General features: G+C 60.5%; 102 protein-coding genes and 1 pseudogene (2 of these 103 running past the window's edge). 49 read left to right on the top strand and 54 right to left on the bottom strand.

Annotated features, from left to right (window positions below; genetic code table 11):
- Window positions 1–911: the 3' portion of a sugar phosphate isomerase/epimerase gene (locus PSH86_RS19400; RefSeq protein WP_116832834.1), read on the top strand. It extends 169 nt beyond the left edge of the window; only the last 911 of its 1,080 coding nucleotides appear in the window; the start codon falls outside the window, past its left edge; it ends in the stop codon at window positions 909–911.
- A gap of 206 nt (window positions 912–1,117) precedes the next feature.
- Complete coding sequence (locus tag PSH86_RS19395; protein WP_305484389.1) at window positions 1,118–2,350, top strand: nucleoside permease; 1,233 nt, start codon at window positions 1,118–1,120, stop codon at window positions 2,348–2,350.
- An 18-nt stretch (window positions 2,351–2,368) separates the two neighbouring features.
- Here the strand turns inward: PSH86_RS19395 and PSH86_RS19390 are convergent, their stop codons facing one another.
- Window positions 2,369–3,025 carry a polysaccharide lyase family 7 protein gene (locus PSH86_RS19390; RefSeq protein WP_109755521.1) on the bottom strand — a complete coding sequence of 219 codons (657 nt, stop codon included), beginning with the start codon at window positions 3,023–3,025 and terminating at the stop codon, window positions 2,369–2,371.
- Between the two features lie 247 nt (window positions 3,026–3,272).
- Here PSH86_RS19390 and PSH86_RS19385 point away from each other — a divergent pair, with 247 nt between their 5' ends.
- Window positions 3,273–3,608, top strand: coding sequence for a hypothetical protein (locus tag PSH86_RS19385; protein ID WP_109755520.1), 336 nt, complete (start codon window positions 3,273–3,275; stop codon window positions 3,606–3,608).
- 103 nt (window positions 3,609–3,711) lie between these two features.
- Here PSH86_RS19385 and PSH86_RS19380 read toward each other — a convergent pair whose 3' ends face one another.
- From PSH86_RS19380 to PSH86_RS19360, 5 genes are all read right to left on the bottom strand, one after another.
- Entirely contained in the window at window positions 3,712–5,475 is a 1,764-nt protein-coding gene (locus PSH86_RS19380) for an L-lactate permease (RefSeq protein WP_163857965.1), read from the bottom strand.
- A gap of 247 nt (window positions 5,476–5,722) precedes the next feature.
- Entirely contained in the window at window positions 5,723–6,055 is a 333-nt protein-coding gene (locus tag PSH86_RS19375) for a DUF6124 family protein (protein WP_109755518.1), read from the bottom strand.
- Between the two features lie 534 nt (window positions 6,056–6,589).
- A complete protein-coding gene (locus PSH86_RS19370) occupies window positions 6,590–6,970 on the bottom strand; it encodes a RidA family protein (RefSeq protein ID WP_109755517.1) in 381 nt (126 codons plus the stop codon).
- 108 nt (window positions 6,971–7,078) lie between these two features.
- Window positions 7,079–7,759, bottom strand: a complete 681-nt coding sequence (locus PSH86_RS19365; RefSeq protein ID WP_116832831.1) for an SOS response-associated peptidase family protein — start codon at window positions 7,757–7,759, stop codon at window positions 7,079–7,081.
- 424 nt (window positions 7,760–8,183) lie between these two features.
- Entirely contained in the window at window positions 8,184–9,137 is a 954-nt protein-coding gene (locus PSH86_RS19360) for a LysR family transcriptional regulator (RefSeq protein ID WP_109755515.1), read from the bottom strand.
- 100 nt (window positions 9,138–9,237) lie between these two features.
- Between PSH86_RS19360 and PSH86_RS19355 the strand changes: the two genes are divergently transcribed.
- Window positions 9,238–10,101 (top strand): aldo/keto reductase family oxidoreductase, encoded by an 864-nt coding sequence (locus PSH86_RS19355; RefSeq protein WP_305484383.1) that lies wholly within the window; start codon window positions 9,238–9,240, stop codon window positions 10,099–10,101.
- Here PSH86_RS19355 and PSH86_RS19350 read toward each other — a convergent pair.
- A complete protein-coding gene (locus tag PSH86_RS19350) occupies window positions 10,098–10,880 on the bottom strand; it encodes an MBL fold metallo-hydrolase (RefSeq protein WP_305484381.1) in 783 nt (260 codons plus the stop codon). The genes PSH86_RS19355 and PSH86_RS19350 overlap by 4 nt on opposite strands.
- A 91-nt stretch (window positions 10,881–10,971) precedes the next feature.
- On the opposite strand from PSH86_RS19350, the gene PSH86_RS19345 reads away from it, so the two are divergent.
- A complete protein-coding gene (locus tag PSH86_RS19345) occupies window positions 10,972–11,940 on the top strand; it encodes a GlxA family transcriptional regulator (RefSeq protein ID WP_305484378.1) in 969 nt (322 codons plus the stop codon).
- Window positions 11,941–11,946: 6 nt separating this feature from the next.
- Here the strand turns inward: PSH86_RS19345 and kefC are convergent, their stop codons facing one another.
- The 4 genes from kefC to PSH86_RS19325 all read right to left on the bottom strand — a co-directional run bounded on the left by kefC (window position 11,947) and on the right by PSH86_RS19325 (window position 16,517).
- Window positions 11,947–13,773 carry a glutathione-regulated potassium-efflux system protein KefC gene (kefC, locus tag PSH86_RS19340; protein WP_109755511.1) on the bottom strand — a complete coding sequence of 609 codons (1,827 nt, stop codon included), beginning with the start codon at window positions 13,771–13,773 and terminating at the stop codon, window positions 11,947–11,949.
- A 1-nt stretch (window position 13,774) separates the two neighbouring features.
- On the bottom strand, window positions 13,775–14,296 hold the full coding sequence (gene kefF, locus PSH86_RS19335) for a glutathione-regulated potassium-efflux system oxidoreductase KefF (RefSeq protein ID WP_109755510.1): 522 nt from the start codon (window positions 14,294–14,296) through the stop codon (window positions 13,775–13,777).
- 179 nt (window positions 14,297–14,475) lie between these two features.
- A complete protein-coding gene (locus PSH86_RS19330; RefSeq protein WP_305484374.1) occupies window positions 14,476–15,810 on the bottom strand; it encodes an ATP-binding protein in 1,335 nt (444 codons plus the stop codon).
- On the bottom strand, window positions 15,807–16,517 hold the full coding sequence (locus PSH86_RS19325; protein WP_109755637.1) for a response regulator: 711 nt from the start codon (window positions 16,515–16,517) through the stop codon (window positions 15,807–15,809). Before PSH86_RS19325 ends, PSH86_RS19330 begins: the two co-directional genes overlap by 4 nt.
- A 285-nt stretch (window positions 16,518–16,802) precedes the next feature.
- On the opposite strand from PSH86_RS19325, the gene PSH86_RS19320 reads away from it, so the two are divergent.
- The 4 genes from PSH86_RS19320 (at window position 16,803) to PSH86_RS19305 (ending at window position 19,824) form a co-directional block, all read left to right on the top strand.
- On the top strand, window positions 16,803–17,591 hold the full coding sequence (locus tag PSH86_RS19320) for a VacJ family lipoprotein (protein WP_109755508.1): 789 nt from the start codon (window positions 16,803–16,805) through the stop codon (window positions 17,589–17,591).
- The gene (locus tag PSH86_RS19315; RefSeq protein ID WP_109755636.1) at window positions 17,584–17,820 is read left to right on the top strand and encodes a hypothetical protein; all 237 of its coding nucleotides are present in this window, start codon (window positions 17,584–17,586) and stop codon (window positions 17,818–17,820) included. Before PSH86_RS19320 ends, PSH86_RS19315 begins: the two co-directional genes overlap by 8 nt.
- 153 nt (window positions 17,821–17,973) lie before the next feature.
- On the top strand, window positions 17,974–19,275 hold the full coding sequence (locus tag PSH86_RS19310) for an Nramp family divalent metal transporter (protein ID WP_109755507.1): 1,302 nt from the start codon (window positions 17,974–17,976) through the stop codon (window positions 19,273–19,275).
- Window positions 19,276–19,344: 69 nt separating this feature from the next.
- Window positions 19,345–19,824: a VOC family protein gene (locus PSH86_RS19305; protein WP_163857979.1), complete on the top strand. Its 480-nt coding sequence runs from the start codon at window positions 19,345–19,347 to the stop codon at window positions 19,822–19,824.
- Between the two features lie 351 nt (window positions 19,825–20,175).
- Here PSH86_RS19305 and PSH86_RS19300 read toward each other — a convergent pair whose 3' ends face one another.
- A complete protein-coding gene (locus tag PSH86_RS19300; RefSeq protein WP_305484367.1) occupies window positions 20,176–20,577 on the bottom strand; it encodes a RidA family protein in 402 nt (133 codons plus the stop codon).
- 131 nt (window positions 20,578–20,708) lie between these two features.
- Between PSH86_RS19300 and PSH86_RS19295 the strand changes: the two genes are divergently transcribed.
- Together PSH86_RS19295 and PSH86_RS19290 are read left to right on the top strand one after the other, a co-directional pair.
- A complete protein-coding gene (locus PSH86_RS19295; protein ID WP_305484365.1) occupies window positions 20,709–21,635 on the top strand; it encodes a LysR family transcriptional regulator in 927 nt (308 codons plus the stop codon).
- Window positions 21,636–21,668: 33 nt separating this feature from the next.
- A complete protein-coding gene (locus PSH86_RS19290) occupies window positions 21,669–22,061 on the top strand; it encodes a GFA family protein (RefSeq protein WP_305484363.1) in 393 nt (130 codons plus the stop codon).
- Between the two features lie 5 nt (window positions 22,062–22,066).
- Here the strand turns inward: PSH86_RS19290 and PSH86_RS19285 are convergent, their stop codons facing one another.
- The 4 genes from PSH86_RS19285 to PSH86_RS19270 all read right to left on the bottom strand — a co-directional run bounded on the left by PSH86_RS19285 (window position 22,067) and on the right by PSH86_RS19270 (window position 26,424).
- Window positions 22,067–23,515, bottom strand: coding sequence for an aldehyde dehydrogenase family protein (locus tag PSH86_RS19285; RefSeq protein WP_305484361.1), 1,449 nt, complete (start codon window positions 23,513–23,515; stop codon window positions 22,067–22,069).
- A gap of 206 nt (window positions 23,516–23,721) precedes the next feature.
- A complete protein-coding gene (locus tag PSH86_RS19280) occupies window positions 23,722–24,903 on the bottom strand; it encodes an FAD-binding oxidoreductase (protein ID WP_305484359.1) in 1,182 nt (393 codons plus the stop codon).
- Entirely contained in the window at window positions 24,900–25,298 is a 399-nt protein-coding gene (locus PSH86_RS19275) for a RidA family protein (RefSeq protein ID WP_176689487.1), read from the bottom strand. The genes PSH86_RS19280 and PSH86_RS19275 overlap by 4 nt, the downstream gene beginning before the upstream one ends.
- Complete coding sequence (locus tag PSH86_RS19270; protein ID WP_305484356.1) at window positions 25,288–26,424, bottom strand: DSD1 family PLP-dependent enzyme; 1,137 nt, start codon at window positions 26,422–26,424, stop codon at window positions 25,288–25,290. Before PSH86_RS19270 ends, PSH86_RS19275 begins: the two co-directional genes overlap by 11 nt.
- 95 nt (window positions 26,425–26,519) lie before the next feature.
- Between PSH86_RS19270 and PSH86_RS19265 the strand changes: the two genes are divergently transcribed.
- The 13 genes from PSH86_RS19265 to PSH86_RS19205 all read left to right on the top strand — a co-directional run bounded on the left by PSH86_RS19265 (window position 26,520) and on the right by PSH86_RS19205 (window position 42,248).
- The gene (locus tag PSH86_RS19265; protein WP_116832818.1) at window positions 26,520–27,404 is read left to right on the top strand and encodes a LysR family transcriptional regulator; all 885 of its coding nucleotides are present in this window, start codon (window positions 26,520–26,522) and stop codon (window positions 27,402–27,404) included.
- Between the two features lie 587 nt (window positions 27,405–27,991).
- Entirely contained in the window at window positions 27,992–28,660 is a 669-nt protein-coding gene (locus PSH86_RS19260) for a haloacid dehalogenase type II (protein ID WP_109755495.1), read from the top strand.
- 35 nt (window positions 28,661–28,695) lie between these two features.
- A complete protein-coding gene (locus PSH86_RS19255) occupies window positions 28,696–29,970 on the top strand; it encodes an FAD-binding oxidoreductase (RefSeq protein ID WP_116832816.1) in 1,275 nt (424 codons plus the stop codon).
- An 85-nt stretch (window positions 29,971–30,055) separates the two neighbouring features.
- Window positions 30,056–31,699 (top strand): ABC transporter substrate-binding protein, encoded by a 1,644-nt coding sequence (locus PSH86_RS19250; RefSeq protein WP_232199742.1) that lies wholly within the window; start codon window positions 30,056–30,058, stop codon window positions 31,697–31,699.
- Window positions 31,700–31,742: 43 nt separating this feature from the next.
- A complete protein-coding gene (locus PSH86_RS19245) occupies window positions 31,743–32,699 on the top strand; it encodes an ABC transporter permease (RefSeq protein ID WP_116832814.1) in 957 nt (318 codons plus the stop codon).
- A complete protein-coding gene (locus PSH86_RS19240; RefSeq protein ID WP_176689490.1) occupies window positions 32,696–33,571 on the top strand; it encodes an ABC transporter permease in 876 nt (291 codons plus the stop codon). The genes PSH86_RS19245 and PSH86_RS19240 overlap by 4 nt, the downstream gene beginning before the upstream one ends.
- Before the next feature lies 1 nt (window position 33,572).
- Window positions 33,573–35,417 (top strand): ABC transporter ATP-binding protein, encoded by a 1,845-nt coding sequence (locus PSH86_RS19235; protein WP_305484351.1) that lies wholly within the window; start codon window positions 33,573–33,575, stop codon window positions 35,415–35,417.
- A complete protein-coding gene (locus tag PSH86_RS19230) occupies window positions 35,414–35,722 on the top strand; it encodes a (2Fe-2S)-binding protein (RefSeq protein WP_109755489.1) in 309 nt (102 codons plus the stop codon). The genes PSH86_RS19235 and PSH86_RS19230 overlap by 4 nt, the downstream gene beginning before the upstream one ends.
- Window positions 35,704–37,095: an NAD(P)/FAD-dependent oxidoreductase gene (locus PSH86_RS19225; RefSeq protein WP_116832810.1), complete on the top strand. Its 1,392-nt coding sequence runs from the start codon at window positions 35,704–35,706 to the stop codon at window positions 37,093–37,095. The genes PSH86_RS19230 and PSH86_RS19225 overlap by 19 nt, the downstream gene beginning before the upstream one ends.
- Window positions 37,092–38,246, top strand: coding sequence for an FAD-binding oxidoreductase (locus PSH86_RS19220; protein ID WP_109755487.1), 1,155 nt, complete (start codon window positions 37,092–37,094; stop codon window positions 38,244–38,246). Before PSH86_RS19225 ends, PSH86_RS19220 begins: the two co-directional genes overlap by 4 nt.
- Window positions 38,243–39,400: an acetylornithine deacetylase gene (gene argE / locus PSH86_RS19215; protein WP_212801129.1), complete on the top strand. Its 1,158-nt coding sequence runs from the start codon at window positions 38,243–38,245 to the stop codon at window positions 39,398–39,400. Before PSH86_RS19220 ends, argE begins: the two co-directional genes overlap by 4 nt.
- Window positions 39,401–39,670: 270 nt before the next feature.
- Complete coding sequence (locus PSH86_RS19210; protein ID WP_116832807.1) at window positions 39,671–41,128, top strand: NAD-dependent succinate-semialdehyde dehydrogenase; 1,458 nt, start codon at window positions 39,671–39,673, stop codon at window positions 41,126–41,128.
- A gap of 40 nt (window positions 41,129–41,168) precedes the next feature.
- Window positions 41,169–42,248, top strand: a complete 1,080-nt coding sequence (locus PSH86_RS19205) for a tartrate dehydrogenase (RefSeq protein ID WP_305484347.1) — start codon at window positions 41,169–41,171, stop codon at window positions 42,246–42,248.
- A 556-nt stretch (window positions 42,249–42,804) separates the two neighbouring features.
- Here PSH86_RS19205 and PSH86_RS19200 read toward each other — a convergent pair.
- The 3 genes from PSH86_RS19200 to PSH86_RS19190 all read right to left on the bottom strand — a co-directional run bounded on the left by PSH86_RS19200 (window position 42,805) and on the right by PSH86_RS19190 (window position 45,566).
- On the bottom strand, window positions 42,805–43,512 hold the full coding sequence (locus tag PSH86_RS19200) for a cupin domain-containing protein (RefSeq protein ID WP_109755481.1): 708 nt from the start codon (window positions 43,510–43,512) through the stop codon (window positions 42,805–42,807).
- A gap of 44 nt (window positions 43,513–43,556) precedes the next feature.
- Window positions 43,557–44,414 (bottom strand): GNAT family N-acetyltransferase, encoded by an 858-nt coding sequence (locus tag PSH86_RS19195; protein WP_305484345.1) that lies wholly within the window; start codon window positions 44,412–44,414, stop codon window positions 43,557–43,559.
- Between the two features lie 225 nt (window positions 44,415–44,639).
- The gene (locus PSH86_RS19190) at window positions 44,640–45,566 is read right to left on the bottom strand and encodes a glyoxylate/hydroxypyruvate reductase A (RefSeq protein WP_305484343.1); all 927 of its coding nucleotides are present in this window, start codon (window positions 45,564–45,566) and stop codon (window positions 44,640–44,642) included.
- 287 nt (window positions 45,567–45,853) lie between these two features.
- Here PSH86_RS19190 and gabT point away from each other — a divergent pair, with 287 nt between their 5' ends.
- The 3 genes from gabT (at window position 45,854) to PSH86_RS19175 (ending at window position 48,421) form a co-directional block, all read left to right on the top strand.
- Window positions 45,854–47,146, top strand: a complete 1,293-nt coding sequence (gabT, locus tag PSH86_RS19185) for a 4-aminobutyrate--2-oxoglutarate transaminase (protein ID WP_305484341.1) — start codon at window positions 45,854–45,856, stop codon at window positions 47,144–47,146.
- A gap of 84 nt (window positions 47,147–47,230) precedes the next feature.
- Window positions 47,231–47,887: a 2-haloalkanoic acid dehalogenase gene (locus PSH86_RS19180; protein WP_176689494.1), complete on the top strand. Its 657-nt coding sequence runs from the start codon at window positions 47,231–47,233 to the stop codon at window positions 47,885–47,887.
- 45 nt (window positions 47,888–47,932) lie between these two features.
- Window positions 47,933–48,421 (top strand): Lrp/AsnC family transcriptional regulator, encoded by a 489-nt coding sequence (locus PSH86_RS19175; protein WP_003203167.1) that lies wholly within the window; start codon window positions 47,933–47,935, stop codon window positions 48,419–48,421.
- Between the two features lie 605 nt (window positions 48,422–49,026).
- Here PSH86_RS19175 and PSH86_RS19170 read toward each other — a convergent pair.
- Both PSH86_RS19170 and PSH86_RS19165 read right to left on the bottom strand, forming a co-directional pair.
- Window positions 49,027–49,980: an alpha/beta fold hydrolase gene (locus tag PSH86_RS19170; RefSeq protein ID WP_109753374.1), complete on the bottom strand. Its 954-nt coding sequence runs from the start codon at window positions 49,978–49,980 to the stop codon at window positions 49,027–49,029.
- Between the two features lie 479 nt (window positions 49,981–50,459).
- Entirely contained in the window at window positions 50,460–51,260 is an 801-nt protein-coding gene (locus PSH86_RS19165; protein WP_116832803.1) for a hypothetical protein, read from the bottom strand.
- Window positions 51,261–51,468: 208 nt separating this feature from the next.
- Here PSH86_RS19165 and PSH86_RS19160 point away from each other — a divergent pair, with 208 nt between their 5' ends.
- A complete protein-coding gene (locus tag PSH86_RS19160; RefSeq protein WP_116832802.1) occupies window positions 51,469–52,218 on the top strand; it encodes an ABC transporter substrate-binding protein in 750 nt (249 codons plus the stop codon).
- Window positions 52,219–52,260: 42 nt separating this feature from the next.
- On the opposite strand, the gene PSH86_RS19155 is transcribed toward PSH86_RS19160, so the two are convergent.
- From PSH86_RS19155 to PSH86_RS19145, 3 genes are all read right to left on the bottom strand, one after another.
- Complete coding sequence (locus PSH86_RS19155; RefSeq protein WP_305484336.1) at window positions 52,261–52,512, bottom strand: hypothetical protein; 252 nt, start codon at window positions 52,510–52,512, stop codon at window positions 52,261–52,263.
- Between the two features lie 123 nt (window positions 52,513–52,635).
- A complete protein-coding gene (locus PSH86_RS19150) occupies window positions 52,636–54,804 on the bottom strand; it encodes a TonB-dependent siderophore receptor (protein WP_305484334.1) in 2,169 nt (722 codons plus the stop codon).
- Window positions 54,805–55,008: 204 nt separating this feature from the next.
- Entirely contained in the window at window positions 55,009–55,383 is a 375-nt protein-coding gene (locus PSH86_RS19145; RefSeq protein ID WP_163858011.1) for a tautomerase family protein, read from the bottom strand.
- A gap of 108 nt (window positions 55,384–55,491) precedes the next feature.
- On the opposite strand from PSH86_RS19145, the gene PSH86_RS19140 reads away from it, so the two are divergent.
- Window positions 55,492–56,367: a LysR substrate-binding domain-containing protein gene (locus PSH86_RS19140; RefSeq protein ID WP_176689495.1), complete on the top strand. Its 876-nt coding sequence runs from the start codon at window positions 55,492–55,494 to the stop codon at window positions 56,365–56,367.
- Here PSH86_RS19140 and PSH86_RS19135 read toward each other — a convergent pair.
- From PSH86_RS19135 to PSH86_RS19110, 6 genes and pseudogenes are all read right to left on the bottom strand, one after another.
- Window positions 56,330–56,554 (bottom strand): annotated as a pseudogene (locus PSH86_RS19135) (hypothetical protein); the annotation flags it as partial. The gene PSH86_RS19140 and the pseudogene PSH86_RS19135 sit on opposite strands and share 38 nt — an antisense overlap.
- Window positions 56,555–56,637: 83 nt before the next feature.
- On the bottom strand, window positions 56,638–57,339 hold the full coding sequence (gene hisM / locus PSH86_RS19130; protein WP_109753368.1) for a histidine ABC transporter permease HisM: 702 nt from the start codon (window positions 57,337–57,339) through the stop codon (window positions 56,638–56,640).
- Window positions 57,336–58,025: an ABC transporter permease gene (locus tag PSH86_RS19125; protein WP_305484329.1), complete on the bottom strand. Its 690-nt coding sequence runs from the start codon at window positions 58,023–58,025 to the stop codon at window positions 57,336–57,338. The genes hisM and PSH86_RS19125 overlap by 4 nt, the downstream gene beginning before the upstream one ends.
- Before the next feature lie 24 nt (window positions 58,026–58,049).
- Window positions 58,050–58,820, bottom strand: a complete 771-nt coding sequence (locus PSH86_RS19120; protein WP_116832799.1) for an ABC transporter substrate-binding protein — start codon at window positions 58,818–58,820, stop codon at window positions 58,050–58,052.
- Between the two features lie 62 nt (window positions 58,821–58,882).
- On the bottom strand, window positions 58,883–59,737 hold the full coding sequence (locus PSH86_RS19115; RefSeq protein ID WP_116832798.1) for a PfkB family carbohydrate kinase: 855 nt from the start codon (window positions 59,735–59,737) through the stop codon (window positions 58,883–58,885).
- Window positions 59,738–59,739: 2 nt separating this feature from the next.
- Entirely contained in the window at window positions 59,740–60,753 is a 1,014-nt protein-coding gene (locus tag PSH86_RS19110) for an SIS domain-containing protein (protein ID WP_109753364.1), read from the bottom strand.
- Window positions 60,754–61,004: 251 nt separating this feature from the next.
- Between PSH86_RS19110 and PSH86_RS19105 the strand changes: the two genes are divergently transcribed.
- A complete protein-coding gene (locus PSH86_RS19105; RefSeq protein WP_109753363.1) occupies window positions 61,005–61,796 on the top strand; it encodes a GntR family transcriptional regulator in 792 nt (263 codons plus the stop codon).
- Window positions 61,797–61,889: 93 nt separating this feature from the next.
- On the opposite strand, the gene PSH86_RS19100 is transcribed toward PSH86_RS19105, so the two are convergent.
- The 3 genes from PSH86_RS19100 to PSH86_RS19090 all read right to left on the bottom strand — a co-directional run bounded on the left by PSH86_RS19100 (window position 61,890) and on the right by PSH86_RS19090 (window position 64,720).
- A complete protein-coding gene (locus tag PSH86_RS19100; protein WP_109753362.1) occupies window positions 61,890–62,816 on the bottom strand; it encodes a sugar ABC transporter substrate-binding protein in 927 nt (308 codons plus the stop codon).
- A 93-nt stretch (window positions 62,817–62,909) separates the two neighbouring features.
- Window positions 62,910–63,701, bottom strand: coding sequence for a TIM barrel protein (locus PSH86_RS19095; protein WP_109753361.1), 792 nt, complete (start codon window positions 63,699–63,701; stop codon window positions 62,910–62,912).
- The gene (locus PSH86_RS19090; RefSeq protein WP_109753396.1) at window positions 63,698–64,720 is read right to left on the bottom strand and encodes a Gfo/Idh/MocA family oxidoreductase; all 1,023 of its coding nucleotides are present in this window, start codon (window positions 64,718–64,720) and stop codon (window positions 63,698–63,700) included. Before PSH86_RS19090 ends, PSH86_RS19095 begins: the two co-directional genes overlap by 4 nt.
- 197 nt (window positions 64,721–64,917) lie before the next feature.
- Here PSH86_RS19090 and PSH86_RS19085 point away from each other — a divergent pair, with 197 nt between their 5' ends.
- A complete protein-coding gene (locus PSH86_RS19085) occupies window positions 64,918–66,909 on the top strand; it encodes a sigma-54-dependent Fis family transcriptional regulator (RefSeq protein WP_305484319.1) in 1,992 nt (663 codons plus the stop codon).
- Between the two features lie 9 nt (window positions 66,910–66,918).
- Here PSH86_RS19085 and PSH86_RS19080 read toward each other — a convergent pair whose 3' ends face one another.
- The 12 genes from PSH86_RS19080 to PSH86_RS19025 all read right to left on the bottom strand — a co-directional run bounded on the left by PSH86_RS19080 (window position 66,919) and on the right by PSH86_RS19025 (window position 83,043).
- Window positions 66,919–67,896 (bottom strand): aliphatic sulfonate ABC transporter substrate-binding protein, encoded by a 978-nt coding sequence (locus PSH86_RS19080; RefSeq protein ID WP_109753359.1) that lies wholly within the window; start codon window positions 67,894–67,896, stop codon window positions 66,919–66,921.
- Window positions 67,897–68,006: 110 nt separating this feature from the next.
- A complete protein-coding gene (locus PSH86_RS19075; RefSeq protein WP_305484317.1) occupies window positions 68,007–70,490 on the bottom strand; it encodes a TonB-dependent siderophore receptor in 2,484 nt (827 codons plus the stop codon).
- 36 nt (window positions 70,491–70,526) lie between these two features.
- Window positions 70,527–71,024, bottom strand: coding sequence for a RidA family protein (locus PSH86_RS19070; RefSeq protein ID WP_305484315.1), 498 nt, complete (start codon window positions 71,022–71,024; stop codon window positions 70,527–70,529).
- 24 nt (window positions 71,025–71,048) lie between these two features.
- Window positions 71,049–72,623, bottom strand: a complete 1,575-nt coding sequence (locus PSH86_RS19065; protein ID WP_109753356.1) for an FAD-dependent oxidoreductase — start codon at window positions 72,621–72,623, stop codon at window positions 71,049–71,051.
- A gap of 34 nt (window positions 72,624–72,657) precedes the next feature.
- The gene (locus tag PSH86_RS19060) at window positions 72,658–74,787 is read right to left on the bottom strand and encodes a TonB-dependent receptor (protein WP_305484310.1); all 2,130 of its coding nucleotides are present in this window, start codon (window positions 74,785–74,787) and stop codon (window positions 72,658–72,660) included.
- Window positions 74,788–75,244: 457 nt separating this feature from the next.
- A complete protein-coding gene (locus tag PSH86_RS19055; protein ID WP_305484307.1) occupies window positions 75,245–76,204 on the bottom strand; it encodes a D-isomer specific 2-hydroxyacid dehydrogenase family protein in 960 nt (319 codons plus the stop codon).
- Window positions 76,201–77,388, bottom strand: a complete 1,188-nt coding sequence (locus PSH86_RS19050; RefSeq protein ID WP_116832790.1) for an acyl-CoA dehydrogenase family protein — start codon at window positions 77,386–77,388, stop codon at window positions 76,201–76,203. The genes PSH86_RS19055 and PSH86_RS19050 overlap by 4 nt, the downstream gene beginning before the upstream one ends.
- 58 nt (window positions 77,389–77,446) lie before the next feature.
- On the bottom strand, window positions 77,447–78,439 hold the full coding sequence (locus PSH86_RS19045) for an ABC transporter substrate-binding protein (RefSeq protein WP_305484304.1): 993 nt from the start codon (window positions 78,437–78,439) through the stop codon (window positions 77,447–77,449).
- Complete coding sequence (locus tag PSH86_RS19040; protein WP_305484301.1) at window positions 78,436–79,788, bottom strand: LLM class flavin-dependent oxidoreductase; 1,353 nt, start codon at window positions 79,786–79,788, stop codon at window positions 78,436–78,438. Before PSH86_RS19040 ends, PSH86_RS19045 begins: the two co-directional genes overlap by 4 nt.
- A 12-nt stretch (window positions 79,789–79,800) precedes the next feature.
- Window positions 79,801–80,754, bottom strand: a complete 954-nt coding sequence (locus PSH86_RS19035; protein WP_109753349.1) for an ABC transporter substrate-binding protein — start codon at window positions 80,752–80,754, stop codon at window positions 79,801–79,803.
- 100 nt (window positions 80,755–80,854) lie between these two features.
- Entirely contained in the window at window positions 80,855–82,438 is a 1,584-nt protein-coding gene (locus tag PSH86_RS19030) for a rhodanese-related sulfurtransferase (protein WP_232199757.1), read from the bottom strand.
- Window positions 82,435–83,043, bottom strand: a complete 609-nt coding sequence (locus PSH86_RS19025; protein WP_116832785.1) for a cysteine dioxygenase — start codon at window positions 83,041–83,043, stop codon at window positions 82,435–82,437. Before PSH86_RS19025 ends, PSH86_RS19030 begins: the two co-directional genes overlap by 4 nt.
- A gap of 241 nt (window positions 83,044–83,284) precedes the next feature.
- On the opposite strand from PSH86_RS19025, the gene PSH86_RS19020 reads away from it, so the two are divergent.
- Window positions 83,285–84,190, top strand: a complete 906-nt coding sequence (locus PSH86_RS19020; protein ID WP_162893845.1) for a LysR family transcriptional regulator — start codon at window positions 83,285–83,287, stop codon at window positions 84,188–84,190.
- Window positions 84,191–84,316: 126 nt separating this feature from the next.
- Window positions 84,317–85,111, top strand: coding sequence for a class II aldolase/adducin family protein (locus PSH86_RS19015; RefSeq protein ID WP_305484295.1), 795 nt, complete (start codon window positions 84,317–84,319; stop codon window positions 85,109–85,111).
- 235 nt (window positions 85,112–85,346) lie between these two features.
- Here the strand turns inward: PSH86_RS19015 and PSH86_RS19010 are convergent, their stop codons facing one another.
- On the bottom strand, window positions 85,347–86,435 hold the full coding sequence (locus tag PSH86_RS19010) for an LLM class flavin-dependent oxidoreductase (protein ID WP_305484292.1): 1,089 nt from the start codon (window positions 86,433–86,435) through the stop codon (window positions 85,347–85,349).
- A 385-nt stretch (window positions 86,436–86,820) separates the two neighbouring features.
- Between PSH86_RS19010 and PSH86_RS19005 the strand changes: the two genes are divergently transcribed.
- The 6 genes from PSH86_RS19005 to PSH86_RS18980 all read left to right on the top strand — a co-directional run bounded on the left by PSH86_RS19005 (window position 86,821) and on the right by PSH86_RS18980 (window position 91,656).
- Window positions 86,821–87,705 (top strand): ABC transporter permease, encoded by an 885-nt coding sequence (locus PSH86_RS19005; RefSeq protein WP_109753343.1) that lies wholly within the window; start codon window positions 86,821–86,823, stop codon window positions 87,703–87,705.
- A gap of 1 nt (window position 87,706) precedes the next feature.
- Window positions 87,707–88,519, top strand: coding sequence for an ABC transporter ATP-binding protein (locus tag PSH86_RS19000; RefSeq protein ID WP_109753342.1), 813 nt, complete (start codon window positions 87,707–87,709; stop codon window positions 88,517–88,519).
- A gap of 22 nt (window positions 88,520–88,541) precedes the next feature.
- Window positions 88,542–89,567 carry an ABC transporter substrate-binding protein gene (locus tag PSH86_RS18995; RefSeq protein ID WP_305490378.1) on the top strand — a complete coding sequence of 342 codons (1,026 nt, stop codon included), beginning with the start codon at window positions 88,542–88,544 and terminating at the stop codon, window positions 89,565–89,567.
- A gap of 48 nt (window positions 89,568–89,615) precedes the next feature.
- A complete protein-coding gene (locus PSH86_RS18990) occupies window positions 89,616–90,428 on the top strand; it encodes an energy transducer TonB (RefSeq protein ID WP_305484288.1) in 813 nt (270 codons plus the stop codon).
- A 99-nt stretch (window positions 90,429–90,527) separates the two neighbouring features.
- Window positions 90,528–91,253 (top strand): MotA/TolQ/ExbB proton channel family protein, encoded by a 726-nt coding sequence (locus tag PSH86_RS18985; protein ID WP_109753340.1) that lies wholly within the window; start codon window positions 90,528–90,530, stop codon window positions 91,251–91,253.
- Window position 91,254: 1 nt separating this feature from the next.
- A complete protein-coding gene (locus PSH86_RS18980) occupies window positions 91,255–91,656 on the top strand; it encodes a biopolymer transporter ExbD (RefSeq protein WP_046061820.1) in 402 nt (133 codons plus the stop codon).
- A 284-nt stretch (window positions 91,657–91,940) separates the two neighbouring features.
- Here the strand turns inward: PSH86_RS18980 and PSH86_RS18975 are convergent, their stop codons facing one another.
- The 6 genes from PSH86_RS18975 to PSH86_RS18950 form a co-directional block, all read right to left on the bottom strand.
- Window positions 91,941–92,960 carry a Gfo/Idh/MocA family protein gene (locus PSH86_RS18975; protein ID WP_305484283.1) on the bottom strand — a complete coding sequence of 340 codons (1,020 nt, stop codon included), beginning with the start codon at window positions 92,958–92,960 and terminating at the stop codon, window positions 91,941–91,943.
- A gap of 6 nt (window positions 92,961–92,966) precedes the next feature.
- Window positions 92,967–93,896 carry a shikimate dehydrogenase gene (locus PSH86_RS18970; RefSeq protein WP_305484280.1) on the bottom strand — a complete coding sequence of 310 codons (930 nt, stop codon included), beginning with the start codon at window positions 93,894–93,896 and terminating at the stop codon, window positions 92,967–92,969.
- A 73-nt stretch (window positions 93,897–93,969) separates the two neighbouring features.
- Window positions 93,970–95,406: an MFS transporter gene (locus PSH86_RS18965; RefSeq protein ID WP_305484279.1), complete on the bottom strand. Its 1,437-nt coding sequence runs from the start codon at window positions 95,404–95,406 to the stop codon at window positions 93,970–93,972.
- A gap of 393 nt (window positions 95,407–95,799) precedes the next feature.
- The gene (locus tag PSH86_RS18960) at window positions 95,800–97,380 is read right to left on the bottom strand and encodes an aldehyde dehydrogenase (NADP(+)) (RefSeq protein ID WP_212801110.1); all 1,581 of its coding nucleotides are present in this window, start codon (window positions 97,378–97,380) and stop codon (window positions 95,800–95,802) included.
- A gap of 60 nt (window positions 97,381–97,440) precedes the next feature.
- A complete protein-coding gene (locus tag PSH86_RS18955; RefSeq protein WP_176689513.1) occupies window positions 97,441–98,988 on the bottom strand; it encodes a UxaA family hydrolase in 1,548 nt (515 codons plus the stop codon).
- 123 nt (window positions 98,989–99,111) lie between these two features.
- Window positions 99,112–100,098 carry a LysR family transcriptional regulator gene (locus PSH86_RS18950; RefSeq protein WP_305484273.1) on the bottom strand — a complete coding sequence of 329 codons (987 nt, stop codon included), beginning with the start codon at window positions 100,096–100,098 and terminating at the stop codon, window positions 99,112–99,114.
- Between the two features lie 120 nt (window positions 100,099–100,218).
- On the opposite strand from PSH86_RS18950, the gene PSH86_RS18945 reads away from it, so the two are divergent.
- From PSH86_RS18945 to PSH86_RS18920, 6 genes are all read left to right on the top strand, one after another.
- Window positions 100,219–101,397: a fumarylacetoacetate hydrolase family protein gene (locus tag PSH86_RS18945; RefSeq protein ID WP_176689515.1), complete on the top strand. Its 1,179-nt coding sequence runs from the start codon at window positions 100,219–100,221 to the stop codon at window positions 101,395–101,397.
- A gap of 278 nt (window positions 101,398–101,675) precedes the next feature.
- Window positions 101,676–102,482, top strand: a complete 807-nt coding sequence (locus PSH86_RS18940; protein WP_305484269.1) for an IclR family transcriptional regulator — start codon at window positions 101,676–101,678, stop codon at window positions 102,480–102,482.
- The gene (locus PSH86_RS18935) at window positions 102,479–103,279 is read left to right on the top strand and encodes a 2-keto-4-pentenoate hydratase (RefSeq protein WP_109753328.1); all 801 of its coding nucleotides are present in this window, start codon (window positions 102,479–102,481) and stop codon (window positions 103,277–103,279) included. The genes PSH86_RS18940 and PSH86_RS18935 overlap by 4 nt, the downstream gene beginning before the upstream one ends.
- A 3-nt stretch (window positions 103,280–103,282) precedes the next feature.
- Window positions 103,283–104,176, top strand: a complete 894-nt coding sequence (locus PSH86_RS18930) for a fumarylacetoacetate hydrolase family protein (RefSeq protein ID WP_109753327.1) — start codon at window positions 103,283–103,285, stop codon at window positions 104,174–104,176.
- 21 nt (window positions 104,177–104,197) lie between these two features.
- Window positions 104,198–104,893, top strand: coding sequence for a DUF4286 family protein (locus PSH86_RS18925; protein ID WP_109753326.1), 696 nt, complete (start codon window positions 104,198–104,200; stop codon window positions 104,891–104,893).
- A 285-nt stretch (window positions 104,894–105,178) separates the two neighbouring features.
- The gene (locus tag PSH86_RS18920) at window positions 105,179–106,459 is read left to right on the top strand and encodes an OprD family porin (RefSeq protein ID WP_305484265.1); all 1,281 of its coding nucleotides are present in this window, start codon (window positions 105,179–105,181) and stop codon (window positions 106,457–106,459) included.
- Window positions 106,460–106,518: 59 nt separating this feature from the next.
- Here the strand turns inward: PSH86_RS18920 and PSH86_RS18915 are convergent, their stop codons facing one another.
- Complete coding sequence (locus tag PSH86_RS18915) at window positions 106,519–106,926, bottom strand: hypothetical protein (RefSeq protein ID WP_232199763.1); 408 nt, start codon at window positions 106,924–106,926, stop codon at window positions 106,519–106,521.
- Window positions 106,927–107,084: 158 nt separating this feature from the next.
- Between PSH86_RS18915 and PSH86_RS18910 the strand changes: the two genes are divergently transcribed.
- Together PSH86_RS18910 and PSH86_RS18905 are read left to right on the top strand one after the other, a co-directional pair.
- Window positions 107,085–107,933, top strand: a complete 849-nt coding sequence (locus tag PSH86_RS18910) for a helix-turn-helix domain-containing protein (RefSeq protein ID WP_305484259.1) — start codon at window positions 107,085–107,087, stop codon at window positions 107,931–107,933.
- Between the two features lie 277 nt (window positions 107,934–108,210).
- Window positions 108,211–110,565 carry a TonB-dependent siderophore receptor gene (locus PSH86_RS18905; protein ID WP_305484256.1) on the top strand — a complete coding sequence of 785 codons (2,355 nt, stop codon included), beginning with the start codon at window positions 108,211–108,213 and terminating at the stop codon, window positions 110,563–110,565.
- Between the two features lie 113 nt (window positions 110,566–110,678).
- Here PSH86_RS18905 and PSH86_RS18900 read toward each other — a convergent pair whose 3' ends face one another.
- On the bottom strand, window positions 110,679–111,062 hold the full coding sequence (locus tag PSH86_RS18900; protein ID WP_109753321.1) for a helix-turn-helix domain-containing protein: 384 nt from the start codon (window positions 111,060–111,062) through the stop codon (window positions 110,679–110,681).
- 102 nt (window positions 111,063–111,164) lie between these two features.
- Between PSH86_RS18900 and PSH86_RS18895 the strand changes: the two genes are divergently transcribed.
- Together PSH86_RS18895 and PSH86_RS18890 are read left to right on the top strand one after the other, a co-directional pair.
- Window positions 111,165–112,283 (top strand): NADH:flavin oxidoreductase, encoded by a 1,119-nt coding sequence (locus PSH86_RS18895; RefSeq protein ID WP_305484253.1) that lies wholly within the window; start codon window positions 111,165–111,167, stop codon window positions 112,281–112,283.
- 477 nt (window positions 112,284–112,760) lie between these two features.
- Window positions 112,761–113,249, top strand: partial view of a LysE family translocator gene (locus PSH86_RS18890; protein WP_163858039.1) — the 5' portion only. 141 nt of this gene lie beyond the right edge of the window; the window shows 489 of its 630 coding nt (coding positions 1–489); the start codon lies at window positions 112,761–112,763; the stop codon falls past the right edge of the window.

Below are 113,249 nucleotides of genomic sequence, written 5' to 3'. Positions count from 1 at the left end.
ACTTGGCCCGGGCCGCCGAGAGCCAGGATTATTGCGATCAGCTCAAGGCGACCTGTGCCCAGGCTGGCGTAGAGATCAGCGAGTTATCGACGCACCTGCAAGGCCAATTGGTGGCGGTGCACCCGGCGTTCGACACGCTGTTCGACGACTTCGCCCCAGCACATCTGCGCGGCCAGCCCCAGGCCCGGACCGAATGGGCGATCGAGCAACTCAAGCTGGCCGCCCGCGCCAGCCAGCGCCTGGGCCTCAAGGCCCACGCGACGTTTTCCGGTGCGTTCCTGTGGCCGTATCTCTACCCCTGGCCGCAGCGTCCGGCGGGCCTGGTGGAACAAGGTTTCGCCGAACTGGCCCGGCGCTGGCTGCCGATTCTCGACTGTTTCGACGCGGCCGGCGTGGACCTGTGCTACGAAATCCACCCCGGCGAAGACTTGCACGACGGGGCCTCGTTCGAGCGCTTCCTCGACGCGGTCGATCATCATCCACGGGCAGCGATTCTCTACGACCCGAGCCATCTGCTGCTGCAACAGATGGACTACCTGGGCTTCATCGACCGTTACCACGAACGCATCCGCATGTTCCACGTCAAGGACGCCGAATTTCGCCCCGATGCCCGTGCCGGGGTGTACGGCGGTTACCAGGGTTGGGTCGATCGCCCCGGGCGGTTCCGTTCGTTGGGCGATGGCCAGATCGATTTCAAAGCGATCTTCAGCAAGCTGACTCAATACGATTTCAGCGGTTGGGCGGTCCTGGAATGGGAGTGTTGCCTGAAAGATTCGCAGCAGGGCGCCGCAGAAGGGGCGGCGTTCATCCAGCGGCACATGATCAGCAAGACCGGCAAGGCGTTCGACGATTTCGCCAGCGTCACCGCGGATGAGGACTCCAACCGGCGGTTGTTGGGTTTGTTGAGGTAACCGGGCCAACCCCAAACCCTGTAGCGAGGAAACTCATTGTGGGAGCAAGGCTTGCCCGCGATGAACGAATACGCGGTTCAACTGTGAGACGGTGGCGCGGCTATCGCGGGCAAGCCTTGCTCCCACAATGGGGAGTAAATCCCTTTGTAACAAAAGCGGTGCGCTTTTTCATTTTTCACAAGAACAACAATAAAACGGTGACGGTCATGACCACGATGAACGCACGCTTGAGCGTGATGATGTTCCTGCAATTCTTTATCTGGGGTGGCTGGTTCGTCACCCTCGGCACCTTCCTCTCCAGCACCCTGGACGCCAGCGGCGGGCAGATCGGCATGGCGTTTTCCACTCAGTCGTGGGGAGCGATTGTCGCGCCGTTCGTGATCGGCCTGATCGCCGATCGCTACTTCAACGCCGAACGGATCCTGGCGGTGTTGCACCTGCTTGGCGCGGTGTTGCTGTATCAGCTGTATTCGGCGGCGGATTTCAGCGTGTTCTACCCGTACGTGCTGGTGTACATGGTGATCTACATGCCGACGCTGGCCCTGGTCAATTCCGTGGCATTCCGGCAGATGCGCGACCCGGCGCTGGAGTTCTCCCGCATCCGGGTGTGGGGCACCATTGGCTGGATCGTCGCGGGTGTGGTGATCAGCTTCGTGTTCGCCTGGGATTCGCGCGAAGCGATCTCGGCAGGCGGCCTGCGCAATACCTTCCTGATGGCGGCCATCGCGTCCCTGGTCCTGGGGCTCTACAGCTTCACGCTGCCGGCCACGGCTCCGCTCAAGGAACAGGCGAGCACGGGGGGCATCAAGCAATTGTTGGGGCTGGACGCGTTGGGGCTGTTGAAGGATCGCAGCTACCTGGTGTTCTTCATCGCCTCGATCCTGATCTGCATTCCCTTGGCGTTCTATTATCAGAACGCCAACCCATTCCTGGCCGAAACCGGCATGACCAACCCGACGGCGAAGATGGCCATCGGGCAGGTATCGGAAGTGTTGTTCATGCTGCTGTTGCCGCTGTTCATCCAGCGCTTCGGCATCAAGCTGGCGCTGTTGGTGGGTATGTTGGCGTGGGCGTTGCGCTACGTGTTGTTCGCCTACGGCAATAACGGCGACCTGGCGTTCATGCTGTTCACCGGCATTGCCCTGCACGGTATCTGCTACGACTTCTTTTTTGTCTCGGGGCAGATCTACACCGATGCCAAGGCGCCGGAGCGTTTTCGCAGCTCGGCCCAGGGCCTGATTACCCTGGCGACCTATGGTGTGGGGATGTTGATTGGCTTTTGGGTGGCGGGGCAGGTGACCGATCGCTTTGTCGTGGCTGGCGGGCATGACTGGCAGAGCATCTGGCTGTTCCCGGCCGGGTTCGCGTTGCTGGTGCTCGTCTGTTTCCTGTTTACCTTCCGCGGCCAGCAGGCGCTCGCTACGCCGTCAAAGGCCTGAGACAGGGCTGGGCGTCAGTCATTTGTGGCTGACGTCCAGTCTGGTGTAGGTCACTTTCCCGCCTTCGTTGGAATAACCTTTGTTATCCAGCGTGTAGACGCCGGCCTTGAAATAGAAATCGTAGCCGTACCAGGACGAGTCCAGCTTCACCTGTTTGCCAACGTTGTTGATCAGCACCGAGAGCTTGCCTTGCTTGTCCATTTGCAGCGAGTAGGAGAAGGCTTTGTTCAGCGGTACGTTTGGCACGGTGTAGATCGCCGGGCTCTTCTTGTCCTTGGGTTTGACCCGGTACTCCACGTCGATATTGCCGGTGCCCTTGGCGTAGCGGTACACCAGCTTCAACAACGGCGTGGGGGCGTCTTTGGCGTGGATCTGCGCCACGACCACGCGGCCTTCGGAAGGCACCTGGTTTACGGCCAGGGTGCCCTTGAGGGTATTGATGCCGCTGTTGTAGCGCCAATTGCGCAGTTTTCCGTCTTTGCTGGTTTCCCGCAGTTCGGAGCGCGGGTATTCGCTTTTGCCGGTATGGGAGCCCGTGACCGGCGCCCAGAAGACGATCCGCTGGCCGTTATTGTCGAAATACTTGTTTTTCAGGGCCGGCATGGCTTTGGTCGCCACGACCTGCGCGGGTGTTTGCACGGGCAGGGTGATGTTCCAGACAGTCAGGTCAATCATGATCAAATGCTCCAACAGAACCGGCCATTACTCATCAGCCGGAATGGGCAAGATTACCTTCTGTGGCACAGTGTCCATGTTATCGACGAGGGCCCGTTTGGCTGCAGGGGCAACTGACGAATGGCTCTGCGCTGAGCCTCCCAGGTAGTTCTGCTAATTGCGCGGGATAATGTCAATTTGATGCTGATCGGTTAGAGTACGCGCCGCCCGAGAGACGGATCCCGGGCGTTTTCTCATGGAGTATTCAATGAACCACATCAGTAAAGTTGTCGCCTGCGCACTGTTCGGCCTGGCCCTGGCGGGTTGCACCGGCACCCCGATGAAGACCCAGCAGTACGATGCCAGCCAATACACCGTTGTCGGCCACAGTGAAGCCAAGGCCACCGGCCTGCTGCTGTTCGGCGTGATCCCGATCCAGCAGAACAACCGTTTCGTGCGCGCCCAGACCGCAGCGATCAAGGCCAAGGGCGGCGATGCCATGATCAACACTCAAGTCCAGGAAAACTGGTTCTGGGCCTGGGTCCTGACCGGCTACACCACCTCGGTGTCCGGTGATGTGGTCAAGCTGAAAAGCGTTCAGTAACACCCCGCTTGAAAGTAGGTGAGCGCCGGTTGTAAAGGCGCTTACCTGTGGCGAGGGGATAAATCCCCTCGCCACAACAGCCCCGATCATGCTTGATCCTCGACTACTGTCCTCCCACCACCATATGCGTGAACGGCGCCACATACGCCTGCAACGTCACCAGCCCGCCCACCAGAATCGCCAGCACCACCGAGTGGAAAAACACGTAGCGCAGGATTTCCCCTTCATGGCCGTACCAACGGGTAGCGGTGGAGGCGACCACGATCGACTGGGCATCGACCATCTTGCCCATGACCCCGCCGGAACTGTTGGCCGCGGCCATCAGCACCGGGCTGATGCCCAACTGCTCGGATGTGACCCGTTGCAAGCCGCCAAACAACACGTTGGACGCGGTGTCCGAGCCGGTCAGCGCGACGCCGAGCCAGCCCAGCAAGGTGCCGAACATGGGGTAGAAAATGCCCGTGGCGGCGAAGGCCAGGCCCATGGTCGCGTCCAGGCCCGAATACCGCGTGAGGAACCCCAGGGCCAACATTGCCACGATGGTGATCAGCGAGTAGCGCACCACCCAGAGCGTTCGCAAGTAGTGGTGCAGCAGTTGCGGGATGGAGTAGCCCATCAGCAAGCCACCGAGAATCGCCGCCAGGAAGATACCGCTGCCGGTGGCGGTGAACCAGTTGAACTTGTAGACCGCTTCCTCGGTTTTAGGCTGGGGCACCACCGGCGGGACTTTTTCGATCTGCTGGTGGATGGTGCCGAAGGTCACCAGGGGCGAGAAGATCGGATTGGCCTCGCGCATCGGCTTGCCTTGGGGGTCAAGCTTGACCGACTGCGTCTGCGGGTCCAGTGCCGGGCGGGTATCGAACAGGTTCTTGAAACCCTGGGTGCCCCAGGCGAACACGAATACCGTGAGGATGATCCACGGCATCCAGGCCCGGAGCACGGCGGGGCGGGTGTCGCTGGAAAATGCGGCGCTGGCGGTGGGTTGTTCATCCTCGCTGGCGTCGATCTTCGAGTTGTCGACTCGCCCGGACAGCGCGGCGGAGGTGTGCACCGTGGCTGGTTTCCAGACCTTGAGGAAACCGGTGAGGCAAGCCATGGAAATTAGCGCAGCGATGACGTCCACCAGCATCGGCCCGTGGTAGTTCGACACTAGGAATTGCGGGATGGCGAAGCTGACGCCGGCCACCAGGATCGCCGGCCAGACCTCCAGCATCTTGCGCCATCCGGCGAAGGCCCAGATCAACCAGAACGGCACCAGCACGGAGAAAAACGGCAACTGCCGACCGACCATCATCGACAGCTCCATTTCATCCAACCCGGTGACCTTGGCCAGGGTGATGATTGGCGTGCCCAGGGCACCGAAGGCCACGGGCGCGGTGTTGGCGATCAGTGCCAGGCCTGAGGCGGCCAGGGGCGAAAAGCCCAGCCCGATGAGGATCGCCCCGGTCACCGCCACCGGCGTCCCGAAGCCCGCCGCACCCTCGAAGAACGCACCAAAGCAAAAGGCGATCAGCAGTAATTGCAGGCGTCGGTCGTCGGTAATGCGTGCGAGGGAATCCTGCAGGACCTTGAATGAGCCGTTCTCGGTGGTCAGGCGGTGCAGGAAAATGATGTTGAGGACAATCCAGCCAATGGGCAGCAGCCCGTTGGCCGCGCCATAAAGTGCCGCAGACCCGGCCATGCCGACGGGCATGCCGAAGGCGAAGATCGCGATCAGCAAGGCCGAGGCCAGGGCCAGCAACGCCGCCAGGTGTGCCTTGACATGAAAGAACGCCAGGGAGGCCAGCATCACCACCACCGGAACCGCCGCCAGGAGCGTGGACAGCACCGCATTACCGAAGGGATCGTAGACTTGTTGCCAGACCATGTTCCACCTCTGCTTTTTATTGTTGGAAGTGCAGGCCCCAGGGGGGATTGGCAGAGAAGTATAGGCGGGGATTGGGGGAGGGGACTGCCAGGCAACCCCTGTGGCGAGGGGATTTATCCCCGCTGGACGCGCAGCAGTCCCAATGTCTGTCAACTCGGTGTGTCAGGTTGATCCCTACCTGCCTTTTTGGGGCTGCTGCGCAGCCCAGCGGGGATAAATCCCCTCGCCACAAAGTTGATGCGCCCGGCTAGCGTGCTTCGACGTTGTCCAGCGCGCGGTTCGCTAGCAGTCCGCTCAGTTCAATCAATTGTTGGATGCCCAGGGCGATGTGGCGCCTGGGACCTTCCAGGTCGAAGGCCAGGTCACTGACCATGGCGTTGGCCGAGGCCAGGTTTTCGCTGAGGTTGGCGAGCAGGGTTTCGGTGTCGACGCCGTTGGCGACGGTGAACAGTGGGCCTGGATCGGCCTCGGGTTTGCCGGGTTTGGGCTTGAGGTAGTGGTCGAGGATGCGGTCGGCGGCTTTGTCGAACGCTTTTGAGTGGGGATCGGTGTCTGGTGGGTTGGGTGTTGGTTTGAACATAGATGAAACTCCAGATAAGAAATAGGAGCCATCACTCTCGCTACCAAACGAAGGGTGGCGGCCATACGAAGGTTGGTAGACCGGTTACCTGGCAACCCGGCGCGTCCGAGAACGCCCTGCGCATGACCACCATAAAACAGAGGACGTAGAAGTCCCTTGCATCAGGATGTATGTGCGCCAGGAAAACCGGGCTACCAAACCCGATCGCTGATTCGTCAGCGACCCGGAAACGATAGAGCCCACCCCCCTAGACGCACAAGCCGGCGGATTCTGGCGCAGTTGTAGGGAATGGCGCAAGACAACGTAGCCCGAACCCGAACGATCCTACATCGGGATAAACAAGGTCCCCTGCTGGACTGGGAGCCTGGGTTAACAAAACACCCGTGGCGAGGGAGCTTGCTCCCGCTGGGTGGCGAAGCCGCCCCAAAAAAATCTGCGTTGAAACAAAAAAACGGGGCCTGCTGCGCAGTCCAGCGGGAGCAAGCTCCCTCGCCACAAAAGCGCTTACTCAGGCCAACAGAGCAATGTGCCTGTTCAGCCCTTCGCCGCCATCGCCGTCACTTCCACTTTCATCCCCTCGACCGCCAGCGCGGCCACGCCCACCGCTGCACGAACCGGCCAAGGCTTGGCGAAGAAGCGTTTGTAAACCTCGTTGAAAGCGGCGCGATCCGCCATGTCGGTCAGATAGATGGTCAGGTGCAGGACTCGGTCCATGGAACTGCCGGCGCGCTCCAGGGCGGTCTTGAGGGCTTGCAGTGTGCATTCGCTCTGCAGCGCGATATCGCCCAGTTCCAGGCTGCCATCGGCGTGGGTGGGGATTTGCGTGGAAACCAGCAGGCCGCCGAAGCCGGCGACGTCGGAGGAAATGGAATCCGCATCCGGATCTGGAACGAACGTGATGTCTGGGTTGCTCATGCAAAGCCTCATGCTGGAAAAGAAAAAGGAGCGCCGCAGTTTACCGTCCATTGTTGCGCCGTTCCTGCATTCCTTTATCCGTGCGCTTGCCGCCCGCTGTTCCCAGCATTAAAGCCTCTGGGCCGGACGTTGGGCTGTCACTGCCGGTTCAAGGGGTGGTTGCGCGCCGTTCAGGCGTGCGGCCAGTCGCTGTGCCTGCTCCCAGCCCAGCTCGGGCGCGAGCCAGTCGAGTGCATCTTCGGCACTGAAAGCCAGTACCCGCTGCTGTTGACTGGCGATGTCGCCATACGTCACCAGGGCCAGGCCGTCACAGCCAAACGGGGTCTCGCTGGCCTGGGCCAGGGCGGCCAGGAAGATCGGGGTCGATTGCCGGTCGGTCGTGTAGGTGAGCTGTTGCGCCTGAGAGGGTGAGGCGGGGGGCTGCGACTCATACCAGCCCTCCACGGCGACCAGTACGCGGCCTTCGTGCTTGATGGGATCGAAGACTTTGGAACGCATGACCAGATGCAAGGGCAGATGCGTGAGCGGCGGCATCGTTCCCACCGACCAGATCGGCGACCAGCCCCAGCGAACCTTGATGCACTCCAAGTGCCCACCGCGCCGGCGAATGGCGCTGACCTGCATGCCTGGCTTGATCAGGGCATGCCGCTCCTGAGGCTTGGGCGGCGTTGTCACGCACAGCTCCAAGGGCGTCACGAGGGTAGCGAAACGGTTGCCGGGCGTATCTCGATGGGCGAAATACGCCAGGGAGTCTTTTGAAGAAACGTGTTGAACAAGACTGTCACACATAACGAAAACTCCCGGCAGTGAAACGCAAAGAAGCCTTGATCTACCCGCTGTTCAAGGCATGACGTCGAAGCGCATCAGGTGGCTTTCAGCGGTGTCATGTAGGTCCGAACCGTGGCGAAACGCTTGGTTCGAAAATCCTCGCGGCGGGGAGACGAGCGGGCCATTGGGGTGAATGCACGACCGCCATCGCGAGCGGGCTCGCTCCCACAATGGATTTGTGGTGGGGCGGGATTTTCAGCTACACAGCCGAACCCTTGTGGGAGCGAGCTTGCTCGCGATAGCGGTGTATCAGCTGGCGGGGAGGTTGGCCGTGCTGACGCTTTCGCGAGCAAGCCCGCTCCCACAATGGATTTGTGGCGGTGCGGGATTTTCAACTACACCGCCGAACCCTTGTGGGAGCGAGCCTGCTCGCGATAGCGGTGTATCAGCTTGCGGGGCGGTTGGCCGTGCCGACGTCCTCGCGGACAGACTCGCTCCCATACCGTTGTGCATTGATGAAGTCCACGAAAGCCCTCAACGGCGAGGGCAGGTAGCGACGGCCGGGGTAGTAGAGGAATGGCCCGGTGAAGCGCTGCCACCAGGGTTCGAGTACCGGTTCGAGGGCGCCGCTGTCCAGGTAGGGCCGTAGCCAGTCCTCGAACAGGTAGACGATCCCTAACCCGTCCACTGCAGCTTGCACCGACAGGTCCACTGCGCCGCCGATCCTGACAATCAACGGACCGCTCGGGTCGACGCTGATGGTTTCGCCGTCACGTTCATACTCCCAGAGCGGCATCGCGCCACTGGGGAATTTACCCCGCAGGCAGGCGTGCTTGAGCAGATCCCGAGGGTGTTCGGGGCGCCCCCTGGCGTCGAGGTACGCCGGGGATGCGGCTGTTGCGAAGCGCTGAAACCGTGGGCCGATGGGGAGGGCGATCATGTCCTGCTCCAGACGCTCGTCGTAGCGAATACCGGCGTCACAACCGGCGGCGAGCATGTCGACGAAGCTCTCTTCGGCGATCACCTCCAGGCGGATGTCGGGATAGCTTTGCAAAAACGGCGTGATGAGCGCCGGCAACACCAGGCGGGCGGCGCTGACCGGCACGTTCAGCCGGAGGGTGCCGGAAGGACGGTCGCGAAAATCGTTGACCACGTCCATCGCCGCCTCGACTTCGCCCAGGGCCGGGACGATGCGTTCCATCAACCGCGCACCGGCCTCGGTCGGCACCACGCTGCGGGTGGTGCGGTTGAGCAAGCGCACGCCGAGCCGGCTTTCCATCCGGCGTACGGCATCGCTGAGGCTCGAGGCAGACTTGCCGCTCATCCGCGCGCCTTCACGAAAGCCCCCTGCATTGACCACGGCCACGAAGGCCAGCAAGTCTTGAATATCCGTCGCCATTGTTCTCTCCGCCGTACAGCCCGTGCTGATTGCACCTGATTATCAATGAAGTGGTCAACGCCTATAGTCGGCCCACTTACATTGATCCGAGGGGCACGAGATGAACATTGCAGGCAAGGCAGGCACCTTTTTACTGGGTGATCGCACGATCAATCGCATGGGCTATGGCGCGATGCAGTTGGCGGGGCCCCAGGTCTTCGGGCCGCCGAAAGATCCGGCGGCCGCCATCGCCGTGCTGCGCGAAGCAGTGGCGAACGGGGTCAACCACATCGACACCGCGGACTTCTACGGACCCCATGTCACCAACCGGTTGATCCGCGAAGCGCTGCACCCTTACGCCAAGGATCTGGTCATCGTGACCAAGGTCGGTGCCGTTCGCGGTGCCGATGCGTCCTGGAACCCGGCCCACAGCCCCGCCGAGCTGACCCGGGCGGTCCACGACAACCTGCGCAACCTGGGCGTGGAGGTCCTGGACGTAGTCAACCTGCGGGTGTGGGGCGACCTGCATTCGCCCTCGGAGGCTTCCATCGAGGAATCGTTCACGACACTGGCCGAGTTGCAGCGCCAGGGTCTCATCCGCCACTTGGGCCTGAGCAATGTCACGGCCGCGCAGGTCAAGCAGGCCCAGGGCATTGCCCAGGTGGTCTGCGTGCAGAACCACTACAACCTGACCCATCGCGACGACGAACAACTCATCGCTGACCTCGGTCGGCAGGGCATCGCCTACGTGCCGTTCTTCCCGCTGGGCGGCTTCACACCGCTGCAATCGGAAACCCTTTCCAGCGTGGCGGCGCGCTTGCAGGCGTCACCGCTGTGTGTGGCCCTTGCGTGGTTGCTGCAACGTGCGCCGAACATCCTGCTGATTCCCGGCACATCGTCCCTGGCGCACCTGCGGGAAAACCTCACGGCCAGTGAGCTGAAGATCCCTGCGCCGCTGCTCGCCGAGCTGGACGCACTGGTCTAGGCCGCCTGGAAAATCAATGTCTCGCCATCTTCCGGTATCAACAACCGGCCTCCGACACCGGCCCTCGCGGCGGCTTCGGCGAGGGCCTTGCGGGTCGTCGGGCAGTGGCTGATCGCTTCCAGGTGATTGGCCACCACGGTCCCGTGGGACAGGCGGGTGAATTCCAGCGTCTCGTCGATGCCCATGATGATGTCGCCGCCCACATCGAAGCGGGCCCCGCCTGCCGGGACCACGCTGACCTGCGGTTGGTGGCGCAGGACGAATTCGCACACGGTGGGGGTGAGTACAGTGTCGCCGCTGAGGTAGACGCTTGGCTCCCCGGGCAGCTCGATCAGGTAGCCGACGCCGTGCTCCATCAACTTGCCCACCAGGCCCAGCCCATGGGTGCAGCGGACGGAGCGGATGGTGCCGCCCAGGAATGAGTGGGGTTGGTCATGTGCCTGGGCAAGCGCCTGGACATTCAAGCCCCGCTTGGCGAGGTACGGGGCGTCATGGGGTGTGCAGATGACCGGGATCTGTTTTTCCCTCAGCCATCGCTTGGCCGCGCCGTCCAGATGGTCGAAATGGCCTTTCTGGCAGTGGGTGATCAGGCAATGGGTGACAGCCTCAAGGTCCTTCGCTGTGCAAGCCGGAAGCTCCACCAGCGGATTGCGCTGCGTGGCACCGAACAGTCGAAGCGGCGGCAGCGTGCCCTTGGCAGCCAGCATCGGGTCGACGAGCACGCGATACGGGCCGAATTGAAGAATGATCGTGGCGTTACGGATCTGCTGGATGTTCATGAGACGTTCCTGTTGAGCGAGCGCTTCATGGTGCCGCTCCGGTACCGTGTGCATAATGGCCGGATCTGACATCTTTGATTCGTTTCAAGCCATGACCAGAAAAATCCGAATCGGTCTGCTTCTGTTTCCCGGCTGCATGCCCGCCGGCCTGTTTGCCTTCGCCGATCTGCTGCATGCCGCCAACTGCAGAAGAGGGCTGACGTTGTTCGAGACACGCTACATCGCGTTGCAAGCCGGGCCGGTGGTGTGTGCCCATGGCGTGACCCTGCACGCGGAAGCGGCCCTGGGCAGCATCGCGCTGGATGCTGTCCTGGTTCCCGGCTTCTGGGCCGAATCGGCCGAGCAGGTGAATGCGCTGCTGGTTGATCAAACGGCTCTCGTGAGCGCGCTGTCCAAGCTTGCCCGAACGCTGCGGCTCTGGTCCTATTGCACCGGCGTCTGCCTGCTGGCCGCCAGTGGTCGCCTGGACGGGCAGGGCGCGACGGTAACCTGGTGGCTGGCGCAAGCGATGCAGCAGCAGTATCGAAAAGTCCTTTGGCAAAGCGAGCAAAACTGCGTGTTCAACGAACACACGGCGACCGCGTCCGGAGTGAACGGCTACCTGCCCATCGCCGAAAAACTCATCGAACGCAGCGTCAGCAGCGACGTGCTGCGGGACATTACCCGGCTCATGGTGCTGCCGCGCCCGGCCATTGCCCATGGAGCGTTCCAAGGCAGTGCGCTGATCGAGCAACCCAGCGGATGGCTGCGGCAGTTGCATGGCTTGATCGAACAGATGCCGGCCGAGCGGATCACCGTTCAGGCGCTGGCAAGCGAGCTGGCGGTGTCCGAGCGTACCTTGGCACGCAAGGTCAGCCGTGAAACGGGCCAGGCGGTCGCGACCTATGCCCGGCGCATCAAGTTGAACCAGGTCAGCGAACGCCTGACGTTGACGGCGCAGTCCCTTGCCAGCATCGGCGCCGAGCTGGGTTTCAGCAGCAGCTCCAACTTGCAGCGCATGTTCAAGGCGCTGACCGGGCTGACGCCGGTGCAATACCGGCGCAAGTTCGGGCGTGTATGACGCCGGTCAACTCGGCGTCTTGTCGGTTTCGTTGCGATGATGTTCCGGCCAACTGTCGACGGGGTGGGCACGGTCTTCGTTGAACATCTCCGTGAGTAGCGCATTGGCGCGGCGGTAGGCGTCATGGCGGAACTTGAGGTCGTCTTCCGGCTGGGCGACGATTTCCTCCAGCATCTTGAGGTTCAGCCGCCGGAACTGATCCGCCCGTTCGCGCGCTTCGTAAGCCCCGACGCCCATGCGCTCCAGGGCACTGCGACCCAATGACAGCGCGCTCTCGAAAGTTTCCCGTTCGGCCGCTTCCACGCCCATCTGCCGCAGGGTAATGAGGTGTCCCATGTCCCGCGCCCGCACGATCAACTGCAATGCGGGGAAGTGCTCCTGGGCCAGCCGGGTCAGCGTCAGGTTGTCTTCCTGATTGTCGATCGCATTGATCAGCACCACCGCTTGAGCCGCGCCGGCGGCGTGCAACAGATCGAGGCGCGTGGCATCGCCATAAAAGACTTTCACGCCGAACTTGCGCAGCGTCTCGATGTTGTCAGGGTCATGATCCAGTACCACCACCTCGACGCCGCAGGACATCAGCAGGCGTCCGGCAATCTGCCCGAAGCGGCCGAACCCGGCGATGATCACCCGTGGGTTCTGCTGGTCGACGAGGTCGGATTCGCGCTGGTTTTTCCGGGTGACGGACTCGAAGCGATCCAGCAGCAGAATCAGCAAGGGCGTCAGGCACATGGACAAGGCCACCGCCAGGGTCAGGCTCTTGCCCCATTGATCGGTCAGGATGCCGGCTACGGTCGCCGCGCCAAACACGACGAAGGCGAACTCGCTGCCCTGGCCCAGCAACACCGCCTGCCAGGAGCGCTGGCCGGCGGGGACGTTGAGGAACCGGCCCGCCAGCTTGATCACCAGCAGCTTGATCAGGATGAAACCCAGGGTCAGGGTGATCACTTTGAGCGGTGCGTTGACCAGCGTGCCGAAATCGATCGACATGCCGACGCCGATGAAAAACAGACCCAACAGCAGGCCCTTGAACGGCTCGATGTCGCTTTCCAGCGCATGGCGGTATTCGGAGCTGGCCAGCAGCACCCCGGCGAGGAACGCGCCCATGGCCATCGACAACCCAGCTTCCTCCAGCAGGAAGCCGAAGCCGAACACCAGGAATAGCGCGACGGCACTGAAAATCTCCCGCAGGCCTGAGCGGGCGGCGAAGCGCAGCAGCGGTCGCGTCACGTAGCGACCCAACAGCACGACGATGGCGATGGCAGCGACGATTTTGCCAATCGATAGCAACAGCGCGGTGCCCGAAGGGGTGTCGCCGTGGGCCGACAACAGCGGAATCATCGCCACCAGCGGAATCGCCGCGATGTCCTGGAACAGCAGCACGGCAAAGCTGCTGCGCCCGACGGCGGTGGCGGTCAGGTTGCGTTCGCTCATGGCCTGCATGGCGATGGCCGTGGAGGACAGGCTCAGGGTCAGGCCGACCAGCAGCGCCGCCGTCCAGTTCAGGCCCAGGGCCGTACAGAACAAGCCAATGGCAGCGCCACAGGCGAGCATCTGCAGGGCACCGCCACCAAACACCATCCGGCGCAGGGCCCAGAGCCGTTTGGGGTCGAGTTCAAGGCCGATAATGAACAGCATCAGGACCACGCCGATTTCAGCGAACTCCAGGATCGCCTTGACGTCGGTAATCAGCTTCAGCCCCCACGGGCCGATGATGCACCCGGCCAGTAGATAACCCAGCACCGGGCCCAGGCCAAATCGAACGGCAATCGGGACGATCAGCGTCGCCGAGGCCAGGTAGATGAGCATTTCAATCAGGCTGTGAGTCTCCATTTCAATCTTCCTTCCAGGCGGCCAGGCGAGCGCCATAGTGTTCGATTTGTGCATGTTGGGCGTCAGGGTCGGCGGCATAGGCGCCATGCACGACCACCGGTTCCAACCAGCGCATGCCGCAGTAAATGGCCGTGGCGTGGAGGGGTTGGGCCAACGCGGTAAAACCTGGGTAGTCGCCGATCGCAAAATGCGCTTGATCGCCACCGGTGGTGACAGCCCACAGCAGGCGCTTGTCTTTGAGGGCGACGGCGCCTTTGCCGTAGGCCCAGCCGTGGGTGAAGACTTTATCGATCCACAGTTTCAGCAGGGGCGGGGTGCTGTACCAATACATCGGGTGCTGGAGCACCACAAGATCGGCTTGTTCCACCGCATGCTGTTCCGCCTCGACGTCGATATCGAAATTGGGATAGAGCTCGTAGAGCGAACGTATGACCACGTCCGGGTTGTTCGACACTCGCTTGAGCATCAACTGGTTGACCCGCGATTTGTCGGGGTAGGGGTGCGCATAAATGATAAGAATCATCGGTGAATTCCTTGGTTTGGCTCCGCCGATCCTTGTCTGTCGTGAACGCGAGCGATGGTATTGAGTCGAGCGATGTAAACAAAAGCGCCTTCCCGGGGCAGCGTCGAGGCTGGAAAGGCCGGACATCCTACCGAGGAAGGCGCTGATTGTTTAGAGCGGATCGATACATCGGGGGGGCTTCAGTCAAGCGGTAGCGAGACCCTGGCCTCCAACCCGCCACCCCGACGGTTGCTCAAGGTCAGTGTCCCGCCATGCTCCAGCACCGTCGCCCGGGCCGCCGACAGGCCCAGCCCGACGCCGCCGGTGTGCTTGTTGCGAGAGCCTTCGATGCGAAAGAACGGCGCGAAGACCTGCTCAAGGTATTGGGCGTCGATGCCGGGCCCGCGGTCCAGGATGCGAATGTCCACACGGTGGGCGTCGGCTTCGAGGCGAACCGTCGGCTCGCCGCCATATTTGATCGCGTTGTCGATCAGGTTGACCAATGCACGCTTGATGCCGATGGGCCGGCCGACATAAACCAGGCGCTGGGTGCCTTCGAACCCAACCTCGGTGCCGGCGTCCTTGAGGTCATCGACGATGGTGTGCAGCAGCTCGGCCAGGTCGAACGCGGTGGCATGTTCAAGCCGGGCATCGTCGCGGAAGAACTCCAGGGCTGAATTGATCATCGCCTGCATTTCATCGACGTCCCTGAACAGCCGGGATTGCTGCTCGGCATCCTCGATGAACTCGCCACGCAGGCGCATGCGGGTCAAGGGCGTGCGAAGGTCGTGGGAGATGGCGGCGAGCATCTGGGTGCGGTCCTCGATGAAGTGCTTTAGCTGGGCCTGCATGGCATTGAAGGCGAGGATCGCCTGGCGGATTTCATGGGGGCCGACGACGGGAATAGGCGGTGCCTTGTGATCCACGCCGAAGCGCCTGGCGCCTTCGGCAAAGCGTTGCAAGGGCGCTGCCAGGTGTCGCGTGGCGATCAGCGCGACGATAATCGTCGACACCAGGATCAGCGCCAGCATGATCAGGTTGCGCTTCCATTCCTCCAGCCCCCAACTGCGCGCAGGCAGGGAAAACATGACCCACGAGTGGTCGGTCAATTCGATCATCGCGGCGTAGCGTGCGCCGGGCTGGCCGGTGGGCCAGTCGCTCGGCTCATAGCCCTCGATCCTCGCGTCGGGCCGGCCCAACTGTTGGCGCAAGCGCAGTGCGCCATCGCTGTATTCGGGGTCGTCGATCACTGGCAGCTTGGCTTCTTCATGGCGTTGGAGCCATTGTGTGTTGAAGATCGGGTCACTGGCTGTCCTGGCAATCGTGGGCCGCTGCTCGGGCGTTGCCGAGTCGATGATGCGGGTGATGGCGGCGATCTTTTCAATCAGACCGGTTTCCATCAGGGGAGGGCGGGCCCAGGCATCAGTCAGTTGACTGAACAGCGCGTTCAGGGCCAGCAACGTGAGCATGGCAACCAGGGTGGTCAGGGCGATCCAGCGCGCCAGCGTATCCCATGGCCGTCGAGTGCATTTCATCGCTTCACCACATGGGGGCTGAACAGGTAGCCGCTGTTGCGCACGGTGCGGATCATCGACGCACCGGTGAGGTCGGTCTCCAACTTGCGTCGCAAGCGGCTGACCTGGACATCGATGCTGCGGTCGAACGCCTCGAAGGTTTCGCCGCGCGCCAGGTCCAGCAACTGCTGGCGGGTCAGCACCCGACGCGGGTGTTCGACAAAGACCAGCAGCAGTTCGAATTCTCCGGCGGACAGCGGGATCATGACCTTGTCCGGCGAGCGCAGTTCGCGCCGGGTGACGTCCAACTGCCAGTTTTCGAACTCCAGGATGGGCCGGGATGAGTCGCTCAACGTCTCCCTGGCTTCTCCGGTGCGCCGGAGCACGGCACGTACCCGGGCCAATAGCTCCCGGGCGTCGAAGGGCTTGGTCAGGTAATCGTCCGCCCCCAGCTCCAGACCGACGACGCGGTCACTCAATTCGCCCATGGCGGTGAGCATGATGATGGCGACCCTGTGCTCGGTTCGCAGTCGTTGGCAGAGCACCAGACCGTTGTCGCCCGGCAGCATGACGTCGAGGATGATGAGGTCCGGCACCCGACGCTCCACCGCCTGCCACAAGGCGTTGCCGTCGGCGGCCACATCCACGCTATAGCCATGTTGTTCGAGGAACTTGCGCAAGAGGGCGAGGACTTCGAGGTCATCGTCCACCAGTAATAAATGGCTCACGGTGGGCACGCAGAGTAATGAATACAGGAGGGGATACTAGGGTCAATCCGGGGCCTGCGTCATATATTTCAATCCGGCAATAAAGTTGCCGGCGGGCAATGTTCTGGAAATCTGCGGGCAAAAAAACAGCGGCAGGATGGCCTTTGATGTCGGTCAGTTAAAAAGTAGTCGGTCCTATACAGAACCTGTGGCGAGGGGATTTATCCCCTCGCCACAAGAGCTGTGTCCGGCATCGGTTCTTTAGTTGACCGGTATCGCCTCCATTCCTCGCCGAGATAACCCTGTATGCCGATCACCAAACCCGCCCCATTGTTTGTTCGATCCACCGTTGTAGTTGTTTTGACGGCACTCGCCAGCGGTTGCTCCAGCACGCCGGCTGCAAAACCAGGCTCGTGTGAAAGCGCGAATTACACCGTTCACGATCCTGCGGAACCGGTCAACCGCGGCATCTTCGCGTTCAACCGAACCGTGGATGACTATGCGCTGGCTCCGGTTGCCCGTGGTTATCGCAAGCTGCCGGAGACGTTCCAGGCCGGCGTCCACAACTTCGTGGCGAACTTCGGCGAGCCCAAGGTGTTCATCAACGACCTGCTGCAAGGCAACGCCCAACGCTCGGTCAACACACTGGGCCGTTTCGTCATCAACACCACGGCGGGTATCGTCGGGTTGATCGACGTGTCGGGCAAGCTGGGCATCGAGCGCCACAAGGCCGATTTCGGCCAGACCTTCGGCGTCTGGAACGTCGCGCCCGGGCCGATCGTGGAGCTGCCGTTGCTGGGCAGCGCCAACCTGAGGGACGCCACGGGCGAAGTGCTGAGTTTCGCCGTCGACCCATTCGGCGACAACAGCAGCACTGTCGAGACCCTGGGCACGATCAACACCGTCGGCGGCGTTGTCGATGGCCGCGCCGAGGCATTGCCTCTGACAGACCAGTTGCAGGCCGAACCGGATTACTACGTGGCGCTTCGCGATGCAACGGCGCAGCGGCGTGCCGATTTTGTCGCACAGGGCAAGTTGGGGGCGGTCGTGCAGGATAACCCGCAATGCGAGAATGGAGCTGCCGCTGATGAGTAGCCAGGTGTTGGTGCTGCATCGACGGATGCGCTCGCCCGATGCGGATCTACTGCATTGCCGTGAGGTTGAACTGCAGTTGGCCGAGGATGGCCGCCATGTGCTGCTCAATCGTTACGTCGAGTTGTATCGCCATGAACATGTCAGTTGGTGCGCGATCCAGCAGCATCGGGTGCCGTTGGCGAGGATGGTGCGCTGGATGGTTGATAACGGCGAGCCGGTGGGGGCTTAGTGGCAATTTGCTTCTTAATACAGTGGTATCTCGGGAGCGGATGCCATGAAACATTTCTACATAATTACAGATTAATAATGGTTGTACGACGTCGTATCTAATGTGTTCGACTGTGGCCGTTTCTCACAAAAACAATAAACGGAGATTCCATCCATGACGAGCATTCCTTCCGCTGAAGGCCAGGCTGCGGCGCCCGTGCAGGGCCGTTTCGTACGTCTGCTCAAGCTACTGGGCCCCGGTATTATTGCTGTTCTTTCCTGGCTGGGCGCTGGCGACCTGATCACATCTTCGGTGGCCGGGGCGAACTACGGCTACGCGATGATGTGGGTGCTGGCGGTCTCTCTTCTGCTGCGCTACCTGATCGTCAACATCATCGCGCGCTTCCAGCTCTGCAATAACCAGGGCATGACCATCCTGCAAGGTTATGCCCAGCTCAATCCGCTTTTCGCCTGGTTCCTGCTGGTGTATGCATTGCTCATGGGGCACTTGATGAATGCCTACATGATCAAGGGTGCTGGCGAAGCCTTGGCCATGTTGCTCAAGGTCGACTATCCACTGCTGTGTTCGGTGGCGGTGGTCTTGGCGGTATGGATGCTCGTGGGGCGCAATATCTACTCGATGATCGAAGGCGTGATGAAAGGCTTGCTGGCGATCATGACCCTGGCGTTCCTGGCTCTGGCGGTGATGTCCGGCCCGGATGTCGCCGGCATCGTCAAAGGCACCATCGGCTTCAGCATTCCGCCCGATGAAGGCGTGCACGGTGCGCTGCTGGTGGCTGTCTCGGTGATCGGTGCAGTGGCCGGCTCCATCGCCAACTTCGTCCATCCGTATGTCATGCGCCAGAAGGGCTGGGTAGGGCCTGAACACAAGCGTATCCAGCGTAACGACCTGTTGTTTGCGGTGTTTGTCGGGATCATCATCAACCTGGCGATCTGGATCGTCGGCGCGGAAATCCTGCGACCCAACGGCATCGAGGTCAAAACCCTGGGCGATCTGGGCAAGGCCCTGGAAATGTTCTTCGGCTCGATCGGTTGGTACGTGTTCTTTATCGGTGTGTTCGCCACGCTGTTCGCCAGCATCTCCGGCAAGACCACGGCGTTCCCGATGCTTATCACCGATGCCTTCCAACATGTGCGGCCCGGGCGCCGGGAGCGTTACGGCAAAGAGTTCCACCGTGACCCGATGCACAAATGGTTCATGTTGTTCATTCTCGTGACGCCACTGATCTGGTCGCTCCCAGGCATGCCGGACTTCGTCACGCTGACCATCGGTGTCAACGCGCTGAACATCGTCGGCTTGCCGGTGATTTCCCTGGGCCTGCTGATCATGTCCAACCAGAAATCCCTGCTGGGCAAGGAATACCGCAACAACCTGTTCGAGAACATCGCGCTGATGTTTGCCACCGGCCTGGCGTTGTGGGTTGCATTCCAGTTGGGTGTGGAGCTGTTCACCTGATGGCCAGTCATCTGTAACTTTCGGGGGGACTGCTAGACTTTATCGTCCAGTCCCTTTCGGAGAGCCGGAATGAATAATAAAAACAGGATCTGTCTCTGGTACGACGGCACCGCCCAGGAAGCGGCAGAATTCTACGCAAGAACCTTTCCTGACAGCGCGGTGAACGCCATCCATCATGCTCCGGGCGATTATCCGTCGGGCAAGCAGGGCGATGTGATCACGGTGGAGTTCACGGTGATGGGCATCCCTTGCATCGGCCTCAATGGCGGGCCGGCATTCAAGCACAGCGAGGCTTTTTCATTCCAGATTGCAACCGAGGACCAGGCGGAAACGGACCGCTTGTGGAATGCGATCATCGACAACGGCGGCGAGGCGAGCGTTTGCGGCTGGTGCAAGGATAAGTGGGGGCTGTCGTGGCAGATCAGCCCCCGCGTGCTGCTCGAAGCCGTCGCCAGTGCCGATAAAGCCGCCGCCAAGCGTGCCTTCGAGGCCATGATGACGATGACCAAGATCGACATTGCCGCGATTGAAGCAGCGGTGAAAGGCTAGCCGGCGACCCACCTTAGATCCTTTGTGGGAGCGAGCCTGCTCGCGATGACGACAGCACAGCCAAACATTGATACAGACTGACCCACCGCTATCGCGAGCAGGCTCGCTCCCACATTGATTGCAGGGTGGGCTGAAGACTCGGCCTTACCGCCATTCCCTGTGGGAGCGAGCCTGCTCACGATGACGACAGCACAGCCAAACATTGATACAGACTGACCCACCGCTATCGCGAGCAGGCTCGCTCCCACATTGGTTGCAGGGTGGGCTGAAGACTCGGCCTTACTGCCATTCCCTGTGGGAGCGAGCCTGCTCGCGATGGCGGCGGCACAGCCAACATTGATGCAAGCTGACCTACAGGGTGTTTTCAGGCAACCTGGCAATCACCTTGATCTCGAACTGAAAACCATACAGCCACGTCACGCCTACCGCTGTCAGTGTCGGATGCGGTGCGTTGCCCCAGAACTCGGGCACGACGCTCCAGACCCGCTCGAAGGTCGACTGGGGATCGACCATGAAGACCGTGACGTCGACCACATCGTCAAAGCTGCAATCAGCGGCAGCCAGAATCGCCTTCAGGTTGGTGAACGCTTGCCGGACCTGAGCCTCCAGATCGGGCTCTGGCGAGCCATCTTCGTTGCTGCCGACTTGCCCCGAGACGAACAGAAAGCCATTGGACCGAATCGCCGGCGAGTAGCGATTGCGCTCATAAAGTGCCTGGCGTCCAGGCGGGAAAACCACATCGCGTTGTTCCATGAATACCTCCATCAAAGAGTGGGTTCCAAACGATGGATTCACTCTAGGGGCTTGTATCCACGCGATAAACGAGCAACCTTGGTGATCACTGTTTGTAGAATCCAAACAATCGGATCGACCCTGAGGCAGAAATGGATCGTTTTGATGCGATGCAAGCGTTCGTTCGAGTGGTGGAGGCGGGCAGCTTCACCAAGGCCGCTGACACCCTGCACATGAGCAAGACCACCGTGACCCAACTGGTGCAGCAGCTCGAGGCACGGTTGCGGGTCAAGTTGCTCAACCGCACCACGCGCAAGGTCAACGTCACCGCCGACGGCGCGGTTTATTACGAGCGGGTGATCCGGCTGTTGGCCGACATGGACGATGCCGAGACCAGCCTGTCCGGTGCGCAAGCGCTGCCCCGGGGCCGGCTGCGGGTGGATGTGCCGAGCCCGCTGGCCGCTCTGATCCTGATACCGGCCTTGCCGGCGTTCTATGAGCGATACCCGGACATCCAGATCGACATGGGCGTCAGTGATCGTATCGTCGACTTGATCGATGAAAACGTCGATTGCGTGGTACGCGGTGGTGAATTGAAGGATCAGTCGCTGGTCGCCCGACGCGTCGGCGATCTCGCCCTCGGCGTTTTCGCCGCCCCGAGTTACCTGGCACGGTTTGGCTTGCCCGCGCATCCGCGAGAGCTGGAAGATTCGCACCATCGCACTGTTGGTTTCCTGTGGGCACGCACCGGCAAATCCCTGCCCTACGCTATGCGCCGTGACGGTGAGCTGCTTCACGTCAAAGGGCGCTACGCGTTGGCCATCGATGACGGCAACGCCTATCTCGCGGCCGGTTTGGCGGGGCTGGGCGTGCTCTGGTTGCCCGAGTACATGTCCCGGCGTCACCAGGGGCAAGGTGAGTTGGTGCCGCTGTTCGAAGACTGGCAGCTCGAGCCAATGCCGCTTTATCTGGCCTATCCCCCGAACCGCCACGTCAGTGCCAAGCTACGGGTGTTCATCGATTGGGTTGTGGAACTGATGGCGCAGCACGCGCCTATCATGGATCGACATGTATCGTGAAACCCGACTGGCCGGTTTTAGAGGAGACACACCATGGAACGATTCACCGGTGGTTGCCTGTGCGGCAACGTGCGTATCGAGGCCTCGGGGCGGCCGTATCGCGTTGGCCTCTGTCACTGCCTCGACTGTCGCAAGCATCACGGCGCGCTCTTCTACGCCGCAGCGGTGTTCCCCCAGGATGCGGTGACGATCGAGGGCGAAACACGGGATTACGCCGGGCGCTGTTTCTGCCCGCGCTGTGGCTCGTCGGTGTTCGCCCGTACCGGCGACGAAATTGAAGTGAACCTGGGCACGCTGGACGCCCCCGATCAACTGATGCCCAGCTACGAAAGCTGGACCGTGCGCCGCGAGTCATGGCTGCCGACGTTTCCGTTCAGCCGACACTACGCCCATGATCGCGAGGGCACGGGGCGGTTCGAGGAGTAGGGCGCTCACTCGAAGCCGACTATCGCCTTGATCTCCAGATATTCCTCGAACCCGTGGACCCCATACTCACGGCCATTGCCTGAGCGCTTGTAGCCGCCGAAGGGGGCCATCGGGTTCCACGCCGGGTAGTTCAGCAGCACTTGTCCTGCGCGGATACGCGACGCAACGGCACGTGCAAGATCAAGGTCCTGGCCCTGGACATGCGCCCCCAGCCCATAGACGGTGTCGTTGGCGATGGCGACGGCTTCATCCACGGTGTCATAGGGAATGATGCACAGCACCGGGCCGAAGATTTCTTCCTGGGCGATGCGCATGGCGCTGTCGACCTGCGAGAAAACCGTGGGGCGGGTGTAGAAGCCTTGTTCAAAACCCTTCGGGCGCCCTGGGCCACCGCAAACAAGCTTGGCACCCTCGTTCAAGCCCACTTCGATCATGACCTGCACGCGATTGAACTGGGCTTCGTTGGCGATGGGCCCGAGCACGGTTTCTTCCGATTGCGGATCGCCCACGATGATCGCGTTGGCGGTTGCGGCCGCCAACGCCTCGACTTCCGCCAAGCGGTTCCTGGGCACGATCATTCTGGTTGGCGCGCTGCATGATTGGCCGACGTTGCGAAACGCCGACATCACTCCTGGCGGCACGGCCTTGGCGAAGTTGGCGTCCGGCAACAGCACGTTTGGCGACTTGCCGCCCAACTCTTGCGTCACGCGTTTCACTGTCGGGGCGGCAGCCTGGGCCACCAGCGCTCCAGCGCGGTTCGAGCCGGTGATGGAGATCATGTCGATATCGGGATGCGCCGCCATGGCCGCGCCGACTTCGGCACCGCTGCCGTTGACCAGGTTGAAGACACCCGCCGGAAGGCCAGCGTCATGCACCAGTTGGGCGAAGAACAAGGCGCTCAGGGGCGACAATTCGCTGGGTTTCAACACCACTGTGCAGCCAGCGGCAATCGCCGGGGCGACTTTGGCGGTGATTTGATACAGCGGCCAGTTCCACGGCGTGATGAGGCCGCAGACGCCAATGGGTTCGCGTTGAATGGCGGTGCCATTCTCGACGTTCTGGAAGCGATAGGTGGACAACACATCACGGGCCACCCGAACGTGCTCGGCTGCCAGCGGCACTTGCATGGCCCGGGCGAAGCTGATGGCTGCGCCCATTTCCAGCGAGAGCGCCTGGGCCAATGCTTCTTTGCGCTCAAGGATCAGTTCATGGATCTTTCCAAGGACCGCCACACGGGCATCCACCGAAGTTGCCGACCAGCCGGGAAACGCTGCGCGAGCCGCCGCCACGGCCCGCTCAACGTCCTCGCTTGACCCCTGGGCGACTTCAGTGATGACGGCCTCGGTAGCCGGATTGACCACCGCCAGGGTGGCCGGATGGGCCGGAGGCTGCCAACCGCCATTGATATAAAACTGCCGGGACGTAGGCGGATTGTTCGAGAATTGGGTGGTCATCCAACGGGCTCCCATAGAGCGGTGATAGCGCTGCCGGCAACAGATCGTGATGCCGTTTTTCTTCTCGATAAACTAACAAAGCGGCCCTGATGGGATATGCCGTTCTCAAGCCTGGCAAAGAAGAATCTGCTGTATCTGCCGGGCTAACTTCGCAAAAAACACAGCGGCGTCGGTTCAGGGCCAGAAAGTGTCCACGATGGCGTGGGTCAAACGAGCCTGCCGGTGCCGGGAAGGCTCGCCTGAGGCATCACCAGCCCTGTCGGTTCGGTAAACCTGCGGATATCGAAAGGGCTGATCAGGGTACTGATGCTACCGGTGCTGATCAGCTCGGCCATGACGTCGCCAACGCCCGGGCCGAGCTGGAAGCCATGCCCGCAGAAACCAAAGGCATAGAACAATCCCTTGATCTTGCCGCTGGGGCCGATGATGGGCAGCGAGTCTGGGGTATAGCTCTCGATGCCACTCCACACCCGGATGATGTTGAGGTGCTCGGCCCCGGGCAGCAGGCGGCTCATCTGCCGCATCTGATTGAGCAGGCTTTCGGGCTTGAAGTAGGCGCGCCGGTTGAGCATGTCCGGTTTGCAGCGGTTGCCACCGCCGATGATGATGTTGCCCCGGGGTATCTGTCGGAAATAAATCACTTCTTCCTTTATCTTGGTGAATACGCCAATCACCGTCGGCAAGGCATAGGGCACCGGTTCCGTGACCGACATCTGCGGGCCATTGGCTTCCAACGGCACGGCTTCGTCGAATTGTTCTGACAGCTTCGCCCCCCAGGCCCCGGCGGTGATCAGCAGTTGCTCGGCAATGAACAGTCGGCCGTCGGTGGTGGTCACGTGGAATTCGTCATTGACCTTTTGTACCGCGGCGACTTCCGTTCGCTCGCGCACACTTGCCCCGGCCCGTGTCGCTGCGCGGGCAAATGCCGGGGTGGCCAGGCGCGGGTTGGCGTGGCCGTCGTGAGGTGCGTACGAGCCGCCCTTGACGTCCGGGCCGAGGAACGGGAAACGTGCATGCAGGGCCTTGCCGGTGATGATCTGCAAGTCCAGCTCCCGGGCCTCGGGGGCGGCGGCGTAGGCTTCAAGCTCGGCGATTTCGTCCTCGCGATAACAGACGCGCATATGGCCGCTGGGGATGAATTCCAGGTCATCGCCAATCAACTCGGGGAGCCGTTTCCACAAGCCGTACGAGCGATTGGACAGTTCCAGTTGGCCGAGGAATCGTCCTTGGCGCCGCACGTTGCCAAAATTCACGCCGCTGGCGTATTGGCCGATCAGGTCGCGCTCCAGCAACGTCACCGAGCGCCCGCGCTGGCGCAGGAAAAACGCCGAAGCCGACCCCATGATGCCGCCGCCTATAATCAGTACATCGCTTTTTTCCGGTTTCATGATGTGCTCTCACTGCCCGCCAGCGCTTCGATTTCAATCAAGTACCCATGGTGCAAGGCCGGGACGGGCACCACCGCGCGCGCAGGTCGGTGTTCGCCCAGATAACGGGCGTAGATCCGGTCGAAAGCCGGCCAGTGTTCGATGCCGACGACATAGACCGTCACTTTCAGCAGGTCGCTGGGACGACGGCCTGCCACGCGGAGAATCGCCATCAGGTTATCCAGGGCGATGGCGGCTTGTACCTCGAACGGTTGGTCGACACTGTGGCTGCCATCGGCGCGTACCGGCAGTTGTCCGGATACGTACAAAACGCCTTGGTGCGAGACCGCCTGGGTGTAATGTCCGCCCGCAGCGGCCGCCTGGGTGGTCTGGATCAACTCGATTTCACCAGCCATGCAGGCGACTCCAGGTGTGCACCGCACCCGAGGCATCGCAGGCGCTGTATTCAGGGAACTGCGCACCCGTGGCACAGGCGTGATTGGGCAGGATGCGCAGGCGACTGCCAATGGGGAAACGCTCGGTGATAGCGACCTCCCCGGGACTGGAAAGGGTGACGATGCCGTGTTCCTGGTTGGCGTTGGAGAGCAGGGCGCCCTCGATCCAGTCGCCGGCTTCGCTGCACACTTGTCCATAGCCGAAATCCCGGTGCTGGCGCTGTGTACCCCTGTCCCGGCTCATGGCCATCCAGCCGGCATCGGTGATGATCCAGCCTTTGTCCGGCTGATGACCGATGACGGTGGTCAGCACGCTCAGCGCCAATTCATCCGCCCGGCAAACGCCGATGTTGTGCATCACCAGGTCGAAGAACACATAGACGCCAGCGCGCACTTCTGTGACGCCCTCCAGGCTCTGCGCCGAAAGTGCCGTGGGTGTGGAACCGATGCTGACCTGGGGGCAGGCCAGCCCGGCTGCGCGGATGCGTTGGGCGGCGCTGACGCAGATGTAGCGCTCTTGTTCGGCCAGGGTTTGTAGCGCTTGTGGCGTGTTGAGTTCGTAGCTGGATCCGGCGTGGGTCATGACGCCGTAAAGCTGCATGCCGCCTTCACGGAGTCGCCGGGCGATGTCGACAAGCGCATCGTCTTCGACGCGCACGCCGGAGCGATGGCCATCGCAATCGATCTCGATCCAGACCTCGAAACGTTCGTCGTGCTGCCTGCCGAAATCGACGATGGCCTGCGTCGCCGCCAGACTGTCGGTCAAGATGCTCAATCGACAGCCCTTGCGCCGGAGTGTCAGGGCCTGGGCCAGTTTGCCGGGTGCCATGGACACGGCATAAAAGATGTCGTGGATGCCTGCGGCGAAGCAATGCTCTGCCTCCTTGAGGGTGGACACGGTGATTGCGCTGGCGCCTGCCTCGATCTGCGCCTGGACCACCGGCAGGCATTTGCTGGTCTTGATGTGCGGGCGCAAACGCACCCCCAAGGCGTCCATGCGGTGTTGCATGCGCTGGACATTGCGCTGCATTCGCGGCACATCAATGAGCGCGATCGGGGTATCGAGGCAAGCGATTGAGGCTGGCATGAACAGGACTCGGTGGTTGGAGGCAGGCTCGACTCTACTCAGTCATCGTAAAGTCGTGGTTCAATGTGGCGTCATCAATCATTAAGTTGAACTGAATGATCAGCCTCGAAGACCTGCGTATGGCCGTGACCCTGGCGCGTTCTGAATCCCTGAGCGCCGCCGCCAGGGCGCTCAATGTCTCGCCGCCCGCGCTGTCCATGCGCTTGCGCAAACTGGAGACGCTGCTCGGCCTGACCCTGGCCAATCGCGATGCCAGGCGCCTGAGCCTGACCGCCGATGGTGAGCGCTTTTCCCGGCAGAGTGCGCTGTTGCTGGATCAATTGGAGGCGCTGCCCGAGTCGTTCAAACAGCAGGATGATCGGCTGGTCGGCACCCTCAGGCTGGCGGCGCCGTTTGGGTATGGACGTCAACACATCGCGCCACTATTGGCTCGTTTTGCCAGGTTGCATCCGCAGCTGTGCCTGCATCTGGATCTGCGGGAAACGCCCTGGCCCGACCGTCATGACAGCGACGCGGTGATTCACATCGGCACCCTCAGCGACAGCCTCTGGGTTGCCCGGCCTCTTACGCAGAACGATCGGTGGTTATGTGCGAGTCCTGCGTACTTGGAGCAGCACGGCACGCCTTTATCGCCTGAGCAACTCGCCGAACACCGCTGCATTTGCATTCGTGAGAACGATGAAGATGTCACGCTGTGGCACCTGCGCAACGAGCACGGGCGCAAGACCCTGCGGATCAAACCGGCTTTATTGAGCAACGACGGCAGCGTGGCCCGGCGCTGGGCGGAGCAAGGCCTGGGTTTGGTGCTGCGTTCGCAGTGGGACGTCAGTAAAGCCATCGCCGACGGTCGCCTGGTGCGGATGCTTGCCGATTGGCAATTCGACAGCGCCCCGATCAACCTGCTGGTGCCCTCGCGCAAACTGCGCAGCGCGCGGGTACAGGCGTTGGTGAGCTTTCTTGAGGCTGAGTTGAAAGCCTGAGCAAAAGGTTCCTTACAGATCCACCGCCATCGCGAGCAGGCTCGCTCCCACATAGATCTGTGGCGAACACCAATCATGCGACCAACCCAAGATCCCCTGTGGGAGCGGGCTTGCTCGCGAAGACGGCGATACATTCAACATCACTGCAAACTGACCCACCGCTTTCGCGAGCAAGCTCGCTCCCACAATGGATCTGTGGCGAACACCAATCATGCGACTGCCCAAGATCCCCTGTGGGAGCGAGCCTGCTCGCGATGGCGGCAGCCCATTCACCCGGGATGCTGAAGCTGCTGCGCCAAGCGTAGATTCTGCCGCAAACGACCCTTTGCAGACCCGTTTGGCGCACCATAACTGCCCGCAAGACCAAGGAAACACGGGCGCAGCGCCCACGCCTGGAGCATCCCGCAAAGTCTGCTGAGCGAGCCCTGCAAAACGGTGGTTTGTACCAAGCGGCCGGTATTTTTAACGATTTATCCACGGTCTCATGGTGTTGTAATGAAAACGTGATGCAGCGTTGCAGCGAAGCTTCACGAACAGCATCAATGTTTGCCTCGGCATGTCTTCAACAACAATCCAGGACCGCACTCATGAGCTTTCTTCGACCCAAGTACATCACCTTCGACTGCTACGGCACGTTGACCAATTTCCAGATGGGCAGCATGACCCGCGAGCTGTTCGCCGACCGTGTCGATGCCGGGCAGATGGACCAGTTCGTCAAGGATTTCTCCGCTTATCGCCTGGACCAGGTGATGGGTGAATGGCGGCCCTATGATGAAATCATCAAGACCTCTCTGATGCGGGTCTGCAAGCGTTGGGGCGTCGAGTATCGCGGCGAAGGCCAGCTCTATTACGACGCCGTTCCAACCTGGGGCCCCCACGCCGATGTACCGGCGGGCCTGTCGAAAATCGCCGACAAGATCCCCCTGGTGATTTTTTCCAACGCGATGGACGAGCAGATCATGTCCAACGTCGACAAGCTCGGTGCGCCTTTCCATAAAGTCTTCACCGCCCAGCAGGCCCAGGTCTACAAGCCGCGCCTGGCCGCCTTTGAATTCATGCTCGATAACCTCGGCTGCGGGCCGGAGGATGTTCTGCATGTGTCGTCGAGCTTCCGCTACGACCTGATGTCGGCCCACGACATGAAGATCAAGCACAAAGCTTTTGTGGCCCGTGGTCACGAACAACCGGCCAATGCCGTGTATGGCTACCACCAGATCCCGGACATCGGCGGGTTGGCCGCGCTGGTCGGGCTCTGAGTCGAGCGCACTCTTCAAGGCGAAAGGGGTTAGACATGGGCAGTGAGTCCTATTGGCTCGACACCGCACCGGCGTTCACCGGTGCCCAGCTCGGCGGATTGCCCGGGCAGGTCGATGTCGCCATCGTCGGTGGCGGCTTCACCGGGTTGGCCGCGGCGCGGGCCCTGGCCTTGAAGGGGGCCAGCGTGGCGGTGCTGGAAGCGGGCAGGGTGATTGGCGAGGCGTCAGGGCGCAACGGCGGGCATTGCAGTACCGGCGTGGCCCAGGATTACGCGGCGCTCACCGCCAGCCTCGGCGCCGACAAGGCACGGGCCTATTACCAGGCCTATGAAAGTGCCGTGCAGAGCGTGGTCTCGCTGGTGGAGCAGGAGGGGATTGCCTGCGACCTCAAGCGCAACGGCAAGCTCAAGCTGGCCGCCAAGCCGATGCACTACGAAGGGTTGGCGCGCACCTGCGAATTGATCCGCAAGGAAGTCGATGCCGAGGTCGAGTTACTGTCGGCCCAGGAGACGCGGGCGGAAGTCAATTCGGCGCAGTTTCACGGTGGCCTGTTGCAGCGCAACGGCGTGCAGATGCACGTCGGGCGTTTCGGCATCGGCCTGGCCGAAGCCGCTGCCCGTCACGGTGCGTTGATCTTCCAAGGGGTGGCGGTGCAGGACTGGAAGGCCAGTGCCGGCGGTTATCGAGTCAACACCAGCAAGGGCACGTTGCAGGCCTCGCAGATCCTGTTGGCGACGGGCGCCTGTCAGCAGGGTGGCCTGGGTTGGTACCGGCGGCGGATCGTACCGGTGGGCAGTTTCGTGGTCGCCACCGAGGTGTTGCCCCAGGCGCTGATCGACAGCTTGCTGCCGGCGCGGCGCTCTTATGTCACCAGCCGGATGATCGGTAACTACTTTCGCCTGACCCCGGACAATCGCCTGCTGTTTGGCGGCCGCGCGCGGTTTGCCATGTCCGACAGCGTTTCCGACGCCAAGAGCGGCAAGGTGCTGCAAGCGGCGATGGTGCAGATGTTCCCGCAGTTGGCGAACACCCGGATCGACTATTGCTGGGGCGGCCTGGTGGACATGACGTCCGATCGCCTGCCCCGGGCCGGCCAGCATGGCGGGGTTTATCACTCCATGGGCTACAGCGGCCATGGTGTGCAGATGTCGGTGCACATGGGGCAGGTCATGGCCGAGGTCATGGCCGGCAAGGTCGAGGCCAACCCTTGGCGTGAGCTTGACTGGCCGGCCATCCCCGGACATTTCGGCAAACCCTGGTTCCTGCCGCTGGTAGGCGCGTATTACCGCCTGCAGGACTACCTGCACTGAGTTGCAGGGTGTTGTTTGGCGTTTCAACACATTGCGTCAATCGTGCGCAATCGAGCCCTATCATTTTCCGAAAGGTAGAACTGACATGAGTGACAATAAAAACGGCATCAAAGACCAGTTGATCACCGGTACAGAAAGTCTGCGTGTTTTCGAAGGGCTCAATCGCGGCATGTCACGTCGGCATGCCTTGCAAATGCTCGGGCTGGCGGGCGTGGCCGCAGCCGGTGCCGGCAGTCTGTTCGGCGCTGCCGGCAAGCTGCTGGCCGATGAACAGGCAACCCCCGGCAAAGGCAAGCCCGGCGGGCGTATCCGCGTGGCGGGTATCTCCAGTTCCACCGCCGATACCCTGGACCCGGCCAAAGGCTCATCGTCCACGGACTACGTGCGCCACTACATGTTCTACAACGGCTTGACGCGTTTCGACAGCCACATGGTGCCGCAACTGGAACTGGCCGAGCGCATCGACACCAGCGACGCCACGCTCTGGGTGATTACCCTGCGCAAGGAAGTGACCTTCCACAACGGCAAGGGTCTCACCGCCGCCGACGTGGTGTTTTCCCTGCTGCGCCACAAGGACCCGATCACCGGTTCCAAGGTCTTGCCGCTGGCCGAGCAGTTTGCCGAGGTCAAGGCCAACGGTACCCATGAGGTGCAGATCCGCCTGAGCGGGCCGAATGCCGAGTTGCCTTCGATCCTGGCCATTTCTCATCTGTTGATCGTCCCCGAGGGCACCAGCGACTTCAGCCAGGGCATCGGCACCGGTCCGTTCAAGGTCAAGGAATTCAAGCCCGGGGTACGTTCGATTGGCGCGCGCAATACCAACTATTGGAAGCCTGGTCTGCCATACCTGGACGAGATCGAGTTCATCGGTATCGGTGACGAGCCGTCACGGGTCAACGCATTGCTGTCGGGCGATGTGCAGATCATCAACGAGGTCAACCCGCGCTCGACCACGCGCATCAAGGACAGCACTACCCATCGCGTGGTGGATTCGCCATCGGGCAACTACACCGACCTGATCATTCGCCAGGACCAGATGCCCGGCCAGAGCCCGGAGTTCACCGAGGCCATGAAGCTGCTGCTGGACCGGGAACAGGTCAAGTCGGCGATCTTCCGGGGTTTCGCCAGGGTCGGCAACGACCACCCGATCGCCCCCGGCGCACGCTTCTACAATGCCGATCTGCCGCAGCGGACCTACGATCCGGAAAAGGCCCGTTTCCTGTTGAAGAAGGCCGGCATGGAAAGCATCAGCATGCCGGTGATGTGCTCGCCGGCCGCCACCGGCTCGGTCGACGTTGCCGTGTTGCTGCAGCAATCGGCCAAGGAGGCCGGGCTCAAGCTCAACGTCAACCGCCTGCCCAGCGATGGCTACTGGTCCAACCACTGGGCCAAGCACCCGCTGAGCTTCGGCAACATCAACCCGCGGCCCAACGCCGACATGCTGTTCTCGCAGTTCTTCCAATCCACGGCGCCATGGAACGAATCCGGCTGGAAAAACGAACAGTTCGACCAGTTGCTGATACAGGCCCGGGGTGAAACCGACGAGGCCAAGCGCGGCAAGATGTACGCGGACATGCAGACCCTGGTGCATGAGCACAGCGGCATCGGCATCCCGGTGTTCATCAGCAACATCGATGGCGTCGACCAGCGTGTCAAAGGTTATGGCACCAACCCGCTGGGCGGTTTCATGGGCTATATGTTCGCTGAGCAAGTCTGGCTTGACGCGTGATGAGCGCGCTCTTGCGACGTGACATGGCACAAGGGGTAGGGTGATGAATAGCAACACACTGTGGTTGATCGGCCGACGCCTGGGCGCGGCGATCGTGACCCTGTTGATCGTCTCGATGGTGGTGTTCGCCATCACGGCGGTGTTGCCGGGCGACGCGGCGCAACAGTCCCTTGGACAGTTCGCCACGCCTGAGCAAGTGGCGGCCCTGCGGGTGAAGATGGGCCTGGACCAACCGGGTGTGTTGCGCTACCTGCACTGGTTGACCAGCCTGCTCAGCGGCGACCTGGGCGTGTCGGTCTCCAATGCCGTCCCGGTCACCGAGCTGATGGCGGGCAGGGTGCCCAGCACGCTGATGCTGGCGGCCGCCACGGCGCTGGTATCGGTGCCGCTGGCCCTGATCCTGGGCATCGGTTCGGCGATGGGGCGAGGTGGACGCATCGACGGCTTCATGAGTTTCTTTACCCTGATGATGGTGGCCGTGCCGGAATTTCTGGTCGCCACCCTGGCGGTGCTGATCTTCGCGGTGAACCTGGGCTGGCTTTCCGCGCTGTCCTATTCCAGTGAGATCACCTCGCCGCTGCAATTCATGCGCACCTATGCCTTGCCGGTCATGACGCTGTGCTGCGTGATCGTCGCGCAAATGGCGCGCATGACCCGGGCGGCAGTGATCGATCAACTGGACAGTCCTTACGTGGAAATGGCCCGTCTCAAAGGCGTGAGTCCGGTACGGGTGGTGCTGCGCCACGCCTTGCCCAACGCCATCGGGCCGATCGCCAACGCCATCGCCTTGAGCCTCTCCTACCTGCTGGGCGGGGTGGTGATCGTCGAGACGATTTTCAACTATCCCGGTATCGCCAGCCTGATGGTCGACGCCGTGACGAACCGCGACATGGCGCTGGTCCAGGCCTGCACCATGCTGTTTTGCACGGCGTACCTGACGTTGGTGCTGATTGCCGATCTGTGCGCGATCCTTTCCAACCCGAGGCTGAGAAACCAATGAACAATCCCATTGTGAAACCCCCGACCGCGGCGGTCGCTCTGGCGTTGGGCAAAGATGCTCATGGCTCGTCCTGGCTTGGACTGGTCGGCGCCGCACTGTGTGCAACCTGGTTGCTGGTGGCGATCTTCGGCCCGTGGCTGGCACCGCACCCGGTGGGCGAAGTGGTCTCCGACACGGTTTTCGGCAGCCTCAGCTCCGCTTATCCGCTGGGCACCGATTACCTGGGCCGCGACATGCTCAGTCGGATTCTGGTCGGCGCACAGTTCACCGTGGGCCTGGCATTGATAGCCGCAGTGTTGTCCAGTGGGCTTGGGACCAGCTGCGCATTGCTGTCGGTGGTTTCACCGAAATGGCTGGACGAGCTGATCAGTCGCCTGATGGACGCCTTCATTTCGATCCCGAGCAAGATGCTGGCGTTGATCATGGTCTCGGCGTTCGGTTCGTCGGTGACGTTGCTGGTGTGTACGGCCGTGCTGAGTTACACGCCGGGCGCGTTCCGGATCGCGCGCAGCATGGCGGTGAACATCGAGGCCCTGGAATACGTGCAAGTGGCCCGCACCCGGGGCGAACGGCGGCTGTACATCGCTTGCGTGGAAATTTTGCCGAACATGCTCAACCCGGTGCTGGCTGACCTGGGCCTGCGTTTTGGCTTCATCGTATTGCTGCTCAGCGGCATGAGCTTCCTCGGTCTGGGTGTGCAACCACCGGACGCCGACCTGGGTTCGCTGGTGCGGGAAAACATCGGCGGCCTCAACCAGGGCGCGCCGGCCATCGTGATTCCGGCCCTGGCCATCGGCACCCTGACCATCGGCGTCAATCTGTTTATCGACCGCCTGTCTTCACGGCGCAGTCGACGTACGGGAGGCCATTGAGATGAGCGAATTGATCCGAGTCGAGAACCTGCGCGTGGTCGCCTGTGGCGAGCGCAGCGAGGTGGATATCGTCAAGGGCGTGAGTTTCTCCCTGGAGAAAGGTGAAGTGCTGGCGCTGATTGGCGAGTCCGGCTCCGGCAAGACCACCATCGCCCTGGCGCTGCTTGGTTATGCCCGGCGCGGTTGTCGCCTGGCCGGTGGCGTGGTGCAGATTGGCGAACACGACATGCTGGCGTTGAGCGAAGGCGAGCTGCAAGGCCTGCGTGGCAACCGGGTGTCGTACATCGCCCAGAGCGCGGCGGCGGCGTTCAATCCGGCCAAGAGGCTTATCGACCAAGTGGTGGAAGGTGCGCTGATCCACGGCCTGGGCAATCGGGCGACGCTCGAAGCCAAGGCCATCGAACTGTTTCGCGACCTGGCGCTGCCAAACCCCGAGCGCATCGGCCGGCGCTATCCCCATCAAGTCTCCGGTGGACAGTTGCAGCGGGTGATGGCGGCCATGGCGCTGATCAGCGATCCGCTGCTGGTGGTGCTCGATGAGCCGACCACGGCCCTCGATGTGACCACCCAGATCGACGTGCTGCGGGCCTTCAAGCGTGTGGTGCGCGAGCGGGGTGCGACGGCGGTCTACGTCTCCCACGACCTGGCCGTCGTGGCACAGATGGCCGACCAGATCGTGGTACTCAACGGCGGGCAGATCTTCGAACACAGCGCCACTGCGCCGCTGCTCAAGGGCCCGGCCCATGCCTACACCCGCAGCCTGTTGGCGGCGGCGCGGCCGGACACGACGATTCGTCCGCCTTGCGGTGTGGCCGAAGACACGCCGCTGCTGACCATCCAGGGTTTGACCGCCGGCTACGGCAACAAGGATCAGCACGGCATGCCGGCGATCCGGGTGCTGGAAGGCATCGACCTGACCGTGCGCAGGGGCCAGGCCATCGGTGTGATCGGCGAATCGGGTTCAGGCAAATCGACCCTGGCGCGGGTGGTGGCGGGGCTGTTGAGCCCGGCCCTTGGCGGGCTGACCTTCGATGGCCAGCCACTGGGGGGCAGCCTGTCCGAACGCACGGACGAACAGTTCCGGCGTATCCAGATGGTGTTCCAGAACGCCGACACCGCGCTGAACCCGATGCACAGCATCAGCACCATCCTGAGCCGGCCGCTGAAGATGTATTTCGGCCTCAAGGGTGCGGCGCTGCGCGAGCGTATCGGCGAGTTGCTCGACCTGGTGCGTCTGCCACGGGAGCTGGCCGAGCGCCGCCCGAGCGAGCTCTCCGGCGGACAGAAGCAACGGGTCAACTTGGCCCGGGCGCTGGCGGCCAAACCGGATCTGATTCTCTGCGATGAAGTGACCTCGGCGCTGGATACCGTGGTCGGCGCGGCGATCCTTGAACTGCTGCGCGACCTGCGCCAGCAACTGGGGGTGTCCTACCTGTTCATCAGCCACGACATCTCCACGGTGCGGGCGCTGTGCGACGACATCGTGGTGATGTACAGCGGCCACAAGGTCCAGGCGGGCCCCCGGCAATCGTTCGCCCAGGCGCCGTTCCATCCCTACACCGACCTGCTGATCCATTCGGTGCCGGAGCTGCGCCAGGGCTGGTTGGAAACCTGTGGCGCCACGACCTGCGGCACGCTGCCGCCGTTGGGGGCGCGAGCCGAGGTGCCTGATCTGTGCACCTTTCTCAATCGCTGCCCGATGCGGGTCGACGGCCTGTGCAACCACACTGCGCCGCCTCGGCGGATCATCGATGGCGGCAGCGAGGTGCTTTGTCATCACGACAGTGCCGAGCTGCTCAAGTGCCAACAGGATTCAAACAGCATGATCGTGGGAGCCTACGCATGAATGCGCGTTTCGTGAGGTTGGCCGAACAGGGCCGGCCCATCGTCAAATTGAAAGTCGATGGCGTCCCCATCGAGGCGTTGCAGGGCGACACGCTGATGGTCGCGTTGCTGACCCATGGCCCGGCGTTGCGCCAGTCGGAATTCGATCCGGGTAGCCGCGCTGGCTTCTGCCTGATGGGCGCCTGCCAGGATTGCTGGGTCTGGACTCGCAGCGGCGAACGCCTGCGGGCCTGCTCCAATGAAGTACGCGAAGGGCTGGACATCATCACTCAACAACCGGAGGCGATATGGCCACTGCGCGGCTGAACACCCATCGAGTCGTCATCGTCGGCGCCGGACCGGCCGGCGTCCGGTGTGCCCAGACCTTGGTGGCGGCGGGCTTCAAACCGATCCTGATCGACGAAAATCGTCGCGATGGCGGGCAGATCTACCGGCGTCAACCTGAAGGGTTCACCCGCAGCTACACGACGTTGTACGGCACCGAGGCGGACAAGGCCCGGGACCTGCACGAAAGCTTCGACCGCCTGCGCCCGCAGATCGACTACCGTCCCGACACCCTGGCGTGGAACCTGACGCCCGGGCAGTTGTGCTGTGTCAGCCAGGGGCTGCACACAACGGTGGACTATGACGCGCTGATCCTTTGCACGGGTGCCACCGACCGCCTCATGCCCATCGAAGGCTGGCAACTGGGCGGCACCTACAGCCTCGGCGGGGCGCAGATTGCACTCAAGGCCCAGGCGGTTTCCATCGGCCACCGCGTGGTGTTCATGGGCAGCGGGCCGTTGCTGTACCTCGTTGCCAGTCAATACGTCAAAGCCGGGGCGACTGTTGCCGCGGTGCTGGACACCTCGCCCCTGGGCTTGCGGATCAAAGCCTTGCCCAAACTCATGGCGCGCCCGGGACTGCTGTTTACCGGCATGAAGCTGTTGGCCCAGCTGTATCGGGCGAAGATCCCGGTGCACCTGGGCATTTCGCCGCTGCAAGTGCTTGGTGAGGCAGTCACCGGTGTCAGTGGCGTACGAGTACGCACCGCGAACGGGGAAACCTTGACGGTGGCGTGCGACGCGGTGGCGCTGGGTTATCACTTGCGGCCGGAAACCCAACTGGCTGACCTGGCAGGCTGTCGCATGCGTTTCGACGAGGCCTCAGGGCAATGGTGGTTGGAGGTGGACGAAGAGGGCCGGACCTCGGTCAGCGGTGTCTACGCCGCCGGCGATGGTTCGAAGATCCGTGGCGCCGATGCCGCCGAGCATGCCGGGCGCCTGGTTGCCCTGGCGTTGTTGCGCGATCTGCAACTGCCGGTGGACGCCGCACAGGTCGCCGAGCAGCGCCAGGCGCTCAAAGTCATGGATGACTTTCGCCTCGGCCTGGCCCAGGCATTTCCCTGGCCCGCCGCGCAAGCCAAGGCCTTGCCGGACGAGGCCATCGTCTGCCGTTGCGAAATGATCAGCGCCGGCGAGTTGCGTCGCACGGTCAGCGAAAAGGGCGCCTGTGAAGTCAATCGGGCCAAGGCTTTCAGCCGGGTCGGCATGGGCCGTTGCCAGGGGCGCTATTGCTCCCAGGCCGGTGCCGAAGTGATTGCCGCGGCAGCGGGTGTCCCTGTGCAGGAGGTGGGACGCCAGCGCGGTCAGGCACCGGTCAAACCGCTTTCGATGCTCACTCGGGAGGTGGCGCCATGACGCTGAATAAAGCCGACGTAGTAATTGTCGGGGGTGGCTTGATGGGCTCGGCGGCGGCGTTTTTTCTGCGGCAGCGCGGGCAGTCGGTGATCCTGCTGGAGCGTGACCAGATCGGTCAGTACGCCAGCGGCGTGAATTTCGGCAACGTGCGGCGCCAGGGGCGGTTCCTCGGGCAACTGGAACTGGCGAACCGTTCCTGGGCGCTGTGGAAACGCCTGCCGGAGCTGATCGACGACGATCTGGAGTTCATCGCCAGCGGGCATATGCGCGTGTGCTATCGCGAGGATGAAATCCCCGAGCTCGAAGCTTATGCGGCGGCACCGGAGGCGGCGCAGCTGGACTTGCAGATCTATCGCGGCAGCGAGCTGCATGCGCGTTTTCCGTTTCTCGGCAAGGACGTCAAGGGCGGCTCCTATGCACCCCACGACGGTCACGCCAACCCGCGCCTGGCGGCCCCGGCGTTTGCCCGGGCGGCCCGACGCCTCGGTGCGCGCATCGAGGAGCGGACTGAGGTGGCGGAGGTGCAGAAGGTCGGTGATGGATTCAGCATCAGCACCACCGACGGTCGCCAGTTCAGCGCCGGCCAACTGTTGATTACCGCAGGCGCCTGGGGCCAGAAGCTTTCGGCTCAGTTCGGCGAGCCGGTGCCCCTGGAGACCAACGGCCCACAAATGGCCGTCACCGAACCGGTGCCTTATGCCTTGCCGACGGTGATCGGGGTGTACACCAAGATTCCCGAAGAGGTGATCTATTTCCGCCAGATCCCCCGGGGCAATATCGTCATCGGCGGTGGCTATCGCAGCAAGCCGGACATGCTCAACCGCCGGGCCTATGTCGAGCCGCGCAGCATCCTCAATCAACTGGACCAGATGCGCCGGTTGCTGCCGGGTGTCGGCAATCTCAACATCATTCGCGTGTGGAGCGGCATCGAAGGCTACCTGCCCGATTCCCTGCCGGTAATGGGCCCCAGTGGCAACGTCGACGGTTTGTACTATGCCTTCGGTTTCTGTGGTCATGGCTTCCAGCTCGGCCCGGGCGTCGGCGATGTCATGGCTGAACTGATCAGCACCGGCAGCACTCGAACTTCCATCGAGCCGTTCTCCATCCGCCGGTTCGCCCTTTCCGCCGAGCAACGGAGCAAGGCCTCATGAAACCCCGCGTGCTAGCCATTTTCGAACGCCTGCTGGCGTTTGAAACGGTCTCCTCAGAATCGAACCTGGCCCTGATCGAATACGTGCGCGAGCTGTTGCTGGGCAAGGGCATCGAGTCGCTGATCGTCAAGGATGAAAGCGGCAAGAAGGCCAACCTGTTCGCTAGCACCGGCCCGCGTGAATTGCCTGGGATCCTGCTGTCCGGGCACACCGACGTGGTGCCCGCGGCAGGGCAGGCCTGGACCATCCCGGCGTTCCAGGCGACCGTGCGGGACGGGCGGGTCTATGGGCGTGGCAGTTGCGACATGAAGGGTTTCATCGCACTGGCCATCGACGCCATGCTCGATGCCGCCGACCATCCCTTGAACCGGCCACTGCAACTGGCGCTCTCCCACGACGAGGAGATCGGTTGCGTCGGTGTGCGTCGCTTGCTCGACGTGCTGCACCTGGCGCCGGTGCGGCCGTTTCTGTGCGTGATCGGCGAGCCGACCAACATGCAGTTCGTGCTTGGCCACAAGGGCAAGGGGTCCTATCGCACTTACTGTCGTGGCCTGGAGGCGCATTCGTCATTGGCGCCGCGCTCGGTCAATGCGATTCACGTGGCCTGCGATTTCATCGCCGCGCTGCGCCAGAGCCAACAGCAATTGCAGGCGCAGGGCGCCCAGGACGCGGATTACGACGTGCCCTACAGCACCGTGCATGTCGGGCAGATCGTCGGCGGCAAGGCACTGAACATCGTGCCGAACCTGTGCACCCTGGATTTCGAAGTGCGCAACTTGCCGGCCGATAACCTGGACTTGTTCCTGGAACAACTGCGTGAGCAGGCCGAAGCGATCGTGCGTGAAGCCAAGAAACTCTCCAGCGTCGCGGACATCGAGATCGAAACCCTGAACGTCTACCCGGGTCTCGACACCCATCCGAGCGTCGAGGCGGTGCGCTTCCTGAAAAACTTCGCCGCCCCCGACACCGGCACTGCCAAGGTTTCTTTCGGCACCGAAGGCGGCCTGTTCAAGCAGCGCCTGGATGTACCCGTGGTGGTCTGCGGCCCGGGCTCCATCGAACAGGCGCACAAGCCCGACGAGTTCATCGAAATCAGCCAGATGGAGGCGGGGGAGCGGTTTTTGGACGGGTTGCTGGGTTCCTTGAAAATCTAAGCCATACACAGAACAAAATGTGGGAGTACGCCTGTGGGAGCAAAGCTTGCTCGCGATGAACGATGACACGGTCTTGATCAATGTCGCCTGATGCACCGCAATCGCGAGCAAGCTTTGCTCCCACAGGGTTTGGTGTTTAGCCTGGGGCCTCGGTAGAGCCTGCCGTCCCACCTCGAAACTTCAGCATCCAACACTGCCCAAACCCCGCTTTCAGCATCCTGCCCCGTGGCATCTCCTTAGACTGGAATCACCTCGGAACAGGACGCGACCATGCTCAAGAATCAATTGAAAGACCCCAGCCTGTTGGCAGAACTCGCTTACGTCGACGGTCAGTGGATCGGCGCCGACAATGCGGCCACCCTGGATGTCATCGACCCGGCGACCGGTGAAGTGCTGGCCCGGGTACCGGCCATGCAAGGCGTGGAAACCCGCCGCGCCATCGAGGCCGCCGAGCGTGCCTGGCCGGCCTGGCGCGCGCGTCCGGCGGCTGAGCGTGCGGTGCTGCTGGAGCGTTGGTACCAGGCCATGATCGACAACCTCGACGACCTGGCGCTGATCATGACTCGGGAACAGGGCAAGCCGCTGAGCGAAGCCAAAGGCGAGATCCGCTATGGAGCCGGCTTCGCCAAATGGTTTGCCGAAGAAGCCCGCCGGGTTTATGGCGAAACCATTCCGGCGCCCAGTGGTGACCGTCGCTTGCTCACGCTCAAGCAACCGGTGGGCGTCTGCGCCGCGATCACCCCGTGGAATTTCCCCAATGCAATGATCACTCGCAAATGCGCACCCGCCCTGGCGGCGGGTTGCCCGGTCATTGTCAAACCCTCCGACCTGACGCCTTTGTCAGCCTTGGCCTTGGCCGTTCTGGCTGAGCGGGTCGGGATTCCGGCCGGGGTGTTCAACGTTGTCACCGGCCTGCCGGCCGGCATCGGCGAAGAACTGACCGGCAACCCGACGGTGCGCAAGATTTCCTTTACCGGTTCCACCGCAGTCGGGCGGCTGCTGATGCGCCAGAGCGCCGAACACATCAAGCGCCTGAGCCTGGAACTGGGCGGCAACGCACCGTTCATCGTGTTCGACGACGCTGACCTGGAGCAGGCGGTGGCCGGAATCATGCTCAGCAAGTTCCGCAACGCCGGCCAGACCTGCGTCTGCGCCAACCGCATCCTGGTGCAGGACGGCATCTACGAGCGCTTCGCCGCGCGGCTGGTGGAAGAGGTGGGCAAGCTCAAGGTCGGCAATGGTCTGGAGGCTGACGTGACGATCGGCCCGCTGATCAACCCGGCCGCCGTGAGCAAAGTCGCCCGGCACATCGACGATGCGTTGAGCCAGGGCGCGCGCCTGCTCTGTGGCGGTGTCCCCGAGGGCGACAGCCAGTTCGTCCAGCCCACGGTGCTGGGTGAGGCCCACGCCGGGATGTTGCTGGCCAACGAAGAAACCTTCGGCCCGGTCGCGCCGCTGATGCGCTTTACTACCGAGGAGCAGGCCCTGGCCCTGGCCAATGCCACGCCGTATGGCCTGGGCGCTTATTACTTCACCCAGGACCTGCGTCGTTCATGGCGCTTCGGCGAGGCGCTGGAATTCGGCATGGTCGGGCTCAACACCGGGCTGATCTCCATGGAAGTCGCCCCGTTCGGCGGTATCAAACAGTCGGGCCTGGGACGCGAGGGCAGCAAATACGGCCTGGACGAGTACCTTGAAGTCAAAGCCTTCCATATCGGTGGGCTGTGATGCGGCCAGCGTTTGAACAGACATTAGGGAGCCATGATTGATGAGCAAACCATTTCGCATCGCCGCCATCGCCGGCGACGGTATCGGCAAGGAAGTTCTGCCGGAAGGGCTGCGAGTCCTGGAGCAGGCCGCGAAAAAGTGGCAGTTGTCGCTGGACATCGAAGTGCTCGATTGGGCCCACTGCGATTACTACCTGGAGCACGGGCAAATGATGCCCGCCGACTGGTTCGAACAGCTCAAGGGCTTCGACGCGATCTACTTCGGTGCCGTGGGCTGGCCGGACAAGGTGCCGGATCACATCTCCCTGTGGGGCTCGTTGCTCAAGTTTCGTCGTGACTTCGACCAATACGTGAACATTCGTCCGGTGCGCCTGTTCCCGGGTGTGCCGTGTCCGTTGGCCGGGCGCGAAGCGGGGGACATCGACTTCATGGTGATCCGTGAGAACACCGAGGGCGAATATTCGTCGGTCGGCGGCAAGATGTTCGAAGGCACCGAACATGAGTTCGTGCTGCAGGAGTCGGTGTTCACCCGGCGCGGGGTCGACCGGATCCTCAAGTTCGCCTTCGACCTGGCCCAGACTCGACCGCGCAAACGCCTGACGGCGGCGACCAAGTCCAACGGCATCTCCATCAGCATGCCGTATTGGGACGAGCGCACGGCGTTGATGGCCGCGCAGTACCCGGATGTGCAGTGGGACAAGCAACACATCGACATCCTCTGCGCGCGCTTCGTGTTGCAGCCGGATCGTTTCGATGTGGTGGTGGCGTCGAACCTGTTCGGCGACATCCTCTCCGACCTGGGCCCGGCCTGCGCCGGCACCATCGGCATCGCCCCATCGGCCAACCTCGATCCGTTGCGGCGCTTCCCGTCGCTGTTCGAACCGGTGCATGGTTCGGCCCCGGATATCTATGGGCAGAACATCGCCAACCCGATCGCGATGATCTGGTCCGGTGCGTTGATGCTGGACTTTCTGGGTAACGGCGATGAGCGTTATCGCGCGGCCCATGACGGGATTCTCAAGGCCATCGAGCGGGTGATTGCCCAAGGGCCTATCACCCCCGACCTGGGTGGGCAGGGCTCGACCCAGGATGTTGGCCAGGCTATCGCCGACGCGCTCTGAGATTTAGCCAGGCACGGACGCCTGCCTCACCTGTGACCCCCTTTGCCCGCTCACACTGCGGGCTTTTTTTGGCCGCCAGCTTCCCATCCACCCCAACTCCCCTGTGGGAGCGAGCCTGCTCGCGATAGCGTTGGGTCTGCTTGCGATGTTGTTGGATGTGCCGCCGTCATCGCGAGCAAGCCCGCTCCCACATTTGATCTGGGACGCCCTTCGGTTTTGCGGCTGGCGCAGGTCCCCTGTGGGAGCGAGCTTGCTCGCGATAGCGTTGGGTCTGCTTGCGATGGTGTTGGATGTGCCGCCGTCTTCGCGAGCAGGCTCGCTCCCACATTTGATCTGGGACGCCCTTCGATTTTGCGGCTGGCGCAGGTCCCCTGTGGGAGCGAGCCTGCTCGCGATAGCGGTGGATCAGCTTGCGATGATGTTGGATGTGCCGCCGTCATCGCGAGCAGGCTCGCTCCCACATTTGATCTGGGACGCCCTTCGGTTTTGCGGCTGGCGCAGGTCCCCTGTGGGAGCGAGCCTGCTCGCGATAGCGGTGTGACTGTCGTACGCCGGATTATTTGACGACGTAAACCTTGCGTACATAGACGCTGCTCTTCCAGGCACACGGCGCATTCAGGGGCACGAACACCGTATCGCCAGTGTTGACCGTCAGGTTGCTGCCATCGGCGGCTTGCAGGGTGACACTGCCTTCGAGCAGGTGCATCAGTTCATGCAGTTTGTGCGGTCGTGACCGGCGGGTGTAGGGCGTCGAGTCCCAGATGCCGATGCGCAGGTTGCTAGCCTCTTCGACAAACAGATTGTGGGAACGACATTGCGGTGGCGGGCTCAGCAGGATCTCGTCGTCGGGTGGCGCAGAGGGTGAGAGCAGGGTGTGGGCGGGGAGCGCCGTGAGCCCGGGATGAGGTTCTTCGACCAGTTGGGTGTCGGCGCAGAAGGCCCAGAGCGACCCGGGCTGCGCTTCGACCTTAAGCGCCGTCCCTCGACCGATCACCGCGCTTTCACCCGGCGTGAGCTGCAGCGTCTGCCCCTGACTGCTCAGGATTACCGCGCCGGCATGCACCACGATTGTCTCACTGAAGGGGTATTCATCGACGCTGAACCGTCCACTCGCGCGGACCACGCCGGCTGCCATGCCATCCGCCCCGGCATAGGCAATGAGTCGGTCGAATGGATCCTTGGCTGCCAGTGAGCCCGGCGTGAATGGGGTGGAAGCTAGGCTGCCATCGGCGTGTGCCAACAGCACTGGGGTGGGTTCGAGCATGAAGATGATTCTCCAGGGAAGCGTTGAAGGAAATAGGGTTCGTTTCAGCCAATGGCCTGGGTCACCGGCGCAAATTGTCGAACCGCACCGGTAGTCTGCGGGGGCGTGCCCCGTGCCATTTGGGCGACGGTGTCGACCTGCTTGAGCCCGACCTCTTCCAGCCAAGGGGCCAGGCCACTGTTTGAGGGAATGTCGATGCGAACGAATGCGTCCGGCACTTCGGCCAGCAGCACGGCGATCAAGTGCTGGGCCTGTTCCAGGTTCTGGGCGATGACCGGGCCAATGCAGCGGCCACGGCCGAAGGGGCGCAGCAGGGCGAAGGCGCACAGGTGACCGTCGCGCTCGATACCCACTGAATGTTCAACGACGTCGAACAGGTCATTGAGTACGGCGGTCCGCTCCAGCCCGCTCCCGGCATTGGCCAGTTCGATCAACTCGGCGCGGTCGGCTTCGCCCAGCACGCGGCAACGTTCACCGACGGCCAGTTCCTGCGGGGCCGGCACTTGCGCGTGCCCTTGATGCTGCTGGATATGCCCAAAATCAACGAACCCCTGGCTGGCATACAGCGGGGCCCCGGCCAGCGTCGCGTTGAGAATGGCGGTGCGCGATCCGCAGGCCTCGATGGCCAGTTCCATCAGTTTGCGACCGATGCCCTGGCCCTGGTACTCGTCGTCGACGATCACCAGGCCAATGGTGGCGTAGTTCCCCTGGGCGCAGGTGAACGCCGTTCCGATCAAACGGCCCTGGTCTTCCACGACAAACCCCTGGGCGACTCGCTGCAACATCGCCCAGTCTTCCAGGCGATGGGGCCATTTCAACTGCACGGACAAGGCATGGGCCGCAGGCACGTCGGTGGCGGTCATGGCGCGATAGAAGTAAGTAGGGCGTTGCGAAATGGACATGGCAGATCACCATAAAATAAGGGACGAAATCGGGTGGATTTGTGCGCTGAAAGTCTGTGTATCTCACCTGCAACCGGGCCTGGCAAGCGTGGCAAATCGATTCGGTATCTTCCGTAAGCAACGGCTCTGCCGGCCACATTTCTTGCTCAAATCAGACGTTTGGCCAGCAGTAAATACCGGCGCGGTTTTTCGCCGTTCAGATCGAAACCAACGGCCACCGAGGGCTCAATAGCTGCGCTCACGGTCAACCAACCCAAGCATCGATTCGCCTCGTTGATGCCGGCGAATATTCTCCAGCAACACGCCAAATGCGCTCTCGGGTTGGGTCATCGCCGCGATGTGCGGTGTCAGCAGGATTTGCGGATGTTGCCAGAACGGATGCTCCGCTGGCGCCGGTTCCTGCTCCAGTACATCGAGCACCGCCGCGCTGAGTTGGCCCTCGGCCAGCGCTTCCAACAGATCCGCTTCCACCAGATGCCCACCCCGGCCCATGTTGACCAGGGCCGCACCCTTGGGCAGTTGCTGGAACAGCTGGCGGTCGAGGATCCCTCGGGTCTGCTCGGTCAACGGCAGGACGCACAGGACAATGTCGCACTGGCCGAGAAAGGCCGGCAATTGCTCGTCGCCGGCAAAGCACGCGACCCCATCGAGGCGATGCTCGCTGCGGGCCCAACCCGACAAGGCAAAGCCAAAGGTCTTCAAGGTGGCGAGTATCTGTCGCGCCTGTAAACCCAGGCCCATGACGCCCACCCGGCGCTGGTGCGCGGGCACCAGGCGATGTGCCTGCCAGCAGCGTTCGGCCTGTTGCTGGCGATAGCGCAACATGTCCCGGTGCAGGCTGAGCACGGCGAAACTGGCGTACTCGCACATGCCCTGGCTGATGCCCGGGTCGAGCAGGCGCACCACCGGCAGCGTTGTTGGCAAGCGACCGAGGTCGAGCTGATCGACACCGGCTGACAGGGCGAACAGCACCTGCAGATTCGGCAACAGCGTTTCGAGCTCGTCCGGGGCCTGCCAGGCTGCCAGGTACTGGATATCCCGCGGGTCGCCAATGTCTGGCCAGGCACGCCATTCGATGTCCGGCGCGTGTTCGGCGAACAGGCGCCGCCAGTGTTCGCCGCGTACCGGGTCAGCTTTATAGAGCAGGGCCATGGGTCACTTCTCGCCTGAAATCAAGGAGCTCCTAGCATGCCTCAACGCCAGAGCAGGATCTGTCGAAAGGGCTTGCGTAGCAGCATCAGGCTGCGTTGCAAGGCGCCTCCTGCGGCAGATTCCATGGGAGTGGAATGCCTCTGGAGGATTCTGCTGTTTGCCGGGGTGTAAACAGTCGATCCGGATTTCTCAGCGGCCAAGTTCGGCTTAGACAATCGCGTCGAACCCTTAACCTGTGAACACACCGCAACCGCTTCCTGGGGGCGAGGCTCACGATGGGAAATGCCATGAACAGTAAAGTCGAAGAAACTCCAAGTCTGCTCCGTCAGCGTGATCGATTCGTGCCACGTGGCCTGGTCACCGCTCACCCGTTGGTCATCGACAGGGCCCAGGGCTCGGAGTTGTGGGATGTGGACGGCAAGCGCTACCTGGACTTCGTCGGCGGCATCGGTGTGTTGAACATCGGCCACAATCATCCCAAGGTCGTCGCTGCGGTGCAGGCCCAGTTGCAGAAAGTCTCCCATGCCTGCTTCCAGGTGGTGGCCTACAAGCCTTACCTGGACTTGGCCCAGCGCCTGTGCGAGATGATCGGCGGCCAGGAGCACTACAAAGCAGCCTTTTTCACCTCCGGCGCCGAGGCGGTGGAAAATGCCGTGAAGATCGCCCGTGCCCACACCAACCGCTCGGCGGTGATCGCCTTTCGCGGTGGCTTCCATGGCCGGACCTTGCTCGGCACCACGCTGACCGGCATGAGCCAACCGTATAAACAGAATTTCGGTCCGTTCGCGCCGGAGGTCTTCCACACCCCGTACCCGAATGCCTATCGCGGTGTCACCAGCGCGATGGCGTTGCAGGCGCTGGACGAGCTGTTGGCCACCCAAGTGGCGCCCGAGCGGGTCGCGGCGATCATCATCGAGCCGGTGCAGGGCGATGGCGGTTTCCTGGCAGCACCCGCCGAATTTTTGCAGGGCCTGCGCGCATTGACGCAAAAGCATGGCATTGTGTTGATTCTCGATGAAATCCAGACCGGTTTCGGCCGCACCGGCAAATGGTTCGGTTTCCAGCACGCGGGCATTCAGCCGGACCTGGTCACGGTCGCCAAGAGCCTGGCCGGTGGCTTGCCGCTGTCGGGTGTGGTCGGCAAGGCCGAGGTCATGGACGCACCGCTGCCCGGTGGCCTGGGCGGCACCTACGGTGGTAACGCGCTGTCGTGCGCGGCGGCGTTGGCGGTGATCGAGGCATACGAGCAAGAGCAACTGCTGGCCCGTGGCGAAGTTCTGGGTGAGCGTCTGCGCCAGGGCCTGTTGCGCCTGCAAGCGCGCTACCCGCAGATTGGCGATGTGCGCGGCAGCGGTTTCATGTTGGCGATCGAATTGGTCAAGCATGACGAGGCACGCACCCCGGACGCCGACCTGAACCAACGCCTGATCGACGAAGCCCGCGCCGGTGGCTTGCTGGTCATCAAGTGCGGGGTGTACCGCAACGTCTTGCGCTTCCTGGCACCGTTGGTCACCAGCGAAGCACAGATCGACGAAGCGTTGCAGATTCTCGACGCCGCACTGGCCCGGGTCGTGGGCTGAAACGCCTGGCATGGGCGTTTGCCAAGGCAAGCGCCCATGCCACTAATGGAGCGCGAGTGATGGACATCATCGGAGGCTTTACCCATGAGGCTGACTGAATATCGAGCGTTGTTGATCGACTGCGATGAGGTTCTGGTGGATCGCGACGCTGGCGTCTGGACGGCCTTGCAGCCGCTATTGGAAAACCATGTCGACTCACCGGACAAGACCCGGGTTCTGGCCGAGTTCGACGAGGTGCTGCGGGCCCTGTATCCGCGCTTCGGCGAGCTGGGCTTCAGTGGGTTGCTGTGTTTCGCTCACCGCCAGTTGGCTGAACGCTGGAAGCTCAAGGTCAGTTGGGAGGAGGGCATGAGCTTTGCTCGTTCGGCCGCCGGCTGGACGCTGTTCGAGGATGCGCCAGGGGCGATGCTCTACCTGCGCAAGTTCTATCGCCTGCTGGTGCAGGGGGATCGTGATGCCGAGGACCGGGGTGCCCTGTGCGAGCGCCTGGGCATCGAGCCGGATGATTTCATTTCCCTGGCGAGCGACCCGTTGCAGGATCGCGATTGGTTGCTGGCCAACGATCTGGATGCCGAAGCTATCCTACAGATAACCCGTCCTGGCGCCCGTCCACGGGAGGTCGGGGCGGTTTGCCTGATCTGCCGAAGCAGCGAAAACCCGTCCACGCCCTGTGCGGCGGACTATTGCATCAACAGCATGGCTGATCTGGTGGCTCAGCATCAGCTGTCCTTACGACGCTGATTTTGTTAGAAGATTGTCTTACGAACGGCAGGCAAGAGGTATGCGATGGAAGGTTTAGCGAAACTGGACCGGATCGACATCAGCATTTTGGTAGAGCTTCAAAAAGACGGTCGCATGACCAACGTCAGCCTGGCCGATGCCGTGGGCTTGTCCGCCAGCCCATGCCTGCAACGGGTCAAACGGCTGGAGTCGTTGGGGTACATCTCCAGCTACAAGGCCCATCTGAACCTGGCCAAGATCACCGACTCGGTGACGGTCTTCACCGAAGTCACCCTGAGCGACCACAAGCGCGAGGACTTCGCCAAGTTCGAATCCAACATCCGCCTGGTGGATGAAGTACTCGAATGCCACCTGATCAGCGGCGGCTACGACTACCTGGTGCGGTTCATGACCCGCAGCATCCAGGACTATCAGGACGTGATGGAAAGCCTGTTGGACAAGAACATCGGCATCTCCAAGTACTTCAGCTACATCGTCATCAAGTCACCGGTGCGCAAGGACGAGATTCCGTTGCGCAAGTTGTTGCGGCATTGAAGCCGAGACCTATCCAGGAACAACTGTGGGAGCAAGTTCGCTCCCACACCTGATCTCTGGTGTACGCAACCCCTGTGTCCACCGCCAACCCTTGTGGGAGCGAGCTTGCTCGCGATGGTGGTGGATCAGAGCCATAAATGCTGGCTGACATTCCGCTATCGCGAGCAGGCTCGCTCCCACTTGATCTCTGGTGTACGCAACCCCTGTGTCCACCGCCAACCCTTGTGGGAGCGAGCCTGCTCGCGATGGCGGCGGATCAGAAACATGGATGCTGGCTGACACTCCGCTATCGCGAGCAGGCTCGCTCCCACACTTGATCTCTGGTGTACGCAACCCCTATGTCCACCGCCAACCCTTGTGGGAGCGAGCTTGCTCGCGACGGTGGTGGATCAGAGCCATAAATGCTGGCTGACATTCCGCTATCGCGAGCAGGCTCGCTCCCACACTTGATCTCTGGTGTACGCAACCCCTGTGTCCACCGCCAACCCTTGTGGGAGCGGGCTTGCTCGCGATGGCGGCGGATCAGAAACATGGATGCTGGCTGACACTCCGTTATCGCGAGCAGGTTCGCTCCCACAGGGGATGCCTGGTGGCGGGGGCTTGCTTTATTCCTGGAGGAACTTCAGCAGATCCTGGTTGAGACGGTCCTTGTGCGTCTCGGTCAAGCCATGCGGCGCGCCAGGGTAGACGATCAGTCGAGCGCCCTTGATCAGCGCAGCCGAGGCCCGACCCGAAGCATCGATGGGCACGATCTGGTCGTCATCGCCATGAATCACCAGGGTTGGCACGTCGAACTTCTTCAAATCACCGCGAAAGTCGGTAGCCGAGAATGCCGCGATCGAGTCATAGGTATTCTTGCTGCCACCTTGCATACCCTGCACCCAGAACGACTGGATCAGCCCTTGGGATGGCTTGGCACCCTTGCGGTTGTAGCCGTAGAACGGACCTGAGGCGATGTCCAGGTACAGCTGCGAACGGTTCTCCAGGGACGCCTTGCGCAGGCCATCGAACACCTCGATAGGCAAGCCGCCGGGGTTGCTTTGCGTCTTGAGCATCAACGGTGGGACAGAAGAGACCAGGACGGCTTTCTTCACTCGGGCGGTACCGTGCCGGCCGATGTAACGTGCCACTTCACCGCCTCCCGTGGAGAAGCCCACCAGCGTGACGTCCTTCAGGTCCAGGGCTTCAATCACCGCCGCCAGGTCGTCGGCGTAGTGATCCATGTCGTTGCCTTCCCAAGGCTGGCTGGAGCGCCCGTGACCGCGACGGTCATGGGCTACCACGCGATAACCCTTCGAGGCGAGGAACATCATCTGGCCTTCCCAGCTGTCGGAGTCCAGCGGCCAGCCGTGGCTGAAGGTCACGACCTGGCCATCGCGCGGGCCCCAGTCCTTGTAGTACAGCTGGACGCCATCCTTGGTGGTGATGTAGCTGGCGGACTGGACCACGCTGCCGACAGCAGATGCGCTGGCAGGGGCCTGGACAGGCGACGCGGCCTCGGCGCTGAGGGTGGCCAATGCCAGGGTCGCGACAGCGAGGGTGCGGTTGAATGTGTTCATCGTTTCTCTCTCCATAAGGTCGGTTTGATCTGCGGCGATCGTCGTCGATCGCGTTGGTGGGCAGATTAGAGAGAGAGGACGAGGACGAGAACGGCGCGGGTATCGATAGCAACTATCAGAAAATTCGAATAGCTGCGTTTCGCTTCGGTTGCGGTGAACCAGCCGTCAACCCAAAGAAGGCATCGGCCCCAGCGAGTGCAAGACCCACATGACCGCCGCCACCGCTGCCAGCACTGCGACCACAATGCTGATCAGTACCCATTTCAGGATTTTCCGCCCTTTCGACGGCTGGGACCTTGGCGCATGTGCCTCTACCGTGTAGTGAATTTCCCCGGCGCATCGCGGGCAAGCAGCGGTGTCGTAAGGGAGGAGAGAGCCGCATTGATCACAGTTTGTCATGTCGTCACTTCGAGGCTCAAAGGAGGGGTAGCCCTGTATGGGCTTGTAGAAGCGGACCGAAAGTGTGTGGCGTCGGTCGCTTAATATTTGTAGACGATGCCCAGCCTGCCCATGATTTCCAAGGCGTTGACCAGGCCCAGACCGTTCATGGGCAGGCAGGCGAAGGCCTGGTATTCGTCGAAGTGCGTGCCAATGGCCAACAACTTCAAGTCATGGGCCTGCAGTTGGACATTGAAATACTGCAGTAGCGCACGCTCCCAATCGTTGGCGCGATTGATGGTGTCGATGGTTTTACGTTCAGGCGCAGGGATTTCAATGCCCAGTTGCCGCAACGGGGCGAGGGCATTGACCGCATCGACTCCGTAGGACGACCACTCCTTCCATTCGAACTCCGCCAATTGATTGGCCTCGGTGAGCGCTGCCGCGACTTGCGTCCAAGCCCAATCCCATTGCCCGGTAGGCGCGGGGATGGCCTGAATGAGCGCCTGCGCGAGGTCCTCGTCGAACAGGCAATCGAACAGATCGGCCAGGGTATCGGCCAAATCGGGCTGCGACCCTTGTCCCTGGGTGTCGAGGTCGTGGCTCAAGCGCTGCCACAGACTGCCCAGCTCGTCCCAGTCCTCGTCGTCCATGTCGTCATCGATCACCTGGGCCTTATGGCCGCGCAGGTAGTCGTCCAGCCGCGTCTTGCGCACACGTACGCTGCCCTCGACGAGATCGACGTCATAGCTGCGGTAATCCAGGTAGTTGGTCTGGAAAACGATGCGGTCAGGAAATACCTCATGGGCGAGGCTTTCCTCTGCATCAAAATACGACGCGCCTTCGAAGTCGCCATGGGCGGCGATGATGCGTTGGAACGACAGTGGGTCGATTGGATTCATAGGGGCTGGGTCACAGGGAGGAAGGAAAGCGCCGCGCACGCTGGCCGATATCCGGTTCGCGCTGATCGTACACCAACGCTTGGAGGCTGCTAAGGGGAGGAATGTGGACTGCGTCAACTGTCGGGTGTGTGTTTGGGTCTATGCTTACCTTGTCCTTTGAGTCAGGCCCACCTATGTACGAACACCGAACAATCCGCAGGGAGCACAAGTGAGACATTCGATACCGGCTGCAGCGTTGCTCTGTCTATTGCTCGGCACGGTTGATGCCAGGGCCGAGGAGTATCAGGTCGTCACCGAAGAGTGGGCACCGTACAACTACCAGGAAAACAATCAGCTCACCGGCATGACCACCGAGATCGTCCGGGCCATCATGACGCTGACCGGGAGTGATTTCGAGGTGCTGCTGCAGCCCAGCATGCGGGCCACGCAGATACTGAAGCACCGGCCCAAGACCATTATGTACTCCCTGTTCCGAACGCCGGAGCGCGAGCCGCTGTACAAATGGGTCGGACCGATCGTGGAAGAGTCCATCCACCCCTATCAACTGGCCAATACGCCTCCGGTGAACTCCCTGGAACAACTGCTGCACGCCCCGCAGATCACCACCCGCCACGCCGGCCTGGTGCCCCAGATGCTGCAGTCGCTGGGCTTCAACAACCTGGACAAGAGTGCAACCGAGAGCAAGCTGCTCTACCGCATGCTGCTTGCCGGACGCACCGGCATCATCATCGGCGACACCGATGCGGGAGTGGCCTACTACAGCCGCCAATTGAACATCGCGCCGGGCACTTTGCGGCGGATTCCTATCGAGCTGTACCGCTCATCGCTGTACATCGCCTTCAGTCCTGACAGTGAAGATGAAGTGGTGGCGGCGTGGTCACGTGCGTTGGAGCAGTTGCGCCGTTCCGGGGAGTTGGAGCGGATTCAGCGGCGGTATGAGGAGGCGGCTGGGCGGTGAGGAGAGATAGGAAGCTTGCTCCCGTAAGTCGTACCAGGCTTTTTACCGCTCTTGATAGTACTCGGCTCTACGCTTGGCATTTTCCCGCTGCACTTCTTCATGATGCTCGCGTGCTTCCCGCGCTCTCTCTTCATGGCGCTTTTGGTGTTTCCTGTCTTCGGCTCTGTCCATTTCCTGCTGGCGTTCCCAATGGCGCCTGTTTGCCTCTTGATAGTCCTTGTTCCGGTCACTGGCAAATGCACTCGCTGAGGTGAAGCCAATCCAGGTCAGTACAAAAATGGCAGCCATTTTCATGTGATTGTGTCTCTAGCGGGGATGGGGGCGTTTACGGCTTCCGGTAGACCATAAGAATGATCGTAAGTGCATGCGTTCGGCGCAAAGGGGCGTTCCGAGTCATGCCCCCTTTTGCCTGGTTTTTTAGAAACTGTACTTGGCGGTCAGCATCATATTGCGTGGGTTGCCGTAGGAGTCACCGCCATAGCTCACGGAGTTGGCGATGGTCGAGTAGTACTGGCGGTCGAAGATGTTGTTGGCATTGACCTGCAAGTCCAGGTTCTCGCTGACCCTATAGCCGGCCATCAGGTCCGTGATGGCGTAGCTGCCCTGTTCGAGACGGTATTTACCGCCATCAGCCAACGAGATGTCGTTGTACATGCGGCTCTGCCAGGAGACGTTGCCGCCCACACGAAGTTTTTCCAGCGGGCCCTGAAAGTGGTAACTGGTGGTCAACTTGAACAGATGCTCAGGCGTGTCGGTGTCGAACTGCTTGTTCACGTTCTGTGGGTTGGCGGCATCCTTGATGGTGTGTGTGCGCGCGTAGGTATAGCCACCGCCGACTTGCCAGTTTTCGGTCAACGCGCCTTGCAGTTCGAAGTCGATACCCTGGCTGCGAATCTCGCCGGAGGCTTCATAACAGGTTGCCTGTGGGCAGTTTGCCGTAAACAGTTGTACGGCGCGGTTTTCCTGGTCGACGCGGAACAGCGCCAGGCTCGCATTCAGTGCGCCGTCGAAATATTCGCCCTTGATGCCGATCTCGTAGTTCTTGCCAATGATCGGCGTGACCGGGTTGCCGGAGGTATTCTTTTCCCGCTGCGGCGTGAAGATGTCGCTGTAGCTGACGTAGACCGAGTGATGGTCGTCCAGGTCATAGATCAAGCCAGCGTAACGGGTGACGTTACGGGTGACCTTGTAGTCGCCTTCGCCATCGCGGTTATCGTAGTCGTACCAGTCCAGGCGTCCGCCGAGGATCAACTTCAACGGGTCGGCCAGGCTCAGGCGTGTGGTGAGATAGACGCCGTCCTGAGTGGTCACCTCACGCTGGTTATCTGTGTGGACGAAGTCCGGTTTACCCGCATTGATCGGCCAATTGGTGTCGTACGGGCTGTAGTTGTGGGTGGTCATGTCGTAGATGCGCTTGCTGGCGCCCACCACCAGTTCATGGGTACGCCCGAACGCCTCGAAGGGCCCACTGGCAAAGGCGTCTACGCCGGCCTGGTTTTCATCGAAGTCGGCCTGGTAAACCGTGCGGGCCAGTGTGTTGTTGACCCAGCGCGATTGATAGGAGCCGGAGAACAACGCGTTCTGTTCGGAGTAGTTGGCGTTGACCTGAAGGTTCCAGTCGTTGGCCAGGCGATGACGGACTTCGGCGAACAGCGTGTTGATCTCCTGATCCTTGTTCTCCCAATCCGTACCCGGGTTGTAGGAGCGCGGCAAGTTAAGATGATGGCCGTCCTGGCCGATCATCGAAGAGCCCCAGAAGTAATTGGTCTTGTCCTTCTGATGAGAAAAACCCAGGGTCAGGGTGGTGTCTTCGCTCAGATCCGCTTCGGTGACCGCATAGAACAGCCCGTGATCCTCCTCAACGTTGTCGATGAAGCTGTTGGCATCGCGATAAGAAGTCACGACCCGGCCGCGCAGCGTGCCGCTGTCGTTGAGTGGGCTGGAGGCATCGACCTCGCCGCGATAATCGTCCCAACTGCCGGCGGCACCGGTCAGGGTGACTTTCTGCTCGGCCAATGGCCGCTTGCGTATCAGGTTGATGGCAGCCGATGGGTTGCCTGCCCCCGTCACCAGGCCGGTGGCACCGCGCACCACCTCGACTCGATCAAACATCGCCAAGTTAGGCTGGGAACCGACGTTAACGCCGTCGTAGCCGCTCGGGATGCCGTCATACATCAAGTTGTCGATTTCAAAACCGCGCGCCTTGTAAGTCTGCCGGCCAGGACCGCTGGAAAAGTCCAGGAACAAGCCGGGCGTCGCCTTGACCACGTCGTTGATGCTGGTCATCGTCTGGTCGTCCATGCGCTGACGCGTAATCACGGTGACGGCCTGCGGAGTTTCACGCATCGTCAGCGGGAGTTTGGTCGCGGTCGACATTGCGCCGGTGGTGTAGGACTCGGTGCCTTCCGTGGTACTCCCCAGTTGGCCACTACCGGTGACCTCGGTCGCGCCTAGCTCCAAGACGGCTGGAGGGGCGCCGCTGCTGTCATCGGCAAAGGCCGGAGCCAGGGTGGCCATGCAGATAGCCATGGCCAAAAGATCGCGGGCAGGGTTGAAGTAACGCGGTGGGGTGGCACAAATCGACATGAACCGATCCTGATATGCTAATGATTGTGAGAATGATTAGCATTAAGTATCACAGGATTTGTCCGGACGATAAAGCTTGTTGCGGCTGGACTACGTTTTGGGAGAAGAGGATTGCGTGACGGTATGAACAGGTTGTCTGGGCAGTGAGGTCGCAGAATCGCGAGAGCCGACTGCACAATTTTTCACGCTCTGCGCAAACTGAAATTAGTTGCCTCGGCCACCACCAAACGACCATTCATCGTTGGCCGTAGTGGTGATCACTACCATTACATCCTCGGCATTGAGACCTGGCGCATGTCTCAGTTTCTCCACCAGATCGCGGTAGAAACGCTGTTTCGTCTCGATGCTTCGAGGACGGCCGGCGGTAATCGTGATCAGCACAAAGTCATGGCTACGGGGCCCACCCAGGTAGTCTGGATCAAATATCAGCTCGCCCACTTCATGCTGGTGAATGACTTGGAAACGATCGGCCTTCGGCACCTCGAAGCTATCAACCAAGGCGTCATGCAAGCCTTGGGACAATGCCTGTAAATACTCGGCTGACTTCCCTCGGTGCAATGAAATACGTGAAAACGGCATGATGTTTTTCCTCTGATTGGTTAATCGACAGGGACAAACTATCAAGTCGCGATGGTTCCGAATATTAGATTTGATAGAGTGGATCATCCCAAATTAATGGACTATCCCATGCGTCGTCCGACCTTCGATCTTGATGTATTGCGCACTTTCGTCACCGGCGTGGAGTTCAATAGCTTTGCCAAAGCGGCGGATCGTCTCGGTCGATCGACTTCCGCCGTGAGTGCTCAATTGAAGAAACTCGAGGAGCAGATCGGTACTCCGGTATTGGTCAAATCCGGTCGAGGGTTAGTCTTGACGCCCATAGGTGAATCATTGCTCAGCCATGCCCGGCGTTTGCTGGAATTGAACGATGGCATTTTCCAGACCCTGCATGAAAGCCAAGCCGCTGGGACAATTCGCTTCGGGCTTCAAGAAGACTTCGGGGAACATTTACTGAGCGAGATCCTCCGACGCTTTGTCCAGACTTACCCGATGGTAACTCTCGAAGTCAGGATCGCGCGTAACGCCGAACTGCTTGCGTTGGTCGAAAGTGCCGGCCTGGACTTAGCCCTGACATGGGACACAGGGCACACCTCGCCCTATGCCACGCGACTGGGCGAAACACAGATGTACTGGATCGGGCTTCGTGACACACCGTCACTGACCCACCTTGCTGACTCTCCGCTGCCATTGATCATGTTCGACGCGCCTTGCGTGTTGCGTAGCGCTGCCACACAGGCACTGGATGCCGCGCAAATTCCCTGGCGAATCGCCCTGACCAGCCCCAGCGTTGGTGGTCTCTGGGCGGCTGTCGCGGCAGGCTTGGGCCTGACGCTGCGAACCCGCATTGGGCTGCCGAGTCATCTCGCCGTCATGTCCGGCTTGCCGACCGTACCAAGCCTTGGCTATGTGCTTCACAGCAGCGGAGAAGAGCCGACACCCGCCATCAAACAACTGGCTGCGTTGATCAAAACGAGTCTGCAGGAGCAGACGTTCGGTTTGTAACCGTGCGAGGCTTTTTCACAACTGGAGCTGCTGCTCTGAACGCTGCTGGCGGTAAGCCAAACCCCCGTGCGTAATTACGGCTCAATTACGTAGCGCTTTCACAACCAACCCCGAACGCCGCATGGGTGACACTTTTGGCATTGGCGACCATGAGTGTCCGCGCCTGAAGCAGGCAAACCCTTTTTCTGATACCCGCATGGTTGCCGAGTATGCCAAGGCATTGGGGCTGGACGTTGGGCTGCGGCGAGCCCCTTTCATTTAGTGACCAGCTTAACGCTGATAAGCCAAAAGCCGGCGCTCAGCCAATCGGAATACACCCACCAACGCGCACGCCAGCGACATGTAGAGCAGGGCGGCGATGCCATAGGCCTGGAAGGTCTTGAAGGTGGCGGCGTTAACATCTGCCGCGATTTTAAGGATGTCAGGAACGGTCGCGGTAAAGGCGATGGCCGTGGCGTGCAGGACGAAGATCACTTCGTTGCTGTAGGCCGGAAGTGCCCGGCGCAGCATGCTCGGTATCAACACCAGAATGAACAATTGGCTGCGGGTCATGCCCAGGGCCAGCGCCGCCTCGATCTCACCGCGTGGGGTGGTGCGCAGTACGCCGGCGAGAATCTCGATGGTGTAGGCGCAGGTGTTCAAGGCCAGCGCCAGGATCACGCAATGCATGCCGTCACGAAAAAACCACCACAGGCTCGGCGACTCCCTGATCAGGCTCAGGCTTGCCAGGCCGCTGTAGATGATCAGCAGTTGCACGAACAGCGGCGTGCCGCGAAACACCAGGGTGTAAAGCTGTACAGGCAGCGCCAGCCAACGATTGCCGTAGGTGCGAACCAGCGCCAGGGGGATCGCCGCGGCCAGGCCGATAACGGCGGACGTCACTAACAGCCACAAGGTGACGGACAAACCACTCCAGCGATAACCGTCGGACCAGAGGAAGTTCGGCCCGAACTCTTTGAGTATCTCGATCATGACACGCTCCGCCGCGGTTCGATGCTGTAGCGCCGTTCAAGGTGCTTGAGGGCCAGGCTGGAGAGGATCGCAAAGGCCAGGAAGATCGTTGCAATCACCAGGTAGAAGAACATCTGCCTTGAGGTCGCGTTGCCCGCTTGTTTGGCGACTTGAACCATGTCATTGAGGCCCAGCAGCGATATCAGGCCGGCACTTTTCAGGAGCACTTGCCAGATGTTGCCGATGCCAGGCAATGCGAACCGCATCATCTGCGGCAGGCGGATGCGCCGCAGTACCTGCCAATGACTCATGCCATAAGCCCGGGCCGCTTCCAGTTGGCCGAACGGAATCGCCTGGAAGGCGCCACGAAAGGTTTCGGCGCAATAGGCACCGTAAATGAAGCCTAAGGTGCCGATCGCAGTGCCGTAAGGGTTCAACTGCCACGACTCGCGGCCGAACGCGTCTGCCACCTGGTTGAGTCCGATCTGCGCGCTGTAATAGATCAGCAGCATCAGAACCAGGTCCGGCACGCTGCGCACCAGCGTGGTGTAGACCGTTGCGACCAGCCGTAGCGGCGCCACTGTCGAGAGTTTCGCCAAGGCCCCGAGCAGGCCAAGCACGATGGCGACGCAGGCGGCCCACGTGGCCACTTGGACGGTCAACCACGCACCCTGGAAAATGAGATAGCCGTACCCTTCGAGAAACATGCTTTCGGGCTCCGCGCGGGTGGTTTATTTCGGCGAAATGTCGAAGTCGAAGTACTTTCTGGCGATGCGCTCATAGGTGCCGTTGCGGTGCAGCCGTTCGAGCGCCTGATTGATTTCTCCGGCCAGCGCGGTATCGTTTTTACGCAAACCGATGCCGGTGCCCGGACCGAAGATCTCCGGTGACTTGACCACCTCGCCGGCATAGCCGAAGCCCTTGCCCATCGGCTTTTTCAGTAGGCCTTCGGAGACGGCGATGGCATCGTCGAACGCCGCATCCAGCCGACCGTTGATCAAGTCCGAATAGGTCAGGTCACTGCTTTGATAAGGCACCACTTCCACACCCTTAAGGCCCCACATCCGCTTGGCATAGGTTTCGAACACGCTGCCTTGTTGCACGCCGATGCGCTTGCCGCGCAAGGATTCGGCCGTGGGTTGCAACGGGCTGCCTTGCGGGGCCACCAGGCGTGCCGGGGTGTCGTACAGGGTGTTGGAGAAGGCGATTTCGGCTTTGCGGGCTTCAGTGATCGAGAGGGCGGAGAGTATCCCGTCGAATTTCCTGCCCTTGAGGGCCGAGATCATGCCATCGAAGGCGTTTTCGACCCAGACGCAACGGCGTTGCAACTCGCTGCACAGGCTTTCGCCCAGCTCGATATCGAAACCTGTCAGCGAGCCGTCCGGTCGCTTGGACTCAAAGGGCGGGTAGGTGGGGTCGACCCCGAAACGCAGCTCTTCGCTGGCGCCCCAGGTCATCAGCGGGCTGGCCACAAGCAACAAACCGATCAGACATTTTTTCATCGACAGGGTATCCACGATAGGTTGGTAGAACCGTCCCGGAAAGGGGGCCGGGGCAGCACGCATCAGCCTTGATTGTTCAAGGCGTGTTTCAGTTCTTCGGCGCGTTGGGTGTCTACGGTTCGTCCATGGCCAAAGCCACCGTCCCAGCCGCACACCTGGCCGGCATGATCGACGCCCCGTGCAAGGCACCCGGCGAGGCTGTGCCGGGCTTGCCATGCCAACAGGAACGCGGCGATAAAGCCGTCGCCGGCGCCCATGCTGTCGACGAACGCGCAGGGCCTCGCGGCCTGCTCATACACACCCTGTGCATCGACTGCGAGAGCGCCTTGGGCGCCACGGGTGATGACTACCGTCGCCGGGCCCATCGCCCGCATCGAATCCGCCAGTTCACGCGCTTCGCTTGACGACAGATCGGCCGACGAAAAAAAAGCGATGTCCACTTGCTGGATCAGCGCCTGCCAATCGAACTCGACCCAGTTGTCCGAGAAGTCGAATGACAGGCAGCCACTGGCCTGGCGAATCTTCGCCAGTTGGCTTTCAAGACCGCTGTAGAGACTGCTGTGTGCCAGCGGGAATTGCGCGAGATAGGCCAGGTCGTCAGCATCGAGTCGCAGTTGACGACACACGCCCGGATCGCTGCCAAGAAACACCCGTTCGCCCGCGATACTGTCGACACACGCCCAGCCATTGGCCCCCATCAGCGTTCTGCAGCGCGATGCATCGACGCCTTCCTGTTGCAGGCAATCGAGCAGGTACTGGCCGTGCCGGTCATCACCAACGCAGCCCAGGTAGGCACTGCGAGCACCCAGCCGGGCGGCAAATACCGAGACGTTGAGTGCGTTGCCGCCGGGGTATTCGATGTTCCGGTCCAGGTACACATCCAGGGTGTTGTCGCCGACCGCGATCAGGCTGGCCATGCTCAGTACTCCGTTTTCCACATGTAGCGGCGCGTTGTCAGCGGCTGCTGGTGCCAGACGGCGAGATGCGCGGCAATGCGCTCCACGGCGATGCCGACGATGTACGGCGCGACAATGGCGCGGATCTCTGGATCGATGCCTTCCATCGGGAAGTCCTTGGCGTCATAGACCATGACCCGTCCGGTGTACCGCTGGCAGAAGCGCACGACGCGCTCCATTTGTGCGCGACTGGGGTCTTCGCCTAGCAGCAGGAGCAGGGGAGTGGTCGCGTCGATGGCTTCGAACGGGCCATGGAAAAACTCGGCAGCTTCCACTGGCAGGCAATGCAGCCACTGGCTCTCCATCACCACGCAGACGCCGAATACGTAGGCGGTGGTGAACATCGGACCCGAGGCGAGGAAGTACATCACGCGATCATCTTTATACAAGCTTGCCTCTTCGATGGCGCGCCGGTCGTTATTGATCGCCGCATCGGCGAGGGCCTGTGGCAGTGCCTTGAGCGAGCGAGTGAGCTTGTCCAGCAACGGCCAGCCTTCGCGCTTGGCCAGGATCCCGCCGACCAATGCCTGGAGGATCATGAAGCAGCCGAAGTACGCCTCATCGGTACGTCCCAGCAGGAAGCAATGTTGAACAGCCTGGGCCAGCGGCAGCTCGGCGGTTTGTGTCACGCCTACGGTGAGGCAGGGTTTGTCTCGCAGGAAATGGGCGGCGGCGATGGTCTCCTGGGTGGTCCCGGACTTGGAGGCGAGGACCACCAAGGTGCGTTCATCCAGGCGCGGCGGGTCGATATCCATGAACTCGGCCGGGAAGTAACGGCGCACTTCCAGTGTATGGCTGTAGCGCTCGAGCCAGTATTGCAAGCCGAGCATGATGCGGTTGGGAGCACCGCAACTGACGAAGTAGATGCGGTCGATCCGCGTGGCCAGTTCTTGGCCAAACTGCTGGGCGTCGTCGACGATTTGCACGGATTGCTGCAAGGAAGTGATGAATCCTTCCCGATTGAACTGGATCGCCATGTGAGCTCCTGGAGGCTTTGTTGCGGTGGCTCATGTGACTGTTCATGATCACCGTTTAGACCAAAATCTATACCATGAAAAATACCAATACAAGGCTTTTTCTCCATGGTCTAATGGGCTGCCTGAGCGGTTTTCAAGGTATGCACCGGGCCGTTTTTTTGTTCTCATGATCAAGCTGGCGGGTTTGCGACGGTTTTCCGGTGGTCATTGTTGCAATGCCGCGGCAGAAAAAATAATCCAGGATGTAGACCATGAAAGTTCTTCCTTCCAAGTCCTCCGATGTGGCCCTCCTGGCGCCTGAACGCAAGCAGGTCGCCTGGCAGGCCGTCCAGGCGCTGCTGGAAATGCTGGAGCGTCCGGAGTTCGGACCGACTGAGCGAATTCCGGCGGAACGGGACCTGGCCGAGCACTTGGGCATCAGCCGGATGACACTGCGAAAGGCTCTGCAAACGTTGATCGACCGTGGAGTCCTGGAGCGCCGGGGCAATCGCGGCACCTTTGTGACCGCGCCAGGCGTCGAGCGGCCCCTCAATACCGTGGCCCGCAAAGGTATCGCCGAAGTGGTGGAGCAAGCTGGGGCCAGGCCTGGCAGTAAATTGCTCTACTTCGAACAAACCCAGGCCAGTGCCCGCGTGGCGAAACTGCTGAAGATCCAGGAAGGCGACACGTTGCTGACCATCAGGCGCCTGCGCACTGTGGATCAAAAGCCATTCTGCATCGAGACCAGCTACATCCCGGCCGCCCGTGCACCGGAACTGGTGGCGGGAGACCTGGTCGAGGGGGCCTCGTTGTATGCGTTGTTGTTATCGCGCTACCAGATAGAAATGGAGAGCGACGAGGGCACGCTGAGCATCGCTACGATGAACGACCAGGAGGCGCGCTTGCTCGAGGTCGAGCCCGGGACGGCGGCGCTGGTCTACCGGGGTGTGATCTTTGATCGTCAAGGGCAGCCGGTGGAATACCTGGTCTCGATCAACCACCCCCAACGCGTGGTATTCAAGCTGGCGGACAGTCGGGTCAATAGTTTCCATACGGATCTTTAGTCCAGGACCGGACGGTCGATCTGTTCGCTTATTTGTGCAGCGAATCGCCGCTGACCCCTGATCAGGCTCGCGGCGAAATGTTTAGTTTTGGCGCTACTTGTAATGTTGTTCGAACACCGCCAACTGCTCAGGCTTGATCAACTGAAAGGGCACCCAGACGTCCGTTTCCACCGGTTCTCCCTTGATCATCTTGAGCGCTGCTTGTACCGCGCTGTTCGCCTGGGCCTTGGGATCCTGGAATACCGAGGCGACCAGCATCCCGCGCTTGATTGCCGCCAGGCCGTCAGGCAAGCCGTCGATGCCGACGATCGCAATCTCGCCCTTGGCTTTGCCGGCCTGCTGCAAGGCCATGGCCGCACCGATGGCCATCTCGTCGTTGTTGGCGACGATGGCATCGAAACGGCTGCCCGCCAATAGCCAGTTACTGGTCAGGTCCATCCCTTTGTTGCGCTGCCACTCGGCACTCTGCTGCTCGACAATCTTGATCCCGGGATAATCCTTGAGCACCTGTTTGACGCCTTCGGTGCGGTCGTGGGTGGCGTTTTGCGCCAGGTCGCCCATGATGATCGCCAGGTTGCCCTTGCCTCCGAGTTTTTCGGCCAGGTAGCGCATTTGCAGCTGTCCGGCCTCAATGTCATTGGACGCCACCGTGACGACGCCTTTGGGCAGGGTGCGCTCGTCCGGGTGACGGTTGACGTAGACCAGCGGCGTCTTCGCTTCGACCGCCGCGCGGGTAATGTTGGCCGTGGCGGAGGTGTCCACCGGCAGGACAATGACCGCATCCACTTTCTGGTTGATAAAGCCCTGGACCTGGTTGAGTTGGCGCACCACATCGCCCTGGGCGTCCTCGAACTGGATCTGCACGTTTTCCTTTTTCGCGGCCGCGTCCAGGCCGTTACGCACGTAGGTCATGAAATTGTCGTCGACCCTGGCGATGCTGACGCCGATGCGATAGTCGGCGACGGCCCACTGGCTCAAGAGCAACAGCAGGGTGGCGAAAAGCAGTTTGCAACGACGCATGATGGTTTTCCTTTTGTTGTTATGAGTTGAAACGTCATCAATAGGTAAAAAAGTGCATCGCGTTCCGAGTGATATCCGTGCAACGCGCTGACGTCATCCATCAAGCGTGAAGGCCTGCTTGAAACGCTCGAGGGCGACTTCGCCGTCACCGCTGGCCCAGCCTTCGAGGCCGACGACACCGCTGTATCCTATGCCGAACAAAGCCCTGGCAATGGCGCGATAGTGGATTTCACCGGTGCCAGGTTCCATGCGGCCAGGCACGTCGGCGACCTGGATTTCGCCGATGGCGCTGGCGGCGCGCTGGATCAGTTCGATCAGGTTTCCTTCGCCGATCTGTGCGTGATAGAGGTCCAGGTTCATCTTCAGGTGCGGGCTGCCCACGGCCTCGATCAGCGCCAGGGTATCTTCAGCGCGGGCGAACGGCGTACCGGGGTGATCGACTTCGGTATTGAGGTTTTCCAGCAGGAATACCCGACCCGCGTCTTCGCCCAGGCGAGCGATTTTTTCCAGCGTCTTGCAGGCACTCAGCCACATGCGGCCGGTAGTCTGGGCAACGGGCTTGACCGGCAAGCCCTGATCCCCCAGGCCTGTGCCATGCAGGTTCAGGCTTGGGCAACCCAATCGAGCGGCGACGGCCAAGGATTCCTGCGCGCTGCCGAGCAGTTGCTGGATACCCTCGGGATCGGTCAGGTTGCCCGAGATATAGCCGGTCATGGAGGTGAAATCCGCACCAGTCGCTACGAGGGCCTGGATGTCTTTGGTCGTCCAGTTCCATATCTCGACGCTGAAGCCCAGCGCGTGGATGCGTTTGACCCGCTCGGCAAAGGGCAGGTCGAGAAAGACCATCTCGGCGCTGACCGCCAGTTTGAACGGTATGAAACTCATGAACGGGCTCCTTGCACGCGCACCGGTGTGCCCTGTTGGAAGGACTCGATGCAAGCGCGGGCGATGGCCAGTGCCGCTCGGGCATCTTCGCCGCTGGCCAGGGGTTTTTCGCCGCTGCGCACGCAACTGACAAAATGGTTGAGCTCGGCCACATAAGCATCACGCAGCAAGTCGGTGTCCATGCGCTGGGTGTCGGCCTGGACCCCATTGGCCAGGTAGCGCAGCAGGTCCGAGTCGTTGACGTTGCCCATGGTCAGCATGCCCGCGCTGCCGAACACTTCGCCCCGGACATCGTAGCCATAGACTGCCTGGAAATTGGCCTCGGCCGTGGCGATGGCGCCATTGTCGAAACGGATCGTGACCACCGCCGTGTCAAGAAAACCTTTGTCCTTGTAGGCCGGTGCGATCAGCGCATCGGCCATCACAAAAACTTCAATCGCCTCGGCGCCGGGGTTCAGGTAGCGCAGGGTATCGAAGTCATGGATCAGGGTTTCCAGGAAGATCACCCATTGTGGTGAGGCGGCCGGGTTGTTCAGCGCCGGGTCGCGGGTCAATGAGCGCAGCAGTTGTGGCGTACCGATCCGGCCGGCAACCACGTCCAGATGAGCTGTGCGGAAGCTTTTGGCAAAGCGGCGGTTGAAGCCGACCTGGAGGGTCACCCGTGCATCGGCAGCCGCGGCGATGGCGCGGTCAGCTTCGTCCAGGGTGATCGCCATCGGTTTTTCACAGAACACGCCTTTGCCGGCCCGGGCCGCACTGATCACCAGCTCGGCATGGCTGCGTGCCGGGGCGGCAATTAGCACAGCGTCGATATCCGGATCATCGAGCAATTGCTGTGGATCGGTATAGACCTTCTGCACGTCCAGTTCTGCCGCGAGGCGCGCGGCTTGGCCGGGGGTCGGGTCGGCGATGGCGGCGAGGCATGCGCCAGGGATGTGCCGGGCAGCGCTCAGGCCGTGAAAACTGCCCATGCGGCCGGCGCCGATGAGGCCAAGGCGGATGATCTTGGATGTGCTCATGAACATGACTCCCTTTATTGTTTTTACGACTCGGCGATAAGAACGTCCTCGTCTGGATAGGTGGGGAGCAAGCGCTGTGCCAAAAATTAAACTATTGATATTTAAAGTGTTTTATTCTGCATGGTTCGAATTAGTGTTCATTTTGATTACATGTCTATACTGGCATGTCAAAAATATAAACACGTGGTCGGACAATAATGAATGAGCAACCGGCGGCATTGAGCGAAGAAGACCGCGATTACCTCACCACGCTCGGCCCAGCATCGTTGAACGAAGGGCCCAGCACCGTGCTGGATGAGGCCTGGCGAGCGTGCTTGCAGGGAGCTATCGATCGCCCTGTCGGAGTCAGGCGGGTGATCTGGCAGTCCTGGTTGCGCAGCGTCCATGCCGGCCTCGATCCGGAAGATGGCGAGTACCGTTTTGTCGCGCCCGCCGTCCTGACCGCGACACTGGCCGCCAACCGGGTGCTGATCGCCGCTGCAGCGCAGGTCATGCGCGGTTTGCTCGCCTATAACCCCCGGGGCCATATCAACCTGACCGATGCCGAAGGCACGACTTTGCATTTCTGTGGCCTGGACCTCACCCCCATAGGCAGTCGACTGCTGGAGTCGGTCCAAGGCACCAATTGCACCGGGCTGGCGATCGTCGAAGACCGTTTGGTCTATGTGCTGGCCGAGGAGAACTTCGGGATTGGCCTGCGCCAGCGCCGCATGCATTGCGCCGCCGCGCCAATCCGGGATGCCCACGGCCGGACGCTGGGTATGTTGACCCTGACGGCGGAGCCAGGCTGGTTTCATTTCCATACGCTGGGCACTGTCCAGGCCGCGGCCGAGGCGGTCTCGAGGCAGATGGCGCTGCAAGCCTTGCTGCAAGAGCAGCAAACAGTCCTCGAGGTGCTCAACGAGGGCTTGGTGGTATTGGATGAACAGGGCTGCATCAAGGCGCTCAACCATTACGCCCGACAATTGTTCCGCGTGGGCCATGACCTGCTCGGCAAGCCGTTCAAGAGCCTGGGGCAGAGCGAATTGACCGAGGCCGTCCTGCTTGCCAGCGGGGAGGGCGTGCGGGACCTGGATTGCACCTTTGAACTGCACGACCGCAGCCATCTGGCGTGCCTGGTGTCGGTCTGCCCGCTGGAGCAGGGCGGGCGGATTGTTTCGCTGCGCGAGAACCGCCGCATCCGGGAAATCACCCGGCGGATCATTGGCACCCAGGCCAGCTACACCTTTGAAACCATCCAGGGCCGCTCACAGGCGATTCAGGATGCAATGCACCTGGCCCGGATTGCCAGTCGCAGTGATTCGACCACGCTGATCCTCGGCGAGAGCGGCACGGGCAAGGAACTGTTCGCCCAGGCGATCCATAATGCCAGCGACCGTTGTGGTGGTCCTTTTGTGGCAGTCAACTGCGGAGCCATTCCCCGTGACCTGGTGCAGAGCGAACTGTTCGGTCATGTCGAAGGCGCTTTCACCGGATCGGCTCGCGGTGGCTCGGCAGGCAAGTTCGAATTGGCCGATGGCGGGACGATCTTCCTCGACGAAATCGGTGACATGTCCTTTGATGCACAGGTCAGCTTGCTGCGCGTCCTGCAGGAGGGTGAGGTGACGCGAGTAGGGGCGAAAAAATCGCTGCGGGTCAACGTTCGTATCATCGCCGCCACTCACCGCAATCTGAGTCAGGCGGTGGCCGAGGGGGCCTTTCGTGAGGATCTTTACTACCGGCTCAACGTGCTGAACCTGACGGTGCCGCCCCTGCGGATGCGTCGCGAGGACGTGCCGTTGCTGGCGCGGCATTTTCTCGCACGTTGTGCCCGGTCGCTCCGCAAGACCATGCACGACCTTTCCCCGGCGGCGTTGGATATCCTTAGCGCTTATCACTGGCCGGGTAACGTTCGCGAGCTGGAAAACGTCATTGAGCGGGCGACCAACCTGGCGATGAGCGAACTGATCCAACCGAACGATCTTGCGTTGGAGATCAGGCAGCGAGGGCGACCCTCGACGTGGGGAAGTACCCCTGAGCCTCGGATGGCCCCCGACCTCGGCACCCATGAAATGAATGCAATCATCGCCGCCCTCACCGAAACCCGCGGAAACATCCGTCTGGCAGCTCAGCGGTTGAATGTGTCGCGTGGCGGGCTGTACAACAAAATGAGTCGGTTTGGACTCAAGGTCGATGCGTTCCGTGTTTAGCAGGCGGCCTCACGGCCTCCAGATTTCGACATCCTGGGCATTTACCGCGTTGGGTAGCAAACCTGCGGCAAAAAAGGCGTTGGCAATTTTCTGCTGTTCGCTCAACTGATCGGCTGTCACCGGCTGTACCTGATAACTGCGATGGGTGTTGGCGGCCTCGACTGTCTCCACGTCGAGGTTGCCCCACAACGGCCCCAGGACCTGGGCTGCGTCTCGAGGATGGTTCTTGACCCAGGTCCCGGCTTCCTGCAGTTGCTCGTAAACGAGTTTGAGCACCTCAGGATGTGCTTTTGCGTAAGCAGTGCCGGTCAGGTAGTAGCGCTTGTAGCTGGCCAGGCCGCTGCCGTCGGCCAGGGTCCGCGTTGGTAGTTGACGCTGCACGCCGCTGAGGAAGGGTTCCCAGGTGACCCAGGCGTCAACTTTCTGGTTTTCGAACGCTGCCCGGCCATCGGCGGGGGACAGGTACGCCGGTTGTATGTCGGAGAACTTCAGGCCGGCCTTGTCCAGTGCCGCGATCAGCAAATAATGGGCGCCGGCCGCCTTGGTGACGGCGACTTTCTTGCCTTTCAAGTCCGCCAACTGTCGCAACGGCGAATCCTGGCGCACGACGATGGCTTGGGCTGAAGGTGAGGGGGCTTCTTGGGCAAAGTAAGTCAGCCTGGCCTGGGCGGCCTGGGCAAAAATCGGCACGGTATCGGCCACATCGGCACTGACATCGACATTGCCGACATTCAACGCTTCCAGCAATGGCAAACCGCTGGGAAACTCGTGCCAGCTCACATCGATATTCGCCTCGGCGAGGGCTTTGTCCAGCTTGCCTTGGGTTTTCAGCAGCGTGATCAGGGTCGATGATTTCTGATAGCCGATACGCAGGGTTTCTCGTGCCTGGGCCGGCAGGGCGAGAGTCGACAAGACCAGCACCGCGACCAGGCTGGCCAGGGCAGGGCGGCGCAGTAGCGCCCCGGAATGCTTGATGAGTTTTGACATGGCATGCTCGATATTGGCTAAGGAATGGGTAACCGCTTGATGAAGCTTATTGTTCTAAAAACCAATTTATAAATACTTTTTGAGTATTAGCTTAGGCGGCTTTGCCGGTATCAAAACGCGTATTGCAGACGGGTGTAGTAGTAACCGCCGGTGAAGCCGAAGGGCGAATAGCTGCCCCAGTTATCGCCGAACGAAGAGTTGCTGACACCGATATGGTCGGGGTACTTGTCGAACAGGTTCTGCGCGCCGACGGCCACGGTCAGTTGTTTGTCGATTGCATAAGCCACATCGAGGTCGGTGATCCATTTGGCCGAATACTTGCGATCCAGGCTCGGATCGCTCGAGCTGTTGACCTCGGTGTAGGTGCCATAACGGGTCAGGCGCAGGTTGACGTCGAAGTCGTTGATCGCCCAGTCGGCAGAGAAAATCATCTTGCTGCTGGGGGAGGTCTTGGTAATCAGTGCTCGGGACTGGCGGCCGAGCAACTGGAAGTCGCCCAGGGCGCTCAATTGCGAAGGGGTGTCGTTGACGCTGAGGATTTTCGTGTGGTTGTAGTTCAGGGCCGCGGTCCACCTCACTGAGCCATAACGGTCCAGGTTCTGCCGATAATTACCCACCACATCGACCCCGGACGTCCGGGTGTTGGCGCCGTTGGTGAAGTACTGCGCACCGGCGGTGGCTGGCACACCAATGCTGTCGAGCAGGGCGGCGACGCCCGGTCCCTGAAAACGTTCGCTGAGCACCAGACGGTCGCGCAGGTTGATGACGTAGCCGTCCACGGTCAGGCTCAGGTCTTCGCTGGGCGTCAGGGCGAAACCAAGGCTGAAGTTGGTCGAGCGTTCGGGTTTCAACGACTCAGCTCCGAGCGCCTGGGCGCCGGCCGAATCCACCGGCAGAATCACGTAGTTGTATGACTGATAGACACCATTGATGGTGTCGAATCCGGTCGAGCGCGCGGTGAAGATCTGGTTGGCCAGCGACGGTGCGCGAAAGCCATTACTGAGGGTGCCGCGTACCGAGAACACCGGGTTGAATTCGTAGCGGGTGCTGAGCTTGCCACTGCGGGTGCCGCCAACGCCTTCGTTGTAATGCTCGTAGCGTGCGGCAACGCCGAGGTACCACTGCTCGACGGGGTAAAAGCCCAGGTCGATGTAGCTGGCAACGCTGTTGCGGCTGACTTTCTGCGCGTCTTCGGGGGTAATGCCGTTGGTGACCTGGGCTCCGGGATCGGGGCGTTCGCCGGCCCGTGGATGGCCGACCGGGAACACATAGCCGCCATCGATGTAGGAGGCCTCGGAGCCGGCGCGGGTTTCGTAGCTTTCACGTCGGTGCTCGAAACCGAAGGCCACGTCCAGGGGTTTTGCCAGGCCGATTTCGTAGCTGTTTTTCAGGTCGAGGTTGCTGGTCAACTGATCGGCGATGTAGATGCCGGAGGTGAACTTGTTCGGCGTGTTTTCCCCCAGTGACGGGTTCTGGTTGTTGTAGGTGCGTTGCTTGGCGTAGTTGCGCCCGTACGTGCTGCTCAGGTCCCATGCCCAGCCGCCGAAGTCCTCGCCCTTGGCGCCGAACGCTGACTGGAAGTCGGTTTCGTTGACCAGCCAATAAGGGCTGTAGCCGTCAGGGTAGCCGTTGGGTCCGGTGGTAATGGTGTTACGGCCATTGGGCAGGCGGAAATTCTGCCCGTCGTTGTTCTCCCGGGTGGCCAATGTGGAGAACGAGTAGAGCGTGACGGCGTCGTTCAGCGGCAGGTCGAGGTTGTAGCCGACATCGGCCAGTTGGCTGCGCGGCAGCCCGTAGCCTTTGTACGTGTGATGGCTGGCATCGGCCTCACGCGGGTCGGGCGAGCCGTCGGCCTGCGGGTAGTAATGGGAGGTGTAGCCGTTGCTGCCGGCCTTGTTGTCACGCTCTTGATAGCGGGTGTCGAACGAGACATTGAGCACCCCGGCTTCACCGATCTGGAAACCATAATTGAGCGCCTCCTGGGCAGTCCCGCGTTTACCGTCGTAGCCCTGGCCCAGGGTGGTGTCGGAGCTGCCTCCCGTGGTCTGCTTGAGGATGATATTGATCACCCCGGAAATGGCGTCCGAGCCGTACTGCGCCGCCGCGCCGTCGCGCAACACCTCGATGTGATTGATGGACGCCACCGGGATCAGGTCGAGGTCGCTGGGGGCTGCGCCGCTATTGATGCCGTTGATGTTCAACGTGGCGCTGGTGTGCCGGCGCTTGCCGTTGACCAGCACCAGCACATGGGACGCGGTCAGCCCGCGCAGGGTGGCCGAGCGCACCACGCCGCTGGCATCCCAGCCGGCGCGGTCGGGCAGGTTGAAGGACGGGATGAACTTGCTCAGCGCCTCCAGCAGGCTCGGCTTGCCCACGGCGCGCAATTGTTCACCCGTCACCACATCGATGGGCGTCGGGCTGGTGGTTACCGTGCGCTCGGTGGCGCCACGGTTACCGGTGACCACCACGGTGTCGAGGGTTGGCGAGCCGTTTTCGGCGGCCTCAAGGTTGAATGAAGCGAGGCCGCAGGCAATCGACAGCGGCAGCAGTAACGGACGATAAGGCGTGGCACGGCGCGTTTGGCAGTTGAACATAAGCGTGAAGCTCCTGAATGTCGGCTGAGGTCCGTGTCACTTCTTGCGAGCGGCGACGGCTTCGATTTCCACCAGGCCGCCGGGCAGCGGCAAGGCGACCACCTGGACGGCGGTGCGCGCGGGTTTGTTCGGCTGTTCGACGCTGCCGAAGAACGGCGTATAGCCTTCCTGCAGCCCGGCGAAATCGAGCTTGCCGCCCTTGGCTGGGTCGCCCACCAGGAACACCCGCAGTTGCACCACATCCCCCAGGTCCAGGCCCTGGCTTTGCAGTACGCCCTTGAGTTTGTTGAGGATCGAGGTGGTCTGGGTCGCGGTATCGCCGTAGGCGGCAAAAGAGTCTTTCGGCGCTTGCGGGTCGTGCAGGTCAGCGAGCAGGCCGCTGACGAACAGCAAGTCAGTTTGTGCGGGCACCGACACCGCCAGGGAAATTGGAAAATAGGAGTTGGGCAGGGCGATGCGCTTGATCTCGTCGGCGTGGCTGGTGAAGGCGGTGGCAGTCATGAGAAGTCCTGTAAGCAAGGTCATGGTTTTCATCGGTCAGTCCTTTATCGAAATGAATCAGGCGGCAACGCCCGGTTGCTGGCGCTCGGCATGGCGGCCGATCAGAGAGACGATGCGCCGCGCTGAATCAGCGGCGGTGTTCTGCCAGATACCGACACCGCCATGGGCGAGGGCGTCGCTGGCCAGGTAGGTGCGGCCTTGGGGTTGGTTGAGGATCTGGTAGGCCTGCTCGCCGACTTCGTCGTTGACGATCCACGGGCCTTTGCTGAACGGCACCTTGGACCAGTTGATGGCCACCGGTTTCTGCAGCTTGGCGCTGTGGCCGGGATGCAGCAGTTCGACGGCTTGCCGGGAAGAGGCGAACTGTTCGGCGAGGGACTTCCTGGCGAAGGACTGGGCGGCTTCGCTGGTGTTGTAGGCCGCGACCAGGATGCCCTGGTCACTGTTCAGGCGATCGCTGGGATACCACAGCCCCTTGACCTCATGATCCAGGTAAGACAGCCCGCCGAAGATGTTGAAGTCGGTCTCCCAGAATCGCGGCGACTGCCAGGCCACTTTGTTCGCCTGGTCGCTTTGCGCGCTGAGGATCGCTTGCTTGAAGGGCGTGCTGAAGTTGCTCGGTAGCCTGGCCAGCAGCGGCAGGGGCACGGTGACGATGGCGTAGTCGGCGCTCAGGGTCTGAGTCTTGCCGGTCTGGCGATCCCGATAGGTGATGCGGCTGCCAAGCTCTGCGGTCTGGATGTCACTGACTTCGGCATGGAACCGAATCGCGTCCTTGAGCTTCTCGTAAAACGCGAAAGGGATCCGATCCATACCGCCGACCGGCTGGAACATGGTCGAGGAAAACTCGGGGATTTCATCGAACACCAATGCCCCCCAGAGCTTGGGATTGAGCAGTGTCTGCAACTCCAGCGGTGTGCGGGTAAGGCCGGTTTGATCGCCTGCACCGGGGATGCGGGTATAGCCCGAGCGCACCGACCCCTTGTATTTGAAGTCGGCGTTGAGGTCGCCATAGACCTTCAGGAAGTTCAGCAGCGCCTGACGGTCGTCGGCACTCAGGTCCTGGTCCAGGGCCTTGCGGCTGACGGTGCGCGCCAGCAGTTCGGACAATTGTCCTCGAGTGTCGTTGACTGCCTGGCGCAGCTGGAACGCCGGCTGTCGGGCGTCCGGCAAGGCCAGCGCATTACGGCTGCTGTTGACCAGCACTTGCAGTTCGACGCCCAGTTCGCGGCAGTAGCCGAGGATCGTCTGGTGATGGCTGGGGATGCGCGCCGGGCCGGCGTTGAAAAACTGCCCGTCATCGAACTCCACGGTCTGGCTGATGCCGTCGTCGAAATCGACCTTGGTGCCACGCCGCAAGGTCCAGTTGCGTCCGCCAACCCGTTCACGGGCTTCGAGAATTGTCACGGTGAAGCCGGCCTTGCGCAGTTCGTAGGCGCTGACCAGGCCGGAAATGCCGGCGCCGACCACCACCACGTGTTTGCCCTTGCCACTGTTGCCCAGCTGTAGCGGGGTGAAACTCGCCGCCACCGCCTGAGGTGTCAGGCCTAGCGCACCGAGGGCGCCGAGGGCGGCGGAATAACCACCGACGGCGGCAATGCGGGAAATCATTTGCCTGCGAGTGAAAGCCATGAAGTGCTCCTTGGCATGGTTGCCGATCAGGGGGTCAGAGGTCGTAGCGCACAGTCAGCAAGAGGGTTCGCGGATCGTTGATCGAGTAGTAGCGGGCGCCACTGGAGGGCACGTAGCCGACTGCCTGTGGGTATGCGCGGTCGAGCAGGTTTTTCACTGACAGCGTGGTGGTCCAGTGGCCGTCGCCGGAGATGTAGCGGGTGTTGGCGTTCCAGAAGGTCTGCTGGGGAATTTCCTGGACGTCGTCGTTCAACGCGTTGGCGTAGGATTTGGTCTGGAACTGCGCATCGGTGCCGGCCAGCCAGGTGCCGGGCAATCCGGCCGGGATGGTGTAGTTGAGACCGACACTGGTGTTCCAGCGCGGCGAGTACACCAGTTGCTTGCCATTGGCATCGACCCCGGCGCCGCTGGCGTTTTCGAAATCGTCGTACTGGCTTTGCAGGTAGCCGAGATTGAAGGTCAGTTGCAGGTCGTTGGTCAGCGCGCTGAGGGTTTCCAGCTCGACGCCGTAGGTGTGTGCCTGGCCGACGTTGGTCCGCAGGCTGACCCCCAGCGCCGGGTCGTAGGCGTTGGTCTGCAGGTCCTTGTAGTCGTTGTAGAACAGCGCAAGGTTGGCGCGCAGGCGGCGGTTGAAGAAGTCGCCTTTGAAGCCGGTTTCCCAAGTGGTCACGTCTTCAGGGGAGAACGCCTGCTCGGCGGCAGCCTGGGTTGGCGCGCGGTTGTCGTAGCCGCCGGCCTTGAAGCCTTTGGCGACATAGGCGTACTGGTTGAGGTGAGGTGTCCAGGCGTATTCGAAGCCGAGTTTCGGGCTGGTGGACTGCCAGGATTTGCTCGAGTCGGCGGTGAAGTTGGTGCCGGTGATCTGGCGGTCGGTGGTGACGGCGTAGTTGGTGTAGTCGAAGTTCTTGTGTTCGCGAGTGAAGCGTAGCCCCGCGATCAGCGACAGTTGCTGCGTGACTTTGTAACTGCCCTGACCATACAACGCATAGCTTTCGGTATTGGTCGTGCTGTATTGACCCTGGCCGATCACCCGGTTGCGCGCGATCGAGTAGGTCAGGCTGTCGCGTTCGGCATCGAACTTTTCCCGATACAGGTACAGGCCGGTGCTGAAACTGAAATCGTCGTAATCGCCGTTGAGCTGGAACTCTTGGGTGGCGTAGTCCTGCTTGTAGGTGATCAGGCTGTTCTGAATCAGGGCGGCCTGGCCCGAGTTGTCATAGTCCACCGGTTGGTTGAACGCGGAATAGGCGGTGACCGATTTGAAGTTCAGATGGTCGTCGATGGCGTAGATCGCCCGCAGCACCGAGCTGCCCTGGTCGAGACGGTTTTTCGGATTGAGGCTGCTGTAGCTCTTGAACTTGTCGAAGTGCCCGTCGGCATCGAATGGGGTGTAGCTGGTCGTATCGCCACGGTCGAAGGTTCCGGCCAGGGTCAGTTGCACGTCCCAGGGCGAATCAATGGGATTGAAGCGCAGCTTGCCGCGGTAGGACTGCAGGTCGACATTGTTCACATCCTTACCGCGGGTGGGATTGGACACGGTGCCGTCGCGGCTCAGGCGAATCGCCGAGAAGCTGCCGAACAAGGTGTTGTCCACCAGTGGGCCACTGATCAGCAGGCGAGCGTTCTGGGCGTTGTAGTTGCCGGCGCCGAGTTCGAAGAACCCCCGGGTTTCCTGGGTCGGGTCACGGGTGATCACGCGGATCGCGCCGGCGCTGCTGTTGCGCCCGTAAAGCGTACCCTGGGGGCCGCGCAGGACCTCGACGCGTTCGACATCGTTGAAGTCGAGCATCGAGGAAATCGCCCGTGGGATGTACAGGTCATCGGCGTAGACCGCCACGGCGGCTTCCTGGATCGGGTCGGTTTCGCCGATACCACGAATCCCGTAGGTCTGCGCGCTGTAGGAGATCGACTGGCGGCTGAGGGTCAGGTTGGGCACTTGCCCGGAGAGATCGCGGATGCTCTTGATCTGCTTGTCTTCCAAGGCGTTTTCGTCGAACGCGGAGATCGCCAGCGGGGCTTTCTGCAAGTCCTCGCTGCGGTGTTCTGCTGTAACGGTGACAACGGGGAGGGCACCATCCTTGGTGTTTTCTTCGGCGTGCGCTGACAACCCGAGCAAGGTCAGCGATACGGCCAGCGTCAGACGGCTTTTGGTGATGTCGTGCATGGTGAGCCCCAGGTGCGTAGGTGTGGCGTTGGTGTTTCATTTTTTTTGGGCAAAGCGTTGCCGCAGTCATGGCTTGAAAGTCATGGCGGAGGTGGCTTGGGCCGGTTCAGGTTTTGGGTGTGGCAATTGACCGTGGAGTGGTGTCGGCCGGAAAAACGTGCAGTTCCGAAAGCCTCCACCTGGTCAGGGGTCGGTGATGGTTGTAACAGTATTTGTATAATAAGGCGCTGTAAAAGTCCGATTTGTTATAAGTTAATTATAAAAAATTGACATCAATATTGTTATTAAGATGCGTAATTCTGATGTTGTGTCGGTGCGAATGTACCCAAATCCTGTGGGAGCGAGCCTGCTCGCGATGGCGTTGGCACATTCAGCATTGATACAAACTGAACGACCGCTATCGCGAGCAGGCTCGCTCCCACATGGGATGTACATCTCCCGCCAGGATTGCCGGGGGTCAGTACCCGCGCTGTACATTCGCCAGATTCTCTGGCGCCAGTCCGGCCAGGAAACGCTCGAGGTTGGCCAGGAAGCTGTCAGCGATTTCGTAGCGAATGTTGCTGGAGATCGCTGAAGTGTGGGGTGACAGACGTACCCCGGGATGGGTGTAGAGCGGGTGGCCGTCGGGCAGTGGCTCGGGCTCGGTGACATCCAGAGAAGCCAGGCCAATGAGTCCGCTGTCCAGGGCTGCAAGCAACGCCTCCTGGTCAAGCAAACCGCCACGGGCGATGTTGATCAGGTGCAGGCCCGGCTTGGCGCTGGCGAGCACCGTGCTGTTGACGATATGTCGTGTTGCCTCGGTCAGTGGCGCGGCCAGCACGAGGTGATCGGCTCGGGAAAACAGCTCATGGATATCCCGCGCGGCCTCGACTCCCTCGATTTCGAAGGGAGTCTGGCTCTGACGCAGCGCCAGCACGTTGATGCCCAGGGCGCGGGCCTTGGTCGCCAGGCTACGGCCAATCGCACCAAAACCCAGGATCCCCAACGTACTGCCCTTGAGAGGCGTCAGGGCGGTGAAATTCCATTGCGCATCGTGCACCCAGATGTCCGGCAGTCGCTTGGCTGCCGCGAAGATCGCCGCCAGGGCGAATTCGGCGATGTTTTCGGCGGCACTGCCCCTGGACGTACTCACCACAGGGCCGTCGAACAGCCACCTGGGGTAGAAGTCGATCCCCGAAGACACCACCTGGACCCATTTCAAACCGTAAGGCCAACCAGGAGGCGGCGTGTCCGGCGCCAGGTAGCCGCGCACATTGATGGGTCGTGCCAGCAACACGCTGGCGGTGGCCGGGAGGTCACTGGGGACGCCGGCCGGTACCTCGAGGACCTCGGTGCCAGGATGTGTGAGCGCGAGGCGCTGGCGAATCACCTGGTTGAAGTCTTCATCCAATTGGCTGGCGATCACGAGGGTGCTCATGGGAGGTCCTTTTTCTGACGTTGAGCGAACACCGCTTTGCCGACGCCCTGCAGCACGGCATCGTTTTGCGGGGTGTGGATGCGACTGCACAGTACGTCGCGGTAATGCCGTTGCAGCGGATTGTGCCGCGACAGACCCGGGTTGCCGGAGGCTTCGATGGCGAGCTCGACCGCACGGATCGCGTTGCCTGTCACCAGGTACTTCAATTGCGCGGCGTGGTGGGCGGGGGTGCGCCCTTCGGCGGCAGCATCGAGCAGGCTGCGGTTGGCGAACAGCAAGGTGTCGATGTGCCCGACGGTTTCCTGGAAGCGCGGCAGGGTCGACAGCGTGGCGCCGAGGTTGGACGGCTTGCGCTGTTCCAGCCAGCTCACGAACCAGTCACGGGCGGCTTGCGCGACGCCGTCGTAGACCGCCGCGAGCAACACCGCCATCCACAGGAAGCCGTCGCTATCGAGTTCGGGCTGCGGCGCGCTCCAGGGGCTGACGCTGACCGCGTGATCCAGCGGCACCAGCACGTTGTCGAACAGCACTTCGTGACTGCAGGTGGCGCGCATACCCAAGTGGTCCCAGTCCTCGATGATGCTGATGCCTGGGGTATCCCGGTGGACCAGCCAAGCGCCCACCAGTGGATCTTCATCGGTGCTGCGGGCCCAGACGTTGAACCATGTCAGGCCATGGCTGCCGGTGGAGTAGATCTTGCGGCCGCTGATTCGCCAGCCTTCCGAGGTGCGCCTGGCGACAGTCGCTGGCAGCCCGCCACGGGCCGGCGTGCCCAGGTCAGGTTCGACGCGCAAGGCGTTGATCAACGCACCGTCGCGCACGGCATCCTGGGCGACGCGCAAGCGCAATGCTTCGGGCCAGGTCCGGCTGTCCTGCAGGCGCGAGTGCTGGAGGTATTGCATCACCAGGATCAAGGCCGTGGAGGGTTCGCCCTTGGCGACCGCAGCGATGACCTTGCGCGCCTGCACCAGGCTGGCGCCGCCACCGCCGAGCGCCTTCGGTACCGTCAGGGCCAGCAGGCCGTGCTCGTGCAGCAGCTTGAAGTTGTCCTGGGGGAAGTCGCCGCTCTCGTCATAGACGTGGGCGGTCGCGGCCAATTGTTGACTGAGGCGTTCGAGCACTGTGTCGAAGTCGGCGACATTAACCGATTGCAACAAGGGTGGACGTAGGGAAGAAAGACTCATGGCGGGTTCACTCAATCAAAAAGGTAAGAGCCAGCTATAACTCCCGTGGCGAGAGGGCTCACAGTGGCAGCAGGCGGAAGTTGCGGTCCCACAGCGGACTCACGTCGAGCCGTTCGTTCAACACGCCGGCAGCGAAGAACAGATCGGCGACTTCCTGTTGCGAGGCGATGGCCTGGTCGTTCACTTCAATGATTTTCGTGGGCTGGCTACGGTTGTTGTACATGTCGAGGAACACTGCTTTGTCGACGCCCAGCAATTGCGCCGACTTGGTCGCCCAAGGCTCGGGATTATTGTTGATCCACTCCCAGGTGCGTGCCTGGCGCTGGATGTAGTCCTGGATCACCTGCTTGCGTAGCGGGTCTTCCAGGGCTGCGGGTCGTGCGGCGATCAGGTAGTTGCCGGACAGGTAGCCCAAGGCTGTCTTGAGTACCCGGGCGCCACTGCGGAACTTCGCCAGTTGGATGAACACGCCATAGATCACCCAGGCATCCAGCTGGCCACTCTGGAATGCGCTGAAACCGTCCTGGGGCGTGAGCGCCACCGCGGTGATGTCGTTCATGGTCAGGCCTTGTTCCTTCAGGGCCTTGATCAGGAAATAGTGGGAGGTGGTCGAGCGCACATAGCCGACCCGCTTGCCGCGCAACTGTCCGATCGATTCGATAGGCGAATCCTTGGGGATGAGGAATACCTGGTTGTTCACGTCACTTTGCAAGACGGCGATCAGGCGGGGTTGGCGATGGCTCTGGATGGAAAAGATGGGCGGGATTTCGCTCATGCCACCGACATCCAGACTACCGGAGGCCAGCGCTTCGACGATCAGGTTGCCGCCGGCGAACTCGGAATATGCGACTTTGTATGGTGTGTTGCCGGTGCCGGCGTCTTCGACGAAGTAAGAGTCCTGTCCACGGTAGGTGGCGACCTCCAGGGTCAGGTCCGCAAGGCTCTTGCCTTGCGCGAAAACTCGCGGGGCGAGGCCCTGCGAGGACAGCCCCAGCGCGCCCAGGGCGAAGGAACTGGCCGTGAGGAAGTCGCGACGATTGATCTGTTTCATGCCACGGCCTCGCGGGTTGTATCATTCGCTCGGGCCGTCGGTGCATAGCGATTGCTGGGCACCGGTAAGCCCAGGTTGTCCCGCAGGGTATTGCCGCTGTATTCGCTGCGAAACAAACCGCGTTGTTGCAGGATCGGCACGACCAGTTCAGTGAAATATTGCAGGCCGTCCGGCAGCAGGGAATTGATGATGAAGCCGTCGGCTGCGCCCTTCTCGAACCAGGCTTGAATGGCGTCGGCCACCTGTTCGGGGGTGCCGACAAAATCGCGCCGTGGCCGGGAGAAGCGCAGGGCGACTTCGCGCAAGGTCAGGCCTTCGTCGCGGGCCAGCTGTTTGATCCGCTCCGAGCCGCCTTTCTGGCTGTTGGCACCCAGGTCGCCCAGGTCGGGAAACGGGGCGTCCAACGGGTATTGGCTGAAATCATGGTCATTGAAGGGGCGGCCGAGGGCGACGATTGCGTCTTCGATGCTCACCAGTGACACCGCTTGCTGGTAGCGGTCTTCGACTTCGGCTTCATCGCGACCCACGATCGGACGGATTCCGGGCAGGATCGACAGTTGTGCCGCATCGCGACCAAAGCCGTTGGCGCGGCGTTTGAGGTCCTGGTAATAGGCGCGCGCTTCTTCGAAATTTTCGGCTCCGACGAAAATCGCATCGGAATTCTCGGCGGCGAAGTTACGCCCGTCCTCGGAAGTACCAGCCTGGAAAATCACCGGTTGACCTTGCCGGGAGCGGGCGATGTTGAGCGGGCCCTTCACCGAGAAAAATTCGCCCTTGTGCTCCAGCGCGTGCAGCTTGCCGGGGGCGAAGAACTCGCCGGTTTTTTTGTCGTAGGTGAAAGCGTCGTCTTCCCAGGAATCCCACAGCCCCTTGACCACCGCCACGTGTTCCTTGGCGATCCGGTAGCGCACGGCATGGGGCGGGTGCTCGCTCTTGCCGAAATTATCCGCGGTACCGCTGAGCCACGACGTCACCACGTTCCAGCCGGCGCGCCCGCCGCTGATATGGTCCAGCGAGGCGAACTGGCGCGCCACCTGGTAGGGCTCCGTGTAGCTGACGGTGACGGTGGCCACCAGGCCGATGTTGGATGTCAGCGCCGCCAGGGCCGAGAGGATGGTCAGCGGCTCGAAGCGGTTGAGGTAGTGCGGACTGGATTTTTCATGGATGTGCAGGCTGTCGGCGATGAACACGAAATCGAACTTGGCGCCTTCGGCCAGGAGTGTCTGTTGCTTGTAGAAACCGAAGTCGGTACTGGCGTTGGGTTGTGCCTGCGGATGGCGCCATTCGCCCCAGCCGTGGCCGACGCCGTGGACCATTGCTCCGAGTTTGAGTGGGCGTTGTTTGCTCATGGTTCTGCTCCTTTAGCGCGAAGCCTGGGTGAGGGGGGCACGCAGGGTGTTGAAGCTCTTGTCGAAGCCCTGGGAGACATCGATGTGTCGAGTCAGCAGGCCTTCCTCCTGATAAATGTCAGCGGTTGTCTGCAGGCCACTGACTACCGCGTCGTCAATGACCACCGGCTGCATGTGGGTCGCGTTGGCTACCGTCAGGTGCACCTCCAGGGGCAAGCCAGTGATTTTGGCCTGCGCAGCGGCATACTCGTTGGGGTGGTCGTTGCTCCAGCGATAGGCCCGGTCGACCCGGGCGACAAAGTCGTCCAATTGCTGGCGTTTATCGGCGATGGCCTGGCTGGTGGCGGCGAGATAGAGATGATTGCTCAGCAGGTTGCTGCCGCTGACCAGGACCTTGGCCTGGCTTTGCGCGGTGACGACGGTGGTGAAGGGGTCCCAGGTCGACCAGGCGTCTGCGGTGCCGTTATCCAGCACCAGCCGGGATTCGCTGGGCAGCAGGAAAACGAACTCCACGTCTGCGGTACTCAGGCCTGCGCTGCGCAGGGCCTTGATAGCCAAGTAGTGCCCGATGGAGCCTCGTGTGGTGACGATGCGCTTGCCCTTGAGATCGGCGACAGCCTTGATAGGGGAGTCCTTGGGAACAAGAATGGCAGTCGTGTTGCGTCCTTCGGCGTGGATGATGCTGACGACCTTGAGCGACGCTCCGGCGCCCAGGGCGAACACGTAGGGAGCATCGCCCAGGGCGCCGATATCCACGGCACCGGCATTCAGCGCCTCGCCCAGTGGCGCGGCGGCGGGGAACTCGGAAAACTGGATATCGTAAGGCACGTCCTTGAGCTCGCCGGACACTTCCAGCAGGGCCTTGATGGTGGACTTCTGATTGGCAACTCGCAGCGGTTGCAAGTCGGTGGCGTGGACCGAGCCAAAGGCAAGGGTGATTAACAGCAGGGGCAGGGTCAGGCGCATCGCGGGGCTCCAGGCTAAAAGTGTTGCGTTCAGTCGCCTCCGCCTGGAGAAGGGGTCGGCTGGTGTAGAAGGGGGCGATCATTGCGCCCCCCCTGTGCATTCAGATGACGTAAAAACCATGAGTGCCGTCGCGGGCCAGTTGGTCGACGAGGCCATACTCCCAATCCAGGTACGCCTGCATGGCTTCCCGTGGGCTGTCGGTGCCCTCGTAAGGCCGGCGGTAACGGTCGATGCGCGGCGAGGCGAGGCGGGTTTCGCCATGTTCCAGCGGCAATTGCGCAGCAATCCAGGCAGCGGTGCCGTCGCGCAGCAGGAAAACGGCTTTGCCGGTAATGGCCTCGACCTCGGCGATCGCCAGTCGTGCCAACTGGCTGCTGCCGCAGGTCAGGACGTAGCGTTGAGCGGGCGACACCTTGCTCAAGGCTTCGCTCAGTTGCGCGCGCAATACCCACCAGGCACCCGGGATGTGGCGCTTGACGTAGTTGGCGCTGCTGGTGAAATCCAGCACCACCGTGTCACCCTCGGCCAGCCACTGGGCAAGGGTGTCAGGGCTGATCTCCTCGGCCTGTGGCGGCACAGGAACGGGAGCTTTCCACGAGCCCTGTTCACTGAAGTGCGCGGGTTGCAAATCATCCAGTACGTACACGTCCCAACCCAATTGCGCGAGCCAGGAGCCGGTCATATTGGCCCGTACGCCGTCGTCATCGACCAGTACCAGGCGCGCGCCGCGAACACTGGCGAAGTGATCGGTTTCCTGCACCAGTTGCCCGCCGGGGGTGGAGCGGGAAGCGGGCAGGTGACCGGCCTCGAATTCCTCCGGGGTGCGTACGTCGAACAGGTAGGTGCTGCGTGTCGGCTCCTGTTGCCAGCGGTGCAAGTCGGCAAGGCTGGCACGACCCACCAGCGCCTTGTCGGCAACGCGGCGAGCATCGCCGGCGGCAATGTCTCGATGTTCCTCGCCACTGTCGGCGAATCGACGTGACTGGCCGTGCTCCAGCGTTTGGCCGGCCAGGGTCCAGCCGATGGTGCCATTGCGCAGGGCGGACACCGGGTTGGCGATGCCCGCATTGATCAGTGACTGGGTGCCGATGATGCTGCGGGTGCGCCCGGCGCAGTTGACGATGATTCGGGTTGACGGATCCGGAGCCAGCGCCCGGGCACGCAACACCAGTTCCGCCCCCGGTACACTGATGCCGCCGGGAATGCTCATGGTCTGGTATTCATCGAAGCGCCGGGCATCGAGCACCACCACGTCGGCTTCGTTGTCGAGCAGCGCCTTGACCTCTTCCGCCGCCAGCGACGGTGTATGGCGCTGGCTTTCCACCAGTTCACCAAAGGCCTTGCTCGGCACATTGACGTCGATGAACAGCTCGCCGCCGGCCTTGCGCCAGCCTTCCAGGCCGCCTTCGAGCACGCTCACATTGACGTAACCCAGGCCTTGCAGGCGTTGGCGCGCAATGTCGGCCAGGCCTTCACCATTGTCATAGACCGTCACCGGGGTATCGCGCCTCGGGATGCGCGAGTAGACCTCGAGTTCCAGCTTCGACAGGGTAATGTTGGCTGCGAACAATGGATGGCCCTGGGCGAAGGGGGCCTCTTCGCGCACATCGATGAGGGCCAGCTCTTCACGGCTCAGCAACGCCTGGCGAATCTGCGAGTAGGAGCGGGTACGTACGGTGCTCATAGGGCTTGGCTCTCTTTGGACAGGTCCCAGATATTGGGGAGGAAGGCGTTGGAATAACCGGAGATGAACAATTTCTCGCTGCCGTCGGGCTGGTACACCGCGCGGCGTACGGCGCCGATGTTGGCGCCATAGACATGGATGCTGATGGAGACCTGGTCGTCGAAGGCGTTGCTGACCTGATGGATGTCGCCGATCCGGGGAGAGACGGCTTCGACCTGGCCGGGCAGCAGATGAATCGGCGAACCCTCGGGTGCCAGGCTGCCATCGGGATGGCGAGCAAAGCCTTGTGAATGCTCTGCACCGCGCAACATGCCGATCAGGCCCCAGACCCGATGGTCATGGATCGGCGTGCGTTGCCCTGGCCCCCAGACAAAACTGACGACACTGAAACGCTGCCGCGAATCGGCGTGCAGCAGGTATTGCTGATAGCGCTCTGGGTCTGGCTTGGCGAACGCTTCGGGCAGCCAGTCGTCATGGCTGACCAGTTGTGCAAGCAACTTGCCGCCGCGATGCAGCAGATCACCCTCGCGGGGATTGCCGTCGATCAGCTCTGCCAGGGCGCCTATGAATGCTCTGAGTCTCTCCGGGTGTCGGGCCTGGGTCATGGCGGATTCCATCGTCGTGGTGAAAATTCGATATCAGGATTTAAGCATAATGATTTTTCTTAATATGCTATTTTTTTATGATTAGGTTATAGCTGAAAAGAATTTAGAATCCGTTTGACTAGTGTTAGATGTTATCGATAGGTAGGCCGGGCTATCCAGATTGGCGCAATGGCACTATGCTTTTTCGCAGGGCTTTATGCTTTTCAAACATCTTATTGATTGTTCTCTATGTGCGGGCCAAATGAAAATTGACGATATTGACGCCTTTGTCGAAGTGATTCGTTGCCAGTCCATCAGCCATGCCGCCGAGACGTTGCAACTGACGCAACCGGCGATCACGCGGCGCGTGCAGAACTTCGAGCAGGCCTTGGGGGTGGAGTTGTTCGACCGCAATACCAAGCCGCTCAAGCCGACCTTGATCGGTACGCGGGTCTATGAGCAATGTCGTTTGATCCTGCGGGAGATGGATGCGCTGCGCGAACTGGTCGCCACCGACGCGCCGCCTACCGGGTTGTTGCGCCTGGGCGTTCCGCAAACGATCGGTGATGTGGTGTTGCTCGATGCCCTCAAGCATTTGCGCGTCGAGTATCCCGAACTGCGCGCCCAGGTGGCCACGGGCTGGGGCAGTCAGTTGGTCGGCAAGATCGAGCGCGGCGAGTTGGATGCGGCGGCTGCATTATTTCCCGCTGGCAAGATTTTTCCCGACAACATTGTTGGCGAGTCGATCGGCAAGATGGAGTTGGTCGTGGTCTGTGCCAAGGCGCAACTGCCCAAGCGCCCCTGCAAGTTGGCTGATGTCTACCAGAATGGCTGGGTACTCAATCCCGACGGCTGCGGTTTTCGCGCCGGGCTGCAGCGGACCTTGTCGGACCAGGGCTTGGCCCTGCGGGTCAACCTGGAGACCTTCGGCACTGAATTGCAGTTGGGCCTGGTCGCCGATGGCCTGGGCCTTGGCCTGGTGCCGCGTCCGTTGCTGGAGCGTAGCGCCCACCGTGATCAGCTGGCCGCGATGCCCCTCAAGGACTTCAAGCCAGTGATGGACCTGTGGTTGATCTATCCGCACTTCCTCGGCAACCTGCAAGGGCCAGTGGATGCCTTCGGCAAGCTGGTGGCCGGATCATTGCAGAAGATCAAGAGTGCTGCGTAAGGAATACGGACGACGATTTATAATAAAAAAAAATAATAATTAGCTTAGATTAAAATGTGCTTTTTATTATTTTTTACCTTCCCCTAGGCTTGCTGGAGATCCCTAGTCCATCCAGGAAGTCTTGTCATGAGCAGCGTCAGCCCGCTATCCAGCGCCTCGAAAAATGTCCGCCAACGCGTCACTCCCGAAGAGTGGGAAGTGCGCGTGAAGCTGGCCGCAGCCTACCGGCTGGCGGCCTTGTTCAAGTGGACCGATCACATCTACACGCATTTTTCCGCGCGAGTGCCCGGGCCTGAAGAGCATTTCCTGATCAACGCGTTCGGGTTGTTGTTCGATGAAATTACCGCTTCCAACCTGGTCAAGGTCGACGTCGACGGCACCCTCGTCGACGACCCGACAGGACTTGGCATCAACCACGCCGGCTATGTGATCCATAGCGCGATCCATGGCGCGCGGCCTGATCTGCAAGCCGTTCTGCACACCCACACCCGCGATGGCATCGCGGTGTCCGCCCAGCGGGACGGTTTACTGCCGATCTCCCAGCATTCCATCGCCTTTTCCGGGCGGGTGGCCTACCACGGATATGAAGGCATTGCGCTGGACCTCGACGAGCGTGAACGACTGGTGGCGGACCTGGGGGACAAGAGCGTGCTGATCCTGCGCAACCATGGGCTACTGACCGCAGGCATCAGCGTCGAACATGCGTTCCAGCAATTGCAAGGCCTGGAGCGCGCCTGCAGCATCCAGATCGCGGCGCAGGCCGCTGGCAACGCCGAGCTGGTCTTCCCGCCGGCCGACGTCGTAGCCAAGGTCGAGACCCAGGCCGAAGCGCTCAAGAGAGGCGATGGACCGGGGGTTGCGCGGCACTGGAATGCGCTGATCCGGCAGTTGGAAAGGACCGATCTGGACTACAAGAACTGAGCCTATGGGCGAATGTGCTGGAAGTTGCAACCGGCACATTCCTATTGTGGGGAGCCTTTTGTGGGAGCGAGCCTGCTCGCGATGGCAGCAGACCAGTCAACATCAATACCGACTGATCCGACGCCATCGCGAGCAGGCTCGCTCCCACAGAATATCGATGTGTGAATGTAGATCCGGCGGCAGCCGGAAACATTGTGGGAGCAAGCTCGCTCCCCGCAATGCCTGTATGGCGCTTTCAGGCCACCTTTTCCGCCGCCTGGCGCTCGCGTTCGGCAACCAATTGCCGGGTCAGGGGGATCAGGCGCTTGCCGTAATCGATGGCGTCCTCCAGTGGGTCGAAGCCGCGGATCAGGAAGGTGGTGATGCCCAGGTTGTAGTAGTCGAGCAGCGCTTCTGCCACTTGTTCCGGGGTGCCCACCAAAGAGGTCGAGTTACCCTGTGCGCCGAGCAGGCCGGCAATGCCGGTCCACAGCCGCTTGTCCAGGCGCGAGCCCTGGGCTGCCGCTGCCAGCAGGCGTCGCGAGCCTTCGTTCGGTGGTTCCCGGCGCACGAATCCATTCTGTTTGGCCAGTGCGCTTGCCTGTTGCAGGATGCGCTCGGCGCGCTCCCAGGCTTGCTCTTCGGTGTCTGCCAGAATCGGTCGCAACGACAGGCTGAAGCGGATGCTACGACCATGCCTGGCGGCTTCGGCACGCACCTGGTGTACCACCTCGCGCACTTGCTCGTAGGTTTCTCCCCACAATGCATAGACGTCCGCATGCTTGCCCGCCACCGCGATGGCGGCCGCTGACGACCCGCCGAAGTACAGCGGGATATGCGGTTGCTGCGGCGATTTCACGTCCGAGTGTGCGCCTTCGAATTGGTAATACTTGCCTTGATAGTCGAAAGGCTTTTCGCGGGTCCATTCCTGGCGCAGCACGTCGAGGTATTCATCCGTGCGGGCATAGCGCTCGTCCTTGCCGATGTAGCTACCGTCGGCACGCAGCTCGCGATCATCGCCACCGGTGATGATGTGGACGGCGGTGCGCCCGCCATTGAATACGTCCAGCGTATTGAACTGGCGAGCGGCCAGGGTCGGTGCAACGAACCCCGGTCGATGGGCGATGAGGAACTTCAGGTTTTTCGTCACGCTGGCGGCGTGTGAGGCGATCAGTGTGCTGTCCGGGCTATTGGAATGAAACGCGACCAACGCCCGGTCGAAACCGGCCTCCTCGTGGGCCCGGGCCACTTTCTCCACGTACTCGGGTTGCAGGACTGGGCCACTGCGTGGATGGATCTCCGAGGCGTGGTGGCCGCCGATGAAACCGATAAATTCAACACTCATGGTGGATTCCTTTTCATTTTCACTGAATTGGCGTGATTGAGCCTCCACCGGGCGAGGGGTCGGTCCGTGACAGCAAAGTAGGCGTAGAGGGGCAGGCCTGTGAAATGCCGATTTGTTCTATGGTAATTATCAAATATTTTAATCAATTATTTATCTTTTTATCAGATATTTGCATTTTATAGCGAATGGTCCGTGTGCCCTCCATCGACGCTGCCCGTAGCGAATTATTATGCAAATAATTCATTTGGAGTTTGCTACATCTGATTTTTAAACATATTAGGTTATTCCTAAAAAGAATTTCACTGGGTTTTTTTATGCGAATAGCATGAGTCCGAAGCTGATGCATGGCGCCTCTGGCCATGTTCTATATGAGGAAGGAAGCCTGATGAGCGACAAGATTTTCGAGACACGGGGCACCAGCAGCTCTTTTTTCGTCGAGAAGACCGTGCGTCTCAACGCAGCGCGGCAAGGTGCGTCGAGACTGGCTCCCGACTGGTTGCGTCATTGGCGCACGCCAGAGGCGTTGTTGCGCTTGATCAGTCCGCTTGTGCTCCTGCTGCTGTGGGAGCTGGCGTCGCGCTGGGGCCTGATCCCGCCGCGGGTCATTGCCGCGCCGTCGCAGATCGGCGGAACGCTATGGGCCATGATCGTCTCGGGTGAGCTTGGCAGGCATCTGCTGGTTTCGCTGCAACGGGCGCTCGTGGGGCTGAGCATCGGCGTAACGATCGGTGTGATCGCGGCGCTGATCAGCGGCCTGTCGAAACGCGGCGAGGTGGTCCTCGATTCGCCGATGCAGATGCTGCGCACCATCCCTTCGCTGGCCCTCGTGCCGCTGTTCATCCTCTGGTTCGGCATTGGCGAGTTCACCAAGATCGCCCTGATCGTCATCGGCACCACTTTCCCGGTGTACCTGAATCTGTTTGCCGGCATTCGCAATATCGACCCCAAGCTGATCGAGGCCGCCAACACCTTGGGCCTGAGCCGTCGAGAGCTGATCTGGCACGTGATCCTGCCCGGTTCCTTGCCCTCGTTTTTCGTCGGCCTGCGCTACTCCCTGGGAATTTCCTGGCTGGCCCTGGTTTTCGTCGAGCAAATCAACACCACCGCCGGCATCGGCTACCTGGCCAGTGATGCGCGAGATTTCATGCGCACCGACGTGATCGTGATTTGCCTGCTGATCTACAGCGTCCTCGGCCTGTTGATCGACGGATTGATCCGCACGCTGGAGCGATTTGCCCTGGCCTGGCGCCCAACTTTTGTGAGGAACTGATATGTCGAGCATTGATCTCGTGGAGGCATCCAAAACCACGGATGCCGTAGCGCCTGTGCAACTGCGCAATGTGGTGCGTCAATTTGGCCAGCAACGGGTCATCGATGGCCTGGACCTGGACATCGCCCCGGGGGAGTTCGTCGCGCTGCTCGGCGCCAGCGGTTCGGGCAAGACCACCTTGCTGCGCAGCCTGGCAGGACTCGACAGCATCGACAGCGGTCAACTGCGCGTGCCCAGGGCGCGGGCGGCAGTGTTCCAGGAACCCCGGCTGATGCCCTGGAAACGGGCCTGGAAGAACGTGATTCTTGGTCTGCGCGTTCCCGATGCCAAGACTCGTGCGGTAGAAGCCCTGACCGAGGTGGGCCTGGCCCATCGGCTGGAGGCCTACCCGGCGACGCTGTCTGGTGGCGAAGCCCAGCGGGTGGCGCTGGCTCGCGGGCTGGTGCGCGAGCCAAAGTTGTTGCTGCTTGACGAGCCGTTCGCCGCGCTCGATGCGCTGACCCGGATCCGCATGCATCGGCTGATCATCGACTTATGGCGCAAACACACACCTGCTGTGTTGCTGGTGACCCACGATGTGGACGAAGCGATCCTGCTGGCCGATCGGGTCATCGTGCTGGCCAACGGCAAGATCGCTGAACAATTGACGATCGATCTGCCCAGGGCACGGGACACCGGCCAGGAAGGCTTCCAGAATATCCGTGCGCGCTTGCTGAAACTGTTGGGTGTTGAAACGCTGGAACCCGCGGCCCAGGCAAATGGCGCTGCACGTCAGGCTACGGCCAGCAGCGTCCGGCGTTTTGCCCATGGATGATCTGTCGATGAAGGCGTTCGCCATGCCCAGGCGCACCTGGAAGACCACGGCCGTGCTATTGGTCGGTGCCGCATTCGTGCTTGCAGGGTGCAAAGATAACAGCGACAGCCAATCACCTACGGCCAAGGCTCCCGACTTGTCCAGCGTGACGCTGGTGCTGGGCGATCAGGCCAAGGGTTTGCGCACGGTGGTGGAAGCGTCGAACGCATTGGAAGGGATCGAGTACAAGGTGCAGTGGGCGAACTTCCAGGGCGCCGCGCCGTTGTTCGAAGCCCTGCGGGCCGGCGCTGTCGACCTGGCGCCAGCGGGTGACACGCCGGTGCTTGCGGCGGCAACGGGAGGCACGCCGTTACGGATTGTCGCGGTGCGGCGCGGCCAGTCACGAGGCATTGCGATTCTGCTCCCACCGGATTCAACGATCCGCAGCGTCGCCGATCTGAAAGGCCGCAACGTCGTGGTTTCGTCGGCCCGAGGCAGCATTTCCCAGTACCTGCTGATCCGCGCACTGGCCAACGCCGGGGTCGATGAGAAAGACGTCAATGTGGGGTTTGTCCTGCCGACCGATGCGTTGCCAGCGTTCAACGCCGGAAAAATCGAAGCCTGGGCGACGTTTGGTGTGTACCAGGCTTTCGCTGAGCAGAAGGGCGCCCGGGTATTGCTCAGCGGCGAGGGCATCAACTCGGGGCTGACGTTTATCACGGCCTCAGATGAAGTCCTGAATGACCCGCTCAAGCGCAAGGCGTTGAGTGATGTCCTCGGACGTTTTGCCAAGGCTTTCGAATGGGCGCAGGACAATCGCGATGAGTACGCCCGGGTCTTTGCCAAGGTTAACGACATTCCCCTTGAAGTCTCGCAGACCTTGCGCAGTTGGGGCGACGAGTCGCTGGTTCCGGTCGAGGCGCAAGACGTCCAGGCCCTGCAACAGGTCGACGATTTGTTCGTGGCAAAGAAGATTTTCCCCCATCGAGTCGACGTTAAGGCGCTGACGGATCAGCAGGTGTTTTCCCCGACGCCTTTGACGCTGACGCAATCGGAATCGGCGCGTTAGCCCAGGAACTGGTGCGTGTTCAATTTGGACATTTATAGGAGTCAAGCAATGGGCAATGTTCAGAGCGCCACCCGTGCCCTGGAGGTATTCCGACGCCCGCTGCCGAGTGGCGAGCTGTTGGATCTTGGTCGGGTGTTCCGTGAACCTTTGGCGTTGTCGCGGTTGCACACCACGCCCAAACGCGTATCGAGTCGTCGCGAAGGGCTCTTGCTGGGGGCGTTCGTCCTGGTGCTGCATGGCGCGGTGATTGTCTGGGTCAACCAGGCGCCTGCGCCGGTATTGCCCGTGGTACCGCCGGAGATTCCGCCGATGACCATCGAATTTTCCCAGCCCGCGCCGCCGGTGGTGGAGCCTCCACCACCCGCACCGATTCCGCAACCTGTGGTCGAGCCACCGCCGCCGGTTGAGGATGAATTGGCCATCAAGCCACCGCCGCCTAAACCGATTCCCAAACCCAAACCGGTGGTCAAGCCGGTGCCAAAACCCGTAGCCAAGCCGGTGGAGCAGCCACCGGTAGCTCCGGCACCGCCGCAACCGGTCGTGGCGCCGGCGCCGCCCGTACCGCCCGCGCCGAAACCGGTGACGCCACCTTCGGCCAGCGCCGGTTACCTGAAAAATCCGGCGCCGGAATATCCGTCGCTGGCAATGCGTCGCGGCTGGGAAGGCACGGTGCTGTTGCGGGTACATGTCCTGGCCAGCGGCAAACCCGGTGAGGTCCAGCTCCAGAAAAGCAGCGGCCGCGATCAACTCGACGACGCTGCGCTGGCGGCGGTCAAGCGCTGGAGTTTTGTTCCGGCCAAGCAGGGGGACGTCGCCGTGGACGGGTGGGTCAGCGTGCCCATTGACTTCAAGATCAAGTAACTCAACGCAACCGACAGACCGCGGGCCACCTGACGAAAGGCGCATCGCTACAACCGATACCGCTACAACTGACTTAGCGCCTTGTTGGAGAGCCTGACCATGAACCTGATTGCATCGCCTTTTGAATCCATCGAACACGCCGTCATCTGGCTGTTGATCCTTTTTTCCGTCACGACCTGGGGCCTGGCCTTGCTCAAGGGCGTGCAATTCACTCGTCTCAAGACCCAGGACCGCAAATTCCATAAGCGCTTCTGGGCCGCCTCCAGTCTCGATTCCGCCGCCGAATTGGCCCAAAGCCAACCGGGTGCGGCAGCCCGAGTGGCGCTGGCCGGCTATGCCGCGATCCAGGTGCCGGAAGGCCTGCAAGCCACCGACCTGAGCCAGTCGATCAATCACCAGGACCGGCTCGAGCGCGCCTTGCGCCAGCAGATCGTGCGGGAACGCCGGTCATTGGAAAGTGGCTTGGCAATCCTGGCGAGCATTGGCAGCACGTCGCCCTTTATCGGTTTGTTCGGCACCGTCTGGGGCATCATGTCGGCTCTCAAAGGTATCAGTGCCGCGGGCTCGGCCAGCCTGGAAACCGTCGCCGGCCCGATCGGTGCCGCGCTGGTCGCCACCGGCGTCGGTATCGCCGTCGCGGTGCCGGCGGTGCTGGTCTACAACTACTTCCTGCGTCGCCTGAAGCTGACCGCCGCCGACCTCGACGACTTTGCCCATGACTTCTACAGCCTGGCCCAGAAGAATGCGTTTCGCGTGTTGCTGCACCCGGTATTGAACAAGCCTGGTGCGACCGTCGCCGGACAGAAAGTGAAGGAGGCGTCCTGACATGGCCTTCTCCACACAAGACAGCGACGAAGTGCTCAGTGAGATCAACGTCACGCCACTGGTGGATGTCATGTTGGTGCTGCTCGTGGTGTTCATCGTCACCGCGCCGCTGCTGACCAACGCCATTCCCATCAACCTGCCAAAGACCGAGTCAGTGGCGCCGGTGGAGCAGAAGGACCCGCTGGTGGTGAGCATCGACGACAAGGGCAAGGTGTTCATCAACAAGGATGAGATCCAGGCGGATCTGCTGGAGTCGAACCTGCAAGCCGCCAAGGCGAAGAACCCTGATGTACGGGTGCAACTGCAGGCGGACAACGGCGTGAATTATGGCGAGGTGGCCCGGGCCATGGCGTCCATCGAGCGGGCGGGGATCAGCAAGCTGTCGGTGATTACCGCGAAGTAGAGGTGTGGTGCGAACCATTTCCGGGGCTGCGTTTTGTAGCGATCACTACACCAGCATCAAGGCAGCCATCAGGATGCCGATTCCTGTCCAGGCAGGCGAGGGGGCATGCGGTCCTCTCACCTGGTATTGGCTAGGTGATGTGGAGGGAATCCAACGTTCTTCGACATCATCTCGACGTGGAGAACGGAAAAATATGCGCCCCAATCACCTTCATCTGGCCTGGTGACCGGGGCAAGTCGCGACTGTGAGCTCCGTAGGTGCTCGGAGCTGCTCGGCGGCTCGAATCATCCAGGCGTCGGCGTAAGCGTCAAAAGCGTACCTCCTTGCCGAGCTGAAGCGTATGCCGCGTCCATGACCTGCATGATGGCCTCGGCGTCGCGTAATGAGGCGATGGGCTTGGCTCCGTTACGGCATTCGGCAAGCACTTGCTTGACGAACAGAGGGTAATAGACGTCAGTGTCCAATTGCAGTCGGCGGCTTCGGGTACCGGCGGCAAGGTTCTGCCGATCCCTTATTTCGATTCGGTCAGGACCGCATTTGGCATACATGTGGTCGGACGAAAGAGTGAAAGAGAACTCGCGCTGCTCATCAAAGGTACTGGGGAAACTGTATCCCGTTTCCACAACACCGATCACGCCATCCTCAGTCTGCAGGGTCAATAACGAATAGTCTTCGACGTTACCCCGATGCGTGAGTGAATTCATGACGGCTGAGACTCGCGAGACTTCCTTGCCGGTCAGCAGTCTGAAGAGATCTATGAAATGCGTCGCCACGTTGATCGTCGATCCGCCTCCTGAAAAAGCAGGATCGATGACCCAGCCTGAGCCTGCCGTTTCATAACGAGAGGGCGGACCTACGATGAAACGGAAAGACATGTAGTTGAAGTCCGTGGCCAAGTGTCCCTCGGCATCTTGCAGGGCACTGAGCAGTTCACTCATGCGGAAGATCAGCGGTACAGCACAGTAGAGATTGGCTTGCTCGGCCAGCTCACGTAGCCGTGTGACTTGTGCCATGTTGATGCCGCAGGGCTTTTCCAGGGCAAAGGGGATGTTTCGTGCGATCACGGCCTCTGCCAGTGACGGCATTTGCGAATGCCTGCCGAACACGAAAGCAAAGTCGATCTCCTCGCGCTCAAGCAATTCGAAGGATGAGCTATACAAAGCGCATTTGAATCGCTCGGCAATCGCCTCACCCTTCACGTGCTCCGAATCCGACACGGCCACCACTTGGACCCCATGGGTCTCAAGCGCATTCAGATACAGCGGGACGTGCCAATGGCTGACTTCCAGTAACGCAACTTTCATATGTACTTACTCCTGGCGCGGTGCTGTTACGTTATCGGGGTGGTAATCGAACCCAAGGAAGCGCAGTGCAAGCAACGCCTGACCTTTGTGCATGGGGCCACCGTCCTGGGTAGGACAACCTCGTTTACGCGCAGCAGTGCAAAGCGGTGTCGAGTCCGGCGAGTTGATGATATCGACGACGAGGGTGCCGGGCTCGAGCCGGTCGGGGTCCACAGGCATAGGATCATTCTTGCTCATGCCAAGCGGCGTGGCATTGATCACGATTTCATGGCCCTGTGGGTCGGGAGGGCCGGGATGCGTGATGCAACCTGTTTCGGCAGCAACGGCTTTCGCCAGCTCCTCGGCTCGCTGTTCGTCGACATCGGAAATAGTCAGCGATCGAGCGCCCGCCGACGCGACGGCAAATGCGATCGCTCTGCCTGCGCCTCCAGCGCCGACCAAAAGAACGTTTTTGTCCGCGAGATAGTAGCCTTCCCATTGCATGCCAAGGACACAACCGAGGCCATCGAATACGGCGCCGACCCAGCGTCCGTCGGTCTCGCAACGAATGACATTGATTGCACCGACTTGCCGCGCAGTCGGATGAAGTTCGTCGACAACCGCCAGCATCCTTTGTTTGTGAGGCATGGTGATCAGGATGCCGGCGAGATTGTTCAGCGCTCTGGCACCCGCCACGAACGAGGACAGGTCATCGGCCTTGACCTCCAAAGGAATACAAACCGCGTCTGCCTGCTGTTCTATAAAGAGTCGATTGAATAATTGTGGAGACTTGGCGGCCGCCAGCGGATGGCCGACCAATCCATAAAGCCGAGTTGTTCCTGTGATATGTAAGGCCATGGTTGCCTGATATTCGATGTTGACGGGAAGAGGCGCCCTGATTGCCTTTGGGGGCATGAACAGCGTGGATGGCTCTGCATAGGCAAATACCAACCGCATGATGCTGCTCTGCCCGTCGGGCCTGTGTGGGGCGCGAAAACCTGAGGGTCGCACCAGTGTAATTCGAAGGTGGTTACGAGCGCAGTTGGCTAGCCAGGTCGTTTGGGACGGCTGTCCGGGCTGTGCCCTGCATCGCTTCGGCCCGCAGACGATCGTATTCTTCTTTGGCGATAGGCACCGCGTTGCGCTTGCCGAGATCTTCAAGGCGAATCCGGTACGTTTCACGCGTAGTGAACGCCGCGATCGCAGCGACCACACAGATACCTAATGTAAGGGAACCGATTTTCAGAGGGATATTCTCGGAGCCGGGCGGCGCGACAGTGACGAAGATTGCCGGGAGAAACGCAGTCATCGCGGTCCCGATATTCTGTCCGATGGCCATGCCGGTCACACGCACCCGCGTGCGGAACAGTTCGGGAAAGAGGCTTGGGAAGACGCCGTTGAAACCCTGGTAGGCGACGCCCCACATGAGTACAGAGAGAATCAGCGAAAGCCACAGATTGTGGATGCTGATCGCGTACAGGTACGCGTACGAAAGCAGTCCCGCGCAGAGCACGCCAACAATGACTGGGGGCCTGCGGCCGATCTTGTCTGAGAGGTTGCCGACGAAGGGGATCAGGATCACCGCGCACATGTTACCCAGCAAAGGAATCCACAAATAGACGCCAGCAGGGAAACCGATTCCATAGGCCGGTTGGACCGCATAGGTGGCGCCGAATACCGAGGCGACAATGGCGATCACAGCGGCAAGTGCCATGCAGATCACGCGCAAGAGATCACCCCAGCTCTGGCGGATGACTTCGACGACTGGCAGAACAGTAGCTTCTTCGCCGTGCTTTTTTTGCTCGGCAAATGCGGGTGTCTCATCGACCTGGCGACGAATGATATAGCCCATGATGACGACAACGACGCTAAGCAGGAACGGAATCCGCCAACCCCAGGAAGCGAACTGATCCGCAGGCATGAAGTGAGCCAGAGGCAGGAAAACGGCTGCGGCGAGGAGCTGTCCGGCCTGGACCCCTTGGAGAGTAAAGCTCGCGAAGTAACCACGGCGACCGGACGGAGCGTGTTCGAGAATCATGGAACTGGCGCAGGAGATCTCCCCGGCCACCGCAAAACCCTGAATCAGACGCATCGTCACCAGCAGCAGCGGCGCCCAGATCCCGATCTGCTGGTACGTTGGCAGAAGTCCGATGCACATCGTCGAGAAGCCCATCAGGAACATGCAGTAGACCAGAACCGTTTTACGGCCATGACGATCGCCTAAATGCCCCAGGACGACGGCGCCTATCGGCCGGGCGATGTAACCCACACCAAAGCTGGCCAGGGAGGCGATGATGCCGACCGCTGGGTTATCGGATGGGAAAAAGAGCTGTGGGAACAGCAACGCCGCTGCGGTCGCATAGATAAAGAAGTCGTAATACTCCAATGCCGAGCCGATCCAACCGCTGGCGGCGGCTTTCTTTGACTGGCCTTTGGAATGAGCGTCGATCGGTATGCTCTGATTCATGACGTGTCTCCGGTTTTTCAATTGTTTTTATTGTAACGACGTTCCATTAGTAATTCTGTTACTGGAATCGCCGCATTGTCAAGGAAGTCTTTCCTTGGTGATCAAGGCGTGACGCTGGTATTCGTGAGGTGCTGAATGCATACGCCAGGCACCGTCGCCGAGCCGAGCGCGCACGCTAAAGCCCGCTCATGCAATTGAGCGAATAGGGTGTAAGCGGATGAACAGGCTCCCTAGCGCCAGCTGCCAGCACTGTTGCTTCCTACCGAGGGCAATGACTCCAACGACAGGTTTTAACGTTGTAATTGGACGTGTCAGCGGTGCAGGATGACCCCAAGGCGCACGAGCCCCGTGCGCCTTGGGAGAACACCTGCGCCGCCTTGCACGTTTGCCAACCTACAAGCTATCTCGCGAGGGATAACCGTCGACAAGCCTCGAAATGTTCAACGGATTCGCGTTCTTGAGCGCATCGGGAAGCAATGCATCCGGGTAGTTTTGGAAGCAGACGGGTCTCAGAAAGCGGTCGATGGACAAGGTGCCAACCGAGGTGCCACGACTATCGGAAGTCGCAGGGTAAGGGCCGCCGTGCACCATTGAATCGCAGACCTCGACACCCGTTGGGTAGCCGTTGATGAGGATGCGGCCAACCTTCATCTCCAACAGAGCAGTCAACTCTGCGAATTGCGTCAGGTCTTCTGGCTCGCCAATCAGGGTCGCGGTCAATTGTCCGTGAAGGGCATTGATGGCAGCGTTGAGTTGCGCCTGGTCAGTGACCTCGATGAAGATGGACGTGGGGCCGAAGACTTCTTCTTGAAGAACCTTGTCGCCGTTAAGCAGTAACTCTACGTCGGCCTTGAACAACTGTGGCTGGGCCTGGTGACCCTGTTGATTGCTGCCGGCCAGGTGCACGATGCCGGGGTGCGCGTGCAGGTTCTGCAAGCCAGCCGCATAGCTACGCAGCGTGCCTGCGTTGAGCATTGTCTGTGCCGGTTGGTCGCTTATCAACGCTGCCACTCTATTCTGAAAAGCACTGAAAGCATCCGAGCGAATGCCAACCACCAGCCCGGGATTGGTGCAAAACTGCCCACAACCTTGAACCACCGAGGCGACAAGATCGTGAGCGATACTGTCGGCTCGACGCGAGAGGGCCTGAGGCAGGATCACGACCGGGTTGATGCTCGACATCTCGGCGAAGACGGGAATGGGCTCGGGGCGAGCGGCGGCCATGTCGCACAATGCTCGACCGCCTTTGAGCGAGCCGGTAAAACCAACACCCTTGATGAGCGGGTGTTTGACCAAGGCTTCACCTACGCCACTGCCATAAATCATGTTGAAGACGCCGGCGGGCATGCCGCTGCGCTCGGCTGCCCGGATAATCGCGTTGGCGACCTGTTCTGCAGTCGCCATGTGGCCGCTGTGGGCTTTGAATACCACCGGACAACCCGCCGCGAGCGCGGAAGCGGTATCGCCGCCGGCCGTGGAGAAGGCCAACGGAAAATTACTGGCGCCAAACACCGCAACCGGACCGATGGCGGTGCGGTACTGGCGAAGGTCAGGGCGCGGCAACGGCTTGCGAAGTGGTAACGCCTGATCGATGCGAGCGCCATAGAAGTCACCACGGCGCAGTACGTTTGCAAACAGGCGCATCTGACCGCTGGTACGCGCGCGTTCGCCCTGGATGCGAGCTACGGGCAATGCTGTTTCACGGCAAACCAGGGCAATAAACTCATCGTCCAAAGCCTCCAGCTCTTGGGCAATGGCATCGAGAAATTCAGCCCGTTTGCTCGCGCTCAGGCAGCGGTAGCTGGAAAAGGCGTTGTTGGCTGCATGAGCCGCGTCCTCGACTTCTTGCAAGGTCGCCTGGTGGAAGGCATAGGGCAAGGTCTCCCCCGTGCTGGCATCGACACTCTTGACGATGATACTGCCGGCGGCGCTGCGCTGACCGCCGATAAAATTCTGGCCGGTGATGAGGGGCATCGTTGTCTCCAGGTTGAATGGGCAAGAGATAGCTGGGCAAGGCATTCCCAAGACTGAAAATCAGGTGACGGCGCCGATCTGCCAAGGCACGAACTCATTTTGTCCGTATCCGTGCTGTTCGCTCATGCTGCGCTCGCCCGAGGCAATGCGCAGCATGGTTTCAAAGATCGCGGCACCGCACTCTTCGATGGTCAGAGTGTCTTCGGCTATTTCGCCGCAGTTGATGTCCATGTCTTCTCGCTGACGAGCCCACAAGGCGCTATTAGTCGCCAGCTTGATTGATGGGGCAGGGGCGCAGCCATAGGCCGATCCGCGACCGGTGGTAAACGCAATCAGGTTGGCGCCACCGGCGACCTGACCGGTTGCCGAGACCGGGTCATAGCCAGGGGTGTCCATGAAAACCAGCCCGTTGGCAGTGACGGCCTGGGCATATTCGTAGACATCCATCAGATTGCTCGAGCCGGCCTTCGCCACAGCGCCCAGGGACTTTTCCAGAATGGTGGTCAAGCCACCGGCCTTGTTGCCGGCAGAGGGGTTATTGTTCAACTCGGCCCCCATGCGCTCGCAGTAGCGTTCCCACCAGTGAATTCGAGCGATGAGTTTTTCGCCGACTTCACGGCTGACAGCCCGCCGCGTCAGCAAGTGTTCGGCCCCGTAGATTTCTGGGGTTTCGGAAAGAATCGCGGTACCGCCGCAGGCGACCAGGCGATCCACCGCATTGCCCAGTGCGGGGTTGGCGGTAATACCGGAATAGCCATCCGAGCCACCGCACTGAAGCCCGACGGTCAGATGGCGAGCGCTGACCGGTTCACGCTGGATCTGATTGGCCTCGCCAAGCAATTGCTTCACGTGGTCAATGCCACTGGCGATGGCCTTGGACGTACCGCCACTGTCCTGGATGTTGAACGTACGCAGGGTATTACTACGGGTCAGTCCTTGCGTCGTGAGTAATGAGTCGATTTGGTTCGTCTCGCAGCCCAACCCGATGACCAGCACGGCCGCAAAGTTGGCGTGGGTCGCATACCCGGCCAATGTCCGGCGCAACATGCTCAAACCGTCGCCCGCGGGATCAACGGCGCAGCCGGCGGAATGCGTGAGAGCAACAACACCGTCGACGTTTGGATACGCTTGCAGTGCAGCCGGATTGATGTCCCGACGAAAATGGTCTGCGATGGCCCGGGCGACTGTGGCAGAGCAATTCACTGACGTGAGAATGCCGATGTAGTTGCGTGTCGCGACGCGTCCATCCGGGCGCACGATACCCATGAACGACGGGGCTTCACTCGGTTTGGCGTTGGGTTTCGCATCGACGCTGAAGGCATAGTCTCGAGTGAATTCCCCCATGGCCAGATTGTGCACATGGATATGCTCGCCTGCTTCTATGTCGACAACCGCAAAACCAATGATTTGCCCATAGCGCCTCACCGGTTGACCGGCTTCGATACGCCGGGAGGCTACTTTATGACCCGGTACAATCGCTTGCCGGACAGTCACGCCTTCTTGCTCAAGAAATTCGCCAGCAAGCAGCGGTCGGCGTGCGATAAGCACATCGTCCAGCGGGTTCAAGCGCAGCACAGCTGCTGCGCCGGTTTTCATGATCAGTTCCATCGCATCCTCACGGGCTGCTGGGTAGTGCGCGGTCGCTGGTAGCGCCGCACTTTTGTGCCGGCACTATAGGATTCATGGAAATGGCTGCCTAATGAGAGCTTTCGATTGCTCGATAACTTTGCCTCATCGGCTTTGTCTGGGATGGCTGCGGTGTTTCTTCTCTGTCGCTGTCTGCCGCTGTCTGGCGAATTCCAATAAGGTCGCAATAAACGTCCGCGTCGGCTCTGACAGGGGTTCATCCTTGCGAGTGATAACCCCGTAATCCTGAGATTCAACTTTGAAGGGGGTGTCGAGGATTTGCAGTTGGCCATTTTGCAGGTGCGACTGGACCATGGACTCGGGGAGCATGGCGAGCATTGGCCCAGACTGCAGCAACTGCAGGAAGGTTTGCATGGAAATTGTCTCCACCGTGTTGGTGGGCGGAACGATCTTGAACTTCGTGAAAGCACGCTCCATGCGTTGTCGGATCGGCGTATTGAAGGGATACATGACCCATGGCCATTCGCTGAGTGCTTCAGTGGGCACCACTTCAAGTTGGCACAGCGGATGTGCGCTGTTCGCGACGAGACAAAAGGGTTCAGGCCCCAGCGGCGTAAATTCGAAAGGCTGACAATCCTCATCCGTGAAGCGGGCGATGATCAAATCGAGTTTTTTTTGTTCGAGCATTTCCAGCAGATGGTTGCTGGTTTGTTCGATCACCTCGATAGAAAGCAGAGGGCGCTCCCGCTTTATGCTGGCGATGGCTTCAGGCAACACCACTGATGTCGCGGCGAAAATGGTGCCGATTTTCAAATGACCATGCCCGCCTCTTCGCAGCTTGTTGACTTGGTCGACGAACAATTCGGTGTCTTCCAGGGTAATACGCGCATAACGAGCCACGAACTCCCCTAGTTCAGTCAGCACCAGGTTGCGCGTCTGGCGCTCGAACAGTGGGAAACCCAAGAGTACTTCCAGATCGCGAAGCAATTTACTGATGGCCGGTTGCGTAACATTCATGTGTTCTGCGGTCGTGTGCATATTGCGGGTCTTGGCCAAGCTATTGACCAGTACCAAATGTTTGATCTTCAGCCATCGGGTGACACTGCCAAAAGTAATTTGATCGTTTTCCATTGGATAAGGCCTTGTCTGTCGATAACGAAACAGCATTGATTAGTGAGATTCTTTCATTGGGATTCGCACGGGCGGTCCATTAGCTTTGCGGCTCTGATGGCTGACTGATCTGGAAGCTCTATGGCGAACTTGAAACTGACGCGCGAAAACACCCTGCCAGTGGATGGCTTGGCCGGAACACTGATCGGCCGTGCCTGGATCCCGGGTGCGATTGCAGGACCCTCGCCGGTAGTGCTGCGCGAGGATGGTGTGTTTGATCTTTCTGAAACCTTTTCGACAATAAGCGAACTGCTGGAACACACCTCGCCGTTGTTGGCGGTTCGTCAGGCGTCTGGCAGGTATATCGGGACTGTCGAGGCGTTGCTTGGAAACACTGGCAGCCATGCCGATCCCGGCAAGGCATCGCTGTTGCCCCCAGCAGATCTGCAAGTCATCAAGGCGGCCGGGGTAACGTTCGCCTCCAGCATGATCGAGCGGGTCATCGAGGAGCAGGCCCGAGGCGATGCCGCCAAAGCGGAAAGTGTTCGCCGCTTGGTGCAAGAGGCAATCGGCGATAACTTGCGGGCAATCAAGCCAGGCTCGCCAGACGCGATGCGCCTCAAGGCGGTGCTGATCAAGCAGGGTATGTGGTCGCAATACCTGGAGGTCGGTATCGGCCCGGATGCGGAGATTTTCACTAAGGCACCGGTTCTGGCCGCAGTGGGCAGCGGCAGTGAAATCGGCATTCATCACAAGTCTGAATGGAACAACCCGGAACCGGAAATTGTGCTGGCGGTGAACAGTCGAGGCCAAGTGCATGGCGTCACCTTGGGCAATGACGTCAACTTGCGTGATTTCGAAGGCCGCAGTGCACTGCTGTTGAGCAAGGCCAAGGACAACAATGCGTCCTGTGCGATCGGCCCATTTATTCGTCTGTTCGATGAAGCGTTTACGCTCGATGACGTGCGCAATTGCGTCGTGGATCTTCGGGTTCAGGGCGACGACGGCTTCATCCTTAAAGGCAGCAGCTCCATGGCGCTGATCAGCCGTGACCCGTTGGATCTCGTGGCCCAGACGATCGGCGGCGATCACCAATACCCTGATGGCTTCATGCTGTTTCTCGGGACATTGTTTGCGCCTACCCAGGATCGTGAGGAGCCGGGAAGCGGCTTTACGCATAAGCAGGGTGATGAGGTCAGCATCGGGAGCCCGTTGCTGGGTACATTGCGCAACGCAGTCACCTACAGCCATGAGGCTGCGCCCTGGACTTTCGGCTTGCGAGCAATGATGCACAATCTTGCTGCCCGCGGACTGCTGTAGGTAAGGCGGGAGGGGGAGATGCATTGGGTGTTCTTCCGCAAAAGATTGGACATACGCAGGCTCATTTCTATTGATGAAAAGAGCCGAACCCGTTTCATATCGGTCGGGCGTCCCTGCTTCCTGGAGATGCCTGCGGGTCCCACCCTGTCTCGATAAGGTCAGCCAGATACAAGCGGGTTTGACTTATCGGATGGCGCCTGCATACTATTGGAACGTCGTTCCAGTACGAACAATGTTGCTCACATTCACCTCATTGTCAAAGATAAGTCGAGAAAAATATGAGAGTCGTTAAAGGTGCTGTTGACCGCTGCCTGGAGGCTATCGAGCTGCTGGCACGTGAAGCTCGCTGGATGCGGATGTCCGATATCGCCGCTGAGTTGGGCTTGGAAAAGGGGCCCGCTCATCGAGTGCTTGCTCAGTTGGTCGAGCAAGGATGGGCAGAGCAGGATGAAGCCACCTCGCAGTACCGCTTGACGCTGAAGCTGGCGCTGTTGGGGCAGCGCTACTTGCATGGAATTGGTTTGCCTGAGTTGGTCCAGCCGATCCTTGAGCAAGTGGCTGTTCAGTGCCAGGAGTTGGTGCGGCTGACGGTGGTCAACGAGGGCACCTTGTCCTGGCTGTCTTCGGCCCAAGGCGCCGCGCCGGGGCTCATGTATTCGCCGGCCATGGATAAACCGATCAATCTCTACGCCACCGCCAATGGCAAGGCCTGGCTGGCATCAATGCCTGATGAACTGGCCATTGAGCATGCGTTGCGTAGTGGATTGGGGAAAGCTGATGCCGGGATGGGGCAGGGGCCGAAAGCGATCAACAGCATCGAAGGCTTGTTGGCCGAGCTGGCGCTGACCCGCAAGCGCGGGTATGGCTTGGTCATTGAAGAAGCCGAGGCGGGTGTCTGGGCGATTGCCGTACCGGTCAAGCTGGTTCCGTCCGGTACGGTGGTTGGCACGATGAGTATCGCCGGCCCGGTCTTGCGCATGCAGCCTGAACGTTATGACGAATTGCATGCTCTGCTGGAAGATGCAGCCAACAAGCTGGGTACGGTTTGGCCGCGCCAGAACAACGTGCATTCGGAGAGCGTATGAGCCAGCTCGCACCTGCATGGACCGAGGCGGGGGCAGGGCTGGAAGTCGCGGCTGCCGCTTTGGTCCGTGCACGGCTGGAGGGTGTCCGGCTGGCATCCTTGCCAGGCCCGAACCTGCCAGGCAGCCTGGCACAAGGTTTTGCCATTCAGCAGCACGTAGGGCCATTGGCTGGAAAAACCGTCGGGGGATGGAAGTGTGCATTACCCCCGGCTGGCAAGTGGATCGTGGCCCCGATCTACAGCGACAGCATTGTAAAAGGCGAACGCTACTCACTGGCCGCCGACGCCGATAAGGCGCGCATCGAGCCTGAACTGGCGTGCGTCCTGGCCCATGATTTGCCGGCTCGTGCCGAGCCTTATACAGCTGGAGAGATTGCTGCTGCGATCAGTGACGTGCACTTGGCACTGGAAGTGATCGACTGCCGTTACACCGATCCACACTCATTGCCGTTCGAGCAACTGCTCGCCGATGGTCTATTCAATCACGGCCTGGTACTCGGGGCGCCAATCACGCTGTCGAACGCTGCCAGCATGCCCTCTGAACTGGATATCACCCTGAGCGATGCAACGGCAGAGCTTGTGAATATCAAGGGCCGCCATCCGGACGGGGATCCGCTGTTGCCGATCGTATGGCTGGCCAATTTTCTGTCTACACAAGGGATAGGGCTGCAAGCAGGGCAGGTGGTTATCACCGGGTCCTATGCAGGTGTTCTCGATGTGCCCGTCAATCAGCCACTGCATGTTCGGTTCGGCGAAGCAGGCTCATTGTCTGTCCATTTCTCAACGCTGGAGGAGTAACAAATGCGCTTAGTTCGTTTTGGTTTACCGGGGCAGGAACAGCCGGGAGTTTTGGATTCGCAAGGGATCGTTCGAGACCTTTCGGGCATTGTCGATGACATCGATGCGTCGGCCCTGAGCCCCACAGTGCTTGAAAAACTGCGTGCTGTTGACGTTGAAAAGCTGCCGGTGGTGGCGCCTGGCACACGTCTTGGTCCATGCGTAGGCAACGTACCGAACCTGATTTGCATCGGTCTGAACTACTCCGATCACGCAGCTGAAACGGATACGCCTATCCCGAGCCAACCGGTGGTATTCAACAAGCACACCGCATCCATCAGCGGACCCAACGACCCGGTGATTTTACCGACGGGTGCCCAGAAGCTTGATTGGGAAGTCGAACTGGCCATCGTCATCGGTACGCCCGCCTGGCAGATCGATGAGTCGCGGGCTTTGGAACACATCGCCGGTTATTGCCTGGCCAATGATGTTTCCGAGCGGGCTTATCAGCTTGAGTACGAAGGCCAGTGGACCAAGGGGAAAAGCGGCTTTTCTTTCGCACCTCTGGGACCTTGGTTGGTCACCCGTGACGAAATTGCCGATCCGCAGGCACTTGACCTCTGGCTCGATGTGAATGGCAAACGTCTCCAGACCGGCAATACCCGTACGATGATTTTCAGCGTTGCACATATTGTCGCGTACCTCAGTCGCTTCATGCCGCTAATGCCGGGTGACGTCATCATTACCGGTACGCCACCCGGTGTAGGGCTCGGGCAGAAACCACCGGTATTTCTCAAGGCGGGTGACACCATGCGTGTCGGCGGCCAAGGGCTGGGTGAGCAATTTCAGACCGTGGTTCCTTACGTTGCTGAAATGGGCGCTGCCTGGGTCGCCGGTCGCCATCCCAACGTTGACTGACTATCGCTAGAGGAAAACGCTATGAGCTTTGCAGGAACAGGAGTAGTCGCGATCTGGCACGATCTTTTGCCCGAAGCGCGGGACGAGTTCTATGAGTGGCATAACCGTGAACACATGCCTGAGCGGGCCGGGATTCCGGGTTTTTTGCGGGGGCGTCGATACATCGCTTTGGATGCAGGGCCTACCTACTTCAACCTCTATGAGGCGGATACGGTGCAGGTGCTGGGCGGGCAGGATTATCTATCGCGTCTCAACAGTCCGACGGCGTGGACCCAACAGTCGGTGAAGTCCTATCGCAACGTCGCGCGATCCATTTGCGAGGTTACTTACACCAGCGGTGTGGGGCAGGGCGCGTATTTGTTAACGGTCCGTTTCGATGTTGTCGAAGGGCAACATAAATCGGTATCAGACGCATTGCGCCAACGCGTACTTCCTCCCCTCGCAGATAAACAGGGAATTACCGGCGTGCACTTGTGTGTGGCTGATGAAGCCGTGAGCAAGGTTGAAACCGCAGAGAAAAAGGCCCGCGCCGAGGGGACGCAAATACCGGCCTGGATCGTCATGATCGAAGGTTGTGCGCCCGACTATGTTCGTGTCGCCGGCGAGTCTTTTGTGGCGGAGTTGCAACGGCTGTTGGAAGGGCAATCAGTGGGGCCGGAAACCACGCTTTATCAATTGGAATACACACGTTGCAAAACGCCGGGAAGTGCGGGTTGATCGCCGAGCGTTCGCACACGTTTTAACTTTCAGTCGTTGTTCTTAGGCAATTCCTCACGAGCGTGTCATTACAGGCATTGAGTTCGGCTCGCGTCTGCGCACGCTCGGATTTTGTTTGAGGTGAATATCAACCCATTATCAAGTTACTCAATAAAGGGCTAATACAAGACAGATAGTGTTCCCAGCAGTGGCTCGGAAGTAGTTCTTCGAGCGGCCTGTGCATAGGTTGAATGAAGAGCTAAAAATCGCAACAAAAACAATAATAATTCATTGTGAGAAATTATCATGCGCTACCCTGTTATTTCCCGCGGCGTGCCTGCACATCACTCTCTGATCCGTCTGACTCTTGCGGTCTGCGCGGGTTCGTCAGCGGCTGTTCAAGCCGATCAGAATAGCGGTTTTGTCGATGGCGCCAAGGCCACCCTCAATTTGCGCAATGCTTACATCAATCGTAACTTCACCAACCCGAACGCTGCCCAAGGTAAAGCCGAGGAATGGACCCAGAACTTCATTCTCGACGCCAAGTCCGGTTTCACCCAGGGCGTGGTCGGTTTTGGTGTGGATGTGCTGGGCACGTACTCGGTCAAGCTCGACGGCGGCCGTGGCACTGCGGGCACACAATTGCTGCCCGTGCATGATGACGGTCGTCCGGCCGACGATTTCGGTCGCCTCGGCGTCGCCCTCAAGGCCAAGGTGTCGAAGACCGAGCTGAAGGTCGGTGAATGGATGCCGGTGCTGCCAATCCTGCGCTCCGACGATGGCCGCTCCCTGCCGCAAACCTTCCGCGGTGGCCAGGTGACCTCCACCGAGATCAACGGCCTGACGCTGTACGGCGGTCAATTCCGCGCCAACAGCCCGCGCAACGACGCGAGCATGGAAGACATGTCGATGAACGGCCGCGGCGCGTTCACCTCCGACCGTTTCAACTTCGGCGGCGGTGAATACGCCTTCAACGAAAAACGCACTCAGGTCGGCGTCTGGTACGCGGAACTGTCCGACATCTACCAGCAGCAGTATTTCAACCTGACCCACAGCCAGCCCATCGGTGACTGGACCCTGGGCGCCAACCTCGGCTACTTCATCGGCAAGGAAGACGGCAGCGCGCTGGCCGGCGACCTGGACAACAAAACTGCGTTCGCCATGCTCTCGGCCAAATACGGCGGCAACACCTTCTACGTCGGCCTGCAAAAAGTCGGCGGTGATGACGCCTGGATGCGCGTCAACGGCACCAGCGGCGGCACCCTGGCCAACGACAGCTACAACTCCAGCTATGACAACGCCAAGGAAAAATCCTGGCAACTGCGCCATGACTTCAACTTTGCTGCCGTCGGCGTGCCGGGCCTGACCCTGATGAACCGCTACATCAGCGGCGACAATGTGCACACCGCCACGGTCGATGACGGCAAGGAATGGGGCCGTGAAACCGAACTGGCCTACACCGTGCAGAGCGGCGCGCTGAAAAACCTCAACGTGAAATGGCGCAATGCGTCGATTCGTCGGGACTTCAGTACTAATGAGTTTGATGAAAACCGGATTTTCATTAATTATCCCATCTCGCTGCTATAAAGCATCTTTCGATCGCACTCCTTGTTAAGTAGGCGGCGTTCAGGCACGCCGCTACTTTTCTAAAACACTCTGGTTTTCATGAGCGTGGGTTCCAATAATTTCTGCGCCAGCGCCAAGGCCTCATCTTCAGTCGCTGTCATGAGCATGGGATAGCCCCAAAACTTTTCATACACGACTGCGAACGCTTTGCCCGCTAAACGTTTGGTGAGATTTGATTCGATATGAATCGAGGCTTTGACATACTTCTTGAGCTCACTTTTATGGCGCTTCATCCACAGAGCCATTTGTTTCATTTCGTCTGGTGAGTGTTCCGGTTGCTCCTTATCCAGACCTTCGCTGCTTAGGAGGACGAAGGGTTCATTGCGGGCAATCAGGGCTTCGAACTCAGCAAGTGATTTTTCTTGGCTATCGCCCAGTGTGGTCTTTTGCAGCCAAACGAATGGAAATTGGGTGGCATCTATACGCATTTCTATAGTCCTTCGACGAGTTGCCAAACCTCTGTGATGTCTCGCAGTTTCAGGATACCCTGTAAGCGGGTCGGCGTAATTGCACAGTCTGGCCACAATATTGTTCGAATCAGCCAGATTTTTTTTTTCCTTGGCTTAGCGAAAGGCATACACCTGCTATGGCGAACACTGCTAACAAAGACACGTTTACCAAGTGGGACGTTGACAGCATTTCGCGGCCCGTCGTTGCACTCAGCGCTTCGATGGTCAGCAAGGACTGGGAGCAGGCCGGTCATCAACATCGTAAGGCGCAACTGCTTTACTCCGTGCGCGGTGTCCTCAATTGTGAAATAGAAGATGGCGTCTGGATCGTTCCACCGCAATGCGCCGTCTGGATACCCGGTGGTTTGTCACATGCGGCACGTGGCTCCGGAGAAACGGAGTGTTATTGCCTGTTTGTTGAACCTGATGCCGCCCCGGATCTCCCGCGAGGTTGCTGCACGATTGGCGTATCGCCGCTGCTGCGTGAGTTGTTGCTGAAGACGGCAAGCTTCTCGGGAAACGCAGTCACTGGCGCGCGCGAAGAACGCTTGATCGCAACGTTGTTGGATGAATTGTCGGCGGCCCCCGTGCAGGACCTTCATTTACCGATGCCTCGCGACACGCGTCTGCGCAGGCTCGCCGAAATGCTCTTGGCCGACCCTGCGGTTAAGGTTTCGGTGCACGATTGGGCCACTCGCATCGGTATGAGTGAGCGCAGCATGAGTCGGCTGTTACTTCAGGAAATAGGGATGAGTTTTGGGCGTTGGCGTCGGCAGTTGCATGTGATTCTGTCACTGCAGCGCATGGCCAAAGGAGAGAGCGTTCAAACGGTTGCATTGGAGCTCGGTTATGAGGGCCCCAGCGGCTTTATCACGATGTTCCGCAAAACCGTAGGCAAACCGCCTGTGCAGTATCTTTCCGCCCGCTCAGCCAGTGCTCCCATCGCTGGTGACTCCTCGCACGTGGCGTCGATCCTGTTTCCTTGATGACGTGAATGGCGGCTAATCGGCCCTATCGTTTCTGGTGCTGTATTGCGATCCGCCCCTCCCAAGGCATCGTAGAACGATACCGCAAACATACCTCCCTCATTCCTAATCAAAGTCAAAGTTGACGGCGGTTACGCTCAATTCCGGCCAGAAAACGACCCATCGCGAACATTGGCTGAACTGGAAAATAATCTGGCCATACCTCGATATCTGGCAATGACTGCTTGTTGCTAGATTGCGCGACAACGAATGCTAATCAGTTTCATCTGAGATTGATTTGTCACTTCCGTTCTCCGGTCTGGTTCCGGGTGAGTTCTCGGCCTTCCCTCAAATTCGTCTCTCGACGGTCGGCCGCTGTCTGTTTTTTATTGATAAGGAATGGCTGATGTGGATTTCGTTGACTTACTGCGGTGGGAGGCGCCACTGCGTGCCTCAGCGTCTGGTGAAAAAACCAGTTGCTGCAGCGCTGCTTGTGTTTTTAGGTAGTTCGAGTTGTGTGATGGCGCAGGACATTACTGAAGCTGACGAGAGCACACCGTCTCAGGGCACGATGATCCTCCCATCGGTGACGATAAGCGCGACAGGAACACCCGATGCCACCACGACGGAAGGGACTGGGCTTTACACCACCGGCCAGACCACGGCCGCAACTCGCTTACCGCTGACGCTGCGGGAGACGCCGCAATCAATTTCCGTGGTAACGCGTCAGCGCATGGACGATCAAAAACTGGATTCAGTCCAGGGGGTGCTGAAGAACACGACCGGCATCTCGTCTTACCAATCTGATAGCCAGCGCACGAGTTTTTATTCCCGAGGCTTTCTGATCGACAACATCCAGTATGACGGCATACCGGCCGTCATCGGCGACGTCATAAACGGCAGTGGTATCAGTGACCTGGAAACCGCATTTTACGACCGGGTCGAAATTGTGCGCGGAGCGAACGGACTTCTCACTGGCACGGGCAATCCGTCTGCTGCGGTCAACCTGGTGCGCAAAAGACCAACACCAGAGTTTTCGGCCTCAACCTCTATCAGTGCGGGGTCATGGGACAATTTTCGGGAGATGGGGGATATTTCCGTGCCGCTGACAACAGACGGTCGTGTCCGAGCACGTATGGTGGGGGTCAATAACGATGGTCACTCCTACATCGATGGTTATCAAACACAAAAGCAAGCGTTCTACGGGATCATTGAAGCAGAGCTCACCGAAGACACCACCTTGGATATAGGGTACGACTATCAGAACAGTTCCCCTAAACGACCTACTTGGGGCGGTGTTCCTCTATGGTTCAGCAATGGCTCAGAGGCACAATGGTCGCGTTCCAAATCCATGGCTGCGGACTGGAATCGTTGGGACAGTACTCGGCAAACTGTTTTCGCCGAACTTGAACAAAGGTTTGATAACGGTTGGAAGATCCAGGGTGTCGTAAACCAGTATCGTACTAAGTATGACTCCCAGTTAATGGGAGGTTTCGGTACACCCGATCAGGATACTGGATTGGGCACCTTCCCCAATGGCACTTATCCGAGTGCATTGGCTGGCGAAGGGAAAAGCCGTCAAAACACCTTCGATGTAATGGCGAGCGGTCCGTTTGATTTAATGGGGCGCCAACATGACTTGGTAGTGGGCGGCATGAGTTCCCGATATACCTCGAATAGAGACGATGTCAGTCCTTTTATTCTGGGCTTCACCCCCGGCAATATCTACGATTGGAATAGTCATTTCCCCAAACCCGACTTTGATGCAATGACGTCCATGCCGACGAATACCGAGGTTAAACAGCGCGGCTTCTACAGCACTGCAAGATTCTCTCTGGCCGATCCATTGAAGCTGATTGTCGGCGGGCGGTTCAGCCGGTACGAGATTGACGAGACCGCAGGCGGAGCACCGTTCAATTATAAGAAAAGCAATGAGTTTACGCCTTATGCAGGTTTGATATACGACATTAATAGCACGTATTCCGTATACATCAGCTATACCGGCATATATAACCCGCAAACATCGTTCCGAGATAGCAATGGCAACGTCCTCACGCCTACTGAAGGTAAGACGAAAGAGATTGGCCTCAAGGCTGAATACCTGGAGGGGCGCCTAAATGCGTCTGTCGCATTGTTTGACACCGAATTGGACAATGCTGCACAAGTAGATGGCAATCTTCTTACGCCAGGCGGTGCTCAGGCTTACAAAGGTGTTGATGGCACCAAGTCCCGCGGGATCGAGTTTGACATGCAGGGTGAAGTTTCTTCCAATTGGAATATCTATGCCGGCTTCGCCGCTTTCACAGCCAAAGATGGCAACGGCGCCAGGCTTAATGCACAGGTTCCACGCACTACCGCTCAGATGTTCACTACGTATAAATTACCCGGAGTGTTGGATAAGCTAACGCTGGGCGCAGGCGTCAAATGGCAAAGCCGCTTCTTAAGCAGCAGTACCAGCACAAGGGTGGCGGAACAAGATCCCTATGCGTTGACGTCACTGATGGCGCGTTATGAACTGACCAGGAACATGGATGTATCAATCAATGTTAATAATGTGTTCGATAAAAAATATGCAACGCAGAAAGGAGATTTCGACACTGTCAGTTATGGGGCGCCGCGTAATGCACTGATGACATTGAATTATAAGCTGTAGCTCGTGGGTAAGCGCTGTCCCCCCGTGGAGCTAGATCTCGCCAAGTTATATCTAGTTGCTGCAATTTTTAACTGCAGACGGGCATGACAGCATCGGCGAGTCAATCAAGAGAATCACACCGTCAGGTTTACCTCTGCGGCCTCGTCAAACTTCAACCGGGCCGCTTCAACCTCAGGCAATTTGTCGAGCGTCCATTTATGCAATTCGCGAAATGGCTGCTGCAGAGTTTGACCAAGTGGGGTGATCTCATACTGCACTGCCACAGGCGAGAATGAGATGACCTTGCGCGAGACGAGGCCATTTCGCTCCAGCCGCCGCAGGCACTGTGTCAGTGCCTTCTGAGTGACGCCCTCCAGGCGGCGTTTGATGGCATTGAAGCGGTGCGGGCCATCATCAAGCACCGCCAATACCATCATTGACCACTTATCTGCGATCTGGTCGAACAGCGCCCGGCTTGGGCATTCCGACGAGAAACATTGCGGCTTTAATTCCAGCATCGAAGTTTCCTCATATATACCTAGGCGACTCTAGGTGCCTAATTGACATTTGGTTTACAAAATATACTTATATGGCTTCCAAAAGCAAACGGAGTCCACCCCATGTCAAACCCTGATACCAGCATACTATTTCGTCCTTTTTCGATCCGGTCGCTTGAACTGAAAAACCGGATTGTCATGTCGCCGATGACCAGACAATTTTCGCCGCAGGGCATCCCCGGTGAAGGGAGCGCCGCATACTACCGGCGGCGGGCTGAGGGGCGGGTCGGGTTGATTTTGTCAGAAGGGACCGTCATCGATCGTCCCGCTTCACGTAACGGTTCTGGCATTCCTTTTTTCCACGGTGAAGCAGCGTTAGCTGGATGGAAGAACGTGATCGATTCTGTTCACAGTGCTGGGGGCCGTATGGGGCCGCAACTCTGGCACACCGGCGCAGTGCGTGATGTCAGCGGCTGGGAGCCTGATGCGCCGGTTGAAAGCCCATCTGGCCTCGATTCGCCAAACGAGCCGCGCGGCGTGGCGATGAGCGAAGAGGATATTGCAGACACAGTCGCTGCTTTTGCCAGGGCAGCGGCGGATGCCAAGCGGCTGGGTTTCGATACGGTCGAGATCCATGGTGCTCATGGTTATTTGATCGATCAGTTCTTCTGGGCCGGCACCAATCGGCGTACTGATCGTTATGGCGGACCAACGATCAAAGAGCGCTCCCGCTTCGCCGCCGAGATCGTGTCTGCAGTTCGTCATGCGGTCGGGCCCGAATTCCCTATCATCATGCGCGTCAGTCAATGGAAGCAGCAGGACTTTGGTGTGCGTCTCGCCCAGACCCCAGCACTGATGGAAGACTGGCTGCTGCCATTGGTTGAGGCGGGTGTTGATGTTCTGCATTGCTCGCAGCGACGCTTCTGGGATCCTGAGTTTCCTGAAATTGATGGTGAGAACGGGCTGAACTGCGCGGGCTGGGCGAAAAAAGTCACTGGAGCCACAACCATTAGCGTCGGTTCGGTTGGGCTGGATAACGATGTCACTAACGCCTTCGCCGGCAAGGGCTCAGCCCCTGCAAGCTTGGACCGCCTCGTCGAGCGTATGGAGCGCGAAGAGTTTGATCTGATCGCTGTAGGGCGTGTCCTGTTGAGTGACAAGGATTGGGTCGCCAAAGTGGAAAGTGGCGATTACGCAGATCTGAAAGGCTTCAATCCGGCATCTTTAGCCGAATTGGCTTGAGCCTCATAGCGGAGTGGAGAGTGTGAGACCACACAGGTTTTAGTCTTAAGGCGCAAGAGACCTGGCCTCGGAGGTTGCGAGGTCGAGATCGAAACCTGCTGTTGAGTGCGCCACGGCTGTTTCCACGATCGGACATGTCAAGGCCACTCAACATCCGCGCAAACAGGTGGAGTTTGAACCCGCTGGGAGCTTCAGGGGTAGACAAGAAAACCATGTCCTGATCTTTTGCCTAGGACGTCGACGGTGGTGATCACCATCGCCCACAAATGCATTTGATTTTTGGAGAACAGTCTTGCTCGTCAACGCGAACTCGTTAGCGCCTTATTGCCCAGACTCGGGCTGTTGCCGGCGTTCGCGTTCGCAGGTTTCGGTGCCACAGGTCCTTGGCCGACGGGCTACACAGAACGTTTGACCAAACTTCAAGTGGCTAATTAGAGTGGGTAGCCGTACGAGCGGCCTACTGCCATGGAAACCCAAATGAGCGACTTACCCCTGCTGCTAGCCTTCATCGCTGCTGCGTCAGTGCTCACTGTTACCCCCGGCGTGGACACTGCCATGGTTCTTCGCGCTACAGCGACCGGTGGTCGACGCTCGGCGTTGATGGCCTCTATCGGTATTGCGCTCGGGTGCCTGGTGTGGGGAGCGGCGGTGTCACTGGGGCTCGGCGCCCTGTTGCAAGCTTCGGAGTGGGCTTACCTAGTGCTGAAAATTGTCGGCGCAGCTTATCTCGTTTGGTTGGGGATCAAACTGCTGCTGCGACCTAGGACAACTCTGCAAGGGCAGGGGAACGAGAACATGGCTGTCACTGCGCGTGACGCCTTTATCCGCGGTTTATTGACTAACCTGCTGAACCCCAAAATAGGCGTCTTCTACGTCACTTTTCTCCCCCAGTTCGTCCCGAGTGGTTCGAGCGTTGCCAGCTATTCATTCTTCCTTGCAGCGTTACACGTGCTGTTGACGCTGGCC

The sequence above is a fragment of the Pseudomonas sp. FP2300 genome (assembly GCF_030687595.1).
In the GTDB taxonomy this organism is placed as follows: Bacteria; Pseudomonadota; Gammaproteobacteria; order Pseudomonadales; family Pseudomonadaceae; genus Aquipseudomonas; species Aquipseudomonas bijieensis.
This window is presented reverse-complemented; position numbering and strand designations above follow the sequence as displayed.

Excerpts from the sequence above, each read along its gene's own strand:
- PSH86_RS19395 (WP_305484389.1), top strand. The coding sequence starts at position 1,118 with ATGACCACGATGAACGCACGCTTGAGCGTGATGATGTTCCTGCAATTC.
- PSH86_RS19390 (WP_109755521.1), bottom strand. The coding sequence starts at position 3,025 with ATGATTGACCTGACTGTCTGGAACATCACCCTGCCCGTGCAAACACCC.
- PSH86_RS19385 (WP_109755520.1), top strand. The coding sequence starts at position 3,273 with ATGAACCACATCAGTAAAGTTGTCGCCTGCGCACTGTTCGGCCTGGCC.
- PSH86_RS19380 (WP_163857965.1), bottom strand. The coding sequence starts at position 5,475 with ATGGTCTGGCAACAAGTCTACGATCCCTTCGGTAATGCGGTGCTGTCC.
- PSH86_RS19375 (WP_109755518.1), bottom strand. The coding sequence starts at position 6,055 with ATGTTCAAACCAACACCCAACCCACCAGACACCGATCCCCACTCAAAA.
- PSH86_RS19370 (WP_109755517.1), bottom strand. The coding sequence starts at position 6,970 with ATGAGCAACCCAGACATCACGTTCGTTCCAGATCCGGATGCGGATTCC.
- PSH86_RS19365 (WP_116832831.1), bottom strand. The coding sequence starts at position 7,759 with ATGTGTGACAGTCTTGTTCAACACGTTTCTTCAAAAGACTCCCTGGCG.
- PSH86_RS19360 (WP_109755515.1), bottom strand. The coding sequence starts at position 9,137 with ATGGCGACGGATATTCAAGACTTGCTGGCCTTCGTGGCCGTGGTCAAT.
- PSH86_RS19355 (WP_305484383.1), top strand. The coding sequence starts at position 9,238 with ATGAACATTGCAGGCAAGGCAGGCACCTTTTTACTGGGTGATCGCACG.
- PSH86_RS19350 (WP_305484381.1), bottom strand. The coding sequence starts at position 10,880 with ATGAACATCCAGCAGATCCGTAACGCCACGATCATTCTTCAATTCGGC.
- PSH86_RS19345 (WP_305484378.1), top strand. The coding sequence starts at position 10,972 with ATGACCAGAAAAATCCGAATCGGTCTGCTTCTGTTTCCCGGCTGCATG.
- kefC (WP_109755511.1), bottom strand. The coding sequence starts at position 13,773 with ATGGAGACTCACAGCCTGATTGAAATGCTCATCTACCTGGCCTCGGCG.
- kefF (WP_109755510.1), bottom strand. The coding sequence starts at position 14,296 with ATGATTCTTATCATTTATGCGCACCCCTACCCCGACAAATCGCGGGTC.
- PSH86_RS19330 (WP_305484374.1), bottom strand. The coding sequence starts at position 15,810 with ATGAAATGCACTCGACGGCCATGGGATACGCTGGCGCGCTGGATCGCC.
- PSH86_RS19320 (WP_109755508.1), top strand. The coding sequence starts at position 16,803 with ATGCCGATCACCAAACCCGCCCCATTGTTTGTTCGATCCACCGTTGTA.
- PSH86_RS19315 (WP_109755636.1), top strand. The coding sequence starts at position 17,584 with ATGAGTAGCCAGGTGTTGGTGCTGCATCGACGGATGCGCTCGCCCGAT.
- PSH86_RS19310 (WP_109755507.1), top strand. The coding sequence starts at position 17,974 with ATGACGAGCATTCCTTCCGCTGAAGGCCAGGCTGCGGCGCCCGTGCAG.
- PSH86_RS19305 (WP_163857979.1), top strand. The coding sequence starts at position 19,345 with ATGAATAATAAAAACAGGATCTGTCTCTGGTACGACGGCACCGCCCAG.
- PSH86_RS19300 (WP_305484367.1), bottom strand. The coding sequence starts at position 20,577 with ATGGAACAACGCGATGTGGTTTTCCCGCCTGGACGCCAGGCACTTTAT.
- PSH86_RS19295 (WP_305484365.1), top strand. The coding sequence starts at position 20,709 with ATGGATCGTTTTGATGCGATGCAAGCGTTCGTTCGAGTGGTGGAGGCG.
- PSH86_RS19290 (WP_305484363.1), top strand. The coding sequence starts at position 21,669 with ATGGAACGATTCACCGGTGGTTGCCTGTGCGGCAACGTGCGTATCGAG.
- PSH86_RS19285 (WP_305484361.1), bottom strand. The coding sequence starts at position 23,515 with ATGACCACCCAATTCTCGAACAATCCGCCTACGTCCCGGCAGTTTTAT.
- PSH86_RS19280 (WP_305484359.1), bottom strand. The coding sequence starts at position 24,903 with ATGAAACCGGAAAAAAGCGATGTACTGATTATAGGCGGCGGCATCATG.
- PSH86_RS19275 (WP_176689487.1), bottom strand. The coding sequence starts at position 25,298 with ATGGCTGGTGAAATCGAGTTGATCCAGACCACCCAGGCGGCCGCTGCG.
- PSH86_RS19270 (WP_305484356.1), bottom strand. The coding sequence starts at position 26,424 with ATGCCAGCCTCAATCGCTTGCCTCGATACCCCGATCGCGCTCATTGAT.
- PSH86_RS19265 (WP_116832818.1), top strand. The coding sequence starts at position 26,520 with ATGATCAGCCTCGAAGACCTGCGTATGGCCGTGACCCTGGCGCGTTCT.
- PSH86_RS19260 (WP_109755495.1), top strand. The coding sequence starts at position 27,992 with ATGAGCTTTCTTCGACCCAAGTACATCACCTTCGACTGCTACGGCACG.
- PSH86_RS19255 (WP_116832816.1), top strand. The coding sequence starts at position 28,696 with ATGGGCAGTGAGTCCTATTGGCTCGACACCGCACCGGCGTTCACCGGT.
- PSH86_RS19250 (WP_232199742.1), top strand. The coding sequence starts at position 30,056 with ATGAGTGACAATAAAAACGGCATCAAAGACCAGTTGATCACCGGTACA.
- PSH86_RS19245 (WP_116832814.1), top strand. The coding sequence starts at position 31,743 with ATGAATAGCAACACACTGTGGTTGATCGGCCGACGCCTGGGCGCGGCG.
- PSH86_RS19240 (WP_176689490.1), top strand. The coding sequence starts at position 32,696 with ATGAACAATCCCATTGTGAAACCCCCGACCGCGGCGGTCGCTCTGGCG.
- PSH86_RS19235 (WP_305484351.1), top strand. The coding sequence starts at position 33,573 with ATGAGCGAATTGATCCGAGTCGAGAACCTGCGCGTGGTCGCCTGTGGC.
- PSH86_RS19230 (WP_109755489.1), top strand. The coding sequence starts at position 35,414 with ATGAATGCGCGTTTCGTGAGGTTGGCCGAACAGGGCCGGCCCATCGTC.
- PSH86_RS19225 (WP_116832810.1), top strand. The coding sequence starts at position 35,704 with ATGGCCACTGCGCGGCTGAACACCCATCGAGTCGTCATCGTCGGCGCC.
- PSH86_RS19220 (WP_109755487.1), top strand. The coding sequence starts at position 37,092 with ATGACGCTGAATAAAGCCGACGTAGTAATTGTCGGGGGTGGCTTGATG.
- argE (WP_212801129.1), top strand. The coding sequence starts at position 38,243 with ATGAAACCCCGCGTGCTAGCCATTTTCGAACGCCTGCTGGCGTTTGAA.
- PSH86_RS19210 (WP_116832807.1), top strand. The coding sequence starts at position 39,671 with ATGCTCAAGAATCAATTGAAAGACCCCAGCCTGTTGGCAGAACTCGCT.
- PSH86_RS19205 (WP_305484347.1), top strand. The coding sequence starts at position 41,169 with ATGAGCAAACCATTTCGCATCGCCGCCATCGCCGGCGACGGTATCGGC.
- PSH86_RS19200 (WP_109755481.1), bottom strand. The coding sequence starts at position 43,512 with ATGCTCGAACCCACCCCAGTGCTGTTGGCACACGCCGATGGCAGCCTA.
- PSH86_RS19195 (WP_305484345.1), bottom strand. The coding sequence starts at position 44,414 with ATGTCCATTTCGCAACGCCCTACTTACTTCTATCGCGCCATGACCGCC.
- PSH86_RS19190 (WP_305484343.1), bottom strand. The coding sequence starts at position 45,566 with ATGGCCCTGCTCTATAAAGCTGACCCGGTACGCGGCGAACACTGGCGG.
- gabT (WP_305484341.1), top strand. The coding sequence starts at position 45,854 with ATGAACAGTAAAGTCGAAGAAACTCCAAGTCTGCTCCGTCAGCGTGAT.
- PSH86_RS19180 (WP_176689494.1), top strand. The coding sequence starts at position 47,231 with ATGAGGCTGACTGAATATCGAGCGTTGTTGATCGACTGCGATGAGGTT.
- PSH86_RS19175 (WP_003203167.1), top strand. The coding sequence starts at position 47,933 with ATGGAAGGTTTAGCGAAACTGGACCGGATCGACATCAGCATTTTGGTA.
- PSH86_RS19170 (WP_109753374.1), bottom strand. The coding sequence starts at position 49,980 with ATGAACACATTCAACCGCACCCTCGCTGTCGCGACCCTGGCATTGGCC.
- PSH86_RS19165 (WP_116832803.1), bottom strand. The coding sequence starts at position 51,260 with ATGAATCCAATCGACCCACTGTCGTTCCAACGCATCATCGCCGCCCAT.
- PSH86_RS19155 (WP_305484336.1), bottom strand. The coding sequence starts at position 52,512 with ATGAAAATGGCTGCCATTTTTGTACTGACCTGGATTGGCTTCACCTCA.
- PSH86_RS19150 (WP_305484334.1), bottom strand. The coding sequence starts at position 54,804 with ATGTCGATTTGTGCCACCCCACCGCGTTACTTCAACCCTGCCCGCGAT.
- PSH86_RS19145 (WP_163858011.1), bottom strand. The coding sequence starts at position 55,383 with ATGCCGTTTTCACGTATTTCATTGCACCGAGGGAAGTCAGCCGAGTAT.
- PSH86_RS19140 (WP_176689495.1), top strand. The coding sequence starts at position 55,492 with ATGCGTCGTCCGACCTTCGATCTTGATGTATTGCGCACTTTCGTCACC.
- hisM (WP_109753368.1), bottom strand. The coding sequence starts at position 57,339 with ATGATCGAGATACTCAAAGAGTTCGGGCCGAACTTCCTCTGGTCCGAC.
- PSH86_RS19125 (WP_305484329.1), bottom strand. The coding sequence starts at position 58,025 with ATGTTTCTCGAAGGGTACGGCTATCTCATTTTCCAGGGTGCGTGGTTG.
- PSH86_RS19120 (WP_116832799.1), bottom strand. The coding sequence starts at position 58,820 with ATGAAAAAATGTCTGATCGGTTTGTTGCTTGTGGCCAGCCCGCTGATG.
- PSH86_RS19115 (WP_116832798.1), bottom strand. The coding sequence starts at position 59,737 with ATGGCCAGCCTGATCGCGGTCGGCGACAACACCCTGGATGTGTACCTG.
- PSH86_RS19110 (WP_109753364.1), bottom strand. The coding sequence starts at position 60,753 with ATGGCGATCCAGTTCAATCGGGAAGGATTCATCACTTCCTTGCAGCAA.
- PSH86_RS19105 (WP_109753363.1), top strand. The coding sequence starts at position 61,005 with ATGAAAGTTCTTCCTTCCAAGTCCTCCGATGTGGCCCTCCTGGCGCCT.
- PSH86_RS19100 (WP_109753362.1), bottom strand. The coding sequence starts at position 62,816 with ATGCGTCGTTGCAAACTGCTTTTCGCCACCCTGCTGTTGCTCTTGAGC.
- PSH86_RS19095 (WP_109753361.1), bottom strand. The coding sequence starts at position 63,701 with ATGAGTTTCATACCGTTCAAACTGGCGGTCAGCGCCGAGATGGTCTTT.
- PSH86_RS19090 (WP_109753396.1), bottom strand. The coding sequence starts at position 64,720 with ATGAGCACATCCAAGATCATCCGCCTTGGCCTCATCGGCGCCGGCCGC.
- PSH86_RS19085 (WP_305484319.1), top strand. The coding sequence starts at position 64,918 with ATGAATGAGCAACCGGCGGCATTGAGCGAAGAAGACCGCGATTACCTC.
- PSH86_RS19080 (WP_109753359.1), bottom strand. The coding sequence starts at position 67,896 with ATGTCAAAACTCATCAAGCATTCCGGGGCGCTACTGCGCCGCCCTGCC.
- PSH86_RS19075 (WP_305484317.1), bottom strand. The coding sequence starts at position 70,490 with ATGTTCAACTGCCAAACGCGCCGTGCCACGCCTTATCGTCCGTTACTG.
- PSH86_RS19070 (WP_305484315.1), bottom strand. The coding sequence starts at position 71,024 with ATGAAAACCATGACCTTGCTTACAGGACTTCTCATGACTGCCACCGCC.
- PSH86_RS19065 (WP_109753356.1), bottom strand. The coding sequence starts at position 72,623 with ATGGCTTTCACTCGCAGGCAAATGATTTCCCGCATTGCCGCCGTCGGT.
- PSH86_RS19060 (WP_305484310.1), bottom strand. The coding sequence starts at position 74,787 with ATGCACGACATCACCAAAAGCCGTCTGACGCTGGCCGTATCGCTGACC.
- PSH86_RS19055 (WP_305484307.1), bottom strand. The coding sequence starts at position 76,204 with ATGAGCACCCTCGTGATCGCCAGCCAATTGGATGAAGACTTCAACCAG.
- PSH86_RS19050 (WP_116832790.1), bottom strand. The coding sequence starts at position 77,388 with ATGAGTCTTTCTTCCCTACGTCCACCCTTGTTGCAATCGGTTAATGTC.
- PSH86_RS19045 (WP_305484304.1), bottom strand. The coding sequence starts at position 78,439 with ATGAAACAGATCAATCGTCGCGACTTCCTCACGGCCAGTTCCTTCGCC.
- PSH86_RS19040 (WP_305484301.1), bottom strand. The coding sequence starts at position 79,788 with ATGAGCAAACAACGCCCACTCAAACTCGGAGCAATGGTCCACGGCGTC.
- PSH86_RS19035 (WP_109753349.1), bottom strand. The coding sequence starts at position 80,754 with ATGCGCCTGACCCTGCCCCTGCTGTTAATCACCCTTGCCTTTGGCTCG.
- PSH86_RS19030 (WP_232199757.1), bottom strand. The coding sequence starts at position 82,438 with ATGAGCACCGTACGTACCCGCTCCTACTCGCAGATTCGCCAGGCGTTG.
- PSH86_RS19025 (WP_116832785.1), bottom strand. The coding sequence starts at position 83,043 with ATGACCCAGGCCCGACACCCGGAGAGACTCAGAGCATTCATAGGCGCC.
- PSH86_RS19020 (WP_162893845.1), top strand. The coding sequence starts at position 83,285 with ATGAAAATTGACGATATTGACGCCTTTGTCGAAGTGATTCGTTGCCAG.
- PSH86_RS19015 (WP_305484295.1), top strand. The coding sequence starts at position 84,317 with ATGAGCAGCGTCAGCCCGCTATCCAGCGCCTCGAAAAATGTCCGCCAA.
- PSH86_RS19010 (WP_305484292.1), bottom strand. The coding sequence starts at position 86,435 with ATGAGTGTTGAATTTATCGGTTTCATCGGCGGCCACCACGCCTCGGAG.
- PSH86_RS19005 (WP_109753343.1), top strand. The coding sequence starts at position 86,821 with ATGAGCGACAAGATTTTCGAGACACGGGGCACCAGCAGCTCTTTTTTC.
- PSH86_RS19000 (WP_109753342.1), top strand. The coding sequence starts at position 87,707 with ATGTCGAGCATTGATCTCGTGGAGGCATCCAAAACCACGGATGCCGTA.
- PSH86_RS18995 (WP_305490378.1), top strand. The coding sequence starts at position 88,542 with ATGCCCAGGCGCACCTGGAAGACCACGGCCGTGCTATTGGTCGGTGCC.
- PSH86_RS18990 (WP_305484288.1), top strand. The coding sequence starts at position 89,616 with ATGGGCAATGTTCAGAGCGCCACCCGTGCCCTGGAGGTATTCCGACGC.
- PSH86_RS18985 (WP_109753340.1), top strand. The coding sequence starts at position 90,528 with ATGAACCTGATTGCATCGCCTTTTGAATCCATCGAACACGCCGTCATC.
- PSH86_RS18980 (WP_046061820.1), top strand. The coding sequence starts at position 91,255 with ATGGCCTTCTCCACACAAGACAGCGACGAAGTGCTCAGTGAGATCAAC.
- PSH86_RS18975 (WP_305484283.1), bottom strand. The coding sequence starts at position 92,960 with ATGAAAGTTGCGTTACTGGAAGTCAGCCATTGGCACGTCCCGCTGTAT.
- PSH86_RS18970 (WP_305484280.1), bottom strand. The coding sequence starts at position 93,896 with ATGCGGTTGGTATTTGCCTATGCAGAGCCATCCACGCTGTTCATGCCC.
- PSH86_RS18965 (WP_305484279.1), bottom strand. The coding sequence starts at position 95,406 with ATGAATCAGAGCATACCGATCGACGCTCATTCCAAAGGCCAGTCAAAG.
- PSH86_RS18960 (WP_212801110.1), bottom strand. The coding sequence starts at position 97,380 with ATGCCCCTCATCACCGGCCAGAATTTTATCGGCGGTCAGCGCAGCGCC.
- PSH86_RS18955 (WP_176689513.1), bottom strand. The coding sequence starts at position 98,988 with ATGGAACTGATCATGAAAACCGGCGCAGCAGCTGTGCTGCGCTTGAAC.
- PSH86_RS18950 (WP_305484273.1), bottom strand. The coding sequence starts at position 100,098 with ATGGAAAACGATCAAATTACTTTTGGCAGTGTCACCCGATGGCTGAAG.
- PSH86_RS18945 (WP_176689515.1), top strand. The coding sequence starts at position 100,219 with ATGGCGAACTTGAAACTGACGCGCGAAAACACCCTGCCAGTGGATGGC.
- PSH86_RS18940 (WP_305484269.1), top strand. The coding sequence starts at position 101,676 with ATGAGAGTCGTTAAAGGTGCTGTTGACCGCTGCCTGGAGGCTATCGAG.
- PSH86_RS18935 (WP_109753328.1), top strand. The coding sequence starts at position 102,479 with ATGAGCCAGCTCGCACCTGCATGGACCGAGGCGGGGGCAGGGCTGGAA.
- PSH86_RS18930 (WP_109753327.1), top strand. The coding sequence starts at position 103,283 with ATGCGCTTAGTTCGTTTTGGTTTACCGGGGCAGGAACAGCCGGGAGTT.
- PSH86_RS18925 (WP_109753326.1), top strand. The coding sequence starts at position 104,198 with ATGAGCTTTGCAGGAACAGGAGTAGTCGCGATCTGGCACGATCTTTTG.
- PSH86_RS18920 (WP_305484265.1), top strand. The coding sequence starts at position 105,179 with ATGCGCTACCCTGTTATTTCCCGCGGCGTGCCTGCACATCACTCTCTG.
- PSH86_RS18915 (WP_232199763.1), bottom strand. The coding sequence starts at position 106,926 with ATGCGTATAGATGCCACCCAATTTCCATTCGTTTGGCTGCAAAAGACC.
- PSH86_RS18910 (WP_305484259.1), top strand. The coding sequence starts at position 107,085 with ATGGCGAACACTGCTAACAAAGACACGTTTACCAAGTGGGACGTTGAC.
- PSH86_RS18900 (WP_109753321.1), bottom strand. The coding sequence starts at position 111,062 with ATGCTGGAATTAAAGCCGCAATGTTTCTCGTCGGAATGCCCAAGCCGG.
- PSH86_RS18895 (WP_305484253.1), top strand. The coding sequence starts at position 111,165 with ATGTCAAACCCTGATACCAGCATACTATTTCGTCCTTTTTCGATCCGG.